The following is a 114360-nucleotide window of genomic DNA, read 5'->3' as shown; positions in this document are numbered from 1 at the left end:
CGCCATCATGGAAGCCGCTGACAAGACTGACTCCCCGGTGATCGTCCAGGCTTCGGCCGGCGCCCGTAAATACGCTGGCGCGCCATTCCTGCGGCACCTGATCCTGGCGGCGATCGAAGAGTTCCCGCATATCCCGGTGTGCATGCACCAGGACCACGGCACCAGCCCTGACGTCTGCCAGCGCTCGATCCAACTGGGCTTCAGCTCGGTCATGATGGACGGCTCCCTGGGTGAAGACGGCAAGACCCCGACCGACTACGACTACAACGTCCGTGTCACCCAGCAGACCGTAGCCCTGGCCCACGCCTGCGGCGTATCGGTAGAAGGCGAGCTGGGCTGCCTGGGTTCGCTGGAAACCGGCATGGCCGGTGAAGAAGACGGCATCGGCGCCGAAGGCGTGCTGGACCACAGCCAGATGCTGACCGACCCGGAAGAAGCAGCTGACTTCGTCAAGCGCACTCAGGTCGATGCCCTGGCCATCGCCATCGGCACCAGCCACGGCGCCTACAAGTTCACCAAGCCACCTACCGGTGACGTGCTGGCGATCGACCGCATCAAGGAAATCCACAAGCGCATCCCTAACACCCACCTGGTGATGCACGGTTCTTCCTCGGTGCCGCAAGAGTGGCTGGCGATCATCAACCAGTACGGCGGCGACATCAAAGAAACCTACGGCGTACCGGTTGAAGAAATCGTCGAAGGCATCAAGCACGGCGTGCGCAAGGTCAACATCGACACCGACCTGCGCCTGGCATCCACCGGTGCGATGCGTCGCCTGATGGCCACCAACCCGAGCGAGTTCGACCCGCGTAAATTCTTCGGCGCCACCGTGACCGCCATGCGTGACGTGTGCATCGCGCGTTACGAAGCCTTCGGTACTGCCGGCAACGCTTCGAAGATCAAGCCGATCTCCCTGGAAGCGATGTACCAGCGTTACCTCAAAGGTGAGCTGAACGCCAAGGTCAACTAAGCCTTAAGCGTTGCGCCACCTGCATTGAAAAAACCCGCCGCAAGGCGGGTTTTTTTGTGCTCGGCGTTGGCTTATTTGTCGACCAGCAGTTTCGGGTTGGAGTTGCCCCACACCGTATACAGGTCGGCCAGCAGCGCGCCGTTGATGTCTTCGACTTCTGCCTGGGCAATCTCGGCGTTGCCCTGCTTGCCGAACAGCACCACCTCGTCGCCGCCTTTGACGCTCGGTACGTCGGTGACGTCGACCATCAAGGTATTCATCGAGACTTTGCCGACGACCGGCACACGATGACCGTTGATCAGCACGATGCCTTTGTTGGTGAAGGCACGGCGGTAGCCGTCGGAGTAGCCCACGGTGATGTTGGCCAGCTTCGAGTCACGGGCCAGGGTGAAGGTGCGGTCGTAGCCGACCGTGTTGCCCTTGGGGTAGCTGTTGACCGAGGCGACGTGGGATTTGAACTGCATCACCCGGGTGTATTCGGTATGGGACGGCACGGTGTCGCCGAACAGCGCGCCGCCGGGACGGACCATGTCCAGGTGTGACTCGGGCACTTCCAGGGTGGCGAAGGAGTTGGCCGCATGCAGGGTGATCTTGCTGCGGTCCAGTTGGGCCACGCTCATCAGCCATTTGGCTTGCTGGTTGAACGCTTTGAGGCCGGCACGCACGTCGGTGGCGTCTTCGACCGCGAAGTGGGTCATGATCGCCCGCACGTCGAGGTTCGGCACCTTGGTAATGGCGACTGCGTCACGGCGACCCTGGGCGGTGGTCATTTCCACGCCATTGCGGCTCATGCCGCTGGAGTTCAGGCCAATGTGCACCACTAGCGGGCGGCCATGCTGTTCGGCAATCAGGCTGGCTTTGACGGCGAAGTCGAGGTTACCCACCAACTCTTCGACGTTGTAGGGCAGGGCTGCTTCCAGCTCGCTCAGGGCGGCCGTGCGCACGCGGATAAGCTGGCCCTTGAAGCCGCTTTCACGCACCACACGGATTTCTTCGTTACTGGCAACGCCCACGCACGGCACGCCCATGGCGATCACCGAGGGCATGAGCAGACCAATGCCGTGGCCGTAGGCGTCCGCCTTGAGTACGGCGCAGATCTTTGATTTGTCGGCGAGGGTGGCCTGCAGGGCGCGAATGTTGTTTTCGAACGCGCTTTTGTTGATTTCGACCCAGGCGTTGCTGTCCTGGGCGTGGACCTGGGCCACCCCATCGGCCATCGACAAAGGTGGTGCGGCGAAGACCGGGTTGTGCAACAAAACCATGCCCAGAGAGAGTGCGAGAAGGGAGCGAGTAAAGGGCATCGGGTGTGTCTCCATGACGTTCTTGTAGGGGGTGTCGTATTTACGCGGGGCAATACTCAGATTGTCCTACAGAAATGTCGACCCCCTCGACGCGGATCTGTCTGAAAGCGTCGTGGTGCTGCATCTGTCTCCCGTCACCTTGCTGATTCGCCCGTACCACACGCGTTTATTTGTCGTGATCGATGTCCAGCTTGCTGAAGGTCACCTTGCCGCCTTCCTGGCTGTTGCCACTGTTGTCCTGCACATAGACCCCGGCCTTGAAATACAGCGGTTTGTTGCGCCAGGTGCTGCTGATCTGGCTGTCCCACTGGGAGCCGGCGGCGCTGATCCCCAGGGCGCCGCCCGGGCTCAAATGAATCAGGTACGAGAAGTCGCGGTCGAGCTTGACCCCGCTGGCGATGGTGATCACCCGGCCTTCGGCATCATCCGGGCGCATCCGTACCTTGGCGACGATGTTGCCGGTGGCGGTTGTGCTTTTGTACTGGTACTCGAGTTTCACCAGCGGTTTCTGGCTGTCGTACGCGTGGATCTGGCCGATGACCAGCTTGCCCGAGCTCGGCACCTGGTTAACCGCCAGGGTGGCCCGCAACGAGTTGTCGGCGTCCGGGTAGAGCCAATTGCGCAGGGTGCCGTTGCTGAAGGTTTCGCGCAGCTCGGTGCGTGGATAGATCGCGTTTTCAGTGCGGGTTCCGGTGACCGGAGCCCAGAAAAACAGGGTGCCGGTGTTGGAATGGAAATACTGGTTCTTGAAACCACTGACCAGTTTCGGGGTGTCGATGGTAGCCGGGGGAGTGCCAACGGGAACGCTGAGGTTCCAGGTTGCGAGATCGATCATCGTCAAAGAATTCCACGAGTACTGGCTGAAATGGCGCGGGGGAAGCTCTGGCCCGCCCATCTTGGGGGCGGCCTTTATAAGCCCGGGAGGGTGCTTTGTTAAGGCCCGCCTGGCGGTTAATTGGCGCCAGCTAAATGGCGACGTGCCACACGTAGCGGTCTGCGGGGCCTGCAAAGACAGTCCGTTAGTCGGGAGCCGCCTGCTTTGATGCGGTGATGGCGTGTTGATACCTACTGATTGGACAAATCCCGGTCTAAAGTGAAACACACAACGTTTGTCCGGTTTTTTCGGTAAGCCGTTTCACCCCTCCCCAGAAAGAGAAGCAGCATGGAATGCGCGCAACCCAAGCCAGGTGACGGCCGCTCGGTTCTTTTGATCGTTGATGATTACCCGGAAAACCTGGTCAGCATGCGTGCGTTGCTGCAGCGCCAGGATTGGCAGGTGATGACTGCTGCCTCGGGCCTGGAAGCCCTGAACCTGTTACTCGAACATGAGGTCGACCTGGTACTGCTGGATGTGCAGATGCCGGGCATGGATGGTTTCGAAGTAGCCCGCCTGATGCGCGGCAGCCAACGCACCCAGTTGACCCCGATCATTTTCCTGACTGCTAACGAGCAATCCCCGGACGCCGTGATCAAGGGCTATGCCCATGGCGCGGTGGACTACCTGTTCAAACCGTTCGACCCACAGATACTCAAACCCAAGGTCCAGGCCCTGCTTGAGCATCAGCGCAGCCGCCGGGCACTGCAGCAGTTGAGCCAGGACCTGGAGGCGGCGCGGGCCTTTAACGCCTCGGTACTGGAGAATGCCGCCGAAGGCATCCTGGTGGTGGGCGAGGATGGGCGAGTGCGCTTTGCCAATCCGGCGATGTGCCGCCTGCTCAGCGCCAGGGTCGACGAGCTACAGGGGACAGGTTTCATCGACTTTCTGCAAAAGCCGCCGATCACCCTGTGGGCCGGTTCGGACATCCATGCCCACTACCGTCGCGGCGAGACCTGGCGCGCCCATGATGCGATGCTGCGTACCGCGTCCGGGCAGCAAGTGCCAGTGGCGCTGTCGTGTGCGCCGCTGCCGCCTGAGCAGCGGGCGATGGTGGTCACCGTGCTCGACATGTCGGTGGTCTGCCACCTGCATCAGCAACTGGAGTTCCAGGCGGTCACCGATCCGCTGACCGGCCTGCTCAACCGCCGGGGGTTCTACCAGGCTACGGAAAACCTGCTGCTGCGCGGCGAGCGTGCGGGCAGTGTCTGGGTGTTGCTGTACCTGGATCTGGATGGCTTCAAGCGGGTCAATGATTCGTTGGGGCACGACGCCGGCGATCGGGTGCTGCGCTGGGTCGCGGAACAGTTGAAGGCCTGCCTGCGCCCCTTCGATATCCTGGGGCGCATGGGCGGCGATGAGTTCACCGCGCTACTTGACCTCGAGTTCGCCGAGCAAGCGGCGAAAATGGCGGAGAAACTCATAGAGCGGGTGTCGATCTGTCAGCAGATTGACGGGCTGGACGTAGCGCTGGGCGCGAGCATCGGCATCGCCACGTATCCGGATTGCGGCGCCAGCCTCGACGACTTGCTGCGTACCGCCGATATCGCCATGTATGAGGCCAAGCGCGCAGGTCGCCAGCAGTACCGTTTCTACGACCACGACATGAATGGCCGCGCGCGGACCCGCTTGATGCTCGAGGAGAGCGTGCGTTCGGCCATCGAGCACAAGGATTTCAACCTGGTCTACCAGCCTCAGGTTTCATTGGCCGATGGACGCATACGCGGGTTCGAGGCCTTGCTGCGCTGGCAGCATCCCAGTGTCGGCGACGTTTCGCCGGGGCTGTTCTTGCCGCTGCTGGAAGAAGCGCAACTGATCAGCCGCCTCGGCAGTTGGATCTACCAGAGCAGTGCCCAGCAGCGAAAGGCCTGGGACAAGCTGTTCAGCCAAGACATGGTGCTGGCGGTCAGCCTGAGCAACACCCAGTTCTGCATGCCTAACCTGGCCACTGAGTTGCGGCTCGTGCTGGAGCGCCATCAGTTGCTACCCCGTCAATTGGAGGTGGAAATCACCGAAGAGGCCTTGCTGCACAACCCCGATGAAGCGCGCAAGCAACTGCGCCTGCTGCGCAACCTCGGGGTGCGGGTGGCGCTCGACGACTTTGGCTCGGGGCCTTGTTCGCTGACCCATCTGCGTGATGTCGAACTCGATACCTTGAAGCTGGACCGGCATCTGATCGCCCGGGTCCTGGACTCGCCGCGGGATGCGGCGCTGGTGCGAAACATCATCGAGCTGGCCAGGCAATTCGGCGTGCTGGTGATCGCCGAAGGGGTCGAATCGATTGCCCAGTATCAGTGGCTGCTGGCCAATGGTTGTCCCTTTGCCCAGGGTTGCCTGGTGGCGCGGCCATTGATGGCGGACGAGGTCAGGGACTTTGTGCAGCCGTTCGACTGGAGCGCGGCGAGCGCCTGAATTCGCTACACTGGCGGTCTTTCGTGACTTTTGTTGTTGTCCCATGACCGCGCTCAAATACCTCCAGGCGTATCCCGCCGCCTTGCAACAGCAGGTGCATCAACTGATCGAGCAGGATCGGCTGGGCGCCTACCTGAGCCAACGCTATCCGGACAAGCACGCCGTGCAGAGTGACAAGGCGCTGTACACCTATGCGCTGGAGCTCAAGCAGGAATACCTGCGCAACGCACCGGCGATCGACAAAGTGCTGTTCGACAACCGCCTGGACCTGACCCATCGTGCACTTGGCCTGCATACCGCAATCTCACGGGTGCAGGGCGGCAAGCTCAAGGCCAAGAAAGAAATCCGCATTGCCTCTTTGTTCAAGGATGCCGCGCCGCAGTTCCTCAAGATGATCGTGGTGCATGAGCTTGCGCATTTCAAAGAGTCCGACCACAACAAGGCGTTCTACAAGTTGTGCGAACACATGCTGCCCGGTTACCACCAGCTGGAATTCGATTTGCGGGTTTATCTGACCTGGCGGGACATGCAGTAATCATCACCAGCAGGAGTGTCTGGATGGACGTGAGCAAGACCAAGAGCAGCTTCTACCGCCGCCTGTACGTGGCGTACCTGATCGACAGCGGGCTGGCCAGCAGTGTCCCGGCACTGACCGAAGTCACCGGCATGCCCCGGCGCACGGCCCAGGACACCATTGCCGCCCTGGCGGACCTGGATGTGGTCTGTGAGTTCGAGCAGGAGGAGGGCGCGCGCAACCACGCCGGACGTTACTGCATTCGCGAGTGGGGGGCGATCGATCCGCGCTGGATCGAACAGCATCTGCGCCAGATCAAGGCGGTGTTGGGTTATCCCTGAGTGTTTGCGCTGGTAGTGCTGGCGCCTTCGCTGGCCAACCAGCACCTACCCTGCGCAAAGGCCTTCAGGGCCGCCGCATGCCGATATGCGCGATGCCGTCTTCCAGGTATTGCTCACCGGCCACGGCAAACCCATAACGCCCGTAGTACCCCTGCAGATGGGCCTGGGCCGACAGGTAGATCGGAGTCTGCGGCCAGTATTTTTCGGCCTGCTTGAGCGCCTGTTCCATTAGCTCATGACCCAGCCCCTGGCCCCGGGCCTGCGGTGCAATCACCACTCGGCCGAGCACCACGTCACCGCCTTGCGAGGTGGGGTCGAGCAGGCGTAGATAGGCCACCAGTTGATCACCGTCCCAGGCCATCAAGTGGCAGGTGTCGCTGTCCAGGTCCTGGCCATCGACTTCCTGGTAGGCGCACTTCTGTTCGACCACGAACACCTGTGTACGCAACTGCAAAATGGCATAAAGCTGCTCTTTGCCCAGGTCACTGTGGTGTTTGCAAACCCATTCAACTGTCATCTTCGCGTCCTTTGAAAGTCTGGTCCTGATACTAAGCGTCTGGCTTCTGGATGTCTTGCCTGCAGGAAATTCTGTGACAAAGACCAAAATGCCATCATTCATTTCGCGCGGCTTCGTCATCTTTGTGTAATCTGTTTTGAGGCGAATCGCCGAGGCCATGCTCGGCTATTGTTATAGCCTGGGCGGTCGCCGTCAGTCGGTGTACGAGATATCGAGTTCGGCTACAAATACGCTGGGCTTCGCGCCCTCTAAGGATCCCTGGGCATGCCGCGATTGCTTCGAGCCTTCGCCTTGATTGGTCTGCTGTTGCTGAGCCAGAGCGCTGCAGCGGACAAGCTGCGGCTAGTTGCCGATGCCTGGCCGCCCTTCACTGACGCGACGTTGGTCAATGGCGGATTGGCCACCGATATCGTCAGCACCGCGCTGGCGCGGGCCGGTTATGCCAGTGATTTCCAGCAAGTGCCCTGGGCCAGGGCGTTGCTGGGTTTGGGCGAAGGGCGCTACGACGTGCTGGTGAATGCCTGGTACAACGAGGAGCGCACCGAGCTTGGGCAGTATTCGGCCGAATACCTGCTCAATCGCATCCGCTTTCTCAAGCGCAGGGATGCACCCATCGAATACAACAACCTGCAGCAGTTGCACACCTACCCGATTGCGGTTGTACGCGGTTATGCCTATTCCCCGGAGTTCGACGGCGACGCGGCCCTGCAGAAGGTCCCGGTGCATAACTTCGCCATGGCCGTGCGCATGCTGGCGGCTGACCGGGTGCAACTGACCCTGGAGGACGAGTACGTCGCCCGCTATTTCCTGGCGCGCGAATCACCCAAGGTACGCAATTCGGTGGAATTTTTGCCCAGGCCCTTGAGCGAAAACAGCCTGCACATTCTGGTCAGCCTGAAGAACCCGGACCACGCGAAGATAGTCGCCGGGTTTGACCGGGAAATCGCCGAGATGAAGGCCGATGGCAGCTACGACCGGCTGCTCCGCCAGCATGGGATGTAAAACTCTGAGGGAGCTAGCTCAATCCTGGCGCGTGTCCTTGATCAAATGCGCCGCCAGCGTCCTTAACGGCCCGAGTTGACGGCAGATCAATGCCAGTTGGCTCTGCACCAGGCGCTGGCCTTCATCGATTTCGTCCGGCATCTGCTCAAGCTCCGCGGCCAGGGCTTCTTCGGTGTCACTGTGAATGGCGATCGGCAGTTTGCTTGCCAGGCCCTGGGCGATTTCGTCGATGCTCGCCGCCAGGCTGACGCCGGCACCTTCGATCAGGTGCTCGCGGACTTCATCCGGGAGCTGGGTCTCGCGGTGCGCGCCCAGGCCCGAGAGGTAGCTGAGCAAGGTGTGGGACAGCACCAGGAAGCGGAAGCCGACGTCCGCTTCCTTACGAAAATGCCCAGGCTCCATGAGCATGTTGGCCAGGGTGGTGGACAGGGCGGCATCGGCGTTGTGCGCATTGCGGCGAGCCAGGCGGTAGGCCAGGTCGTCGCGTTTGCCGGCGGCATACTGCTGCATGATTTGGCGCAAGTAGATGCTGTTGCAGGTCAGGGTGTTGGCCAACACCTTGTTCAGCCGACGGCCTTGCCAGTCCGGCAGGAACAGGAACACCGCCAGGCCGGCGATCAGGCTGCCGAGCAAGGTATCGAACAGGCGCGGCAGGAACAGCCCGTAGCCGTCACCGACCTGGTTGAAGCAGAACAGCACCATCACCGTGATTGCCGCCGTGGCCAGGGTGTAGCGGGTGGTGCGGTTGATAAAGAACACAACCCCGGCGGCAATCGCGAAGCACGATTGCACCAGTGGATTGGGGAACAGGTCGAACAGCGCCCAGGCCACGGTCAGGCCGATGGCGGTGCCGATGATCCGTTGCCCGAGTTTGCGTCGGGTCGCGCCGTAGTTCGGTTGGCAGACAAACAGCGTGGTGAGGATGATCCAGTAGCCCTGCGAGGGGTGGATCAAATGCACCATGGCGTAGCCGATGGTCAACGCCAGGGGCAGGCGCAGGGCATGCCGGAATAGCAGGGAGGTGGGCGTCAGCTGGGTGCGCAGGCGGACCCAGACATCCTTGAGGTTGCGCGGCGAGCGGTCGAGCAGGCTGCTGTCGGTAGCATCGGCCAGGCTGTCGGGGTTGCTGGCATCGCTGAGCAGGCGGTCGAGAGTGCCAAGGTTGGCGGCCAAGGCGCGCAAGGAGCGCAGCAGGCCGCGCCAGGCTGGATTGCTCTGGATGCGCAGGTGCTCCAGGGACGCATCGAGGTCGCTGAGGGCCTGGGCGAAGCTGGCATCGTAGACGAACGGCTGGCGCATCTGGATCGACTCGGCCAGCGCTCGGCAGGCCTTGCCTTGCTGGCGCAGCAGGCGCTGGCAGCGGAACAGCACGTCACTGTGGAAGAAGGCGTCGGCCAGGGCGTTGTAGGGGTAGTGCGAGGAGCTGGCGCGTTCGTGGATGTCCTGGGCGAGGAAGTACAGCTTCAGGTAACGGCTGACCTTCGACCCCGGCCGGCCATTGCCGACCCGGTGCAGGATGATTTCCTTGGCGGCGTTCAGGGCGGCCACCACTCGGCCGTTCTGCTGCGCCAGTTCGAGGCGCCGGGCCTCGACGTCCATCTGCCGGACGGGCTCGAACAGCGCTGACTTGAGCTTGAGGTAAAACCCCAGCTCGCGGAACAGCCGCGCCAGGCTTTGTTGCACTGGCTGGTTGGAAAACAGCGCCTGCCACAACACCGAGAGCAGGCCGTACCACGCTGCCCCGGCCACCAGCAGCAGCGGCTCGTGCCACAGATCGGTGACCGCGCCGCCGCGCTGGTCAACGCCAATCATGGTGTAGACCGAGAGAATCAAGGTTGCCGAGGCAATCGCCCCATACCGCTCGCCCAGGGCGCCGAGCATGGTCAGGCCGAAACTGGCCAGCGCCAGCGCGCACACGAAGATATAGGGGTAGGGGAATAACAGTTCGACCGAGAACGCCGCGACACTGAAACACACCAGCGTGACCGCCAGCGCATTGAGCCGGCCTTGCCAGCTGTCGTCGGTCTCGGCCAGGGCGCTGGCGATAATCCCCAGGAACAGCGGAATCAGCAGGCCCATCTCATCCTGGTACCAGCACAGCGCCATGCTGCCGGTCAGGGCGATGAATACCCGCACGCTGTAGCTGAATTTATCCAGTGCCCAAAGGCGACGCAGAGACTGACGAAACGAAGTCGATGGCATGAAGTGCGAAGGCCTTCCGGGGCAATGACGCTAAATTGAGCCAGTAATGACGCCGACGCAATGGCGCCGATCACATCTGACAGCAAAATCTGTTCCTTCCCTGGTAAACACGCCCCCTGTAGGAGCGAGCCTGCTCGCGAAAAACTCAAAGACGCCGCGTTTATACTGAATACACGCGTTATCGTTGACGTTTTTCGCGAGCAGGCTCGCTCCTACAGGGCCGTGGGGTGTCAGACGTACTGCGCCGCCGCGTAGCCCGAAGCCCAGGCCCACTGGAAGTTGAAGCCGCCCAGGTGGCCGGTGACATCCAGCACTTCGCCGATGAAGTACAGCCCGGGGCTTTTCAGCGATTCCATGGTCTTGGAGGACACCTCATGGGTGTCGACACCGCCCAGGGTGACCTCGGCAGTGCGGTAGCCTTCGGTACCGGCCGGTACTAGCTGCCAGCTCGCCAGCTTGTCGGCGATCTCGGCAATTTCAGCGTGGGTGTACTGCTTCATCGGCTTGGAGACGAACCAGTTGTCAGCCAGCAGGTTGGCCATCTTCTTGGTGAAGATCTCGCCAAGCAAGGTTTTCAGCTCGCTGTTCGGCCTTTCGGCTTGCTGTTGTTGCAGCCAGGCCGGTACGTCGTGGTCGGGCATCAGGTTGATTTCAAGCGTGTCGCCGGACTGCCAGAACGAAGAAATCTGCAGGATCGCCGGACCGCTGAGGCCGCGGTGGGTGAACAGGATGTTCTCGCGGAAACTCTGCTCGTTGCAGCTCACCAGGCAGTCCACCGAGGTGCCGGACAACTCGCCGCACAGCTCCTTGAGCTGGTCGGTAATGGTGAACGGCACCAGGCCGGCGCGGGTCGGCAGCAGTTCGTGACCGAACTGGCGGGCGACCTGATAACCGAAGCCCGTGGCACCCAGGGTCGGGATCGACAGGCCGCCGGTGGCGATCACCAGGGACTCGCAAGTCAATTGGCCGAGGGTGGTGTCCAGCAGGTAGCCGCTGGCGAGTTTCTCGATGGTCTGGATCGAGGTGTCCAGGTGCAGGCTGACGCCGGCCTGGTCGCACTCGCTGAGCAGCATCTCGAGGATGTCACTGGACTTGTTATCGCAGAACAGTTGGCCGAGCTTCTTCTCGTGGTACGGCACGCCATGCTTGGCCACCATGCCAATGAAATCCCACTGGGTGTAGCGGGCCAGGGCGGATTTGCAGAAATGCGCATTCTGCGAGAGAAAATTGCTCGGTTCGGTGTACATGTTGGTGAAGTTGCAGCGCCCACCGCCCGACATGAGGATTTTCTTGCCGGCCTTGTTGGCGTGGTCCAGCAACAACACCTTGCGCCCGCGCCCAGCGGCGGTCAGTGCACACATCAACCCTGCGGCGCCAGCGCCAATGATCACGACTTCGGTAGAGCGCAAAACGGTGTCCTCACACAAATTTTTAATTCACCGACAAACCAATGTGGGAGCGGGCTTGCCCGCGATGGGGCTGGCACATCCAACATTGATGTTGTCTGTCAGTCCGCTATCGCGGGCAAGCCCGCTCCCACAGGGATCTTCGTTGGGATGAAGATCGCTTACAAAATCCGCACGCGCAACGAGCGGCCCTTGATCTTGCCTTCGCTCAAGCGCTGCACAGCCTGCTTGGCGATGCTGCGGTCCACGGCCACGTAGGCCTGGAAGTCGAAGATTGCGATCTTGCCGACCTGGGCACCCGGCACGCCGGCGTCGCCGGTCAGTGCGCCGAGGATGTCGCCCGGACGAACCTTGTCCTTGCGCCCGGCACCGATGCACAGGGTGCTCATGGCCGGCAGCAGCGGACCACCGCCCTGGGAGGGCAGGTTGCTCAGTTGATCCCAGCTCAGCGGCGACTTCTGCAGCAGCTCGATGGCCTGGGCGCGGTGCGCTTCGGACGGCGCCACCAGGCTGATCGCGATACCTTTTTCACCGGCACGACCGGTACGGCCGACGCGGTGGATGTGGATTTCCGAATCCCGGGCCAGCTCGACGTTGATCACCATGTCCAGCGCATCGATGTCCAGGCCGCGGGCAGCCACATCGGTGGCGACCAGCACCGAGGTGCTGCGGTTGGCGAACATCGCCAGGACCTGGTCACGGTCACGTTGCTCCAGGTCACCGTGCAGGCCGACGGCAGAGATGCCCTTGGCGGTCAGGTGGTCGACGGTTTCCTGTACTTGCTGCTTGGTGAAGCAGAAGGCCACGGTGGACTGCGGACGGTAGTGCGCAAGCACCTTGACCACGGCGTCCATGCGCTCTTCCGGGGAAATCTCGAAGAAGCGCTGTTCGATCTGGCTGTCGTCGTGGAACGCCTCGGCCTTCACTTGCTGCGGGTTGCGCATGAACTTGGCGGCCAGTTGCTTGATGCCCACCGGGTAAGTGGCGGAGAACAGCAGGGTCTGGCGGCGCTCCGGGCTCTGGGCAATGATTTCTTCGATGGAATCGTAGAAACCCATGTCGAGCATGCGGTCGGCTTCGTCGAGGATCAGCGTGTTCAGGCCGTGCAGGACCAGCGAACCCTTGCGCAGGTGTTGCTGGATGCGGCCCGGGGTGCCGACGATGATGTGCGCACCGTGCTCCAGGGAGCCGATCTGCGGGCCGAACGATACGCCGCCACACAGGGTCAGGACCTTGATGTTGTCTTCGGCACGGGCCAGGCGACGGATTTCCTTGGCAACCTGGTCGGCCAGTTCGCGGGTCGGGCAGATGACCAGCGCCTGGCAACCGAAGAAGCGCGGATTGATCGGGTTCAGCAGGCCGATACCAAAGGCGGCGGTCTTGCCGCTGCCGGTCTTGGCCTGGGCGATCAGATCCATCCCCTTGAGGATCACCGGCAAGCTTTGCGCCTGGATCGGCGTCATCTCGGCATAACCCAAAGAGTCGAGGTTAGCCAGCATGGCGGCGGACAGCGGCAAAGTATTAAAAGCGGTGGCGATGGTGGTCACGGGACTGGCCTGCAAAACAAAATGTCGCGCAGTGTACCAGCCCGGTGGCCATTCGCCCTAAGGTTCGATGTGCTGTTCCGGACGTTTGACGCGCCGTCCGTCTTCTCTGGACAGCTGGGAGAAGATCGTCGCGGCCAGCATCGCCATGATGCCCACGGTGACAAAGGTCATCTGGAACGCCCCGAGAATGGTCTCCACGCCATCGTTGCCGACCTCGGCGGTAAAGCCGCCAAGCAACGCACCGGCACAGGCTACCCCAAGGCTCAGGGACAGTTGCGCGACCACCGACAGCAGGCTGTTGCCGCTGCTGGCGCTGGCGTCGTCGAGGTCGATCAGGGTCACGGTGTTCATCGCGGTGAACTGCAGGGAGTTGATTGCCCCGAGAACGCCCAGGTGCACCAGCAACAGCCAATATGGCGTCTGCTCGCTGACCAGGCCCATGCTTGCCAGCATGATCCCCAGCGCCAGGGTGTTGCCGGTGAGCACGATGCGGTAGCCAAAACGCTCGATCAACGGCCGCGCCACCGACTTGGCAAGCATCGCGGCCGCAGCCAGCGGCAACATGCTCATCCCGGCCTGGGAGGGCGAATAACCCAACGCCACTTGCAGCAGCAACGGCACCAGGAACGGCAATGCACCGCTGCCCAGGCGGGCGAACAGGTTGCCCAGGATGCCCACCGCAAAGGTCCGGGTCTTGAACAGCGACGGCGCGAACAGCGGATTGTCGATGTGTCCGGCCCGCAGCCAGTAGGCCGCCAGGCAGGCCATGCCACCAAACAGCAGCAACATCACCCGCAGGTGCGGCAGGTGCAGTTCGCCCAACCCTTCCATGGCGATGGTAATCAGCACCATGGCCGCGCCGAACAGCACGAAGCCCAGGCCATCGAAACGCGTGCGCTCACTGCCCCGCAGGTCAGGGATGAACTTCCAGACGGCGTAGCAACCGACCAGGCCCACGGGCAGGTTGATCAGGAAGATCCAGTGCCAGGTCAGGTACTGCACCATCCAGCCGCCCATGGTCGGCCCGATCAGCGGGCCGAGCAGACCGGGAATGGTGATGAACCCCATGATCCGCACCAGCTCCGAACGCGGGTAGGCGCGCAGCACCACCAGGCGCCCGACCGGCAGCATCAAGGCGCCGCCCAGGCCTTGGATCACCCGGGCGCCGATCAGCATGCTCAGGGTCTCCGACAGCGCGCAGAGCAGGGAGCCAAAGCTGAACAGCAGGATCGCACCGAAGAAGATCTTCTTGGTGCCGAAGCGGTCGGCTATCCACCCCGAAGCGGGAATCAGCAATGCCACGGTGAGCATGTAGGCAATGATCACACCCTGCATGCGCAATGGGTCTTCGGCCAGGTCGCGGGCCATGGCGGGCAGGGCGGTGTTGAGGATGGTCCCGTCGAGGGACTGCATGAAAAACGCAATCGCCACCACCCAGGGAATCCAGCGGGCGGTGGTGGCGTCCAGGTCGGGGCGATTGGGCATGGGACCTCTAGGCATTATTTGATGACATCAGCCGCAGAGCGATGGAACCCCTGTCGCGGCTGGCGAACGCAGGCTTCGCCAGCTGCTACGGATTGTGTTTACAGGGTCAGGGTCAAGCGGCTGACCAGCGCGCCTGGCAGCAACGCCGATGCCGTGGCGCGCTGGTCGTAGGTGCTGGCCGACAGAATCAGCTCGCGCTCCTGGGTCAGCGCTTCCAGTTGCGAGCCCAGCAGGCTGTAGGCGCTGTCGTCGAAACGCATGGTGCTGACCGGTGCCTGGATCTCGCCGTTCTCGACCCAGAAGGTGGCGAAACGGGTCATGCCCGTCAGGCGCGCGGCCGGCTGGTCCGAGTAGTTCAGGTACCACAGGTTGCTGATGTACAGGCCGGTGCCCAGTTGCTTGAGAATCTCGGCTTCGGGCAAGGTGCCGGCGGCCATGTTCAGGGCGCTGGGCGACTCACCGCCGCCGGCACCGTTGGCGGTCAGGCCATACTCGGCAGCACTGCGCGAGCTCACCAGTTGTTCACCTGCCGCGCCGGCGACAATCAATGCCAGGTCGCTGCGTGGGTAGCCCTCGCCGGAAAATGCCGGGCTCAGGGAACCGCTGACTTTCTCCGCAAGATCCAGCAGCGGGCTGAAGTGCTGGTCGCCGCCGTAGAGTTTTTGCAGCGGGCTGCTTTTGCTGGCAATCGACTGCGCCGAGAAACCACCCCAGCAGAGCATGCCGAGAATCTCGTCGAGCGCGGCCGGTGCCAGGTAGGCCCGGTATTGCCCGGGTGCCAGGGTATGCAGGGGGCGGCCCAGAAACTCCAGTTGCTCGCGCGCCTGTTCGAAGCGCTTGGCAAAACCGGCATCGCTCCAGTCGTGCCCAGCGTAGCTGGCCTTTACCGCCTGGCCGTTGGCGTGGAACAGGCTGAAATCGAAGTTGAAGCTGTTGGCCTGGTGCCAACCGAAAGCCCCAGCCGAGCTGGCGAAACCCCGGCTGATGGGGCCGGCGGCATAAAAACCGACCAGGTCCAGGCCTTCGGCCGCGCGGGCGATTTGTTCCACCACCTGGGCGGTGTCCGGCAGCGGATGCTCCTGCACTTGCTTGCTCTGCCAGCCACTGTGGTTGAGCAGCAGGTACGGGTCCGGTGGCAGCAAGGGCAGGGTCTCGCGCAATTGCTGCAGACCCTCGGCCAGACGCAACTGGTCGACTTGCGGGTCGCCAGCCAGGGTGATGTTGAGGTCGGCATGCCGGCCCTCGTCGATCAGCTTGAAGCCCAGGCTGGCCTGTTGCACCTCTCCGGCCTGGCGCACCTTGGCGTGGTTGAAGCGTACGAACGCCGAGGATTCGGCGGCATAGCTCAAGGTGAATTGCTCCGACTCGCGCAGGGCGCTGCGCAGCCACGACACCAGGGCCTTGAACTGTTCGACCTGACTCAATGCGCTGCTCATCAGGCATCTCCCCCAAACACATCAATGTTGCTGAATACGCAGGCTGGCGAGGCATGGCCCACGCGGATCACCTGGTTCGGTTCGCCTTTGCCACAGTTCGGCGTGCCCAGCACCTTGAGCGTACTGCGGTCGCCTACGGCACTGAGGTTGTTCCAGAACTGCGCGCTGATGCCCCGGTAGTTGGGATTCTTCACTACACCCTTGAGTTCGCCGTTCTCGATCAGTTGGCCCCACTCGCAGCCGAACTGGAACTTGTTGCGCGCATCGTCGATGGACCAGGAGCGGTTGGTCGACATCAGCACGCCGTGTTCGATGCCGCCAATCAGTTGTTCCAGGGACTGCTCGCCCGGCTCGATGTTGAGGTTGGCCATGCGGTCGATCGGCGGCCGGTTCCAGCCGCAGGCGCGGCTGTTGGCGACGCCGTCGATACCGGCGCGAAACTGCGACAGCGCACCGCCCAACGGACGCTCCAGCCGGCCCTCGCGGATCAGGAACTGCTTGCTGGCGGCAGTACCGTCGTCGTCATGGCCGTAGCTGGCGAGCTCTTCGGGAATGTCCGGGTCGAAGGTCACGTTGAGCAGCCGGGAACCATATTGCAGGTGGCCGAAGTCGCTGGCCTTGACGAAGCTGGTGCCGGCGTAATTGCGCTCGTCACCGAGGATGCGGTCCAGTTCCAGCGGGTGGCCGATGGATTCGTGAATCTGCAGCATCATCTGGTCGGGCATCAGCAGCAGGTCGCGCGGGCCTTGCGGGGTGTTGGGGGCGAGCAGCAGTTGCAGGGCCTGGTCGGCGACCAGGGGGCCGGCGCCGATCAGCCCGCAACGACTGATGACGTCGGCGCTGCCTTGCTGGCCGAAGTTCTCGCGGCCCAGGCTGCGGGTCTGGCTGTCATTGCCGTCGTAGGCGGTGACGTCCAGGCCCGGGTAGACAAAGCGTTGCGCCTGGCGCAGTTCGGCGCCGGCACTGTTGAGGTAAATCTGCTCGACATGGTTGATGCCGATGCTGACCTGCCAGTTCACCAGACGGTCGTCCTTGGGCACGGCGGCGGATTCGGCGCCGAGCAGTTGGTAGCACTCGCTGAGGGACGGGAAGGGCTGTTGCAGATCCGGTGACAGGTAGTCGCCACGTTCGCTGGAGACGGTGTGCTGGCGCAGATCGAGCAGGGCGTGGGCCGCGAGCGCGCGGGCCTGTTGTTCGGCGCGGTCGAGGGCGGCCTGCAGGCCGGCGGGCGACAGGTCGTTGGTCGCGGCATAGGCCTCGACGCCATTGACCCGGGCGGTCAGCATCGCGCCTTCGTCGCGGCTCAGGTGAGGTGGCTCGGCGACGTTCTTGCGTACCGACAGGTACTGGCCAGACTCGCGCACGTAGCGCAGCGAAAAAAATTCAGCGCCGGTGCGCAGGGCAGCGAAGCGCTGCTTGAGCTGGGGGTGGAAATCGAACATGCACGAACCTCCTTGTGGGTTGGATCACAGGTTTGTGATCCAACCTCGAACCTGTGGGAGCGAGCTTGCTCGCGATGCTTTTAGCGTCAGACCGGGCAACCCTTGGCGCGCAGGATGGCGTCGAAACGATCCGGGTCCAGGGTGCCGGCTTCGATAGCGGCAAGCGTAGCCTGTTCGCGGGCCAGCAGGTCGTGGCAACGCACCAACAGTTCCGGCAATTCGGCGCGGGCAGCGGCGACGACGCCGTCACCGTCGCCGATCATCAGGTCGCCAGGCGCTACCAGCATGCCGGCGCAGGAGATCGGTACGTTGATCTCGCCACCACCGTCGGTGCTCGGGCCCCGGTGCACGCCACCGATGGCATAGGCCGGCAGCTCGCCGGTCTGCCATTCGTCGAGGTCGCGCAGGGCGCCGTTGATCACCACGCCGACGATACCGGCCTTGAGCGCCATGGCGCGCATGATGCCGCCGAACACGGCGCGGGTCAGGTCGGCGCTGCCGTCGATCACCAGTACGTCACCGGGACGGGCCATCTGCATGGCCTTGAGGATCATCAGGTTGTCACCGGGGCGTACGCGCACAGTCAGGGCACTGCCGAGCATCGGTGCATTGCCATGGAAGGCCTTGAGCCCCAGGCCTCCGACGTTGCGTCCCAGGCAGTCACTGACTGCGGCGGCGGGGATCTTGCTGAACTCGGTCAGCCATTTTGGATCGAGGGGTTCTACGTTGGGATTGATCAGATAGCCGGTGGGCCATTTGCTCGAAGACACGACATCAAACATGAGTAAGCCTCGTGGCCAGCCAGGTGGCGGCTTGTCGGTGGGGCGGGGGGTGAAACGTTTGCGCGGTGCCTAGAGTAGGCCGGCGCGGGGGGTGGGGGCAAGGGTGGTATAGGTGCGGGAGGGAGGGGTGTGGCGTCTAGTCGGACGCCATCGCGGGCAAGCCCGCTCCCACAAGAGACCTCATTCTCCTGTGGGAGCGGGCTTGCCCGCGATGCGCCGAAGGCGCCGGGTTATTGCGCGGTCCGGCTCACTTCCCGCAGGGGCTTGCCACGTACCGGGGCTTCTCCCGCGACGTAGTACTTGGCCTGGCTGCGTGGCAACGGCTGGCGACCGCGGATCTTGTCGGCGATTTTCTCGGCGATCATGATCGTTGGTGCGTTCAGGTTGCCGGTGGTGATCAGCGGCATGATCGAGGCATCGACTACGCGCAGGCCCTGCATCCCGTGGACGCGACCTTCACCATCGACCACTGCCATCTCGTCGGTGCCCATCTTGCACGAGCAGGACGGGTGGAACGCGGTTTCGGCGTGTTCGCGGATGAAGGTGTCCAGTTGCTCGTCGGTTTGCACCTCGATTCCCGGGCTCAGCTCGCGACCACGGAACGCGTCCAGGGCCGGTTGTTGCATGATTTCCCGGGTCAGGCGGATGCCGTCACGGAATTCCTGCCAGTCCTGCTCGCTGGCCATATAGTTGAACAGGATGCTCGGGTGCTGGCGCGGGTCCTTGGACTTGACCTGGATCCGCCCGCGGCTTGGTGAACGCATGGAGCCCATGTGTGCCTGGAAACCGTGCTCTTTCACCCCGTTGCTGCCGTTGTAGTTAATCGCCACCGGCAGGAAGTGGTACTGGATGTTCGGCCACTCGAAGTCAGGACGGGTGCGGATGAAACCGCCGGCTTCGAACTGGTTGCTGGCGCCGATCCCGGTGCCGTTGAACAGCCACTCGGCACCGATGGCCGGTTGGTTGTACCAGAGCAGCGAGGGGTACAGGGACACCGGCTGGGTGCAGGCGTATTGCAGGTACAGCTCAAGGTGATCCTGCAGGTTCTCGCCCACGCCCGGCAGGTCGTGAACGACTGGGATGTCCAGGCTTTCCAGGAGCTGGGCCGGGCCGACGCCGGAACGTTGCAGCAGTTGCGGGGACGCAATCGCGCCGCTGCACACCAGCACTTCCTTGCGGGCACGGGCTTCAACCCGCTCTTCGGCGCTGCCGACCAGGTAACGCACGCCGACCGCACGCTTGCCTTCAAACAGAATCTTGTCGGTCAGGGCGTGGGTGACGATGTTCAGGGTCGAACGCTTCTTGGCGGTGTCCAGGTAGCCGCGAGCGGTGCTGGCGCGACGGCCTTTAGGCGTGACGGTACGGTCCATCGGACCGAAACCTTCTTGCTGATAGCCGTTGAGGTCTTCAGTGCGCGGGTAACCGGCCTGTACGCCTGCTTCAACCATCGCGTGGAACAGCGGGTTGTTGCCGGCTTTAGGCGTGGTCACGCTGACCGGGCCTTCGCCACCGTGGTAGTCGTTCGCGCCGATGTCGCGGGTTTCCGCCTTGCGGAAATACGGCAGGCAGTCCAGGTAGGTCCAGTCTTCCAGGCCAGGGATCTTGGCCCAGCCGTCGTAGTCCATGGCGTTGCCACGGATGTAGCACATGCCGTTGATCAGGGACGAGCCACCCAGGCCCTTGCCGCGACCGCATTCCATCCGGCGACCGTCCATGTGTGGCTCTGGATCGGTTTCGTAGGCCCAGTTGTAGCGTCGGCCTTGCAGCGGGAACGCCAGGGCTGCCGGCATTTGTGTGCGGAAGTCAAAACGATAGTCCGGGCCGCCGGCTTCCAGCAGCAGGACGGTGACGCCTTCGTCTTCGGTCAGACGGGTCGCCAGGGTGTTACCGGCGGAGCCGGCACCCACAATGATGTAGTCGTATTCTTGGGACATAGGCCCTCCGGGGGCGGCAAGCTGCAAGCTTCAAGCTGCAAGAAAGAGCAGCGAGCGGTGCATAGAAGGGGAGGCGGCAAACACAAACTGCTTTTACTTGCAGCTTGAAGCTTGCCGCTTGTAGCTGATCAGAACACCGAGGCGTAATCGCCCAGTTCGACCTGTACCGATTTGATGCGTGTGAAGTTGTTCAGCGAGCTGATGCCGTTCTCACGGCCCACGCCCGACTGCTTGTAGCCACCGACCGGCATCTTGGCGTCGGATTCGCCCCAGGCGTTGATCCAGCAGATACCGGCTTCGAGCTGATGAATCACGCGGTGGGCGCGGTTCAGGTCCTTGGTGACGATACCGGCGGCCAGGCCGAAGTCGGTGTCGTTGGCACGACGGATCACTTCTTCTTCGGTTTCGTAAGTGAGGATGCTCATCACCGGGCCGAAGATTTCTTCACGCACGATGGTCATCTCGTCGGTGCAGTCAGTGAACACGGTCGGTGCCACAAACGCGCCCTTGGCGAATTCGCCTTCGGTCAGGCGGTTGCCGCCGCACAGTACGCGGGCGCCTTCTTCCTTGCCCTTGGCGATGTAGCCCAGCACGCTTTCCATGTGGGCGAAGCTGACCAGCGGGCCGAAGTTGGTGTTCTCGTCTTGCGGGTCGCCCACACGGATGCGCGCAACACGCTCGGCGATCTTGGCTTCAAAAGCGGCTTTGAGGTGGCTCGGCACGAATACGCGGGTGCCGTTGGTGCAGACCTGACCGGAGCTGTAGAAGTTGGCCATCATGGCGGTGTCGGCGGCGCGATCGAGGTCGGCGTCGTCGAAGATGATCAGCGGGGACTTGCCGCCCAGTTCCATGGTCACGTCCTTGAGCGAGGAGCTCGAAGCGCTGGCCATGACTTTCTTGCCGGTGTCGGTGCCGCCAGTGAAGGAGATCTTCTCGATGCGCGGGTGCTCGGTCAGCCAGGTGCCGACTTCACGGCCGCTGCCGGTCAGGACGTTGAACACGCCATCTGGAACGCCGGCTTCGGTGTAGATCTCGGCCAGTTTCAGGGTGGTCAGGGACGTCACTTCACTCGGCTTGAAGATCATCGCGTTACCCGCTGCCAGGGCCGGGGCGGATTTCCACAGGGCGATCTGGATCGGGTAGTTCCACGCGCCGATGCCGGCCACGACGCCCAGCGGCTCGCGACGGGTGTAGACGAACGAAGTGGTGCGCAGCGGGATCTGCTCGCCTTCGATGGCGGGTACCAGGCCGGCGTAGTATTCCAGCACGTCAGCACCGGTGACGATGTCGACGTAGCGGGTTTCGGAGTACGACTTGCCGGTGTCCAGGGTTTCCAGGGCGGCCAGTTCGTCGTTGCGCTCACGCAGGATGTCGACGGCGCGGCGCAGGATGCGCGAACGCTCCATGGCGGTCATCGCGGCCCAGATCTTCTGGCCTTTTTCGGCGCTGACAACGGCGCGTTCAACGTCGTCGAAAGTGGCACGTTGCACGTTGGCGAGAACTTCACCGTTAGCCGGGTTGATGGCTTCGAAGGTGGCGTCGCTGCCAGCGTCGGTGTAGCCGCCGTCGATGTAGAGTTTTTGCAGTTCGAAACGGGCCATAAAGTCCTCGCAAGTGCATAAGTGGTTGGCGTTGGTCGCAACGGTGCTGCCTTATTGATGTGGCATCACCGATCCGCGACAGTTCAGGGGCTGAGCGTTTTATGTGTGCTCTAGCACGCCTGCTTGGCCAGTTGGAAATCCATGTATTCGTACGCAATCTGGTGCGCTTGCGTGGTGTCGAAAGCATCTCCCGACAGCGCGCCGCGCAACCACAGGCCGTCAATCAGGGCTGCCAGGCCGCGGGCTGCACTGCGCGCTTGTTCAAGCGGCAACACTCGGCGGAACTGGCAGCACAGGTTGGAATACAAGCGGTGATCGTTGATCCGCTGCAACCTGTGCAAAGACGGGTGGTGCATGCTGGTGGCCCAGAAGGCCAGCCAGGTTTTCATTGCCGGGCCATTGACCTGGCTGGCGTCGAAGTTGCCTTCGATAATCACCTGCAGGTGTGCCCGCGGGCTGTTGTCCTCCAGCGCCTGACGGCGCGCAGTGACGTTCTCGCTGAGGACGCTCATCAGGTACTGCGCCGTGGCGGCGATCAGGCCGTTCTTGTCCTTGAAGTAGTGACTGATGATGCCATTCGAGACACCAGCCAAACGGGCGATCAGCGCAATGCTGGCGTCCCCCATACCGACCTGATCTACGGCCAGCAAGGTGGCTTCGATCAATTGCTGGCGGCGGATGGGTTGCATACCGACCTTGGGCATCTGCACATCTCCTTAGGCCTTCCGACAGGCGCAAAACGTCTGTCGGATTGAAGGCCAGTCTATTTTGTTTTGATTGAACGTTCAATCAACAAAGAATAAGATCTGCGACAAATCGTCGCTACCTACAGGTTTTTCCTACGTACGGTTGGCGGAAAAACGGCATCCAAAAATGCTCGAAACCCACGCGCTCTGGCGCTTGCGGGCTTCGGGCTTTTTTCGGGGTGTCTTTATATCACCCGTCGGTCGGCTGCCCACTAACCGATTAGTCGGGTGCTGCTTTGCCTTGTGTCCTTCTCCCGCACTGCCTGGAGCATCTGTGCAATGAGTTCTGCCTCTCTGATAAAGACCCCACCCGAGAAGGTGACGGTCAACGGTTGGGTGTTCTACACCTCTACCGCGTTGATCCTGCTGTTGACCGCCATTCTCATTGCCGCGCCGCAAGAAGCCGGGAGAATGCTGGGGATTGCCCAGGCCTGGTTGTCGCGCAGCTTTGGCTGGTACTACATGGTGGTGATCGCCGCCTACCTGGTGTTTGTGGTCGGCCTGGCGTTTTCCTCCTACGGCAAGCTCAAGCTGGGCAGCAAGGACGATACCCCGGACTTCAGCTATGGCGCCTGGGCCGGGATGCTGTTCTCGTCCGGTATCGGCATCTCGCTGTTGTACTTCGGCGCATCCGAGCCTCTGGATCACTACTTCAACCCGCCGGAAGGCGTGGCGGGCAGCCAGTTGGCCGCGCGCCAGGCAGTCCAGTTGACGTTCCTGCACTGGGGCCTGCACGGCTGGGCGATCTATGCCCTGGTCGGCCTGGCCGTGGCGTACTTTGCCTACCGTCACAACCAGCCGCTGGCGCTGCGTTCTGCGCTCTATCCGCTGGTCGGCGAGCGCTGGGTCAAGGGTGCGGCCGGGCATGCGGTGGACGGCTTCGGCATGTTCGTGACCCTGCTGGGCCTGGTGACCAACCTGGGGATTGGCTCGCTGCAGGTGTCGTCGGGGCTGGAGAACCTGTTCGGCATGGAGCACAGCAATACCAACCTGCTGATCGTGATCATCGTGATGAGCACCGTGGCGACCATCGCGGCCGTGTCGGGTGTGGAAAACGGCATTCGTCGCCTGTCCAACCTGAACATCGTGCTGTTCAGTGGACTGCTGATCTTTGTGCTGTTGTTCGGCCCGACCCTGCACCTGCTCAATGGTTTTGTGCAGAACGTCGGTGACTACCTCAACGGCGTGGTGCTGAAGACGTTCGACCTGTATGTGTACGAAGCCGACACCGCCAAGTCCGAGCGCTGGCTGGGCCTGTGGACCCTGTTCTACTGGGCCTGGTGGATTTCCTGGGCACCTTTCGTCGGCATGTTCATCGCGCGTATTTCCCGTGGCCGGACCGTGCGTGAACTGGTCGCCGGTGTGCTCCTGATTCCGCTGGGTTTCACCTTGGCGTGGCTGTCGATCTTCGGCAACTCGGCCCTGGACCTGGTGATGAACCAGGGGGCGGTGGAGCTGGGCAAGACGGCACTCGAGCAGCCGTCGATGGCGATCTATCAGCTGCTCGAGCATTACCCGGCATCGAAAGTGGTGATCGGGGTGTCGATCTTTGTCGGCTTCGTGCTGTTCCTGACCCCGGCCGACTCCGGCGCGGTGATGATGGCGAACCTGTCCTGCAAGGGCGGCAACGTCGATGAAGATGCGCCGCACTGGCTGCGGATCTTCTGGTCGGTCGTGATCACCCTGGTGACCATCGGCCTGTTGTTCGCCGGTAACTTCGAAGCCATGCAAACCATGGTGGTGCTGGCCGGGCTGCCGTTCTCGGTGGTGCTGGTGTGCTTCATGTTCGGCTTGCACAAGGCCATGCGCCAGGACGTGCAGATCGAACAGGAACAGGCCGAGCTGGCGGCGCGTGGTCGTCGTGGTTTCAGTGAGCGGCTGACGGCACTGGAACTGCAACCGACCCAGGCGATCGTGCAACGTTTCATGGACAAACACGTGAGCCCGGCGCTGGAAGACGCGGCGGTGCAGTTGCGCACGCAAGGGCTGGACGTGCAAACGCTGCTGGGCAAAGCCAAGCGCTGCATGGGCCTGCGGATCGAGATGGAAGAGGGCAACCCGTTTGTCTACGAAGTCAGCCTGGACGGTTACCTGGCGGCGCCAAGTGAATCGCCGAGCCCGGACGAAACCCGCACCCGTTACTACCGCGCCGAGGTGTACCTGCACAACGGCAGCCAGGAGTACGACTTGATGGGCTTCACCCAGGATCAGATCACCCGTGACGTGCTCGATCAGTTTGAAAGCCATCGGCAGCTCCTTGGCCGTGTCTATAGCTAAGTTTCGATAAGGCGCGGTGTTTCATTTTAAGCACTGCGCCGTATTCATCGCGGGCAAGCCCGCTCCCACAGGATGAACACCGTCCTTGTGGGAGCGGGCTTGCCCGCGATGGCGCCACTAGCGTCAACCTGCATACCCAGATTTCCCTATAAACAAAAACGCCGCGATCCTCTCGCGGCGTTTTTGTGTCTGCTGTCTGGTCTATCCCAGGTTCTTGCCAAGCAGCGCGTGGTACAGCTCGCTGTCGCCGAGAATCCCCACCACATGGTTATTGTCGTGCAGCACCAGCTTGTTGCCGGTCTGGTAACGAATCTGCAGCGCGTCACGCATGCCGATGCTGGAGTCCACCAGGGTCGGCCGTCGGCCCAGGCCTTCTACCGCTTGCCCCGGAACCCAATTCTGCAGGTCCAGGCTTGCACCGTTCTGACGGGCGCCCTTGATGGTGTTGCCTTCGGCCAGGTCCAGCCACGAATCGCCGCCCGGGTCCAGGCACACCGAACCGTTGATGCGTTTGCAGTTGTCCAGGGTGCGCATCAGGCTGCGACCGCAGAGCACGTTGAGCGGGTTGGTGTGGGCGACGAAGGTGCGCACATAGTCGTCGGCCGGGTTCAGCACAATCTCTTCGGGCTTGCTGTACTGGATGATCCGGCCGTCTTTCATGATTGCGATGCGGCTGCCCAGTTTCAGCGCCTCATCGAGGTCGTGGCTGACGAACACGATGGTCTTGCTCAGCTTGCGTTGCAGTTCCAGCAGTTCGTCCTGCAGCCCCTGGCGGATCAGTGGGTCGAGGGCCGAGAAGGGTTCGTCCATCAGCAGGATGTCGGCGTCCATCGCCAGGGCGCGAGCCAGGCCGACACGTTGCTGCATGCCGCCGGACAGTTCATCGGGTTTCTTGTTGCGCCATTGCGTCAGGCCCACCAGTTCCAGTTTCTCGTCTACCAGCTTGCGCCGTTCCTTTTCGGGACGACCCTGCATTTCCAGGCCAAAGCTGATGTTCTCGCGCACGGTCAGCCAGGGCATCAGGGCGAACTTCTGGAACACCATGGCGATGCGCTTGGTGCGCATCATTTTCAGCTCTGCCGGGGTGCACGAGGCGATATCGATCTGCCGGCCTTCGTGCTCGACGAACAGCTTGCCGCGGCTCACCGTGTTCAGGCCATTGATACAACGCAGCAGGCTCGATTTGCCGGAGCCGGAGAGGCCCATCAGCACGCAGATTTCACCTTTCTCGACGTCCAGGCTGGCCTTTTCCACGCCAACGATCTGGCCGGTCTTTTTCAAGATTTCATTGCGGGTCATGCCCTGGTCCAGCAGCTTGAGGGCCTCGCGTGGATCCTTGGCGAAGATAACGTCGACGTTATCGAAGCGGATTATGCTCATGCGTCACCCCCTACTACTTTGGCATCGGGTTGTTTGCAGATACGGTCGAGCATGATTGCCAGCAGAACGATCGCCAGCCCGGCTTCAAAGCCCAGGGCGATATCGGCGGTGTTCAGTGCGTTGACCACGGGTTTGCCCAGGCCATCGGCACCCACCAGCGCGGCAATCACCACCATCGACAACGACAGCATGATGCACTGGGTGATACCGGCCGCGATGCTCGGCATCGCATAGGGCAGTTCTATTCGCGAGAGCAACTGCCGGCGCGAGCAGCCGAAGGCCTTGCCGGCGTCCATCAGTTCTTGTGGCACATCACGAATGCCCAGGTAGGTCAGGCGGATGGGCGCGGCAATCGCGAACACCACCGTGGAGATCAGCCCCGGGACAACACCCAGACCGAACAGGGTCAGGGTAGGAATGAGGTACACGAACGTCGGTACGGTCTGCATCAGATCGAGTACCGGACGCATCATGGTGTAGAACATCGGTTTATGCGCAGCGACGATGCCCAACGGCACGCCTATGAGCACGCAGACCAGGGTGGCGAACAACACCTGGGCCAGGGTTTCCATGGTTTCCTGCCAGTAACCCAGGTTGAGGATCAGCAGGAACGACAGGATGACGAAGCCGGTCAGGCCCCATTTGCGTTGAATGAAGTGCGCCAGCAAGGCGATCAGGCCGATCAATGCCAGCGGGTTGAACCAGGTCAGCGCAAACGTCACGCCGTGGATCATCGTTTCCAGTGTCGTGGCAATCGCATCGAAGGTATTGGCGCCGTTTTGCGTCAACCATTCAACGAAGGCAGCGATGTACTGGCCTAAAGGGATTTTCTGATCAATCAGCATGGTAGTGAACGTCCGCATGCAAGGAAAAAAACAGCCCGGGCGAGCACGCTCGCCCGGCGTCGCGATTACTGCCCGAGTTTGGCTTTCACGGCTTCCAGGCCTGGTTTACCGTCAATGGTGGTGACGCCAGCGAGCCAGGTATCGAGGACCTGTGGGTTGTTCTTCAGCCACGCTTTGGCAGCCGCGTCCGGTTTGATCTTGTCGTCCAGAACGTTACCCATGAGGGTACTTTCCATGTTCAGGGTGAACGACAGGTTCTTCAGCAACTGGCCAACGTTGCTGCACTCCTGGCTGTAGCCCTTGCGAGTGTTGGTGTAGATGGTGGCCTGGCCATAGTTGGGACCAAAGAACTCGTCCCCGCCGGTCAGGTACTTCATCTTGAATCGGGTGTTCATCGGGTGCGGTTCCCAGCCCAGGAACACCACGTCGGTGTTGCGGCGCGAGGCGCGCTCAACCTGGGACAGCATGCCGGCTTCGCTGGATTCGACGACCTTGAAACCAGCGTCCTTGAGACCGAAGGCGTTCTTGTCGATCATGCTCTGGATCATGCGATTGCCGTCGTTACCCGGCTCGATCCCGTAGATCTTGCCGTCCAGCTCCTTCTTGAACTTGGCGATGTCGGCGAAATCCTTCAGACCTTTTTCGTACAGCGCCTCTGGCACCGCGAGGGTGTACTTGGCGTTTTCCAGGTTGGCGCGCACGGTCTCCACGGTGCCGGCCTCGCGGTACGGCTTGATGTCGTTTTCCATGGTCGGCATCCAGTTGCCGAGGAAGATGTCCATGTTCTTGCCGTCGGCCAGCGACTTGTAGGTCACGGGCACGGAGATCATGGTGGTCTTGGTCTTGTAGCCAAGGGCGTCGAGGATGACGCTGGTGGTGGCGGTCGTCACGGTGATGTCGGTCCAGCCAACATCGGAGAAGTTTACGGTGCTGCATTGAGCCGGTTCTGCGGCTTGAGCCAGCACCGGCAGACTCAGCATGGCGGCCAACAACAACGACGGGGAACCTTTCATAGGTGGACTCCTTGGTGTTTTTTTTGGCGGTGTTCCGACCGGACACCGCACTTATAAGTGTTGCGGTTGGTGGCGCCTGGCGACTGCTCTGCCCCGGCGCCTCGCAATCGAGTCGTAACCGATCATGTACCAGTGAAAATCTGACGCCTACAGGGTGCGTCGTATCCAGTACAGGGAGGGTCGCATCCAGTGTCAGCGAGGTCGTTTACAGCTTTATTCGGACCTTTTCAGCGCTCTGCACCGCAAAAAATACGCCGTAATGTGTCGTCTGCGGCCAGCGGCGTTAGTGGGCATGGTTACGTCGGTGTGAGACGTCGAACGACCTCGCAAAAGCCTGATGATGCGGCCAGTCAACGGATTGCTGCTTGAGCGTAGCAGCTCCGTCGCCAGGCGCTTTGACGCCTGGAATCCGCTCATCGAGGAGTCCCGTACGTCATGGCTATCAGTGTTTTCGACCTGTTCAAAATCGGCATCGGCCCCTCCAGCTCACACACCGTCGGCCCCATGCGCGCAGCCGCGTTGTTCGTCGAGTCGCTGCGGGAAAAGTGCCTGCTGGAGCAGGTACGACGCATTGAGGTGCAGTTGTATGGTTCGTTGTCGGCAACGGGTATCGGCCATGGCAGCGACAATGCGGTGATCATGGGCTTGATGGGGGAATGGCCGGATGCGATCGATCCGTCGTTAATCGGCATCCGTATCGAGATCCTGCGTGAAACCCAGACCTTGCTGCTCGATGGGCGCTTGCCGGTGCCCTTCGTCTGGTCGCGGGATATGCGCCTGATCGACGAAAACCTGCCATTCCATCCCAACGCCATGTCGCTGGTGGCCGAAGGTGAGGCGGGCGAGCTGCACCGCGATACCTACTATTCGGTCGGTGGCGGTTTTGTGGTGGATGAGGCCCAGGCGTCGAGTGGCGTGGTGGACCTGGATCGCACCGTGCTGCCCTACGACTTTTCCAGCGCGGTGGAGTTGCTTGCGCTGTGTCAGAAACACAACCTGCGGGTCGCCGAATTGATGATGGCGAACGAGAAAGTCTGGCGTTCGGAAGAAGAAATCCGCAGCGGCCTGATGAAGCTCTGGCGCGCCATGCAGGATTGCGTCGAGCAGGGCCTCAAACACGAAGGCATCCTGCCGGGTGGCCTGAACGTGCGCCGGCGCGCCGCCAAGTTGCATCGCAGCCTGCAAGAGCTGGGCAAGCCCAATGTGATCGGCTCGACCTTGAGCGCCATGGAGTGGGTCAACCTGTTTGCCCTGGCGGTCAACGAAGAAAATGCTGCCGGTGGGCGCATGGTCACGGCGCCGACCAACGGCGCGGCGGGGATCATCCCGGCAGTGCTGCATTACTTCATGAAGTTCAGCGAGGCAGTGACCGACGCCAATGTGGTCGATTACTTTCTCGGTGCCGCGGCCGTGGGCATCCTGTGCAAGAAGAACGCGTCGATTTCCGGCGCCGAGGTCGGCTGCCAGGGCGAGGTCGGTTCTGCCTGCGCCATGGCCGCGGCCGGGCTGGCGGAGATTCTCGGGGCCACGCCGGAGCAATTGTGCAACGCGGCGGAAATCGGCCTGGAACATAACCTGGGGCTGACGTGCGACCCAGTCGGCGGCCTGGTCCAAGTGCCCTGCATCGAGCGCAACGCAATTGCCGCGGTGAAGGCGATCAACGCGGCGCAGATGGCCTTGCGCGGCGATGGCCAGCACTTCATTTCCCTGGATCGGGTGATCCGCACCATGCGTGACACCGGAGCCGACATGCATGACAAATACAAAGAGACTTCGCGCGGTGGCTTGGCGGTGAGTGCGGTGGAGTGCTGATACCGAGTCGCCTTGATCGCGGCCCCACGAACCTGTAGCAGCCAAGCTTGCTCGCGACAACGCCAGACCAGTCAAAACTGCGCACTAAATGAACACCCACACCGCGACGCGCCACCTTTTGGCGCGTCGCTCTCAGATAAGCCCACGACTTCCGCCAAGGGATCCAAACCGGCGTGGACCGTCTGTCAGCCGTGCCTGCGGTGACACTCTTCACCGATGTCTGTAGCCCTGTTCCCACAAGTGCTACCGATTTGCTCACAGCCTGCGGGACACGGCACTTGCCAGCCCGATAATCCTTACTCGCCCAGTGGGCTCTATAGACATATATAGACACACGGCGACGTCGTTTTCAGGAGTTATTGAATAGCCATTCAACTTTAGGCATGGCAATTGCTCTGTCATTACAAAGCCCGTCTCCCGCGCGAGAACGATGGCCATAACAAGAGCCTCCGCCTGAGGCCATCACCCGCTTTGTGTGAGGAGATACCGCGATGACGTCGTTCAACTCCGGGGCTCAACCCCAGAACCGTGCGCCTCAATCCATCGGCTTTTTGCTGCTGGACAATTTCACGCTGATTTCTCTGGCCTCCGCAGTCGAACCCCTGCGCATGGCCAACCAGTTGTCCGGTCGCGAGCTGTATCGCTGGACGACCCTCACCGTCGACGGCGGCCAGGTCTGGGCCAGTGACGGCCTGCAGATCACCCCCGACGCCTCCATGCACAAAGCGCCGCCACTGGACACCATCATCGTCTGTGGCGGTATCGGCATCCAGCGTACGGTGACCCGCGAACACGTGTCATGGCTGCAAAGCCAGGCCCGTCAATCGCGCCGTCTCGGCGCCGTGTGCACCGGCAGCTGGGCGCTGGCCTGCGCAGGGTTGCTGGACGGTTTTGATTGCAGCGTGCACTGGGAATGCCTGGCCGCGATGCAGGAAGCCTTCCCGCGAGTGGCCATGAGCACCCGCTTGTTCACCCTCGACCGCAACCGCTTCACCAGCTCTGGCGGCACCGCGCCGCTGGACATGATGCTGCACCTGATCAGCCGCGATCACGGCCGCGAACTGTCGGCGGCGATTTCGGAAATGTTTGTCTACGAGCGCATTCGTAACGAACAGGATCACCAGCGCGTGCCACTCAAGCACATGTTGGGCACCAACCAGCCGAAACTGCAGGAAATCGTCGCGCTGATGGAAGCCAACCTGGAAGAGCCGATCGACCTCGATGAACTGGCGGTCTACGTCGCTGTGTCGCGTCGGCAACTGGAGCGGCTGTTCCAGAAATACCTGCACTGCTCACCGTCACGCTATTACCTCAAGCTGCGCCTGATCCGCGCCCGGCAGTTGCTCAAGCAAACGCCGATGTCGATCATCGAGGTGGCTTCGGTCTGCGGTTTTGTCTCCACGCCGCACTTCTCCAAGTGCTACCGCGAATACTTCGGCATTCCACCGCGTGACGAACGTGTTGGCTCCAACAACTCCCAGCAAGTGGCGATGATGCCGATTCCGCAGGCACTGGTGCTGGCGCCGTTGTCCGGGCCGATGTCGGCGTTGAGCCAGGCGCGTAATGAGTCGACGTTTGCCAGTGTAAGGCTGTAGACCGAGTCGTCGTTCATCGCCAGCAGGCTGGCTCCTACAGGGTTGTTGTCGATCACCAGAGTGTGGTCAGACACAAAACCTGTGGGAGCCAGCCTGCTGGCGATTGGATCTGTCAGGCGCTATGGTTTTTCTGGTAATCCGCCAATGCTGGCAACAGCTGCTGATCGATCGCTTGACGCACACAGGGCAAGATCGTTGCGCTGCTGGTGTACATATCCTTGACCATCCTGCGCAATTCATTTGCCCGTGCGTTATCCAGCCCACGCACCGCACATTCGCACGCCTGCTCGGCGGTGGAGCCGCTCGGTACTTGAAACCCCAATGACTTCAGTTGGCCCAGCAGGTCTTCCTGGTCTATCAAATCGGCGTGCATCATGACGCAATCCTTCTTCAGGGAACGGTGTCGTGATTCGATTCTGGTGGGGGCTTGGGGTGTGGGCAAGGGCGAATTGTCGTTATGGCCGCTATACCTATGAACAGGTCGTTTTCGGCTAACTCACCCTGTCCGGGACTGGGCACACTGATCCCAGCTCGCTACACGAAGGTTTGGTCACCCTCGCGCATCGGCTCCTCAACAGTACCTTGGGCCCCGATCCAGTCACGGCTGGATCGGGGCTTTTTTTGCCGGTGAATCCGGGGGTATGAAGTCTTTGGGCTGGCCTCATCGCGAGCAAGCTCGCTCCCACAAGGGCCTGCAAAACGAGCTTGCTCGCGATCAATGCTAGCGCTGCAACACCAGAATCCGTGACAACAATTCATCGCGATCCACATAACAACCCTGGAAGTGCCGGGCCCCGCTGGTGGGGTCGAAGGCGTTGCGGGCGTGCAGGGTGCGGCGGTTGTCGAAGCACCAGAGTTCGCCGGGCTGCAGACGCTGGACCAGACGGAAGCGGGGCTCGCGGGTCATGGCGATAAAACGCCGATAGGCCCGATAGAGGTCGGGCATCTGTTCGACCGAAGCATCGAACGGTCCGCGCAGGAAATTCGCCATGCGGATCTCCGCCACTTGTCCGAATGCATCGAGGGCAATGATCGGTGCCTGGCAGCGGTAGTCGCTGTGGCGGTCCTTGTTGCGAAACTCCACCGGGATTTCACACAGCGCACGAAAAGCCTCGGGGTCCTCCTGGCGCAAAGCGTGGGCGATGGCAAAACCATCGACAAAAATACTCTCGCCCCCCTGCGCTTCGTTGACCAGGCAGTGCAGAAATTGCAGCCCCGGTTGCAACTCCCGTGTCGGCAGGTCGCTATGCAGCGGCAGGTTGAAGGCGGTGTAGGCGTTGCTGTCGGCGTCGGCGCGTGATTGCACGTTGAACAGCACGCCAAAATTGCTCTCGCGAATGAATGAAATCCGCTTGGCGATCGATGTCAGTGAGCCCGGCTCGGTGGGCACGCCACGCACCTGGCTCAGGCCGATATCGCGCAGTGCCAGCAGCCATTGCAGCAGAGCCTGGGAGTCTTCCATCAGCGCCTGGTACTCGAACACCGGCAGCTGCAACTGGTTGTCCCACAGTTGGCTTTGCGGTTTTGCGGCGCGGCGCTCGGCGCGGGAAACATCGTCATAGGCGTGGGCGCGCAACCAGCCGGGGTCGAAGCGGCTGACATGGCCGTCCTGCCAGTCGATGTGCAGGCAGCCATCGCTGTCCACCCGGGTGCTGCGGGGGAGCAGGTTTTCAGGGACGTCGACGATCTCCAGTACCTGCTCGCGGGTCACGCTGTAGACGCATTCGGCGCAGGGGCAATTATCCCGTAGCCAGGGATGGTGGAAGGGGCTCGTCCGGCCATCAGCCCACTGCACTGAAACGCGATCCGCCAGGGTTTGCACGGCGGTCAACGCGCTGATCATTGGGTAACGGCGAAAGTCGGCAATGGGGGCGGCGGTGTTCATGGGCGCTCCTTTTTATTGTGATTATTTTTCTGGCGGCAGGGCGATCACCCGGCCGATATAGGCGGGAGTGGGCAGGTCTGATTGCAGCGCGGTCATGGCCAGCAGCTTGTTCGTCACCTGCTCGCTGAACGGCGCCGAACGCGGGCCGGCAAGGTCGACGTGGAGCAGCATCTGCTCGTTGCCCGCCAGTTCCTGTGCCTCTCCCGCCAGGTGCAAGCTGTGATAGAGGTGCAGGCGTTTGCGGTCGTGGCCGATGATCTGCGTGCGCACTTCGACGTCGCTGCCGAGCTTCACTTCGTGCAGGTAATTGAGGTGCAGTTCGAGGGTGAACAGCGAGTTACCGGTGGCCTCGCGGTTGTTGCTGTCCATGCCCAACTGGTCCATCAGCGCGTCGGTGGCATAGCTGAAGATCAGCAGGTAAAAGGCATCGCGCAGATGGCCGTTGTAGTCGACCCAGTCAGGGATGATGGTGGTTTGGTAGGTGGTGAGGGTGGGCATGCTTCAGGTTCCGATAGGGGTGGTGACGGGACTGGCGCTTTCGCGGGCAAGCGGAACGCCGCCCGACCCGCTCCCACATGGGCAGTGAAAACCTGTGGGAGCGGGCTTGCCCGCGAAAGCGCCAGAACAGCCGATACATTAGTCGCTGAAGCTCATCCCGTGCTTTTGCTTGGTATTTTTCACCGCGTCCAGTACGGCCAACAGGCAGTCATCACGATAGCGCTCCAGCGCCGCAATGCTGTGGTTGCCCAGCTGTTCGCGGGTGCCGTCCACCACATCATCTATCAGTTTTTCGGTCAACTGCGGTGCGGGCAGGTAGGTCCACGGCAGTTGCAGGGCCGGACCGAACTGCGCCATGAAGTGGCGCATCCCGGCATCGCCACCGGCCAGGGTGTAGGTGAGGAAAGTACCCATGAACGACCAGCGCAGGCCTGCGCCAAAGCGGATCGCGTCGTCGATCTCACCGGTGGTGGCCACGCCATCGTTGACCAGGTGCAACGCCTCGCGCCACAAGGCCTCGAGCAAGCGGTCGGCGATGAATCCCGGCACTTCCTTGCGCACGTGCAAGGGGCGCATGCCCAGGGACTCATAGACCTGCATGGCCGCCTGTACCGCCTCGGGCGCGGTGTGCTTGCCGCCGACCACTTCCACCAGCGGCAACAGGTACACCGGGTTGAACGGGTGGCCGACCACGCAGCGTTCCGGGTGGGTCGAGCCCTCGTAGAACTCGCTGGGCAACAGGCCCGAGGTGCTGGAACCGATCAGTGCATCGGGCTTGGCCGCGGCGCTGATTTTGCTGTGCAGTTCAAGTTTCAGTTCAAGGCGTTCCGGGGCGCTTTCCTGGATGAAGTCGGCGTCCTTCACGCAGGCCTCGATGGTGTCGACAAAACGCAGCCGATCCTGTGAGGCACCGGGTGCCAGGCCTTGTTTTTCCAGGGCGCCCCAAGCGTTGGCGACACGCTTGCGCAGCGCCGCCTCGGCCCCGGGAGCTGGGTCCCAGGCCACTACATCCAGGCCATGGGCGAGGGCGCGGGACACCCAGCCGCTGCCGATGACACCACTGCCTAACGCGGCGAAGGTTTTGATTTCGGTGATAAAGCTCATGGCGATTTCCTGAAAGAATTCGGTGATCCCCTGTGGGAGCGAGCCGGGCGGCGCTCCGCTTGCTCCCACAGGGTTAGGTGTAGGTTCGGGTTAACCGCGTTTGCTCAGGCCCATCTTCATCCGCCCTTCGGCCGGGGTCAGGACGCGGGCGCCGAGGCGGCTGAGGATTTCGCCGGCGCGCTCGACCAGTTGGCCGTTGGTCGCTAGCACGCCTTTGTCCAGCCAGATGTTGTCTTCCAGCCCGACCCGCACGTTGCCGCCCAGCAGCACCGCCTGGGCGGCCATCGGCATCTGCATGCGACCGATGCCAAAGCCGGCCCACACGGCATTGGCCGGCAGGTTGTCGACCATGGCTTTCATGGTGGTGGTGTCGGCCGGCGCGCCCCACGGAATGCCCAGGCACAGCTGGAACAGCGGATCGTCGAGCAAGCCTTCCTTGATCAGCTGCTTGGCGAACCACAGATGGCCGGTGTCGAAGATTTCCAACTCGGCCTTGACCCCCAGCTCCTGGATCCGTTTAGCCCCGGCCCGCAGTTGCGCCGGCGTGGAGACGTAGATGGTGTCGCCGTCACCGAAGTTGAGGGTGCCGCAATCCAGGGTGCAGATTTCCGGCAGCAGGGCTTCTACGTGAGCCAGGCGGGTCAGCGGACCGACCAGGTCGGTGTTGGGGCCGAATTCCATCGGGTTCTCGCCGGCGCCGATTTCCAGGTCGCCACCCATGCCGGCGGTGAGGTTGACGATGATGTCGACATCCGCTTCGCGAATGCGCTCCATCAACTCGCGGTACAGCGCCACGTCACGGCTGAACTTGCCGGTCTGCGGGTCGCGCACATGGCAGTGGACCACCGTGGCCCCAGCCTTGGCGGCTTCCACCGCGGCGGCGGCAATCTGTTTTGGAGTGACCGGCACGTGGGGGCTCTTGGCGGTCGTGTCGCCAGCACCGGTCAGTGCGCAGGTGATGATGACGTCGTGGTTCATGGGGCAGTTTCCTTCAGGCCGGTTTTGTGGGGCATAGGGAGCCCGTTCGCAGCCACGCTCGGCTGCGAAACGGTGATTGAGTCGGGGTTTACTTGCTGGTCAGTTGCAGGTTCTCGGCCGCCGGCTTGCCGTCGAAAGTGGTCACGCCTTCCAGCCAGCGTTGCTGGTCTTGCGGGTGATCTTTGAGCCACTGTCTGGCCGACTCGAACGCGTCCTTGTGGTCGAGTAACGGTTGCATCATTCGGCTCTCATCTGCGGCGGTGAACGTCAGGTTGCTGAGCAAGCGGCTGACGTTCGGGCACTGGCTGGCGTAATTGGGGGCGGTCACGGTCCAGACGGTGGCCGAGCCTTCGTTCGGACCCAGGGCGTCCTGGCTGCCGGTCAGGTAAGTCATCTGTACGTTGACGTTCATCGGGTGCGGCGCCCAGCCGAAGAACACCACGGCTTCCTTGCGCCGTACGGCACGATCCACCGCCGCGAGCATGCCGGCCTCGCTGGACTCGACCAGTTGGAATTTGCCCAGGCCGAACTGGTTCTTGGCAATCATCGCCTTGATCTGGGTGTTGGCACCCGAACCGGGCTCGATGCCATAAATCTTGCCACCCAGCTCTTTTTCGAACCTGGCGATGTCGGCGAAGCTTTTCAGACCCTTGTCGGCCAGGTAAGTCGGCACCGCCAGGGTCGCGCGGGCGTCCTTGAGGCTGGGCTCAGCCAGGACTGTGACCTGCTTGGCCTCGACGAACGGGGTGATGGTCTGGGTCATCAGCGGGTTCCAGTAGCCGAGGAACAGATCCAGGCGCTGGTCGCGGATGCCGGCGAAGATGATCTGTTGCGAGGCGCTGGTCTGTTTGGTCTTGTAGCCGAGGCCGTCGAGCAGGACCTGGGTCATGGCGCTGGTAGCGATCACGTCGGTCCAGTTGACCACGCCCATGCGCACGTTCTGGCATGCAGCGGGGTCGGCGGCCATGGCGCTGGCGCTCAGCAATGCGCTACCACTGAGTGCAAGAACACAGCTGCTGATCAGTCGTTTCATCTCAGGTTCCTCGGCAGTTCGTTATTGTGGGTCCGGTCGTCTTTGTGCGCCGGTGATGCCAAGTTACGCAGCTCAAGGCCGATGAAAGCGCACCACGGCGACCAGCTCTTGCACTGCAGCGACCTGTGCTCTTGAATGCCTGTGGCAAGTGGCGTATCAACGTCCCCACGCTACCCGTCAACCGAGTGCGCCCCATGTCCCAGGATTTCTACTTCTTGTTGATGCCGGGTTTCTCGGCGATTGGATTTATCTCGGCGATCGAGCCGCTGCGGGTCGCCAATCGTTTTCGCGGCGAGTTATATCGCTGGCACGTGCTCAGCGTCGACGGTGGGCCGGTGTTGGCCAGCAACGGCATGTCACTCAACGCCGACGCGGCGCTGGAGCCATTGAAGAGGGGCGCGACGTTATTGGTGGTCGCCGGCTTCGAACCGCTGAAGTTCGTCGACCCGGCACTGGAGCACTGGCTACACCGTCTCGATCACGAGGGCGTCACCCTCGGCGGGATCGATACCGGCAGTGTTGTCCTGGCCCAAGCGGGTCTGCTGGACGGCCATCGGGTGACCCTGCACTGGGAAGCCATCGAGGCGTTCAAGGAGACTTATCCACAGCTGAGCGTGACCCAGGAACTGTTCGAAATCGACCGTCGCCGCATCACCTCGGCCGGCGGCACCGCGTCCATCGATTTGATGCTGGACTTGATCGCCCAGGCCCACGGTCCAGAGCTGGCGATCGAGGTCAGCGAGCAGTTCGTGCTGGGGCGCATTCGCCCGCGCAAGGACCACCAGCGCATGCAGATCGCCACGCGCTACGGCATCAGCAACAAGAAGCTGGTGCAGGTGATTGGCGAAATGGAGCAGCACAGCGAGCCGCCCCTGAGCACCCTGGAGCTGGCGGAATCGATCAAAGTCACCCGCCGTCAGCTGGAGCGCCTGTTCCGCCTGCATCTCAACGATACGCCGAGCAATTTCTACCTGGGCCTGCGCCTGGAAAAAGCCCGGCAACTGCTGCGCCAGACTGACATGAGCGTGTTGGAGGTGAGCATCGCCTGCGGCTTTGAATCGCCGTCGTACTTTACCCGCAGTTATCGGACACGCTTTGCGCGGTGCCCGCGCGAGGATCGACGTACCGCCAAGGCATGATCGAGGGGGCAGTGCGGGGCTTTACTTCTTCAACAACGCCGAACATGCCGTCTTGTAGGCCTCATGCTGATATTTGTTGAGGGTGGCCGGCAGGGCGAAGTCGTGTTTCTTGGATTGCGCATTGATGGTCTGCGGTGACAGCAGGGTCACTTCGCAGCTGTCGAGCAGTTGGAATATGCCTTCGATCTTGAAGGTGGTCGGGCCGCCGGCGAATTCGCCTTTCTTGCTGCGCTTCTTGATCGCGATGCGGTCGATCGAGTTCTCGCGGACGAACGAAGCCACTTGTGCGGCGAAAAGCTTGACGTTGGCGGCGTCGTCGTCATCGTCCAGGGCGATTTTCTTGGTGGCAAGGGCGACGTGGCTGAGCGCCTGGCCGTCGAGGGAGGCGAGGGCGATGATCGCTTCGCTGCCTTTGATTTCGATGCCGCAGAGTTTCATGAAGGTCGCCTTTTTCAATAGTCGTTGAGGGGTGTGGCTTAGTCACTGCGCCAGTGATTCGAGGAACTCCGAGCGCTCGTCACTCTTGTTCGCCAGGCAGTCGTTCTGGTCGATGAGGTAGGCCTTGCTGCCCACGGCGGCAGGGAATGGCGCGATTGTGCAATCGGCGTCCCTGGATTTGACCCAGAGCTGTTCGGCGACCTGCAGTTTGCTGGTGATGTCTGCCAGTTGGCTCTTGTTGTTCGCGTATTCGGCCCTGAACCGCTCCAGCAAACCCTGGTAGTTGTCCTTGAGCAGTTGTTCGGCGGTGGTCTTGTTGTACGCCGAGCATTCCAGGGTCTGGACGTCGTTTTCGACCGCATCGCAAGGGGTGTTGTCAGCGTCTTCAGCTGCCTGTACCCCGGTCGCGATCAGTGCCAATGCGAAGAAGATCGATTTCATTGAGCTGTCGTCCCAATTCCGTGAAGCATCCAGTGATGCGGCGGATTCTGGCCCAAGCGCGGGGTAAAGAACAGACGGGCAAACCGACGGCGATGTAACCCTTTGTCGTGGATTGACGCTTTCGGCAAACCCCCTGTCGTTTTTGCACCCGGCTGCCCAGGCACCGAGGCATATGCTGACCCAAAGCGCCGGCAGACGATTCGGCGCATGAATCACCAATAAGGGGACAGCCTGATGAGCCCAGCCGAACTGCACGCCGACAGCATCGTTATCGACGGGCTGATCATTGCCAAGTGGAACCGTGAGCTGTTTGAAGACATGCGCAAGGGTGGCCTGACTGCGGCCAACTGCACCGTGTCGGTGTGGGAAGGGTTCCAGGCGACCATCAACAACATCGCCGCCAGCCAGAAACTGATCCGCGAGAACGCTGACCTGGTGATGCCGGTGCGCACCACCGCCGACATCCGCAAGGCCAAGGAGCTGGGCAAGACCGGGATCCTCTTCGGCTTCCAGAATGCCCATGCCTTCGAAGACCAGATCGGCTATGTCGAGGTGTTCAAGCAGCTTGGCGTTGGCATCGTGCAGATGTGCTACAACACCCAGAATCTGGTCGGCACCGGCTGCTACGAGCGTGACGGCGGCCTGTCGGGTTTCGGCCGGGAAATCGTCGCCGAGATGAACCGCGTCGGCGTGATGTGCGACCTCTCCCACGTTGGCTCCAAGACCTCGGAAGAAGTCATCCTCGAATCGAAAAAGCCGGTCTGCTACTCCCACTGCCTGCCGTCGGGCCTCAAGGAGCACCCGCGCAACAAGTCCGATGAAGAGCTCAAGTTCATTGCCGACCACGGCGGTTTTGTCGGCGTGACCATGTTCGCGCCGTTCCTGGCCAAGGGCATCGATTCGACCATCGAGGACTACGCCGAAGCCATCGAATACACCATGAATATCGTCGGCGAAGACGCCATCGGTATCGGTACCGACTTCACCCAGGGCCATGGCCAGGATTTCTTCGAATACCTGACCCACGACAAGGGCTACGCCCGCCGCCTGACCAGCTTCGGCAAGATCATCAATCCGCTGGGTATCCGCACCGTGGGCGAGTTCCCGAACCTTACCGAGACCCTGCTCAAGCGCGGCCATCCTGAGCGCGTGGTTCGCAAGATCATGGGCGAGAACTGGGTGAACATTCTCAAAGACGTCTGGGGCGAGTGAATAACTCTGGAGCCTACTCCGCTCGCCGATAGCTGCGTCAGGTCCTCGCGCCAAGCTCGCCGTACGTCCCGTACTGTCTCGCTTGTCGCTCCGGTCCTTCCTTGCTCTCGACGTGCTCGCTACGGCTCCAAAGTCATTCACACAGCTTGTTTATAAGAGCAAAGCAAAAGCTTTGCTAAGCACTGACCACGAATTTTCTGGAGTTTAGTTTCCATGGCCAAGATCGCCCCGCAATTGCCAATCGAAGTCGACAGCGAGACCGGTGTCTGGACTTCCGACGCACTGCCGATGCTGTATGTACCGCGTCACTTCTTCGTCAACAACCACATGGGCATCGAGGAAGTGCTGGGCGCAGATGCCTATGCCGAGATCCTCTACAAGGCCGGCTACAAGTCCGCCTGGCACTGGTGCGAGAAGGAAGCTGAGTGCCACGGCCTGGAAGGCGTCGCGGTGTTCGAGCACTACATGAAGCGCTTGTCGCAGCGCGGCTGGGGCCTGTTCAAGATCCAGGACATCGACCTCGACAAAGGCACCGCCAGCGTCAAGCTCGAACATTCGGCGTTTGTCTATGTGTACGGCAAGGTTGGACGCAAGGTCGACTACATGTTCACCGGCTGGTTCGCCGGCGCCATGGACCAGATCCTGCAGGCGCGCGGCAGCAAGATCCGCACCGTCGCCGAACAGGTATACGGTGGCTCGGAAGAAGGCCACGACGACGGCTTGTTCACCGTCAAGCCGTTGTAAGTCGAGGATCCTGCCATGGCTTTCGAAGCAATGTTCCAGCCGATCCAGATCGGCAAACTGACCATCCGCAACCGTGTGCTCAGCACCGCGCACGCCGAGGTGTATGCCACTGACGGCGGCATGACCACCGATCGGTACGTCAAGTATTACGAAGAGAAAGCCAAGGGCGGGATCGGCCTGGCGATTTGCGGCGGTTCTTCGGTGGTGGCCATCGACAGCCCGCAGGAATGGTGGAGCTCGGTCAACCTGTCCACCGACCGCATCATTCCGCACTTCCAGAACCTGGCCGACGCCATGCACAAGCATGGCGCCAAGATCATGATCCAGATTACCCACATGGGCCGCCGCTCGCGTTGGGACGGTTTTAACTGGCCGACCCTGATGTCGCCATCGGGCATCCGTGAACCGGTGCACCGCGCCACCTGCAAGACCATCGAGCCGGAAGAAATCTGGCGGGTCATCGGCAACTACGCCCAGGCCGCGCGTCGGGCCAAGGCCGGCGGCCTGGACGGCGTCGAGCTGTCGGCCGTGCACCAGCACATGATCGACCAGTTCTGGAGCCCGCGGGTCAACAAGCGTACTGACGAGTGGGGCGGCACCTTCGAAGGCCGCATGAAGTTTGGCCTGGAAGTGCTCAAGGCGGTGCGTGCCGAGGTCGGTGACGACTTCTGTGTCGGCATCCGCCTGTGCGGCGACGAGTTCCATCCGGACGGTCTGTCCCACGAAGACATGAAGCAGATCGCCAAGTACTACGACGACACCGGCATGCTCGACTTCATCGGAGTGGTCGGCTCGGGGTGCGACACCCACAACACCCTGGCCAACGTCATTCCGAACATGAGTTATCCACCGGAGCCGTTCCTGCACCTGGCAGCCGGGATCAAGGAAGTGGTCAAGGTCCCGGTACTGCACGCACAGAACATCAAGGACCCGAACCAGGCCACGCGGATTCTGGAAGGCGGCTACGTCGACATGGTCGGCATGACCCGCGCCCATATCGCCGACCCGCACCTGATCGCCAAGATCAAGATGGGCCAGATCGACCAGATCAAGCAATGCGTCGGCGCCAACTACTGTATCGACCGGCAGTACCAGGGCCTGGACGTGTTGTGCATCCAGAACGCCGCGACGTCCCGCGAGTACATGGGCGTGCCGCACATCATCGAAAAATCCACCGGCGTGAAACGCAAGGTGGTGGTGGTCGGTGCCGGCCCAGCCGGGATGGAAGCTGCGCGCGTAGCGGCGGAACGTGGTCATGACGTGACCCTGTTCGAGAAGAAGGAATTCATCGGCGGGCAGATCACCACTGCCTCCAAAGCCCCGCAACGGGACCAGATCGCCGGTATCACCCGCTGGTTCCAGCTGGAACTGGCACGCCTGAAAGTCGACCTGCGCCTGGGCGTGGCTGCCGATGCCGCGACCATTCTCGACCTGCGTCCGGACGTGGTGGTGCTGGCAGTGGGCGGGCATCCGTTCCTAGAGCAGAACGAACACTGGGGCGCTGCAGAAGGCCTGGTGGTCAGCAGCTGGGACGTACTCGACGGCAAGGTGGCGCCCGGCAAGAACGTGCTGGTCTACGACACCATCTGTGAGTTCACCGGGATGTCGGTGGCCGACTTCCTGGCCGACAAAGGTTGCCAGGTCGAGATCGTCACCGACGACATCAAGCCCGGCGTGGCCGTCGGCGGTACGTCGTTCCCGACTTACTACCGCAGCATGTACCCCAAGGAAGTGATCATGACCGGCGACATGATGCTGGAAAAGGTCTACCGCGAAGGCGACAAGCTGATTGCCGTGCTGGAGAACGAATACACCGGCGCCAAGGAGGAGCGGGTGGTCGACCAGGTGGTGGTGGAAAACGGCGTGCGTCCGGATGAAGAAATCTATTACGCGCTGAAGGAAGGTTCGCGCAACAAGGGCCAGATGGACGTTGAAGCCCTGTTCGCGATCAAGCCCCAGCCTTCGTTGAGCCAACCAGGCGACGGCTACCTGCTGTTCCGCATTGGCGACTGCGTGGCCCAGCGCAACACGCATGCTGCGATCTATGACGCCCTGCGGCTGTGCAAGGATTTCTGATACGACACCAAACCAATGTGGGAGCGGGCTTGCCCGCGATGACGGCAGCACATTCAACACCAATGTTGACTGACCTATCGCTATCGCGGGCAAGCCCGCTCCCACAGGAGTCGGGTCAGGTATCCAGATCGTTAAGACCCTGAGGTCTTTGGGAGCAACACCCATGTTGAACACAATTCTTCCCATCCTGCTGTTCGCTGCCCTGGGCCTGGCTGTCCTGGGCGCGTTGCGGCGGGTGGCCATGTGGCGTCGCGGCCGAGCTTCGAAAGTCGACCTGATCGGCGGCCTGCTGGCCATGCCCAAGCGCTACATGGTCGACCTGCACCACGTGGTGGCGCGTGACAAGTACATCGCCAACACCCACGTCGCCACGGCCGGCGGCGCAGTGGCGTCCGCGGTGCTGGCGATCCTGGTCCACGGATTTGGCCTGCATAACCGCTTCCTGGGGTACGCGCTGCTGTTGATGACGGCAGTGATGTTCGTCGGTGCGATCTTCGTTTACCTGCGTCGGCGCAACCCGCCGGCCCGGCTGTCCAAAGGCCCGTGGATGCGTTTGCCGAAAAGCCTGCTGGCGTTCTCGGCGTCGTTCTTCCTGGTGACCCTGCCGGTGGCGGGTATCCTGCCGGAACACTTCGGTGGCTGGCTGTTGGCGATCATCCTCGGTATCGGCGTGCTGTGGGGCGTGTCTGAGTTGTTCTTCGGCATGACTTGGGGCGGGCCGATGAAACACGCCTTCGCCGGTGCTTTGCACCTGGCCTGGCACCGTCGCGCCGAACGCTTTGGTGGCGGCCGTTCCACCGGTTTGAAACCACTGGATCTGAACGACCCAAGCGCACCGCTGGGTGTGGAAAAACCCAAGGATTTCACCTGGAACCAATTGCTCGGCTTCGACGCCTGCGTGCAGTGTGGCAAGTGCGAAGCCGCATGCCCGGCCTTCGCCGCCGGCCAGCCGTTGAATCCGAAAAAACTGATTCAGGACATGGTGGTCGGCCTTGCTGGCGGCACCGACGCCAAGTTTGCCGGCAGCCCGTATCCAGGCAAACCGATTGGCCAACACGCAGGTAATCCGCATCAGCCGATCGTCAACGGCCTGGTTGACGCCGAAACCCTGTGGTCGTGCACCACCTGTCGCGCCTGTGTCGAGGAGTGCCCGATGATGATCGAGCACGTCGATGCGATCGTCGACATGCGCCGCCATCTGACCCTGGAAAAAGGTGCGACCCCGAACAAGGGCGCCGAGGTCCTGGAGAACTTGATCGCCACCGACAACCCGGGCGGCTTCGCCCCGGGTGGGCGGATGAACTGGGCGGCGGACTTGAACCTCAATCTGCTCAGCGAAAAGAAAGCCACCGACGTGCTGTTCTGGGTCGGCGACGGGGCGTTTGACATGCGCAACCAACGCACCCTGCGCGCGTTCGTCAAAGTGCTGAAAGCGGCGAAAATCGACTTTGCCGTGCTCGGCCTTGAAGAGCGCGACAGTGGTGACGTGGCTCGACGCCTGGGCGATGAAGCGACCTTCCAGTTGTTGGCCAAACGCAACATCCAGACCCTGGCCAAGTACAGCTTCAACCGCATCGTCACGTGCGATCCGCACAGCTTCCACGTGCTGAAAAACGAATACGGCGCGTTCGATGGCAACTACCTGGTGCAGCACCACAGTACCTACATGGCGCAAATCATCGGCGCCGGCGCGCTGAATCTCGGCCAGCACAAGGGCGACAGCGTGACCTATCACGACCCGTGCTACCTCGGTCGCTACAACGGCGAATACGAGGCGCCGCGTGAAGTGCTGCGCGCCCTCGGTATCGAAGTCAAAGAGATGCAACGCTCCGGCTTCCGCTCGCGCTGCTGCGGCGGTGGCGGCGGCGCGCCGATCACTGACATTCCGGGCAAGCAGCGGATTCCCGACATGCGCATGGAAGACATCCGCGAGACCGGTGCCGAACTGGTGGCCGTGGGCTGCCCGCAGTGCACCGCGATGCTTGAAGGGGTGGTCGAGCCGCGCCCCCTGATCAAGGACCTTGCCGAACTGGTGGCCGATGCGTTGCTTGAAGACCAAGCGCCGAGCAAGCCGATCACGCCGGCTCAACGTAAACCTGCGCAGGTGCACTGATGAGCGACATAATCCGCCGCGACCCCCGTGCCGAATGGATCGCCCGCAACCGCCTGCACCCGCTGCACGCGGCCATGCAGCCGGCGCAACACAGCTGGATGGGGCCTAACGGCGTCATCCGCAAGAACCCCCATGGCATCGGCTTCATCGGCCCCAACGGGATCAAGCGCATTGACCGTAGCGGCGCCCAGCAGGGCGGCGCGACCAAGCGTACTGCCGCCGTGGAAGTGCAATTGCCGCTGCATCAGGTAGTGGTCCCTGCGTTCTACATCAGCGTGGTGCCCGACATGGTCGGCGGCCGCTTGAGCAGCCATGACCGCGACTTGCTGGGCCTGGCTCATCAATTGGCCGGCAACGACGGTGCCGTCCTGGCCGTGGTCTTCGGCGAACACAAAGAGAGCGCCTTCGCTACGGCTGGCGTCGATCGCCTGCTGGTACTCGAGGGGGACGAGTTCAACGGTTATGCACCGGAACAACGGGTCCAGGGCCTGCGGGCTGTGGATAACCAATTCAGCCCACGTCACTGGTTGCTGCCGGACAGTCGTACCGGTGGCGGTGAACTGGGTCGACGCTTTGCCGCCGCCCTGGGCGAACGCCCGGCCACACGGGTCTGGCAGGTCAAGGATCAGCAATGCATCGGCCGCGCCGGTGCCGGGTTGCAAGACCTGGCACGACCGCTCGCACGCTTGATTCTGGCTGCCGTCGAATGTGCAGAACCGGTCAGCGAAACCCGTCACGAAGCCTTGCCGGTGGAGTTATCCACAACCGTGGCTCGCAGTCTTTCGCGTATTGAAGATTTGGGTGCGGTGGCTGTGGACCCGGCAGCGATTCCAATGGCCGAAGCCGAGTTCATTTTCTCGGGCGGCAACGGGGTCAAGGATTGGCCGTTGTTCCACCAGACGGCCGCTGCGCTGGGTGCCACCGAAGGCGCCTCGCGGGTGGCGGTGGACGACGGCTTCATGGCCCGCGACCGTCAAGTCGGGGCGTCCGGCACCTGGGTCACCGCGCGGGTCTACGTGGCGGTGGGGATTTCCGGGGCGATCCAGCACCTGCAAGGCATCGGTGCCTGCGACAAGGTGGTGGCGATCAACCTGGACCCCGGATGCGACATGATCAAGCGGGCCGACCTGTCGGTGATCGGTGAGAGCGCCGAGATTCTTCACGCCTTGATCGCGGCGGTAGAGGCTTACCGCAACGGTGCCAAGCGCGATGCGGCTTAAGGGAAGGAAAGGGTCATGAGCACGAAAATCATCAGTCTGGTGTCGATTGGCGCCCACCCGACTTCCGGTCGGCCACGTCGCGCGGAGCAGGATGCGCGAGCGGTCGAACTCGGTCTGCAGCTGGCGGGGGACGGCCTGCAAGTGCTACATGCCGGCGACGTCGCCGAGCCTGCGTTGCGCGCCTATCTGGGCATGGGCCTGGAACAGTTGCATGTGCTGGAACACCCGGCGGGCGCCGATGCGTTACCGGCCTTGACCGACTATTTGCGCGGCGCAGGTGCCCAGGTGGTGCTGACCGGCAGCCAGGCGGAAACCGGTGAAGGCTCGGGCATGTTGCCGTTCCTGCTGGCCGAAAGCCTCGGCTGGCCGCTGGTGGTGGGGCTGGCGCAGGTCGAGTCCATCGACGGTGGTTCAGCCCTGGTGCTGCAAGCGTTGCCCCGCGGTCAGCGGCGGCGCTTGAAAGTCCGCTTGCCGTTTCTGGCAACGGTGGATAACGCCGCGCCCAAGCCTCGGCAAAGTGCGTTCGGCCCGGCTCGACGTGGAGTATTGCAGCCTGAAGACGTTGAAGTGCTCGACGACGAACTGCTCGCCGTCGCCACGCTGCAAGCGGCCAAGTCACGGCCTAAACGCCTGAAAGTGATCAAGGCCAAAAGCGGTGCCGACCGGATGAAGGCGGCCACGGCCAAGGCCAGTGGCGGCGGTGGCCAGGTGCTCAAGGGCGTGACTGCCCAGGAAGGCGCCGAGGCGATCCTCAAGCTGCTGATTGAAGAGGGCGTTGTTCGCTAGTCCTGAGGGCGCCCTAGCAGAACTGCTAGTGTTGCATTGCACGCGCTTTTGTTAGGTTGATGAGCATGGAGTAAGCCCCCCCCCGCAGCAGCACTGTGGGGCGTCTGGATCGATGCGAGGCCACCTGATGCCCACCGCCGGAAACGCCCCCTGTCCTGCCCATCCGCCAGCAACCACGCGTACCCTGTTGCTGGCGACCGATTTGCAACAATCGATCCTCGCCGAACTGGACCGCAGCGGTCCGAACCTTCGCGTCTACACCGCCTATGGCTCGCCCAGTAGCCTGCGCCCGACGAGCGCGGGCCTGGGTTTCAATGGGCAACTTGGTGAACATCCCACTGGTTGGTATCACCTGGGCAATGGTCATCGGGTCTATAACCCGGTGTTGATGCGGTTTCATAGCCCGGATCGGTTGAGTCCGTTTGGTGCGGGGGGCGTCAATGCCTATGCGTACTGCGGTGGCTCACCCGTGACTCGGGTCGACCCCTCTGGAGCGTGGTGGGTGTCTACTTTGGTACAAGGTATAGGGACTTTGTTAGGTGGGATTTTTGCAGGAGCAGCGGTTAATCGGGTGGCACATGCAGTTGTACACCGGTTACCACAATCTTTGGGGGCACGACTGGGTAACGTCGCGGGCTTTTACGGCGGAGTTTCAGCTGTTGTAGTCCGCCCGTTGGGAGTTCCTGCTGCGATAACCCAAGCGGTACCCAGGTTAATGCAAGGCGTTTCAGTTGTGGGCAATGGTGTCAGCCAGACTCTGACGGGTGGCGGTGCGCTCGCCCTGAACCGCGATATGCTTCAAAAAACCCTGAATACTGCCCGCCAAACGGGTCAACCCCTTTCGCGTATAGCGATAGAAACAGCTAAGGAGGTCACTGGGTACAACTTGATTCGTGGGCAACCCTTAGGTCAGGTTTCCCATAGGGCCGCAGACGTTCCTTTGGAGAGCGTTACGGTGATCGCTAGTGCCGTAAGAACTCAAGGGCAAAATCCCACATAGATGACCACTAATTCCATCTGATCAGAGTCTGCTAAGTAATTACCCACAATCCCTGTTAGCGCTTCTGTGGATAACATGTTTACCCATCGCTACACCCCCTGCACAGCAAGCCCTGCAAGCCTTTGTACGAAAAACAACCAGTGCTAGTGGTTGTTTTTTCGAGCTTTTTTCATTGGGCGAGGCGATCCCTTGTTCAAGACTTGCCCCCAATCTCTGTTGGCGTTTCTGTGGATAAGATGTTTGCTGTCGGCTGTAAGCCATACAGATCAATGCTTTCAAGGATTTGATCAATAAATAGCCAAATGCCGTTCTTTACCCTTCGAAAGCTACTCAAACCCGCGAAATATGCAGCTTGGGCGGGGTTTTCCACAAGGAATGAAGACGACGCACAAGTTGCCCCCAAACTCTGTTGGCGCTTCTGTGGATAAGGTGTTTGCGGTCCGCTAAGAGCCATGCAGGCCGTGGCTTTTAGGCTTTCGATCAAAAAACAACCAATCACCGACGAAAACCACTCATTTGGATAAGTCACGGATTTTCTTCAGTTTCTGTGGAGAAGTCCCTCAGCATTTCCACAGTTGTCCCCATTTGCTGTGGGTGGAGCTGTGGGTAACTTGTTCACTGAAGGCTGGGAGGCGCGCGCAGCATAGCTCTGAACGCAATAGATCATATTTCGTACAGTTCTAAGGATGAGGGTGGCGTAGCGGAAGAAACTAGTGAAAGGGAGGGCCTCATCGCGGGCAAGCCCGCTCCCACAGTGATCTCTGTTGTTCACAAATAATGTGTTCAAACGCAAATCCTGTGGGAGCGGGCTTGCCCGCGATGCTTTTAGCCTTGAACTGGAACCCCTTTGAGGTACGGCGCAGGCTCGGCCCCCAGGTTGCTCAGCAACCGCTCGCTGTACCAATCCACAAAATTCACCACACCAAACTCATAGGTCTTGGAGTACGGCCCAGGCTGGTACGCGGTGGAGTTGATCCCGCGCTGGTTCTCTTCGGCCAGGCGCCGGTCCTGGTCGTTGGTGGCGTCCCACACCTGGCGCATGCGGTCGACGTCGTAGTCGACGCCTTCGACGGCGTCCTTGTGCACCAGCCACTTGGTGGTGACCATGGTTTCCTGGGCACTGATCGGCCACACGGTGAACACAATGATGTGGTCGCCCATGCAGTGGTTCCAGGAGTGCGGCAAGTGCAGGATGCGCATCGAGCCCAGGTCCGGGTTCTGGATGCGGCCCATGAGTTTCTTGCAGCCTTGCTTGCCGTCCAGGGTCATCGACACGGTGCCCTTGAGCAGCGGCATGCGCACGATGCGGTTACGCAGGCCGAAGCTGGCGTGGGCATACGGAATCTTCTCGGCGTCCCAGGCGGCGGCAGAAGCGGCCACGTGGTCCTTGAACGCCTGGTCGGCACGGGGGTCGGTGACGTCGTCCCATTCGAGCAGGGTTTTCAGCAATTCAGGGTGCGAGGCGTTGCAGTGGTAACACTCGCGGTTGTTCTCCAGCACCAGCTTCCAGTTGGCTTTTTCGAACAAGGTGGTCTGGATCGCCACCTTGGTGTTTTCCATGTCGTACGGTTCCATGTAGTGATTCAGCGTCGACAGGAAGTCATCGATGGCCGGCGGATTTTCCGCCAGGCTGATGAAGATGTAGCCGCCTGCTGTCTTCACGTTCACCGGCTTGAGGCCGTACTGCTTCATGTCGAAGTCGTCACCCATCTCGGTGCCGGCAAACAGCAGGCGCCCGTCGAGCTCGTAGGTCCACTGGTGGTAGTGGCAGACCAGCTTGGCGACCTTGCCTTTATCGCTGGTGCACAAGCGCGAGCCACGGTGGCGGCAGACGTTGTGGAAGGCATGCACCACCCCCTCGGCACCGCGAATCACGATGATCGGGTTCTTGCCGATCTGCAGGGTCAGGTAGTTGCCCTTGGTCGGGATTTCGCAGGTCATGCCAGCGATCAACCATTCTTTCTGAAAGATTTCCTGCATGTCGATATCGAACAGCCGCTCATCGGAGTAGAACGGCTGCGGCAGTGAGAACGTGCGCTCACGTTCCTGCAGCATCTGGGCGGTGGCCTTGCGTGCGGGTTCCAGAGGATCGCCCAGGCTGATTTTTGCGGTGACGTCCATCGATTGAGTCCTCATGGCCATTCTGTGTGGCCGGCGAATAGTGGCTGATACGGTTGCTACGCAAGACACAAACAGTGTTTATCTGTTGAGGCGAGTGTGGGGCTGCCGCCGCCCAGAACCTTATCCACGAGCGACATGGCCCACTCTGTTCCCGACGCTCAACCCCCGGTAGCAAGGGGCTGGTCGCGATAAGCATGTGAATGTCGCAGATAGGTAAATGGCCGGTCGGCGCTATACGCAGAATCGCCAACATGAGGCCGACAGTCGGCCGTGGAGATCAGCATGTCCAACAGCTTCCTGAACCCGGTAACCACCCAGACCTGGGCCAATGGTCGACACATTGTCCGTTGCGTCAAAGTCATCCAGGAAACCTGGGACGTGCGCACCTTTTGCTTCATGGCCGACCAGCCGATCATGTTCTTCTTCAAACCGGGGCAATTTGTCACCCTGGAGCTGGAAATCGACGGCCAGCCGATCATGCGTTCGTACACCATCTCCAGCTCGCCGTCGGTGCCCTACAGCTTCTCGGTGACCATCAAGCGGGTGCCGGGCGGCAAGGTCTCCAACTGGCTGCACGACACCCTGCACGAAGGTCAGGAACTGGCGGTGCACGGGCCGGTCGGGTTGTTCAACGCCATGGACTTCACCGCGCCGAAGGTGCTCTACCTCAGCGGTGGTGTCGGCATTACCCCTGTGATGTCGATGGCGCGCTGGTTCTACGACACCAATGGCAATGTCGACATGGTGTTTATCCATAGCGCCCGTTCGCCCAAGGACATCATTTATCACCGCGAGCTGGAGCACATGGCGTCGCGGATCGATAACTTCAGCCTGCACCTGATTTGCGAAAAACACGGCCTGGGTGAGCCCTGGGCCGGCTATCGCGGTTACCTGAACCATAAAATGCTCGAATTGATGGCGCCGGACTTCCTCGAGCGTGAAGTGTTCTGCTGCGGTCCGACGCCGTACATGAATGCGGTCAAGCGCCTACTGGAGGCTGCCGGCTTCGACATGACGCGCTATCACGAGGAATCGTTCGGCGCCACGCCGCCGGAAGCTCGTGCCGATGCCGTGGAGCAAGCCGAACAAGCAGCCGACGCTCCGGAAATCGACATCGCCGACCTGCATCAGGTGGAGTTCACCGCGTCCGGCAAAAGCATTCGCGTGGCCCCGGGAGAAACCGTGCACGCGGCGGCGGCCAAGCTTGGCCTGCTGATTCCCAAGGCTTGCGGCATGGGCATCTGCGGGACCTGCAAGGTGATGAAGCTGGGGGGCGAGGTGGAGATGGATCACAACGGCGGGATCACCGAGGAAGACGAGGCCGAAGGGTTCATCCTGTCGTGCTGCAGCGTGCCGAAAGGGGACGTGCGGATCGAGTTCTGATCAACACCGATCCCCTGTAGGAGCGAGCCTGCTCGCGATGAACCTGAGAACACCGCGGGGTGTCAGGCTGCCAACATTATCGTTGACGTCCATCGCGAGCAGGCCGCAAGCGGGCGCTCGCTCCTACAGGGGAGGGTGTTTAGTCGACAAACAGGTCTGTCATCAGCTTGTCGCTGCTATCGGGCGCGAAGCGGTAGTGCTCGAACTCGGTCACTCCGCTCTCCCGCAAAATCTCCTCATCAATCAGCAAGCGCCCGGTCAAACTGCGGTTTGCGCTGCTCAGAATCACATGCGCCGCATCCGCCATGATCGCAGGCGTGCGTGCATGCTTGAACGACTCCCTCGACCCCAACTGAAACTCGATCGCGGCGGTGGCAATCATCGTCTGTGGCCATAGCGAGTTGACGCTGATCCCGTAATTCCTGAATTCCTCACTCATGCCCAACGTCAGCATGCTCATGCCGTACTTGGTCACGGTGTAGGGGCTGTACTGGGCGAACCATTTGCTGGCGAGGTTCAGCGGCGGTGAGAGGTTGAGGATGTGCCCGCTGGACTTTTTCAGGTAGGGCAGGGCGGCCTGGCTGCACAGCAGCACGGCGCGGGTGTTGATCTGGTGCATCAAGTCGAAACGCTTGAGTTCGAGGTGCTGCACGCCTGTCAGCTTAATCGCCCCGGCATTGTTGACCAGCGCGTCGATGGCACCGAAATGCTCGTTGGCCTGGGCCAGTGCCGCATGCACCGCCACTTCATCGCGCACATCCACCTGCAGCGCCAGTGCCTTGCCGCCGGCGGCCTCGACTTCCTCAGCCACGCTGAAAATGGTTCCGGGCAGCTTGGCGTGGGGTTCCGCGCTTTTCGCGGCAATGACGATATTGGCCCCATCCCTGGCGGCACGCAGCGCAATTTCACGGCCGATGCCACGGCTGGCGCCGGTGATGAAGAGGGTTTTGCCTTGAAGTGACATGCGCGTGCTCCTGCTTATTGTTATGTGAGCGTAAGGGCTCGACAGACAATGTAGACGAGGAGCAAGCAATAGGAGGGGATGATGTTGGCTTTTGTGGGAGCGAGCTTGCTCGCGATAGCGGACTGTCAGTGACATCAACGTTGAATGTGCTGGCCTGATCGTCGGAACGTCGCCCGGAGCAAGCCCGCTCCCACGGGGGAGCGGTGTAAACCAACGCTTTAGCGGGACATCACTTCGCGAATGTCCGCAGCCAATTCCCGCACCCGCTCTTCCTCGGTGTCCCAGGAGCACATGAAGCGTGCGCCGCCTTTACCGATGAAGGTGTAGAAGCGCCAGCCGCGAGCGGTCAGTGCTGCCACGGCGGCCTCCGAGAGTTGCAGGAACACGCCGTTGGCCTGTACCGGGAACATCAGTTCGACGCCGGGAATGTCGCTGACCAATTCTGCCAGCAGCTGTGCGCAGTAGTTGGCGTGGCGGGCGTGCTTGAGCCAGGCGTCGTGTTCCAGCAGGCCGACCCAGGGCGCTGAGAGGAAGCGCATTTTCGATGCCAGTTGCCCTGCCTGTTTGCAGCGGTAGTCGAAGTCTTCGGCCAGTTTCTGGTTGAAGAACAGAATCGCCTCGCCCACCGCCATGCCGTTTTTGGTGCCGCCAAAACACAGCACGTCGACCCCGGCTTTCCAGGTCAGGTCGGCCGGCGAGCAATCGAGGAACGCGCAGGCGTTGGAGAAGCGCGCGCCGTCCATGTGCAGGTTCAGGCCCAGCTCTTTGCAGGTGGCACTGATGGCGCGGATTTCTTGCGGGGTGTAGACGCTGCCGACTTCAGTGGCCTGGGTCAGGGTCACCACCCGTGGCTTGGGGTAGTGAATGTCCTGGCGCTTGAGGGCGATCTCGCGGATTGACTCCGGCGTCAGCTTGCCGTTTTCGGTGCGTGCCGTGAGCAACTTGGAGCCATTGGAGAAGAACTCCGGGGCGCCACATTCGTCGGTTTCGACGTGTGCGGTTTCCGAGCAGATCACGCTATGGTAACTCTGGCACAACGACGACAAGGCCAGGGAGTTGGCGGCGGTGCCATTGAAGGCGAAGAACACTTCGCAGTCGGTTTCGAACAGTTTGCGGAAATAGTCCGAGGCGCGGGCGGTCCACTCATCGTCGCCATAGGCGCGCTGGTGGCCCTGATTGGCCTGTTCCATGGCCGCCCAGGCTTCAGGGCAGATGCCGGAATAGTTGTCGCTGGCGAATTGTTGGCTCTTATCGGTCATGGCCGGCTTCCGTGGTCGAGGCGCTTATGGTGAAGCGGCTCGTGGTCAATGATGGTGCGCACTTTACCGAAGATCGTCCGGAGAGCACACGCGATGTGTCTGTCAGAAAACTACACAGTCGAGGGGCAATTATGCACGTGACGCAACGTGACGGTGCACTCGATCTGCTCAAATGGTTGGCACTGTTGAGCATGGTCCTCGATCACCTGCGCTATGTCGGCTGGCCGCTCGATGTGCTCTATGTGCCGGGGCGCCTGGCGTTTCCCTGGTTCTGCCTGGCGATGGCGGTCAACCTGGCACGTACACCGACAGCGCCGACCGGCGGTCAGTGGCGTTACCTGGGCTGGTTGCTGCTGTTTAGCCTGGTCAGTGAAATTCCCTACCGCCTGTTCATCCCCGAGCCTGATGTCCTCAACGTATTGCCTACGCTGGCGCTGGGGCTGCTGGTGGCCCGTGGTTGGCTGTACCAGGACCTGCAGGCGCGAGGCTTGGGGCTGGTCGCGCTGCTGCTGGCGACGCTGTTCAGTGAGCGACTGATGTTCGGCGTTTTTGGGGTGCTGCTGCCGTTGGCGACATTGCTGGTGATTCGTCGGCCCTGGTACTGGGCAGTGTTGCCGGGACTGGTCTGCCTGGCGGCGAATCAGTGGCAGGTGTTGATTGCCGCCATCCGTCTGGGTAACCCGGTGGCGGTGGGCGCTCTTGGTGTCTGCCTGATTGCGCCATTGCTGGGTCTGGTCTTGTTGCGACATACCAAACATCTCAAGCCACCGCCGATGCGCCGTTGGGCGTATGCCTTGTATCCGCTACATTTTCTGCTTCTGTTACTCGTCCGCAATATCGCCGCATAACTGTGTGGGAGCGGGCTTGCCCGCGATGACGGCGTCACATCCGGCATAAGAGTCGGCTGACCCTCCGCCATCACGGGCAAGCCCGCTCCCACAGGAGTGTGTTGATCTTGTGAGCGAGTACGACGCGTCCATTTCAGCCCATGTCGTAAACGCACCTTTGCGTGGCGTCCGTAGGCATTTGACCTGTCTGCGCCGGTCATACCATCGCATCAAAGGGCACTGCCGCCAGGCCGGTGCCTCACCAAGACAAAATGGCGCACCACCGCCGCTGGGAGAGACGCGATGTTCAGCAAGCAAGACCAGATCCAGGGTTATGACGATGCACTGCTGGCGGCGATGAATGCCGAGGAGCAACGCCAGGAAGATCACATCGAGCTGATCGCGTCAGAGAACTACACCAGCAAGCGTGTCATGCAAGCACAAGGCAGTGGCCTGACCAACAAATATGCCGAGGGTTATCCGGGCAAGCGTTACTACGGTGGCTGCGAGCATGTGGATAAAGTCGAAGCGCTGGCCATCGAACGCGCCAAGCAGCTGTTCGGTGCCGACTACGCCAACGTCCAGCCGCACTCCGGCTCCTCGGCCAACAGCGCGGTGTACCTGGCCCTGATCCAGGCGGGCGACACCATCCTGGGCATGAGCCTGGCCCACGGCGGTCACCTGACCCACGGCGCCAAGGTGTCGTCCTCGGGCAAGCTGTACAACGCGGTGCAGTACGGCATCGACACCAAGACCGGACTGATCGACTACGACGAAGTCGAGCGCCTGGCCGTCGAGTGCCAGCCGAAGATGATCGTCGCCGGCTTCTCGGCCTACTCCAAGACCCTCGACTTCCCACGCTTTCGGCAGATCGCCGACAAGGTCGGTGCACTGCTGTTCGTCGACATGGCCCACGTTGCCGGCCTGGTCGCTGCCGGTCTGTATCCCAACCCGCTGCCGTACGCCGACGTGGTCACCACCACCACCCACAAGACCCTGCGCGGTCCGCGTGGCGGCCTGATCCTGGCCAAGGCCAACGAAGAAATCGAGAAGAAGCTCAACTCCGCGGTGTTCCCCGGTGCCCAGGGCGGCCCGCTGATGCATGTGATTGCCGGCAAGGCAGTGTGTTTCAAGGAAGCGCTGGAGCCAGGCTTCAAGGTTTATCAGCAACAAGTGATCGACAACGCCCAGGCCATGGCCAGCGTGTTTATCAAACGTGGCTACGATGTAGTGTCCGGCGGCACCGACAATCACCTGTTCCTGGTCAGCCTGATCCGCCAGGGCCTGACCGGCAAAGACGCCGATGCCGCCCTTGGTCGTGCGCACATCACCGTGAACAAGAACGCCGTGCCGAATGACCCACAGTCGCCGTTCGTCACTTCCGGCCTGCGCATCGGCACCCCGGCAGTCACCACTCGCGGCTTCAAAGTGAGCCAGTGCGTGACGCTGGCCGGCTGGATCTGCGACATCCTCGATAACCTCGGCGATGCCGATGTCGAGGCCAATGTCGCCCAGCAGGTTTCGGCCCTGTGCGCTGACTTCCCGGTTTATCGCTGAGCGCGGTTTTTGGAGTAAATGACTATGCAACGCTACTCAGGCTTCGGCCTCTTCAAGCACTCCCTCAGCCACCACGAAAACTGGCAGCGCATGTGGCGCACGCCAACCCCGAAAAAAGTCTACGACGTGGTCATCGTCGGCGGCGGCGGGCATGGTCTGGCGACCGCCTACTACCTGGCGAAAGAACACGGCATCACCAACGTGGCCGTGGTCGAGAAGGGCTGGCTGGGCGGTGGTAACACCGCGCGCAACACCACCATCGTGCGTTCCAACTACCTGTGGGACGAGTCGGCGCACCTCTACGAACACGCGATGAAACTCTGGGAAGGCTTGTCCCAGGACCTCAACTACAACGTGATGTTCTCCCAGCGTGGCGTCTACAACCTGTGCCACACCCTGCAGGACATTCGTGACTCCGAGCGTCGGGTCAGCGCCAACCGCCTCAACGGCGTCGACGGCGAGCTGCTCAACGCCCAGCAGGTCGCCGACGAGATTCCGTACCTGGACTGCTCGAAGAACACCCGCTACCCGGTGATGGGCGCTACCGTCCAGCGTCGCGGCGGCGTAGCCCGTCACGATGCCGTGGCCTGGGGTTTTGCCCGGGCCGCCGACGCCCTCGGCGTGGACCTGATCCAGCAGACCGAAGTGATCGGCTTTCGCAAGGAAAACGGCGTGTGCATCGGCGTCGAGACCAACAAGGGTTTCATCGGTGCCAAGCGCGTCGGTGTGGTGACCGCCGGTAACTCCGGGCACATGGCCAAGCTCGCCGGCTTCCGCCTGCCGATCGAATCTCACCCGCTGCAAGCGCTGGTGTCCGAGCCGATCAAGCCGATTATCGACAGCGTGATCATGTCCAACGCGGTGCACGGCTACATCAGCCAGTCCGACAAGGGCGACCTGGTGATCGGTGCCGGTATCGACGGCTACAACGGCTACGGCCAGCGCGGTTCGTACCCGGTGATCGAGCACACCATCCAGGCCATCGTCGAGATGTTCCCGGTGCTGTCGCGGGTGCGCATGAACCGCCAGTGGGGCGGCATCGTCGACACCACGCCGGATGCCTGCCCGATCATTTCCAAGACCCCGGTGCCGAACATGTTCTTCAACTGCGGTTGGGGCACCGGTGGCTTCAAGGCCACGCCGGGTTCGGGCAACGTATTTGCGGCGAGCCTGGCCAAGGGTGAAATGCATCCGCTGGCGGCGCCTTTCTCCATCGACCGGTTCCATAACGGCGCGCTGATCGACGAACACGGCGCTGCTGCCGTCGCCCACTAACAGGAGAAATTTCCTATGTTGCATATCTTCTGTCCTCACTGTGGCGAACTGCGCTCCGAAGAGGAATTCCACGCATCCGGCCAGGCGCACATCCCACGTCCGCTGGATCCGAACACCTGCACCGACGAGGAGTGGGGCGACTACCTGTTCTTCCGTGACAACCCCCGTGGCCTGCACCACGAACTGTGGGACCACGTCGCCGGTTGCCGTCAGTATTTCAACGTCACCCGCGACACCGTGACCTACGAGATTCTCGAAACCTACAAGATCGGCAGCAAGCCGCAGTTCACCGACAAGACGGAAAGTCCGAAAGCGGCCGCGCAGGCTCTGGGAGCGAAGGTATGAGCCAGATCAATCGCCTGTCCAACGGTGGACGGATCGACCGCAACAAAGTCTTGAGCTTCACGTTCAACGGCCAGGTGTACAAGGGCTTTGAAGGTGACTCCCTGGCGGCGGCCCTGCTGGCCAACGGCGTCGACATCATCGGTCGCAGCTTCAAGTATTCGCGGCCACGCGGGATCTTTGCCGCCGGTGCCGAAGAACCGAACGCGGTGCTGCAGATCGGCGCCACCGAAGCCACCCAGATCCCCAACGTGCGTGCCACGCAACAAGCGCTGTATCAAGGTTTGGTTGCCACCAGCACCAACGGCTGGCCCAGCGTCAACAACGACATGATGGGGATTCTCGGCAAGGTCGGCGGCAAGCTGATGCCGCCAGGTTTCTACTACAAAACCTTCATGTACCCGCAATCGTTCTGGATGACGTACGAGAAGTACATCCGCAAGGCCGCTGGCCTGGGTCGCTCGCCGACCGAAAACGATCCGGACACCTACGACTACATGAACCAGCACTGCGACGTGCTGATCGTCGGCGCCGGCCCTGCTGGCCTGGCCGCGGCACTGGCGGCTGCGCGCAGCGGGGCGCGGGTGATCCTCGCCGATGAACAGGAAGAGTTCGGCGGCAGCCTGCTCGATTCCCGTGAGAGCCTCGATGGCAAGCCGGCCGCCGAATGGGTCGCCAGCGTCATCGCTGAACTGAAAGACACCCCGGACGTGCTGCTGTTGCCGCGCGCCACGGTCAACGGTTACCACGACCATAACTTCCTGACCATTCACGAGCGCCTTACCGATCACCTTGGCGACCGCGCCCCGATCGGCCAGGTGCGCCAGCGCATCCACCGGGTTCGCGCCAAGCGTGTGGTGCTGGCGACCGGCGCGTGCGAGCGGCCGCTGGTCTACGGCAACAACGACGTGCCGGGCAACATGCTGGCTGGCGCGGTCTCCACCTACGTGCGTCGCTACGGTGTCGCACCGGGCAAGAAGCTGGTCCTGAGTACCAACAACGATCACGCCTACCGCGTGGCCCTGGACTGGCTCGACGCCAGCCTGCAAGTGGTGGCCATCGCCGACGCCCGCAGCAACCCGCGCGGTGCGCTGGTGGAAGAAGCCCGGGCCAAGGGCATCCGCATCCTGACCGGCAGCGCAGTGATCGAAGCCCGTGGCAGCAAGCACGTGACCGCTGCCCGTGTGGCCGCGATCGACGTCAAGGCGCACACCGTGACCAGCCCTGGCGAATGGCTGGAGTGCGACCTGGTGGCCAGCTCCGGCGGCTACAGCCCGGTGGTTCACCTGGCGTCGCACCTGGGCGGCAAGCCGACCTGGCGTGAAGACATCCTCGGTTTTGTCCCGGGTGAAGCGCCGCAAAAACGCGTGTGCGTGGGTGGGATCAACGGCGTCTATGGCCTTGGCGATTCCCTGGCCGATGGTTTTGAAGGGGGCGCCCGAGCCGCTGCCGAAGCCGGCTTCCAGACGGTCGAGGGTGTGTTGCCCAAAGCCCTGAGCCGCCATGAAGAGGCGACCCTGGCACTGTTCCAGGTGCCGCACGAAAAGAACACCGCACGGGCGCCGAAGCAATTCGTCGACCTGCAGAACGATGTCACCGCGGCCGCCATCGAACTGGCCACCCGCGAGGGCTTCGAGTCGGTCGAGCACGTCAAGCGCTACACCGCGCTGGGCTTCGGCACAGACCAGGGCAAGCTGGGTAACGTCAACGGCCTGGCCATCGCGGCCCGTTCGCTGAACGTGACGATCCCGCAGATGGGCACCACCATGTTCCGCCCCAACTACACGCCGGTAACGTTCGGCGCAGTAGCCGGTCGTCACTGTGGGCACATCTTCGAGCCGGTGCGGTATACCGCGCTGCATCAATGGCACCTGAAAAACGGCGCCGAGTTCGAAGACGTCGGGCAGTGGAAACGTCCCTGGTACTTCCCGAAAAACGCTGAAGACCTGCATGCCGCGGTCAAGCGTGAATGCCTGGCGGTGCGCGAAAGCGTCGGCCTGCTGGATGCCTCGACCCTGGGCAAGATCGATATTCAAGGGCCGGATGCGCGGGAGTTTCTCAACCGGGTCTACACCAACGCCTGGACCAAGCTGGACGTGGGCAAGGCGCGCTACGGCCTGATGTGCAAGGAAGACGGGATGGTCTTCGACGATGGTGTGACGGCGTGCCTGGCCGACAACCACTTTGTCATGACCACCACCACCGGTGGCGCGGCCCGCGTGCTGCAGTGGCTGGAGATCTACCACCAGACCGAATGGCCGGACCTGAAGGTGTACTTCACTTCCGTGACGGACCACTGGGCCACCATGACCCTGTCCGGGCCGAACAGTCGCAAGCTGCTCAGCGAAGTCACCGACATCGACCTGGACAAGGACGGCTTCCCGTTCATGACCTGGAAAGAAGGCCTGGTGGGCGGCGTGCCGGCGCGGGTGTTCCGGATTTCCTTTACCGGTGAGCTGTCGTACGAAGTCAACGTGCAGGCCGACTACGCCATGGGTGTTTTGGAGAAGATTGTTGAGGCGGGGAAGAAGTACAACCTGACGCCATATGGCACCGAGACCATGCACGTGCTGCGCGCCGAGAAGGGTTTCATCATCGTTGGCCAGGATACCGACAGCTCGATGACCCCGGACGACCTGAACATGGGCTGGTGTGTGGGCCGCACCAAACCGTTCTCGTGGATCGGCTGGCGGGGCATGAACCGCGAAGACTGCGTGCGTGAGCAACGCAAGCAGCTGGTCGGTCTCAAGCCGATCGACCCGACCAAGTGGCTGCCGGAAGGCGCGCAGCTGGTGTTCAACACCAAGCAGGCGATCCCGATGAGCATGGTCGGCCACGTGACCTCCAGCTACCTGCACAACTCCCTGGGCTACTCGTTTGCCATGGGCGTGGTCAAAGGCGGCTTGAAGCGCATCGGTGAGCGGGTGTTCGCACCGCTGGCCGACGGCAGCGTGATCGAGGCGGAAATCGTTTCTTCGGTGTTCTTCGATCCGAAGGGTGATCGCCAGAACATCTAACACCACAGAACCTGTGGGAGCGTGGCTTGCCCGCGATGAACGATAACGCGGTGCCTCAGGCAGACCGAGTTGCTCCCATCGCGGGCAAGCCCGCTCCCACAGGGAAACGAATTCAGGAAAGGTGCTTTATGACCGTAGCCAATGTGTACCAACAACGCCCAACCACCGGGGCCAAGGCCGAGTCGTCGTTGCAGCATGCCGACCTCGCCAGCCTGGTGGGCAAGGGTCGCAAAAACGCCGGCGTGATCGTGCGTGAGAAAAAACTCCTCGGTCACCTGACCCTGCGTGGCGACGGCCACGATGCCGCGTTCGCCGCCGGTGTGCACAAGGCCCTGGGCATCGAGTTGCCGGGGGCGCTGAGCGTCATCGTCAAGGGTGAGACCAGCCTGCAATGGATGGGGCCGGATGAATGGCTGCTGATCGTTCCAAGCGGTGAAGAGTTCGTCGCCGAGCAGAAGCTGCGTGAAGCCCTGGGCGAGTTGCACATCCAGATCGTCAACGTCAGCGGTGGTCAGCAGATCCTCGAACTGAGCGGCCCGAACGTGCGCCAGGTGCTGATGAAATCCACCAGCTACGACGTGCACCCCAACAATTTCCCGGTGGGCAAGGCGGTGGGCACGGTGTTCGCCAAGTCGCAACTGGTGATCCGCCACACCGCAGAAGACACCTGGGAATTGCTGATCCGCCGCAGCTTCTCGGATTACTGGTGGTTGTGGTTGCAGGATGCGGCGGCCGAGTACGGGCTTAGCGTTCAGGCTTGATCTCACCAGCGTCACTGTAGGAGCGAGCTTGCTCGCGATGGACTTGAGAGCGACGCGTTAAGTCAGGAAGTACGCGTCATCGTTGACCTCCATCGCGAGCAAGCTCGCTCCTACAGTAGGCATCCACCGATTTCACAGGAGTCACCGCACTATGAGCCGCGCCCCAGACACATGGATTCTGACCGCCGACTGCCCAAGCGTCCTCGGCACCGTGGATGCGGTGACCCGCTTTCTGTTCGAGCAGGGCTGCTACGTCACCGAGCACCACTCCTTTGATGACCGGCTTTCGGGGCGTTTTTTCATTCGTGTGGAGTTTCGCCAGCCCGAGGGTTTCGACGAGCAATCGTTCCGCGCCGGTCTGGCCGAGCGCGGCGAAGCCTTCGGGATGATTTTCGAACTGACCCCGCCGCACCACCGGCCAAAAGTGGTGATCATGGTCTCCAAGGCCGATCACTGCCTCAACGATCTGCTCTACCGCCAACGCATCGGCCAGCTGTCGATGGACGTCGCGGCGGTGGTCTCCAACCACCCGGACCTCAAGCCCCTGGCCGACTGGCACGGCATTCCCTATTACCACTTCCCCCTCGACCCCAACGACAAGCCCTCGCAAGAGCGGCAGGTGTGGCAGGTGATCGAGGAGTCCGGTGCCGAACTGGTGATTCTTGCGCGTTATATGCAAGTGCTGTCGCCGGAACTGTGCCGCAAGCTCGACGGCAAGGCGATCAACATCCACCACTCGTTGCTGCCCGGTTTCAAGGGCGCCAAGCCCTATCACCAGGCTTACAACAAGGGCGTGAAGTTGGTCGGCGCCACGGCGCATTACATCAACAACGACCTGGACGAAGGCCCGATCATTGCCCAGGGCGTGGAGGCGGTGGATCACAGCCATTACCCCGAAGACCTGATCGCCAAGGGGCGGGATATCGAAGGCCTGACCCTGGCCCGGGCTGTGGGGTATCACATTGAGCGGCGGGTGTTCTTGAACGCCAATCGCACGGTCGTTCTTTAGATTGCCATCGCGGGCAAGCCCGCTCCCACAGGGTTTTGTGTCGTTCACAAATCTCAAGCTCAACCCGAATCATTGTGGGAGCGGGCTTGCCCGCGATGAGGCCCCAACAAGCAACACAAGAAACAGCATCTGTACCCGAGCACTTAACGCGCTGCCTGTCTGGGCAGCGCGGTTTCATAAAAACAACAGCGAGGTGAAAGCATGTCTGGCAATCGTGGTGTGGTGTATCTCGGCGCGGGCAAGGTCGAAGTACAGAAAATCGACTATCCGAAAATGCAGGACCCGCGCGGCCGCAAGATCGAGCACGGGGTGATCCTGCGAGTGGTCTCCACCAACATCTGTGGTTCCGACCAGCACATGGTGCGCGGTCGTACCACGGCCCAGACCGGTCTGGTGCTGGGACACGAGATCACCGGTGAAGTGATCGAGAAGGGCAGCGACGTCGAGAACCTGAAAATCGGCGACCTGGTCTCGGTGCCGTTCAACGTGGCTTGCGGGCGCTGCCGTTCCTGCAAGGAAATGCACACCGGCGTGTGCCTGAGCGTGAACCCGGCTCGCCCGGGCGGCGCCTACGGTTATGTCGACATGGGCGACTGGACCGGTGGCCAGGCCGAGTACGCCATGGTGCCGTACGCTGACTTCAACCTGCTGAAACTGCCGGATCGCGACCGCGCCATGGAGAAGATCCGCGACCTGACCTGCCTCTCCGACATCCTCCCGACCGGTTATCACGGCGCCGTTACTGCCGGCGTTGGCCCGGGCAGCACCGTGTATGTGGCCGGTGCCGGCCCCGTCGGTCTGGCGGCCGCCGCGTCGGCACGCCTGCTGGGCGCCGCGGTGGTGATCATCGGTGACGTCAACCCGATCCGCCTGGCCCACGCCAAGGCCCAGGGTTTCGAAATCGCCGACCTGTCCCTCGATACCCCTCTGCACGAACAGATCGCCGCACTGCTGGGCGAGCCGGAAGTGGATTGCGCCGTCGACGCGGTGGGCTTCGAAGCTCGTGGCCACGGCCATGCAGGCGTGAAACACGAAGCCCCGGCCACCGTGCTCAACTCCCTGATGGGTGTGGTGCGTGTCGCTGGCAAGATCGGTATCCCTGGCCTCTACGTGACTGAAGACCCGGGTGCGGTAGATGCCGCAGCAAAAATGGGCAGTTTGAGCATCCGCTTTGGTCTCGGCTGGGCCAAATCCCACAGCTTCCACACCGGCCAGACCCCGGTGATGAAGTACAACCGCCAACTGATGCAGGCGATCATGTGGGACCGCATTCATATTGCCGACATCGTGGGTGTTGAGGTGATCAGCCTGGATGATGCGCCACGTGGTTATGGCGAATTCGATGCGGGTGTGCCGAAGAAGTTTGTGATTGATCCGCATAAGTTGTTTAGTGCGGCGTAAATTTTAGGGAGTTAGACAGGGCGACGCTAAGTCGCCCTTTTTTATAGGTTAAGTTAATGGGCTGTTCTTATTGGAGTTTGCAGCTCTTGAGGTGACTCGGAATTTTTCATGAGTTTGATTAACTTGTTCTCATAGTGTTGCTCTTGTTTCATTAGGCGTTTCAGAAGTTTTTGAATGGCTGGCGCATCTTTTTCCGCAAGAGGTGTGGCTGCGATGGGGAAGCCATACTCTTCGGAAGTTAGTTTGGTTATTCTTTCCATGTAGCTGTCTGGATGGTTTTTTAAGTTTAAAATGTTATGTCTTGTGTTCTGAAGTTTTGCTTTGTTTCGGGCTGTTGGATTTTTAATATTGTATATTGCGCCTTCTGATTGGATCCGGTAGGTGACATCGTTTCCGATAATGGGAGAAGCTGCCTGGTTGGTGGAGGCTATGGGGGCGTTTAAACTGTTTTGTGAGGTACTTAGACTTTGTGTAGGATGACTAAGTAGATTCTGGCTACTGATACTTCGGCCACTATTAAAAAAACCGAGCCATTTCCTAAAGGGCATGTGCCCCGTATCATCCCTTTTGTTCACCGGATCCCCCACACCATACCCATACGCATTCAACCCACCCTCCCCAAACGGACTCCAACTGTCCGGACTGTTGAATCGCATCAACACCGGGTTAAACGCCCGATACCCATTGCCCAACAAATAGTGCCCAGTCACCGGGTCTGGCCGTTCGCCGTTGAAGCCGAGCAAGCTGAGCAAGCCGTTCTCTGGAATGCGATGACCATAAGGGGTGTAGGCGAGGTGATGGGAGCGGGTGGCGTCGAGGATGGCCAGTACCGAGCGCTGTTGATCGGTGACGAGCAAGCGGGGTTGCGCCGTGCCGTTCTGCCGCTGTTGCTGCGCCAGCAGTTGATCTTCGTGCTGCATGATCGAGCGCTGTAGCGCGCCTTGAACCTCGGTGGTCAGGCGCTCTTTGAGGTAGAAGCGTTGGGTGCTGGCTTGCGCCGTTGGGGTGCAATCGGCCAGGCGATCCAGTGGGTCGTAGTGGTAGCGGCAGAGCAGGGTTTCGCGGTGAGGCTTCATGGAAGGGGCTCCCTGAAAAGTGCGCAATACAGGGTTTACTGTGGCCTAGGCGGATGGGCTTGCCTACTAGCAGAACCGCTGTTTCGAGGGGGTGAGAAAATGGCGCTATCGCCACTTGAGCTCGGGGTTACTCTTATTTCTCGATTTGAAAAGTTAATGATGAAAGCCTCGGAATAACCGCTGTCTGTTAGTGTGCGTATTGTTATATTTCTTGCTGTATCGGCTGGAGATGTTGCGCTAGTATTTTGCGTCGTTAGAGCGGAGGTGCCGGGATTGGTTTGAGATCGGTTTGCAATGGTCGCCGAGTTCGCTGTTTGATTGGCGATGGAGTTCTGCAAGTTTCGTGGGGGTGTCGGCTGCACTGTCAAGACGGGGGCGCGCTGACTAGGTACAACTTTTTGTATAGGTATTTCTTTTAGTGTCTGTTCAAAAGCATCCGCAGCTGAACGCTTGGTTGCTTGGCCTGCTACTCTTAGTGGTCGACGAACAAGAGTGGTTATTTGCTCACCCTTATTAATTAAAAATTTCAAGTTTTTCCGCAGGACTGCCCATAGAGCTATTGGCGTGTGTCCAGAGGGATCTGTTTTGTTTCCAGGGTTTCCGTAGCAGTAGGCATAGCTATTAAATCCGCCTTCCCCAAACGGACTCCAACTGTCCGGGCTGTTGAACCGCATCAACACCGGGTTAAACGCCCGATAACCATTACCCAACAAATAATGCCCAGTCACCGGGTCTGGCCGTTCGCCGTTGAAGCCGAGCAAGCTGAGCAAGCCGTTCTCTGGAATGCGATGACCATAAGGGGTGTAGGCAAGGTGATGGGAGCGGGTGGCGTCGAGGATGGCCAGTACCGAGCGCTGTTGATCGGTGACGAGCAAGCGGGGTTGCGCCGTGCCGCTCTGCCGCTGTTGCTGCGCCAGCAGTTGATCTTCGTGCTGCATGATCGAGCGCTGTAGCGCGCCTTGAATCTCGGTGGCCAGGCGATCCTTGAGGTAGAAGCGTTGGCTGCTGGTCTGTGCCGTCGGGGTGCAATCGGCCAGGCGATCCAGTGGGTCGTAGTGGTAGCGGCAGAGCAGGGTTTGGCGTTGGGTTGGCATGGGCGTGGCTCTCTGAAAGCGCGGCGATGCAGGGAGTACTGTGGCGCAATCAGGTGATTCTGCCTACTGGCAGAACTGCTAGGGTCGACGTCTGGAAGGGACGCAGGGTGCCACTAGCTGCGTGCCTATTTATTGGGGGAAAAAAACCTCTGCGTAGTCCATGAGATGAAAGGAAAGGCAGTAGCGGAACAATAGCCGGTGGTTTTCAGTCAAAATGCCAGCTTTGCGCCCGCTTGAGGGCATTTTTGAAGGTTCAGGAGTTTTTCGATGAAGATTTCACGCGGTTTTGCTTTGGCTTCGCTCATGACATTGGTCGCCAGCCCGGTCTTCGCCGGTTTCAGCCTGAACGATGTGGCGGGTGCGGTATCGGGCATGCAGGGTGGCGACAAGGCCGCCGCCGCAGCGCCGACCTCGCAGACTGCCGGCCTGTTGAGCGCCCTGAGCGCGCTGGACGTTAAACCAGAACAAGCCATTGGCGGCACCAGTGCGATGTTGGGCCTGGCCAAGAACAAGCTGAGCGCCAGCGACTATTCGGAACTGGCCAAGAGCGTGCCGGGTATCGACAAGCTCTCCGGTGGCAGCGGTAACCTGGGCGCCCTGGCGGGCATGCTGGGTTCGTCCGGCAAGGCCGCGGGCCTGGAAAACGCCCTGGGTAACGTCAAGGACACCAACGACCTGAACACCGCGTTCAGCGCGTTGGGCATGGACAGTGGCATGGTCGGCCAGTTTGCCCCGATCCTGCTGCAGTACTTGGGCCAGCAAGGCGTTGGCGGTACCCTGCTCAAGAGCCTGGGCAGCATCTGGGGCGTATAACCGCGCCTCACTCACGCCCGGCGCGCAAGGCGTCGATGCGTGCATCCTTGTCGATCCAGAGCTGGTTGACCCAGCTCTGGACGCTTTGGCGAAACAGCGGATCGTTTTCGTAATCACCCTGCCACAACGCCGGATCCAGCTCACGGGTCTGGATGTCGATGATCACCCGCGGCACCGCACCGCTGATCAAATCCCAGAACCCCGGAATCTTTTCCTGTGGATAGACCACGGTGACGTCGAGGATGGCATCCAGCTGTTCGCCCATGGCGGCCAATACAAAAGCCACGCCGCCGGCCTTGGGTTTGAGCAGGTGCTTGAAGGGGGATTGCTGGGCGCCACGTTTGGCCTGGGTGAAGCGCGTGCCTTCCAGATAGTTGACCACGGTCACCGGCTGGCGCTTGAACAGCTCGCATGCGGCCCGGGTAATCGCCAGGTCCTGGCCCCGCAGCTGCGGGTGCCTGGCCAGGAAGGCCTTGCTGTAGCGCTTCATGAACGGGTAATCGAGCGCCCACCAGGCCAGGCCCAGGAACGGCACCCAGATCAGCTCCTTTTTCAGGAAGAACTTGAAGAACGGCGTGCGTCGGTTGAGGGTCTGGATCAGCGCCGGGATATCGACCCAGGATTGATGGTTGCTGACCACTAGGTAAGAGGTGTCGACCCGCAGTCCCTCGCCGCCACGAATGTCCCAGCGGGTGGGGATGCAGCAGGCGAAAATCAGCTTGTCGATTTGTGCCCAGGTCTCGGCGATCCACATCACCGCAGCGCTTGCGGCATCGCGATAACGGCCGGGCAGGAGCAGTTTGAGCAGGGCAAACACCAGCAGCGGCCCGATCAGGACCAGGGTGTTGAGCAGAAGCAGCAGGGTGACGAAACAGCCGGTGAGCAGGCGGCGCATAAGTAACTCTTGAAAGCATTTGGGCGGGCCATGATAAGCAGCTTCGAGGCCGAGGCCAAATCTGCGGGCTGACGAATGTTTCACTTTTGCGCGGGTATGCTGCGCCAGATGATCTGGTTTTAGTGGTGTTCTCGCTGGCACCTTCGCGGGCAAGCCCGCTCCCACAAGATTCGGTGCCCGCGAAAACGGTGTGAAGAGCGAACGAATGGCCGACTGACAGTCTAAAGTTCCGATGCCTACTCCTTAAGGAACCCCTTTACGTGAAATCCATCCTCGCACTGTTATCCCTCCTGGCCCTGCCAGTCATGGCCGCCGAGCCGACCCTGTATGGCCGTTACGAATACATCCAGCTACCGGAGATCGGTGGTGAAGTGCTCAAGGCCAAGATGGACACCGGCGCGTTGACGGCCTCGCTGTCGGCCAAGGACATCGAGACCTTCACCCGCGATGGCGAGGAGTGGGTGCGTTTCCGCCTGGCGACCAAGGATGCCAGCAACAAGGTCTACGAACACAAGGTCGCGCGGATCAGCAAGATCAAGACCCGCTCCGAAGAGGACGAGGACGAAGATGTGGCAGCGCCGACCAAGCGTCCGGTGGTTGATTTGGAACTGTGCCTGGGCGACGTCAAGCGCACGGTCGAGGTCAACCTCACCGACCGCAGTAGTTTCAACTACCCGCTGCTGATCGGTGCCAAGGCGTTACGTGAGTTTGGCGCGGCGGTGAATCCGGCTCGCAGGTTTACGGCGGATAAGCCGGAGTGTTGAGGCGAGCCGCTGATGGAGACTTTTCAGCTATTTCTTACAGGCGGGGAAGAAAAGGTCTTACGGTACTTGGCGTTGCATAACACTTGTCAGATTGACGTCGATTACATCCTGGGCCACCGTTCGCCCACTTAACTGCCGGGCCTGGATGCCATGCCTCATATCCTGATTGTCGAAGACGAAGCGGCGATTGCCGATACCCTGGTGTTTGCCTTGCAAGGCGAGGGTTTCACCACCACCTGGGTGAGCCTGGGGGCGGCCGCCCTTGAGCATCAGCGGGTGACTCCCGCCGACCTGATCATTCTCGACATCGGCCTGCCGGACATCAGCGGATTTGAAACCTGCAAGCAGTTGCGCCGGTTCAGCGAAGTGCCGGTGATGTTCCTCAGCGCCCGTGATGGTGAGATCGACCGCGTGGTGGGCCTGGAGATTGGCGCTGATGATTATGTGGTCAAGCCATTCAGCCCGCGTGAGGTGACGGCGCGGGTGCGGGCAATTCTCAAGCGCATGGCGCCGCGTCCGGGGATCGAGTCCACCAGTGCGTTGTTCCTGGTGGACAGCGAGCGCGTGCTGATCACCTATCGCGGCCAGCCGCTGAGTCTGACCCGACATGAGTACCGCTTGTTGCAGTGTCTGCTGGAACAGCCGGAGCGGGTCTTCAGTCGCGATCAACTGCTCGATGCCCTGGGCATTGCCAGCGACGCTGGGTACGAGCGCAGCATCGACAGCCACATCAAGAGCGTGCGCGCCAAGTTGCGCCTGGTGGCGGCCAATGCCGAGCCGATCCAGACCCACCGTGGCCTCGGTTACAGCTACAGCCCAGGGACCAGCTGATGCCATTGGCGATCCGGATCTTCCTGGTCTATGTGCTGTTCGTCGGCCTGACCGGGTACTTTGTGCTCAACACGGTGATGGAAGAAATCCGTCCCGGCGTGCGTCAGTCCACCGAAGAAACCCTGGTGGACACCGCCAATCTGATGGCCGAGATCCTGCGCGACGACTTCAAGGCCGGGACCCTCAATCAGAACCGCTGGCCGCAGTTGCTCAAGGCTTATGGCGAGCGGCAGCCGGGGGCGAGTATCTGGGGCCTGGCGAAGAATCAGGTCAACCATCGCATCTACGTGACCGACGCCAGGGGCGTGGTGGTGCTGGACTCCAGCGCTCTTGCAGTAGGCCAGGATTATTCGCGCTGGAACGATGTGTACCTGACCCTGCGCGGTGAGTACGGCGCGCGTTCGACCCGCAGTGATCCTGACGACGCCAGCTCCTCGGTGATGCACGTCGGCGCGCCGATTCGCGACAACGGGAAGATCATCGGCGTGGTCACCGTGGCCAAGCCCAACAGCTCCTTGCAGCCCTACGTCGACCGCACCGAGCGCCGTTTGCTCGGTTACGGCGCGAGCTTGATCGGCCTCGGCCTGCTGTTCGGAGCGGCATTATCGTGGTGGTTGAGCGTGGCGCTGCGGCGCTTGACCGCGTATGCCCAGGCGGTCAGCGAAGGGCGCCGGGCCGAGCTGCCGCACTACCGTGGCGGTGAGCTTGCGCAACTGGCCACGGCGGTCGAACACATGCGTACGCAACTGGAAGGCAAGGCGTATGTGGAGCGTTATGTGCACACCCTGACCCACGAACTGAAGAGCCCGCTGGCGGCGATTCGCGGTGCGGCCGAACTGTTACAGGAGCAGATGCCAGACACCCAACGCCAGCGTTTCGTCAGCAACATCGACACTGAAAGCGCGCGAATGCAGCAGTTGATCGAGCGACTGTTGAACCTGGCCCAGGTCGAGCAACGGCAAACCCTCGAGGAGCGAGTACAGGTACCGTTGGCGGCCTTGGTCGATGAGTTGCTCGATACCCAACAGGCGCGTATTGAACGCAAACAGCTGCGCATTGAAAAACACCTTGCTGCTGACCTGGCGCTGACAGGCGAAGCCTTTCTGTTGCGCCAGGCGCTGGCTAACCTGCTGGAGAACGCCCTGGATTTCACCCCGTCCCACGGTGTCCTGCGGTTTAGCGCACAACGGCTGGGCGAGCAGATCGAGTTCAGTCTGTTCAATCAGGCCGACCCGATTCCCGACTACGCCCTGGGACGCCTGAGCGAGCGTTTCTACTCGCTGCCACGGCCCGACAGTGGACGTAAAAGCACCGGGCTGGGGCTGAATTTTGTTGAAGAGGTGGTGAAGTTGCACGGTGGTCTGCTGACGATCGGGAATGTCGAGGGCGGCGTTGAGGTGAAGCTGCGTCTACCGTAGCTGCTGTTCTCCACACACTCTGCATACTCCCTCCATAAAACCCACACACGGGCCTTGCAGACTTTCCCTCATTCGAACAGGGAGAGACCCCATGAACCGCAGCCTGGCCTTGAAACTCGGGGCAATTGCCCTATTGATTCTGTTGTTGCTGATTCCGTTACTGATGATCAGCGGCATGATTGACGACCGTCAGCAACTACGCGACGGCGTCCTCGAAGACATCGCCCGCAGCTCCAGTTACAGCCAGCAACTGAGCGGACCGGTGATGGTGGTGCCGTACCGTAAGGTGGTGCGTACCTGGAAACACAACGAAAAAACCAACGCGCGTTATCAGGAAACCAGCCTGGAGCGCGGGCGCCTGTATTTCCTGCCGGAGCGTTTTGAGCTCGACGCGAAGGTGCAGACCGAACTGCGTGCCCGTGGCATCTACGAGGCGCGGTTGTTCCATGCGGATAACCGAATTAGCGGGCACTTTTCGATTCCGCAGCAACTGGGGATCGATGAAGACTTTGCCGACTACACGTTTGATTCGCCCTATCTGGCTGTGGGCATCAGTGATATCCGCGGCATCGAAAACGCGCTGCAACTGGAACTCGATGGCCAGCGCCTGGACTTTGTACCGGGCACTCAAGAGGAATGGTTGGGGGAGGGGGTGCATGTCACGCTGGCGCCACTGGATGTTCGCAAAGCCAACGAACTGAGCTTCGCGTTCGACCTGCGTTTGCAGGGCACCGGCCAGTTGCAGGTCACCCCGGTGGGCAGGACCAGCAACGTGACGGTGTCCGCCAACTGGCCCCACCCCAGCTTTATCGGTAACTACCTGCCGGCCCAACGAGCGATCAGCGCTGAAGGCTTCACGGCCAACTGGCAGACCTCGTTCTTCTCCACCAACCTGGAAGAAGCGCTGAGCAACTGTGTTGCCCGTGGCAGCTGTGACGAATTCAAAAGCCGCAGCTTCGGCGTGAGCTTCATCGACCCGGTGGACCAGTACCTCAAGAGCGAGCGGGCAATCAAATACGCCCTGCTGTTCATCGTGCTGACCTTCGCCGGTTTCTTCCTCTTCGAAGTGCTGAAAAGCCTGGCGGTGCACCCGGTGCAATACGCCTTGGTCGGCGTGGCGCTGGCGTTCTTCTACCTGCTGCTGTTGTCGCTGTCCGAGCACATCGGGTTTGCCCCGGCGTATCTGCTGTCGGCCGGTGCCTGCGTGTTGTTGATCGGCTTTTATGTCTGCCACGTGTTGCGCAGTGCGGTGCATGGCTTGAGCTTTTCAGCGGGGTTGGCGGCGTTGTATGGGCTGCTTTACGGATTGTTGAGTGCCGAGGATTACGCGTTGTTGATGGGCTCGTTGTTGCTGTTTGGGTTGCTGGGGGTGTTTATGGTGCTGACGCGCAGATTGGATTGGTATGGGATGGGGCGGGGGAAGGTGAGCAAGGCGGAGGTGGGAGGTGAGTAGGTCGTTGGGGTTAAGGGAAGATCAGGTGTTGGGGGCAGTGCTGGCGATGCAGATTGCCAGCCTGTTTCCCCCAAAGTGTTGTGTGAGTCGAGTATTCAGGTGTCACGTATGTCGCTTAAAAGAGAGTGGGGCGTGGATCGGCCTGCGTTCAAACGGTCACGTGCGATCCTTGCCTGTAGTCTAGTTGAGGGGGCGGCTTCTCCAGTGCTTTCTGTGAGTGGTGCATGGCGATTACGAACGTGAGTTTTTACAGGCTCGCGACTGGAGTTCAGGGTTTCAGGTGGTAGATTTTTTTTAAATTTTTCTTCTGCTTCGGCAATTAATTCTCTCGGCGTTTTGCCATGTTTCCTTCTCTCGTTAATCCAATAGCGGCCCTCGCGCCTTGATAATTTTTCTTCTGATGGTATTCCTTTATTGAAGTCGTCAACCATTTGTTTTCGAGTCTTTTTTTCAAGTTTCGTAATTGGATGTTCGACACTATTGTATTTCACCAATTCTTTGGGAACTCTGGTCTTCTTTTTAATGATGTTGAGCTTTCTTAATGCTTTAAGAGCTAACCAGTCATGGCCATTTGAGTCCGTCCTATTCACTGGTTCTCCTCCACAATATGTGTAGGCGTTTATCCCTCCCTCACCAAACGGACTCCAACTGTCCGGGCTGTTAAACCGCATCAACACCGGATTGAACTGCCGATAACCATTGCCTAAATGATAATGCCCGGTCACGGGGTCAGGCCGTTGCCCATTGAAGCCGAGCAGGCTGAGCAGGCCATTTTCTGCCGGGCGATGGCCGTAGGGGGTATAGGCGAGGGGATGGGGGCGGGTTGCGTCGAGCGCGCTCAATACCGTGCGCTGCTGATCGGTCGCCAGGAGGGTGGTATCGACTTTTTCGTTATGGTGCCGCTGTTGAGCCAACAACTGGTCGTCGTGCTGGAACAGGCTGGTGCGGACTGCGCCGTGGATTTCAGTGGCCAAGCGGCTTGTGCAGTAAAAGCGCTGGAGGGTGGCCGGTTGCACTAGCGTGAGGGTGCAAGCGGCCTGGCGATCCAGTGGGTCGTAGTGGTAGCGGCACAACTCGGTCAGGCGAGATGAGGAGGGCATCGACTGGGCTCCGTGCAAGGTCCCAAAAGCGGGACCTTCAGCATCGGAGTTTTTTTTGGTTTTGCCTACTAGCAGAACTGCTAGGGTTTCGTGGATGCTTGCTGACCTTTATTGTTTGCGAGTTTCGTTCATTTTTGCGGCTATATCGGATTTGAGCTGAGCAATCAGCTGCTCTCGGTGTTGTCTTTGTATGGGGGAATGCGGCTGGGTATCAAGTCTTGCTTGGGAGTTGTCCAGATATTGTGTCAACTCTAGAATGCTTCGAGGGCGTGTATCGGTTCTCACCAGAATATTGTAAGTGACTTGATGGGTGGTGCTCGGATTAGCAGTGTTTGGTTTCATTGGGTGTGAGTTGTTAATTCCGTAGTTTAGTTTTATTTCCTCGGGGGTCAATTGGTTGAGTAGTGTGTTTCTATGATCCTCGATGTTGAGATCTGGGGCCAGCTCAAGCGCAGTTTTGCTTGCTGATGTTGTTGAAACTGGTGTGGTTGCGGTAGTCGTAGCGACTGGGGGCGCCTTTCTGTATTTACCTGGCGTTCTACCAAAAAATGTATTTTTTATTCCTTTCCAGGCGCTTCGAAAAATGTTCGAGTGCCCCATTGGATCGCTCCCAAGCACCGGCTCCCCCTCACAGTACCCATAGGCGTTCAACCCACCCTCACCAAACGGACTCCAACTGTCCGGGCTGTTAAACCGCATCAACACCGGATTGAACTGCCGATAACCATTGCCTAAATGATAATGCCCGGTCACGGGGTCCGGCCGTTGTCCATTGAAGCCGAGCAGGCTGAGCAGGCCGCTTTCTGCCGGGCGATAGCCGTAGGGGGTATAGGCGAGGGGATGGGGGCGGATTGCGTCGAGCGCGCTCAATACCGTGCGCTGCTGATCGGTCGCCAGGAAGGTGGTATCGACTTTTTCGTTATGGTGCCGCTGTTGCGCCAACAACTGGTCGTCGTGCTGGAACAGACTGGTGCGGACTGCGCCGTGGATTTCAGTGACCAAGCGGCTTGTGCAGTAAAAGCGCTGGAGGGTGGCCGGCTGCACGATTGCGAGGGTGCAAGCGGCCTGGCGATCCAGTGGGTCGTAGTGGTAGCGGCACAACTTGGTCAAGCGAGATGAGGAGGGCATCGACGCAGCTCCGTGCAAGGTCCCAAAATCAGGACCTTCAGCATCGGAGTTTTATGAGCGGTTGCCTACTATCAGAACTGATAGTGTCACTTCAAACCTTCGGCATCGTCGCAATCATCGAAGTTCGCTGGCTCACTTCGAAATACCAGGCGGCGAGTTGCGGATTCGATGTGCGCCAATCCAGATCCGGGTGACGCAGGTCCAGGTAGCCCAGGGCACAGGCGACGCTGATGGCGGCGATGTCGAAGTGGCAGGTCAGCTCGGCGATGGCGTCTTTTTCCAGCAATGCCAGGGCGCGGCGGATTTTCTCGCGCTGGCCGTCGAGCCATTCGTCCCAGTGCTTCTCTGGGGCACGCAGGGCGACTTCGTAGCGCACCAGCACGGCCGCGTCCATGATCCCGTCGGCCAGCGAAGCGAGGGTCAGCCGCCGCCAGCGCGCCGATCCTTCGCGGGGGATCAGCGGGTTACCGACGTGCTGCTGGTCGAGGTAGTCGAGGATGACCCGGCTGTCGTGAATGATGTTGCCGTCGGCCAGGCGCAGAGCCGGGATTTTGCCCAGGGGGTTGTCGTCGATCAGGCTCAGGTCCGGGTTGACCGGGGTGAGCACGCTGGCCTGCAACGCCACGCGGTCCTGTTGTCCGGTTTCGTACAGCAGCACCATGACTTTGCGCACGAAGGGCGAGGCAGGGTTGTGGAACAGGGTCATGCTGGGGGCGGACATGGGCATTCCTCGGCGATCATCGGGGAGCAGAGGCTTAGCCTAGTCAGTTCCGGCGTGGCTGGCGAGGGGGGTTGATGGCGCCTGTGAAATCGCCTTCGCGGGCAAGCCCGCTCCCACAGGGCTAGCGGTTGTTTATCTACTTTGTGTTCAGCCCGTTCAAACACAGTAGATTTCAACTCCTACGCAACAACCCCCGAAGTCCCAAAACGGCCGGCACGCCCAAGCCGATCCAGCTCAAGCCATCCCAGATCCCATCACCCAATAGCGCCGCGAACAACCCTGCGGCACTGAGCAGGGCAATCACGGTGGGGGTGGCGAAGACTTTCCAGAAGTTCGACTGGCGCGGTCTCATGGGGTGCTCTCCTGGGCCACGGCCAGCGGTTTTGCCGCCCGGCGCCGGACTATCCACAGGTACAGGCCGCTGCCGAGGACGATGATGGTCAGTACATCGAGTGCCGCCCAGAGGATTTTCATCGGCATGCCACCGTAGTCACCGAAGTGCAGTGGTTGCGACATGCCCATGACGTCCATGTACCACGGTCGTTCGGCGATCGCGGTGACTTGCAGGGTACTGGCGTCGATCAGCACCGGGGTCAGCAGGTGGGAGGTCAGGTGGGTATTGCCTTTCATGAACACCGCGTAATGGTGTTCGCTGGAGAAACGGGTGCCAGGGAAGGCGATGAAGTCTGTCTGCATCTCGGGTGCGGCCCGCTGGGCAATCTCCAGCAACTGGCTGGCGGGTGCCAGGCGGGTCAGGGGCGGTGCGTCGCGGTAGGGTTCGATCATCGCGCTCAGGGCTTCGCTGCGCCAGGCCGCAATCAGCAGGTCGGCGCAGGCGCTGACCACACCGGTGACACCCACCACCAGTGCCCAGGTCAAGGTGACGACGCCGATCAGGTTGTGCAGATCGAGCCAGCGCAGGCGCGTGGATTTGTCCTGGCGCACGGTGCCGAACTTCAGGCGGCGCATGAACGGCAGGTACAGCACCGCGCCGGAAACGATCGCCAGCACGAACAGAATGCCCATGAACGCCAACAACAACTTGCCCGGCAGCCCAGCGAACATGTCGACGTGCAGGCGCAAGATGACCATCATCAGCCCGCCGTTGGCCGAGGGCATGGCCACCGGTTCGCCGGTGCGGGCGTCGAGCATGTAGGTGTGGGACAAGTTGGGCTCGGTGCCGGCGGTCTTGGCCATGATCGCGATCACGCCGTTGGGCTCGTCCTCATCCCAGCCGAAGTACTGCATGACTTCGTCGGGACGATGGGCCTGGGCCTTTTCGACCAGTTGCTGCAGGTCCAGATGCGGGGTGTCGGCCGGCATCTGGCGCAGCTCGGGCGCATCGCCCATCAGGTGCTCGATCTCGTGATGAAAGATCAGCGGCAGGCCGGTCAGGGCTAGCATCAGCAGGAACGCCGTGCAAATCAGGCTGGCCCAGGTGTGGATAAAGGACCAGCGGCGGATGGTTTTGCTTTTCATCGGTCATCCAAATGGACAAGGGCCACCGTACGGGTGGCCCTTCAATCAGGGGGTGCGGCTTAGAACTTGTAGTTGACGCTGGCGACTACGTTGCGCTCATCGCCGTAGTAGCACCAGTAGCCATCACAGTTGGCCAGGTAGTCTTTGTCGAACAGGTTCTTGGCTTCGACGGCGACCGTGACACCCTTCATGGTTTTGTCCAGGCGGCCGAGGTCGTAATGGACGGCGGCGTCATACACGGTGTAGGAGCTGACATGGGCGATATCGGTATTGGCCGTGTTGCCGTAGGTGTCGCCAACGTAGCGAACCCCGCCTCCAACGCCGAAGCCGTCGAGCGCGCCGGCGTGCCAGGTGTAATCAGCCCACAGGGTGGCCTGGTTGCGCGGAATCAGCGCCATGCGGTTGCCGACTTCGCTCTCCAGGCCTTTGCTGATTTCTGTGTCGGTGTAGGTGTAGGAACCAATCACCTTGAGGTTGTCGGTGACCTCGGTGGTCGCTTCCAGCTCCAGCCCGCGGACCTTCAGCTCACCAACCTGGCGGGTGATACTGCCTTCGGTGACGCTGACGTTTTCCTGGCGCAGGTCGTAGACCGCCGCCGTCAACAGGCTCTTGCTGCCCACTGGCTGGTACTTCACGCCGACTTCGTACTGGTGGCCTTCGGTCGGCTTGAACGCCTCGGTGGCCGAGACGTTGGCGCCGATGCTCGGCTGGAACGACTCAGTGTAGGAAATGTATGGCGTCACGCCGTTGTCGAACACATAGCTGAGGCCGACGTTGCCGGAGAAGGCCTTGTCGCGCTGGGTATTGGTGACATCGTTGTTGTTATGGAAGGTGGTGCCGGTGTGCACCCAGTCTTCACGACCGCCGAGGGTCAGGCGCCAGTTGTCCAGGGCCATCTGGTCCTGGACGTAGAGGCCGGTCTGGTGGGTTTTCTGGTTGTAGTCCTGCATGGCGAAGTACGTGACGCCCGACATGTCCGCGCCGTAGATCGGGTTGTTGACGTTGATCGGTGGCACGCCCATGCCGTACAGCCATTGGTAGTTGGTATTGGCGCGCTGGTGATCGAGGCCCAGCAACAGGGTATGGCGGATGGCACCCGTGTCGAAGTCGGCCTGGAAGTTGTTGTCGACCGCGAACTGGCTGATGTCTTCGTTGACGATGCCCGACTCGCGGTTGACGTTGCCAGCCTCGTCGACTTCGTTGAAGGTGGCTACGTTGACCGCCTGGAATTCCAGGTCGCTCTTGGTGTAGCGCAGGTTCTGACGGAATTGCCAGACGTCGTTCAGGCGCTGTTCGTAGGCATATCCCAGGGCGTAGTAGGTGCGGTCATAGAAGTCCCAGTCCGGCTCGCCAAGGTTCTTGTGGTGGGAAATATCCCCGGCCGGTGAGCCGAGCTTGGTGCCTTGCAGCGGCAAAAACTGACCGGTGATGCCGGTGTCGTCGCGGGTGTACTGGGAAATGAAGGTCAGGCTCGCATCTTCATTGATGTTCCAGGTCAGGCTTGGGGCGATGTTGTAGCGCTTGTCCGGGATGTGGTCGACCGGTGCATTGCTGTCGCGCACCACGCCACTGACGCGGTAGAGAAACTGGCCTTCGTCGTCGATCTTGCCGGTGCTGTCGAAGTTGATCTGCTTATGTTCGTTGCTGCCGGCCTGGGCTTCGATCTGGTGCGCGCTTTCGAGTTGCGGACGGCGGCTGACCATGTCGAGCATGCCGCCCGGTGGCGTCTGGCCGTAGACCGAGGAGGCCGGGCCGCGCAGTACAGTGATGCGCTCCAGGTTCCAGGGTTCGACTTTCGGGTTGGAGAACGAACCCTTGGGCAGTGGCAGGCCGTCGAGGAACTGGGAGGGGTCGAAGCCACGTACGCGCAGCCAGTCGGCCCGGGAGTCGGAGCCGTAGCCGCTGCTCTGTACGCCTGCGGTGTAGCGCAGGGCGTCATTGAGGTTGAGCACCTGGCGTTCATCCAGTTGCTCGCGGGTGATCACGGTCATCGAGCGAGGCACTTCGACGATGGCGGTGTCGGTCTTGGTCCCGGCGGCGGTGCGGGTCGCTACAAAACCGGCGGCTGGGCCCCAGGCGCTTTCGCTGCCCTCGATACCGATCACGCTGGTTTCCGGCAGCGCCATCACGCCCTCGGGAACCGCTACCAGGCTGTAGGTGCCGGCGCTGCTTTGTTCCAGTTGCAGGCCGGTGCCGCGCAGGGCTTGGCTCAGGGCGCTGGCGGCGTCGTACTGGCCGTTGACTGGGGCGGAGGTCTTGCCGGCAGCCAGGGACGGGTTGAGGCTCAAGGCGAGGCCCGCCTGGCTGGCGATCTGGTTCAGGGTGCTGGCCAGGGGCGCGGCCGGCAGGTTGTAGGCGCGAACGCTGGACGTCTGTTCAGCGGCCACCAGCAGGGTGCTGGTCAGCGGGGTGCCGAAGGCAATGGCCAGGGCCAACAGACTGGGGCGCAACAAGGTGTCTAGCGAACGTGACATACGGCGGCTCCTGAATGGAAATATTTCTCAATTGCCTATGTGCCGAACGAGATTGAAAAAGTGATAGGGGCGGATCGAAATAATTTCGATTCAGGAAAAATAGCCCCGGTTACCGGGGCTGTCCTCAACCCTCAGGGTTTGGCGACCACGGTGACCCACCACGAGGTGTGCTGCTCGATCTGCACTGGCAGGGTCGGCAGCAGGGCACTGAGGGCCAGGTCGGTGTTGTGCAGCGGGAAGCTGCCGGTGATCCGCAGGTCGGCGACGGCCGGATCGACGCCGAGGTGGCCCGGGCGATAACGATCGAGTTCGTGGACCAGGTCTTCGAGGCGGACGTTGTCGACCACCAGCATGCCGCGAGTCCAGGCGTCGCTGCCGGGGTTGAGCGCCAGCAGCGGGCCGAGGCCGTCGCGCTGCATCAACACCTGCTGGCCTTCCTTGAGAATCTGTTCGTCAGCCAGGGTCTCGGGGCGTGCGGCCACCGCGGACTGCAACACGCTCAGGCGCGTGCCGTGGTCTTCGCGCTTGACCAGGAACCGGGTGCCGAGGGCGCGCATCTGGCCGTCGCGGGTTTCGACGATGAAGGGGCGCGTATCGTTGTGTCCGGTTTCAATGAGGATTTCCCCTTCCTGCAGGACGATCCGGCGCTGCTTCTCATCAAAACGCACGTCCAGCGCGCTGTGGGTGTTGAGGTTGATCAGCGTGCCGTCGGCGAGGCGCAGGGTGCGTTGCTCGCCGGTGGCGGTGCGCTGGTCGGCCAGCCAATAGTCGAGGGGCAGGTAGCGTTCGCTGGCGAACAATCCCAGGCCGATCACCAGCAGGACGCTGGCGATCCCGCTGCCCAGCTTGCGCACCCGGCGCCGGATACCTTCACGCGATTGCAGCAGCGCTACCCGCCCCGGTCCACTGGCCACGCTGAAGCGTTGATCGAGCATGCCCAGTTGCTGCCAGGCGCGCGCATGTTCTTCATCGGCGGCGTGCCATTTGGCGAACTCCTCGCGTTCCACCGCACTGCCGGCGCCCGAATCGAGAGACAGTTGCCAGGCGATGGCGGCGTCGAGTACCCGCGCCGAGACCGGCTTGGAGCTGAGCGGGCTCAAGCGGGCTCGCCGTACAGCGCCACATAACACTGGCGGATGCCCTGGGCCAGGTACTGCCGCACCCGTGGCACGGAGACGCCCAGGCGCTCGGCGATTTCGGCATGGCCGAGGCCGTCGAGGCGGTTATAGAGGAAGGCGGCGCGGGCTTTGCTCGACAGCTTGCCGAGCAGGCGGTCGATGGCCTTGAGGTCTTCGAGGATCAGTTGCTGTTCTTCCACCGAGGGTTGCTCGCCTTCGGGGATCAGCATCAATTCAGTGAGGTAGGCCTGTTCCAGCGCGGCGCGACGGAAATAGTCGAACAGCAGGCCCTTGGCGATCGCCACCAGGAAGGCTCGGGGTTCGCGGGGCTGCTTGAACGCTTCGCGCCCGAGCAAGCGGACGAAGGTGTCCTGGCTCAGGTCTTCGGCTTTGGAGGGGCAGGCCACGTTGCGCCGTAGCCAGGCCAATAGCCAACCGCGATGGTCGCGATACAACGCACCAACCAGTTCACTGTGAGGGCTTTGGACTGACGACAAATGGCTTCACCGAATACACGTTTAAACTAACGAGAATTATTCGCGATTGTCTCAGAGCCCATGCCCGTGCGCAATTGGCGTTGGTCGGGTCGATTGTGCCGAAAGCTGGATTAAAAGGAGTGTTTTTGCTGGCGTCGCTTCCACTGGCTGAGCCGTTGTTGCAGCTCCAGCGGGCTGTGAATCTGTTGCTCCCGCGCCCGGCTGAACAGGATCAACGCCAGCTCGGCCGTGGCCATGGCGTCGGCACTGGCGTTGTGGCGCTCGAAGATCTGCAACTGGAACCAGTTGATCCAATCATCCAGGCCGGCTTCGCGAATGTGCGCTTGGGGGCAGAGCAGTGGAGCCATGTCGGCAACATCAAGAAACTTATGTTGCAGGCGATAACCCAGGCTGTCCTTCAAGGCGCGGCCAAGCATGTGTTGATCGAAGGGGGCATGGAAGGCCAGGAGCGGGCTGTCGCCGACAAACTCCATGAAGTCCAGCAGGGCGTCCACCGGATCGCTGCCGGCGGCAATCGCGCTCGGCCCCAGCCCGTGCAGCAACACGCTGGGACCGAGTTTGTGTGCGTGGCGTTGCAGGGTGCGCTCGAACTGCTGGCTGAAATCGATCGCGCCATCTTCGATGACCACGGCGCCGATGGACAGCACCAGGTCCTTGCTCAGGTTCAGGCCGGTGGTTTCCAGGTCGAGCACCACCCAGCGTTGCTCGCGCAGGCTGCAATCGTCCAGGGTCGGTGCGCTGGGCAGTTGTGCCAGGCGCTGTTGCTGTTCGAGGGTCAGGGTCGGGGTGGCCGCACGCAGCCAGGAAAACAGGCTCATAGCTGGTACCGCAGGCTGAGGCTGCTTTGCAGGCGTTGGGCCTGGCGCAGGGATTCACGCAGGATGCGCCGGTCCAGGTGATTGAGGCTGTCCGGGTCGACTCGGTTGGAGTAGGGCAGGTTCTCGCGGCTCTGGCGCTGATGCTGTTGCATGCGGGTTTGCTGGATGAAGTGATAGGCCTCTTCGTAGGCAGCGCCGTCCAGGGGCTCGATGATTTCCTTGGCCACCAGCTCGCGGAAACGTTCCAGGGTGTTGTTGGTTTCAATGCCGTTGGCCAGGGCCAACAGGCGCGCGCCGTCGACGAAGGGCGTCAGGCCCTGCACCTTGAGGTCGAGGGTGGCTTTTTCGCCGCTCTTTTTGCTCAGGACGAACTCGCGCAAACGCCCCACCGGTGGCCGCTGGCGCAAGGCATTCTCAGCCAGCATGCGCTGGAACAGGCGATTGTCGGCTACCTGGTCGAGGATGGCTCGGCGCAGTTGCGCGCAACCCTGCTCCTCGCCCCAAACCACCCGCAGGTCAAAGTAGATACTCGAGTCCAGCAGGTTCTGCGGGGTGGCCTCGCGGATGAAGGCGGCGAAACGCCTGGCCCACTCGGCTCGGGACAGGCACAGCTCGGGATTGCCGGCCATGATGTTGCCCTTGCACAGGGTGAAGCCGCAGAGCGCCAGGCTGTGGTTGACCTGTTGGGCGATGGGCAGTAGCCGGCCGCGGATCTCGGCGGCATGGGCAGCATCGCGCGCCTCGAACAGCAGGCCGTTGTCCTGGTCGGTGTGCAGGGTTTGCTCGCGGCGGCCTTCACTGCCGAAGCACAACCAACTGAAGGGGATGCCCGGGTCGCCCTTTTCCGCCAGTGTCAGCTCGATCACCCGGCACACGGTGTGGTCGTTGAGCAGGGTGATGATTTGGGTGATCTGGGTCGAGGAGGCGCCGTGGGCGAGCATGCGCTCGACCAGTTGGCCAATCTCACCGCGAATTGCCACCAGGTTGTCGACCCGTGGCGCGTTACGAATGGTCCGTGCCAGGTGCACCAGGTCGACCCGCTGCAGGGAAAACAGATCGCGCTCGGAGACCACGCCGCACAGGCGTTGGTCCTTGACCAGGCAGACGTGGGCAATGTGCCGTTCGGTCATGGCAATGGCCGCGTCGAATGCGCTGTGGTCCGGGCTCAGGTAAAACGGCGCCTGGGTCATGTGCCGGGCTATGGGCTGATCGAAGTCGCGAGTGCCGTCGGCGACCACGTGGCGCAAATCGCGCAGGGTGAAAATCCCCAAGGGGGCCTTGTGTTCATCGACGATCACGATGCTGCCGACCTGTTGCTCGTGCATCAGGGTCACGGCTTCGCGCAGGGCCGTGGTCGGGCTACAAGTCACCGGGTGGCGCATCGCCAGTTCGCCGAGGCGGGTGTTGAGTGAGTACTGGGTGCCGAGGGTTTCCACGGCCTTCTGCTGCACTTGCTGGTTGACCTGGTCCAGCAGGCTGCTGACGCCGCGCAGGGCGAAGTCGCGAAAGGTGCTGGAAAGGGCAAACAGCTTGATGAACGCCAGTTTGTTCAACTGCAGGCAAAAGGTATCTTCGCCCGCCAGGTGCTCGGTGCGGGTCGCCCGCTCACCGAGCAGCGCGGCGAGGGGAAAACACTCGCCGGTGGTGATTTCGAAGGTGGTTTCGGTGCCGCCCTTGGCGCTATGCGGACGTTCGCCGACCACTCGGCCCTGCTTGACGATGTAGAAGTGCTCAACCGGGCCGTCGGCCGGCTTGATGATGCTGTCGCCAGGCGCGTAGAAACGCAGTTGGCACTGCTCCACCAGGTATGCCAGGTGCGCGTGTTCCATCTGGTTGAACGGCGGGAACCGCTGCAGGAACTGCAAGGTGCCCTGGATGTTCTGCAACACCGCGGTTTTCCCAGCCTGGGTGAAGGCGTCCGTTTTACTCATAACCATGACCGCAGTCTTTTTCGATTTATTGTTGTTGGGGTATCTGCATGGTCGGCCCCTGCGCACGGGGTGCCCATTGGACGTAAGTCTAGGTCGCGGGACCTCGATTAAAAAACTCGGAGCGGTCCTACGTCATGGGTACCTAAAACCTTTGCCCGACCCTCTTGGAAAAGTATCCGACGAAGCGCACATTTAAGCTCTGCTTAGCGATGTCAGATAATTGTGCTAGGGGAACGATCTGAAACTGTTGAGTGACCTATGTCCGACCACGATATTTTGAGCGATGCCGAGCGTGAAGCGCTGAGTGCAATCATGCTTGAGCCGGATTTACCGGCCCAGCGGGTATTGATCGTCGATGATGACCAGGATGCCCGCGAATTGCTCAAGCAGTTCCTGGCCCTTGCCGGCATTCGGTGCATGACCGCCGCCAGTGGCGAAAGCGCGCTGAAGCTGCTGGAGACTACCCCCTCGATCGGCCTGGTGATCACCGATCTGCGCATGGGGCATGTCGATGGGCTGGATCTGATCCGCCAGGTGCGTGAATCGGTCCGGGCCGCACTGCCGATCATCATTGTCTCCGGCGAGGCCGACGTGCAGGACGCGATTGCGGCCATGCACATGAGCGTGGTGGACTTCCTGCTCAAGCCGATCGATACCGGCAAGTTGCTGGAGTTGGTCAGGCATGAGCTGGGCATGTCGCTCTAACCAGTCACACCCGGCACCACGAAAAAAGGCCCTGATCTGTCGATCAGGGCCTTTTTTTGTCCGGCGTCAGCGCTTACTTACAGGCCATTGGCAGCCTTGAATTCACGCCGGCGACGGTGCAGGACCGGCTCGGTGTAGCCGTTCGGCTGCTGGGTGCCTTCGATCACCAGTTCAACCGCCGCCTGGAAGGCGATGTTGCTGTCGAAATTCGGTGCCAGCGGACGATACAGCGGGTCGTTGGCGTTCTGGCGGTCAACCACCGGCGCCATGCGCTTGAGGCTTTCCATCACCTGATCTTCAGTGACGATGCCATGGCGCAGCCAGTTGGCGATGTGCTGGCTGGAGATACGCAGCGTCGCACGGTCTTCCATCAGGCCAACGTCATTGATGTCCGGGACCTTCGAGCAACCGACACCCTGGTCGATCCAGCGCACGACATAACCGAGAATGCCCTGGGCGTTGTTGTCCAGTTCGTTCTTGATCTGCTCGGCGCTCCACTGCGGGTTCACCGCCAGCGGGATGGTCAGGATGTCGTCCACCGAGGCGCGGGTGCGCTTGGCCAGTTCGGCCTGGCGGGCGAACACGTCGACCTTGTGATAGTGCAGGGCGTGCAGGGCGGCAGCAGTCGGCGACGGCACCCAGGCGGTGTTGGCACCGGCGAGTGGGTGAGCGACTTTCTGCTCGAGCATGGCGGCCATCAGGTCGGGCATGGCCCACATGCCTTTACCGATTTGCGCGCGGCCTTGCAGGCCGGTGCTCAGACCGATATCGACGTTCCAGTTTTCGTAGGCGCCGATCCATTTTTCAGCCTTCATGTCGGCCTTGCGAACCATCGGGCCGGCTTCCATGGAGGTGTGGATTTCATCGCCGGTGCGGTCGAGGAAGCCGGTGTTGATGAACACCACGCGCTCGCTGGCGGCCTTGATGCACGCCTTGAGGTTGATGGTGGTGCGCCGCTCTTCGTCCATGATCCCGACTTTGAGGGTGTTGCGTGGCAGTTCGAGGACGTCTTCGATGCGCCCGAACAGCTCGTTGGTGAACGCCGCTTCTTCAGGACCGTGCATTTTCGGTTTGACGATGTAGACCGAACCGGTGCGGCTGTTTTTGCGGGTGGTGTTGCCGTTGAGGCTGTGGATCGCCGCCAGGTTGGTCACCAGGCCGTCGAGGATGCCTTCCGGAACTTCGTTGCCGTCCTTGTCGAGGATCGCATCGATGGTCATCAGGTGGCCGACGTTACGCACGAACAGCAGGGAGCGGCCGTGCAGGCTCAGTTCGCTGCCATCAGGCGCGGTGTAGGTGCGGTCGGCGTTCATGGTGCGGGTAAAACTCTGGCCGCCCTTGCTGACTTCTTCCGACAGGTCGCCCTTCATCAGGCCGAGCCAGTTGCGGTAGATCACCACTTTGTCGTCGGCATCGACGGCAGCGACCGAGTCTTCGCAGTCCATGATGGTGGTCAGCGCCGCTTCCATCAGTACGTCTTTGACACCGGCTGCGTCGGTCTGGCCGACCGGGGTGCTGGCGTCGATCTGGATTTCGAAGTGCAGGCCGTTGTGCTTGAGCAACACTGCGGTCGGTGCCGCGGCGTCGCCGTGGAAACCTATCAATTGCGCGTCGTTGCGCAGGCCGGTGTTGCTGCCGCCCTTGAGACTGACCACCAGCTTGCCAGCAACGATCGCGTAGCGGCTGGAGTCGACATGGGAGCCGGCGGCCAGCGGTGCGGCTTCGTCGAGGAAGGCGCGGGCGAAGGCGATGACCTTGTCGCCGCGGACCTTGTTGTAGCCTTTGCCTTTCTGCGCGCCATCGGCTTCGCTGATGGCGTCAGTGCCATAGAGCGCGTCGTACAACGAACCCCAGCGAGCGTTCGACGCGTTCAGGGCGAAGCGGGCGTTCATCACCGGCACCACCAGTTGCGGGCCGGCCATCCGGGCGATTTCTTCGTCGACGTTTTGCGTCGTAGCCTGGAAATCGGCCGCTTCTGGCAGCAGATAACCGATGTCTTGCAGGAAGGCTTTGTAGGCCACAGCATCGTGTGCTTGGCCGGTACGGGACTGGTGCCAGGCGTCGATACGCGCCTGGAAGTCATCGCGTTTGGCGAGTAGGGCTTTGTTCTTCGGGGCCAGGTCGTGAATGACCTTGTCGGCTCCGGCCCAGAACTTATCGGCGGTGAGGCCGGTACCGGGAATGGCTTCGTTGTTCACGAAGTCGAACAGGACTTTGGCGACCTGCAGGCCACCGACTTGAACGTGTTCAGTCATTGCTTGCCTCACTCTGCTCAGCTATTTCGCTTTTCAGCTCTTCAATTATGACAATGAAGCCACTGGCCATTTAAACCACAAACCGCCCTACCAGTACATGCCATGACGGGCGGCTGGGCGGGACCAATCAACGGCTTGGAGGCCTTGCTGACGGGGCTTTCAGGGTTGCGATTGGGCCTGCGGCAGACATCGATCCAACGTTATGTAGTGCGCGCTGCGGCATACTACATGATGAATTGCGGTTGTGAAAATTAGACTAATTACGTCGTTCTGCGACCCCATGACGCATTGCAGTCACGTCAGGGCACGGGATGTTCTCAAAAAACCATGAGATTGTTCCAGTTAAATATAAAAACTTGTACACGATTTGTGGTTTTCAGGGTTTCCGCTGTCGCGCCAATCACCGGCAATCGACTCACCGACGCATCGCGGCCGAGCATCACCAGCCCCTTGCCTATACTTGCCTTTCCAGAACAAAAGTCATGACTAGAGGGCTGCGCCATGGACCACCTCGTACTCACGGTATTCGCCCCGGATAAACCCGGTCAGGTCGAGCGCATTGCCCAATGTATCGCCGAACATGGCGGCAACTGGCTGGAAAGCCGCATGTCGCGGATGGCCGGGCAATTTGCCGGGATCCTGCGGGTGGGGGTGCCGGCCGAGGCCTACGACGAACTGGTGGATGCGCTGCAGGCGTTGGCCAGCCACGGGATTCGGGTATTGATTGCCGAGAGCGGGATCGAACAGTCCTGCACCTGGAAGCCGATTGCCATGGAGTTGGTAGGTAACGATCGTCCGGGAATTGTGCGCGACATTACCCGCCTGCTCAGTGAGCAAGGGGTCAACCTCGAGCGGTTGGTGACCGAGGTGCGGCCAGCCCCCATGAGCAGTGAACCGCTGTTTCATGCCGAAGCCATTCTTGCGGTGCCCTTGACCCTGTCGCTGGACGTGCTGCAGTCGCGCCTGGAAACCCTGGCCGATGACTTGATGGTGGAGTTGGTGTTGCGTAGCGATCCGTAGGCGCAGGTAGGGTTATCCAAGAAAAACCTGCACCTGCCTGTGGATAACCTGTAGAGACAGGCCTGCAGCGCAGGCGGGCCGTGGCCTACGGGATATTGGTCAAAAAACCAGCAGTTTCAAGGGCTTGTGCACAAACGGCGGGGATCAGGTTGTGGATAACCTTGGGAAGGATGGCTGCAGGCCACATAAAACGTGGCCTGCAGTGTGTTGTGCGTTTTTTGATCAGTTGCGCCGGCGCAAACTGATCCAGGCATCGATGCTGTAGACCGCCAACCCGGCCCAGATAAACATGAAGGCCACCAGGGTGCTGGACGACAGGTGTTCGCCAAACAGCAGCACTGCCTGCAACAGCACCAGGGTCGGCGCCAGGTATTGCAGGAAGCCCAGGGTGGTGTAGGGCAGGTGCCGGGCGGCGGCGTTGAAGCAGACCAGCGGCACCAGCGTCACCGGACCGGCCGCCACCAGCCACCAGGCTTCGGAGGTGGTCCAGAATTCAGCTTGGGCGCTACTTGCGGTCGGGTTGAAGAGCAGCCAGGCGACGGCAATCGGCACCAGCATCCAGGTTTCCACCACCAGCCCAGGCAGGGCCTTGACCGGCGCCTGCTTGCGGATCAGGCCGTAGAAACCGAAGGTCAATGCCAGCACCAGCGACACCCAGGGCAGGCTGCCGACTTGCCAGACCTGTTGCGCCACACCTACTGCTGCCAGGCCAACGGCCAGCCACTGCATGCGACGCAGGCGCTCACCGAGCAGCAGCATGCCCAGCAGCACGTTCACTAACGGGTTGATGTAGTAGCCGAGGCTGGCTTCGAGCATGCGCCCGTTGTTCACCGACCAGACGTAGGTCAGCCAGTTGGCCGCGATCAGCGTCCCGCTCAGGGCCAGGATCGCCAGGCGGCGCGGGTTCTCCCGCAGTTCGCGCCACCAGCCCGGGTGTTTCCAGACCATCAGCAGCAGCGCGCCGAACAGCGCCGACCACAGCACCCGGTGGATGATGATTTCCACGGCGGGTACGCTGGCGATGGCCTTGAAGTAGAGCGGGAACAAGCCCCAGATGATGTAGGCACTCAGGCCCAGGATGTAACCGCGACGCGGGTTGGCGGCTTGCATGCAGAATCCTTGCTTAGGCAACTAACAAAGAGTGGATTGTAAGGAGATTTGTCTGCGAATGCCCTGACTGAATAGGTAGGTCATTTGTGAACATCGGTCTTTGTAGGAGCGAGCGCCCGCTTGCGGCCTGCTCGCGATGGACGTTAACGATAACGCGTGCTGTCTGGATAAACGCGTTGCCCTTGCGTTCTTCGCGAGCAGGCCGCAAGCGGGTGCTCGCTCCTACAGGGGGGATTTGTATGGGTCAGAAGAGTTTCAGGGGCTCTTCGTTCAACGCCGATAATTGCTCACGCAACGCCAGCACCTGGTCGCCCCAGTAACGCTCGGTGCCGAACCAGGGGAAGCTGCGGGGGAATGCCGGGTCGTCCCAGCGACGGGCCAGCCAGGCGCTGTAGTGCATCAGGCGCAGGGCGCGCAACGGCTCGATCAGTGCCAGTTCGCGCGGGTCGAAGTCGTGGAACTCGCGGTAGCCGTCCATCAGCTCCGACAATTGGCTGAGGCATTCCTGGCGATCGCCAGCAAGCATCATCCACAGGTCCTGCACCGCCGGGCCCATGCGACAGTCGTCGAGGTCGACGATATGGAACATCTCATCGCGGCACATCATGTTGCCGGGGTGGCAGTCGCCGTGCATGCGGATGTTCTTGTGCGGCGTGCTGGCGTACACCTCTTCCACGCGTTTGAGCAGATCGCGTGCCACTGACTCGTAGGCGGGCAGCAAGCTGCGCGGTACGAAATTGCCTTCGAGCAGGGTGTTCAGCGAGTCATGGCCGAAATTCTTCACTCCCAGTGCTTCGCGGTGTTCGAACGGGCGGGTCGAGCCCACCGCGTGCAAACGCCCGAGCAACTGGCCCAGGCGGTAGAGCTGGTCGAGATTGCCCGGCTCCGGGGCACGGCCGCCACGGCGCGGGAACAGGGTGAAACGAAAACCGGCGTGTTCGAACAGGCTTTCGCCATTGTGAATCAGCGGCGCCACCACCGGCACGTCACACTCGGCCAGCTCGAAGGTGAAGCGGTGCTCTTCGAGAATGGCTTCGTTGGTCCAGCGCTGCGGGCGATAGAACTTGGCGATCAGGGGTTCGCTGTCGTCGATGCCGACCTGATACACGCGGTTTTCGTAGCTGTTGAGTGCCAGGACGCGGGCGTCGCTGAGAAAGCCGATGCTTTCAACGGCATCGAGCACCAGATCGGGGGTAAGTGTTTCAAACGGGTGAGACATGCTGACTCCTGCGCGCAGCAGGCTGCCGCGTCCGGCCAAGCATGGTAGCGCAGACGGACGCAGATAGGTGGGGGCTGTGCAGATGGCATCGCGAGCCGGCTCGCACAGTTGGCTGTGCAGGCGAGCCGGTTCGCGAAGGGCCGGGTCAGGCGCCGACGATCCCGCCGTCTTCCCGGCGGATGGCCATGACCGAGGAGCGCGGCTTGCCGTTGGGCAGGTGCTCGGGGAAGGTCGAACCGCCGTTCTCACCGGGGTGCTGAATGCCGACAAACAGGGTTTTCTGGTCGGGCGAGAAGCTGATGCCTGTGACCTCACAACCTACCGGGCCGACCATGAAGCGGCGGATTTCCCCGGTTTCAGGGTCGGCGCAGAGCATCTGGTTGTTGCCCATCCCGGCGAAGTCCCCGGCATTGCTGGAGTCGCCGTCGGTCAGGATCCACAGGCGACCGGCCTGGTCGAAGCCCAGGCCATCGGGGCTGTTGAACATGTTCTGCGGAGTGATGTTCGACGAGCCGGCCTTGGCCGTGCCAGCGTGTAGCGTCGGGTTGCCGGCAACCACGAACAGGTCCCAGGCGAACGCCGGCGAGGCATGGTCGTCGCCCTCGGTGCGCCAGCGCAGGATCTGCCCGTAGACGTTCTTCTCCCGCGGGTTCGGTCCGCCCGCCGGCTGCCCCTCTTCCCCACGCTTGACGTTGTTGGTGAGGGTGCAATAGACCTGGCCGTCGCTCGGACTGACGACAATCCACTCCGGGCGGTCCATGCGCGTTGCGCCAACCACGCTGGCCGCCAGGCGCGCGTGAATCAGCACCTCGGCCTGATCGGCAAAGCCGCTGCTGGCGTCGATGCCGTTCTTGCCGTGGCTCAGTTCGACCCACTGGCCCTGGCCCTTGGGGTGATCGGGGTTGCTGTCGCCGGCATCAAAACGGGCGACGTACAAGGTGCCATGGTCCAGCAGGTCGTGGTTGGCCTTGGGGTTCTGGTGGTCGATCTTGTCGCGGCTGATGAACTTGTAGATGAATTCGCCTCGCTCGTCGTCGCCCATGTACACCACCGCACGCCCGTCATGGGTTTCGGCCAAGGCGGCGTTTTCGTGCTTGAAACGGCCCAGGGCGGTGCGTTTGACCGGGGTCGACTGTGGGTCGAACGGATCGATTTCCACCACCCAGCCGTGGCGATTGAGCTCGTTGGGGTTTTTCGCCAGGTCAAAACGCGGATCGTGGGGGTGCCAGTTGATCTCTTTGCTGGTCGCCACTACACCGTAGCGTTTTTGTGCGGCGTCGAACTTCTGATCGGCGTTGCTGCTGCCAAAACAGTCGGTGAAGTTCTCTTCGCAGGTCAGGTAGGTGCCCCAGGGCGTCTTGCCGTTGGCGCAGTTCTGGAACGTGCCGAGCACATTCAGGCCTTTGGGATCGGCGCTGGTCCGCAACAAGGCGTGCCCAGCGGCCGGGCCACCGACACGAATGGGCGCGTTGCCGTGGATTCGGCGGTTGTAGCGCGAGCCCTGGACGAAGTGCCATTGGCCGTCCTGGCGCTGCACTTCAATGACCGATACGCCTTCGCACGCCAGGGCCTTGTGCACCTCTTCGGCCGACTGCGGCATGCCGCCGTGGGGGTAGAGGTAGCGGTAGTTGGTGTATTCGTTGTTGATGGCCATCAGTGCGCGGTTGTCGTCGTCCGGGAACGCGAACAGGCTCATGCCATCGTTGTTGTCGCCAAACTGGGCTTCCTGCTGCAGGGCGGTGCCGTTGCCACTGGGGTCAAAGGCCGGGCCGTCCTTGTGCAGGGGTTGGCCCCAACTGATCAATACCGATGAGGTGTAGCCTGCCGGCAGGCTGATGGTGTCACTGGTGGCGGCGGCGATACTGGCAAAACCCAGCAATTTGCTGTTGGCGGCACTGACGCTGGCGGCCAGCACGCTGCGGCTCAACAGGTTACCGCCGAGGAACATCGCGGCACCGCACAGCGCACCGGCACTGATAAAACCGCGACGGCTGAGGCCGACGATTTGTTCGAGGTCGGTGGCTTGGTTTTCTTCTAATAGGCTCACATCAGGCTCCCTGCTGGTTTTGGCAGTCACCATAAGGGGCGTTGATGACACAAATATTGCAGTGCTCAGCGGTTCACAGCGGTGTGCCGAGCAACACGTTGGCAGGGGAGAATTGCACCCGCACCGGTTTGCCAATCAGCAGGGAGTTGCTCCGCAGGTGCAATGGCTCGGCCAGGGCGCACAAAGTCTGACCGTTGGGTAGGGCGATTCGCACCTCACTGGGGCCGTCTTCGGCGTCGAGAATCTGCTCGATCGTACCGTTCAGGGAGTTATAGCCAGGCGTAGGCGTTTGTTCGCTCGCCAGCAGCTCGAGCCAGCCGGCCTTGATCAGCGCGACCACTTCGGTGCCGGCTTGCAGGTCCAGATGCTGGGTGCTGTCGTGGGTGATTTGCGCGTGCAGGGTCAGGCCGCCCGCCAGGGTCAGGGCGATCAGGTCATTGCGCCCTTGGGCCTCGATACCGGCGACCGTGCCATGCAACTGGTTGCGGGCGCTGGTGCGCAGCATCAAGCGACCGAGCAGGTCGAGGTCGCGGGCATCTTCTGCTGCCTCCAGGACCTGCGCTTGCAAGGCCTGCAGGCGCAGGTAGAGGCGCAGCACGCGCTCGCCCTCGCTGGACAGTCGCGCGCCACCGCCGCCCTTGCCGCCGACACTGCGCTCCACCAGGGGCTTTTGTGCCAGGTTGTTGAGTTCATCGATGGCATCCCACGCCGCCTTGTAGCTCAGCCCGGCGCTTTTCGCGGCGCGGGTGATCGAACCCTGTTCGGCAATGTGCTGCAGCAGCGCAATGCGTTGCGGGCGACGGACAATGTGTTGAGACAACAAAGTAGGCAAGGACATGATCTGCGCTGCGAGTACGGGTGATGGACTCGGACGTTGGCGGCTCGGCGCGTCGGAGTCAAGTTGGGGCGCCGGGTTTTGCGGTGCGCGCCAGGCAATAGACATCGACGCGGCTGGCGCCCGCGTCGATCAACAGGCGCGCCAGGCTCTGGGCGGTGGCGCCGGTGGTCAGCACATCGTCGACCAAGGCCAGGTGCCGGCCTTTGATAGCTGCCTGCGGGGTCAGCGCGAAGGCGTTGCGCAGGTTCTGCTGGCGCGCCCTGGCGCTGAGGTCCTGCTGCGCGGTGGTGTCGTGGATGCGTTGGAGCAGGTGTTCCTCGCTGGGTATCTGCAAGCTGGCGCTAAGCCAGTTGGCCAGCATCGCCGCCTGATTAAAACCTCGCGCGCGAAGCCTTTGGCGTGCCAGCGGTACCGGCACCAGTGCGGCGGGGCGGGGCAAACCTTCATCGAAGCAATGTTGCACGAATTGTCCGAGAAGTTCGCCCAACAGGCGGCCATAGGGCCAGTTCGCCGAGTGCTTGAAACGGGTGATCAAGCTGTCTACCGGAAAGCTATAGGACCAGGGCGCGATCACCTGTGCGAAGGCCGGAGGGGTGCTCAGACACTGGCTGCAGACCTGGCCGCTGAAGGCCAGGGGCAATGCGCAGACCGTGCAATGTTCGACCAGCCAGGGCAGTTCGGTTTCACAGGGTTGGCAAATGGGCTGCGGGGTGTCGGCTGGATCGTTGCAGAGCAAACATTGCTGTGTGTTTTTTAACCAGATGTAAACCAGCCCTTCGTACTGTGGTTGACAGCGCATGACTCTTCCTTAAATATGCTGAAACATCCGTGTTGTGCCTGTGGGAATTCGGTTTTTCCCGGGGTACGTGCCAAAGCATAAGAAAGGAAATGAGCCGATGAGCGCCAGCATCACCGCCAAATTGCGTCACGATTGGTCTTTGGCCGAAGTTAAAGCGCTGTTCGTTCAGCCTTTCAATGACCTGTTGTTCCAGGCGCAGACGGTGCACCGTGCGCATTTCGATGCCAACCGCGTCCAGGTCTCGACCCTGCTGTCGATCAAGACCGGCGCTTGCCCGGAAGATTGCAAATATTGCCCGCAGTCCGGTCACTACAACACCGGCCTGGAAAAAGAAAAGCTGATGCAAGTGCAGCAGGTCCTGGAAGAGGCCGCTCGTGCCAAGGCCATCGGTTCGACCCGTTTCTGCATGGGCGCGGCGTGGAAACACCCCTCGGCCAAAGACATGCCCTACGTGCTGGAGATGGTCAAAGGCGTCAAGGCCATGGGCCTGGAAACCTGCATGACCCTGGGCCGGCTCGACCAGGACCAGACCGCGGCCCTGGCGCAAGCGGGCCTGGACTACTACAACCACAACCTCGATACCTCGCCGGAGTTCTACACCAGCATCATCACCACCCGCACCTACAGCGAGCGTCTGCAGACCCTGGCCTATGTGCGTGATTCGGGGATGAAGATCTGCTCGGGCGGGATCCTGGGCATGGGCGAGTCGCTGGACGATCGCGCCAACCTGCTGATCCAGTTGGCCAACCTGCCGGAGCACCCGGAGTCGGTGCCGATCAACATGCTGGTGAAAGTGGCGGGCACACCGCTGGAAAACGCCGAAGACATCGACCCGTTCGACTTCATTCGCATGCTGGCCGTCGCGCGCATCCTGATGCCCCAATCCCATGTGCGCCTGTCGGCTGGCCGTGAGGCCATGAACGAGCAAATGCAGGCCCTGGCCTTCTTCGCCGGTGCCAACTCGATTTTCTACGGCGACAAATTGCTGACCACCGCCAACCCGCAGGCCGACAAGGACATGCAGCTGTTCGCGCGCCTGGGCATCTTGCCGGAGGCTCGCGAAGAGCATGCCGACGAGGTCCACCAGGCCGCCATCGAACAGGCGCTGGTGGAGCAAAAGAGCAGCGAGCAGTTCTATAACGCCGCTGTTTGATCGTCTGGAATGCGTAACCCTTGTAGGAGCGAGCTTGCTCGCGATGAACTCAAAAACGACGCGTTTTTATTCAGGTAACACGCGTCATCGTTAACGTTCATCGCGAGCAGGCTCGCTCCTACAGGGATCGTGTTCATTTGATTTATGTGATCTGACACTCGAGGCCTGCATGTCTTTCGATCTCGCTGCGCGCCTTGCTGCCCGTCGTGCCGAAAACCTTTATCGCCAGCGCCCGCTGCTCGACAGCCCGCAGGGCCCACAAGTGGTGGTCGATGGACAGCCGTTGCTGGCGTTCTGCAACAACGATTACCTGGGCCTGGCCAATCATCCCCAAGTGATTGAAGCCTGGCGCGCGGGCGCGGCACGCTGGGGTGTGGGCGGTGGCGCTTCACACCTGGTGATCGGCCACAGCACGCCGCACCACGAACTGGAAGAGGCCCTAGCCGACCTGACCGGTCGCCCGCGGGCGCTGCTGTTCACCACCGGTTACATGGCCAACCTCGGGGCAGTCACGGCGCTGGTGGGGCAGGGCGATACGGTGCTGGAAGACCGTCTCAACCACGCTTCGTTGCTGGATGCCGGTTTGCTCTCGGGGGCGCGTTTCAATCGCTACCTGCACAACGACTCCGTAAGCCTGTCCAGGCGCCTGGAGAAGGCCACCGGCAATACCCTGGTGGTTACCGATGGCGTGTTCAGCATGGATGGCGACATTGCCGACTTGCCCGCCCTGGCTCGGGAAACCAAAGCCAGGGGCGCCTGGCTGATGGTCGATGACGCCCACGGTTTTGGTCCGCTGGGTGCCACTGGCGGTGGAGTGGTCGAGCATTTCGGCCTGAGCCAGGAAGATGTGCCGGTATTGGTCGGCACCCTCGGCAAGGCCTTCGGTACGGCCGGTGCGTTTGTGGCTGGCAGTGAAGAGTTGATCGAAAGCCTGATCCAATTCGCTCGCCCGTACATCTACACCACCAGCCAACCGCCGGCCCTGGCCTGCGCGACCCTCAAGAGCCTGGAGTTGTTGCGCAGCGAGCATTGGCGACGTGAGCATCTGCAGGTGCTGATCCGCCAGTTCCGCCAGGGTGCCGAACAGATTGGCCTGGAACTGATGGACAGCGCCACGCCGATTCAGCCGATCATGATCGGCGATGCCGGGCGAGCGCTGCGGTTCTCGCAGATGCTGCGTGAGCGCGGATTGATGGTCACGGCGATTCGCCCACCCACCGTGCCGGCCGGCAGCGCCCGTTTGCGCGTGACCCTGACCGCCGCCCACAGCGAGGCACAGGTGCAGCTATTGTTAGAAGGGCTGGCCGATTGTGTACAGCATCTGGGAGCGGCGGCGAACCATGCGTGATCGACTGATTCTGTTGCCGGGCTGGGGCCTGGGTATTTCTCCACTGGAGCCGTTGGCGGCCGCGTTGCAAGGTCTCGACGAACACCTGCGGGTGGAGATCGAACCCTTGCCGGAGCTGGACTCCAGCGACCTTGATGAATGGCTCGAAGAACTCGACGCCAGTGTGCCGCAAGACGCCTGGCTGGGCGGTTGGTCACTGGGCGGGATGCTCGCTGCAGAACTGGCCGCCCGCCGTGGCGAGCGCTGCTGTGGCCTGCTGACGCTGGCGAGCAATCCATCGTTTGTCGCCCATGCCGAGTGGTCCAGCGCCATGCCGGCGCAGACGTTCGACGGGTTCCTGGCCGGTTGCAACGCCGACCCGCGCACCACCCTCAAACGCTTCAGCCTGCTCTGCGCCCAGGGCGCCGAAGACTCGCGCGGCCTGTCGCGGCTGTTGTTGGGCGGAGCCCCCCATACGGCGCCAGCGGTGCTGATGAGTGGCCTGGAACTGCTCGCCCAACTGGACACCCGCAAGGCCTTGCAGGCTTTCCGCGGGCCGCAGTTGCATCTGTTTGCCGGCCTCGATGGCTTGGTGCCGGCCGAGGCTGCGGGCGAGCTGTTGAGCCTGTTGCCCGATGTTGAAATTGGTCTGATTGAACAGGCCAGTCATGCGTTTCTTCTGGAAGACCCCCACGGTGTGGCGGGGGCGATCCAAGCCTTTTTGCACGAGTGCGGTGATGACTGATTTGTCTCTTCCCAACCTGCCCGGCGGTTTGCCCGACAAGCGCCAGGTAGCGGCGTCCTTTTCCCGCGCGGCGGCCAGTTACGACAGCGTGGCCGAGTTGCAGCGCGACGTGGGTAGTGAGTTGTTACGTCGGTTACCGGAAGATTTTGTCCCTGCTGTTTGGCTAGACATGGGCTGCGGCACCGGGTATTTCAGCCGAGCGCTGCAAGAGCAGTTTCCTGCGAGCGCCGGAGTGGCACTGGACATCGCTGAAGGCATGCTCAAGCACGCCAGGCCCTTGGGCGGGGCGCAGCATTTCATTGCCGGGGACGCGGAACGCCTGCCCCTGCAGGACGCCAGTTGCGAACTGGTGTTTTCCAGCCTGGCGGTGCAGTGGTGCGCCGATTTTGCCACGGTGCTCAGTGAAGCCTATCGGGTGCTCAAGCCGGGAGGAGTGTTGGCCTTTGCCAGCCTGTGCGTCGGCACGTTGTATGAACTGCGCGACAGTTGGCGGCAGGTCGACGGCCAGGTGCACGTCAATCGGTTCCGTGAGTTCAGCCGCTATCAGCAGTTATGTGCGGCCAGCGGTTTGAACGTGCTGGACCTGCAGCAGTGTGCCCATGTGCTGCATTATCCGGACGTGCGCAGCTTGACCCATGAACTTAAAGCGCTGGGCGCGCATAATCTGAATCCGGGTCGGCCAGGTGGGCTGACAGGTCGGGCGCGCATCAGTGGTTTGATCGCCGCCTATGAGCAGTTCCGTCAGGCGCAAGGGCTGCCAGCCACGTATCAGGTGGTCTATGCCGTATTGGAGAAACCTCGATGAGCGCAGCGTATTTCATCACGGGCACCGATACCGATGTCGGCAAGACCACGGTGGCCGCCGGCCTGTTGCACGCCGCACGCTTGGCAGGGTTGAGCACGGCGGCCGGCAAGCCAGTGGCTTCCGGTTGCGACGTGACGCCCAAGGGCCTGCGCAATGCCGATGCACTGGCGTTGCTGGCACAGTGTTCGTTGCCGCTGACTTACGCCGAGGTTAATCCGCAGGCGTTCGAGCCGGCCATCGCCCCCCATCTGGCGGCACGCGAGGCCGGTGTTGCGCTGACGGTCCAGTCGCTGGTGGCGCCGATGCGCCATATCCTCGATAAGCAGGCGGACTTCACCTTGATCGAGGGCGCCGGTGGCTGGCGTGTGCCGCTGGCCGACCAGGATAATCTGTCGGACCTGGCGATGGCGCTGGGCCTGCCGGTGATCCTGGTGGTCGGGGTGCGCCTGGGGTGCATCAATCACGCCTTGCTGACCGCCGAAGCGATTGCCCGCGACGGACTGCAACTGGCCGGGTGGGTGGCCAATATCATCGAACCCAAGACCTCACGCCTGGAAGAAAACCTCGCAACCCTGGCCGAGCGACTGCCCGCGCCTTGCCTGGGACGGGTACCGAAACTCAAGGTGGTCACCGCCGAAGCGGTGGCCGAACACCTGCAACTGGATCTGCTCGACTAACGCCCACTCCTTCCCTGGTCGACAGCGTGATGGATACGCTGTCGGGCCGGGCTATTGCTGCTCCTTCAACTAATCTTTGTGACACACGGTGATGCTTTGTGCATCGGCCGTGCGCTTTGTTGTGTGCGTAATTCAGGAGGCCGTTGACGAACGGCGAAGGATCGACGCTTGACAAGATTTCAGCGTAAACGTATGTTTCAAACAACTGTTTGACCGTCACAACAAATCATCGCGGTCGTTCATTCCCGGTTACATCAGCAGAGGTTTATCGCTATGCCTGACTACAAGGCCCCCTTGCGTGATATTCGCTTCGTTCGTGACGAACTGCTCGGCTACGAAGCGCACTATCAGAGCCTTCCGGCTTGCCAGGACGCTACCCCGGACATGGTTAACGCCATTCTCGAGGAAGGCGCCAAGTTTTGTGAGCAGGTGCTGGCTCCGCTGAACCGCGTGGGTGACACCGAAGGCTGCACCTGGAGCGAGTCGGGCGTTAAGACGCCAACTGGTTTCAAGGAAGCCTACAAACAATTCGTTGAAGGCGGCTGGCCGAGCCTGGCGCACGACATCGAGCACGGCGGCCAAGGCCTGCCGGAGTCCCTGGGCCTGGCAGTCAGCGAAATGGTTGGCGAGTCCAACTGGTCGTGGGGCATGTACCCTGGCCTGTCGCACGGCGCGATGAACACCATCTCCGAGCACGGCACGCCAGAGCAGCAAGAGGCTTACCTGACCAAGCTGGTTTCCGGCGAATGGACCGGCACCATGTGCCTGACCGAACCGCACTGCGGCACCGACCTGGGCATGCTGCGCACCAAGGCCGAGCCACAGGCCGATGGTTCGTACAAGGTTTCCGGGACCAAGATTTTCATCTCGGCCGGTGAACACGACATGGCCGATAACATCGTCCACATCGTACTGGCCCGCTTGCCGGACGCTCCGGCTGGCACCAAAGGCATTTCCCTGTTCATCGTTCCAAAGTTCATGCCCAACGCCGATGGCAGCATCGGTGCGCGCAACGCCGTGACCTGTGGTTCCCTGGAACACAAGATGGGTATCCACGGCAACGCCACCTGCGTGATGAACTTCGACGAGGCCACCGGTTTCCTGATCGGCCCGGCGAACAAAGGCCTGAACTGCATGTTCACCTTCATGAACACCGCACGCCTGGGTACCGCCCTGCAAGGCCTGGCCCACGCCGAAATCGGCTTCCAGGGTGGCCTGAAATACGCTCGCGATCGCCTGCAGATGCGCTCCCTGACCGGGCCGAAAGCCCCGGAAAAAGCCGCTGACCCGATCATCGTGCACCCGGATGTTCGTCGCATGCTGTTGACCATGAAGGCATTCGCCGAAGGCAACCGTGCAATGGTTTACTTCACCGCCAAGCAGGTCGACATCGTCAAGTACGGCGTAGATGAAGAAGAGAAGAAGAAAGCCGACGCACTGCTGGCCTTCATGACGCCAATCGCCAAAGCCTTCATGACCGAAGTCGGTTTTGAATCGGCCAACCACGGCGTGCAGATCTATGGCGGCCACGGCTTCATCGCCGAGTGGGGCATGGAGCAGAACGTTCGCGACAGCCGTATTTCCATGCTGTACGAAGGCACTACCGGCATCCAGGCTCTCGACCTGCTGGGTCGTAAAGTGCTGATGACCCAAGGCGAGGCTCTGAAAGGCTTCACCAAGATCGTGCACAAGTTCTGCCAGACCAACGAAGGCAACGAAGCGGTCCAGGAATTCGTGGCACCGCTGGCAGCACTGAACAAAGAGTGGGGCGAATTGACCATGAAGGTCGGCATGGCCGCGATGAAAGACCGCGAAGAAGTGGGCGCGGCTTCCGTGGATTACCTGATGTACTCCGGTTACGTCTGCCTGGCCTACTTCTGGGCTGACATGGCGCGCCTGGCAGCCGAAAAACTGGCTGCCGGCACGACCGAAGAGGCGTTCTACACCGCCAAGTTGCAGACTGCGCGATTCTACTTCCAGCGTATCCTGCCGCGTACCCGCACTCACGTTGTAACCATGCTGTCGGGCGCCAACAACCTGATGGACATGAAAGAAGAAGACTTCGCACTGGGCTACTGAGCCTAAGGCAGGTCCTTCAACAAACCGCTGCACCTTCGGGTGCAGCGGTTTTTTTATTCCCGAAATAAAGCGATACAAACCCCCGGCTGAAACACCCAACCGTGCGCTATGGCGGCCGTTAAAGAACCGTAGACAGTACATTTCATGCACTGTCGTGCCAGCATGAAGGCATAATGCCATCAATCAATTTGCCGGGCCGGAGCTTTACCCTTGTCGCGTTCCTCTGCTGTACGTTTGAGTCACTTCCTGCCTTCGCTGCTGCTATTGCTCGCAGGCCTCGCAGTGGCTTACGTCAGGGAACTCAACGTGTTTTTCACCTCGTTGTTCAACGTCCTGCCGACCCTGGTGTTGCTGCTCGGCGGCGCGTACTGCGCGGTTTACCGACGCCAGCGTGAACTGTTCATGATGGTCACGGTGTACATCGCCTACTTTCTGCTCGACACCCAAACCGACTATTACCGTGACTTTGGCGGGGTACGCGAAGACGCCGCGGTGATCTTCCATCTCTGCTGCCTGCTGCTGCCCGTGTTGTACGGGACATTCGCGGCGTGGCAGGAGCGGACCCATCTGTTTCAGGACCTGGTCGCGCGGTTCGCGGTACTGCTGGCCGTGGGCAGTGTGGCCCTGGCCCTGGAGCAAAGTTATCCCCAGGCCGTGCAGGCCTGGCTGGCGGAAATCCGTTGGCCGGCGCTGCATGGGGCCTGGATGAGCCTGATCCAGCTGGCGTACCCGCTGTTCCTCGCGGCCTTTGGGTTATTGGCCTACCAATATTGGCGCCATCCCCGACCTTTGCACGCGGCCCAACTGGTGGGCCTGCTCGGCTTGTTCTGGATGCTGCCCAAGACCTTCATCCTGCCGTTTACCCTGAATATCATGTGCAGCCAGGTGATGTTGATGATCGCCGCCGCGGTGGCACACGAGGCCTACCAGATGGCGTTTCGCGATGAGCTGACCGGTTTGCCCGGGCGGCGGGCGCTGAACGAGCGCTTGCAACGGCTGGGCCGCAATTACGTGCTGGCCATGAGCGACGTCGATCACTTCAAGAAATTCAACGACACCCACGGGCATGATGTCGGCGACCAGGTGCTGCGCCTGGTGGCCAGCAAATTGTCGAAGATCGGTGGCGGTGGCCGTGCCTATCGTTATGGCGGCGAAGAGTTTGCCCTGGTATTCGCGGCCAAGAGCCTTGAAGAGTGTTTGCCGTACCTGGAGGAGATCCGCGAAGCGATTGCCAGCTACAACATTCAGCTGCGCAATCAAGACAGCCGGCCCCTGGACGATCAACAAGGTCGGCAGCGCCGCTCCGGGGCCAGTGCTTGCAGCGTGGCGGTCACGGTGAGCATCGGGGTTGCCGAGCGCCTGGCGCAGCGTACGCCGGAAGAGGTGTTGAAAAGCGCCGACCAGGCACTCTACAGCGCCAAGGGGGCCGGGCGAAATTGTGTGATGGCGTTTGGGCAGAGCCGCCGTGGCGCGGTGCGCATGGACGGGGCAACGGATTGAGTGATGATGGCGCATTCAGCGCTTGCACTGTGATTGTCCGGGGTGGCGTGCGGCAGTAGGTTGCAGGGATCTGCTGACGGAGCAATGACCATGCCTGAGTACAAAGCCCCCCTGCGCGACATGCGCTTTCTGATCGACCACGTGTTTGACTTCCATGCCAACTACGCCGCGCTCGGGGCTACCGATGCCAGCCCGGACATGGTCAATGCAATCCTCGAAGAGGGCGCCCGCTTCTGCGAAAACGTCCTGGCCCCGCTGAACCGCTCGGGTGACGAAGAAGGCTGCCATTTCGACAATGGCGTGGTCACCACCCCCAAGGGTTTCAAGCAGGCGTTCGCCCAGTATGTCGAAGGTGGCTGGCATGGGCTGGCGGCGGACCCGGCGTATGGTGGGCAAGGGTTGCCGAGTTCACTGGGGCTGGTGATCAGCGAGATGGTCGGTTCCAGCAACACCTCTTGGGGCATGTACCCGGGCCTGACCCACGGTGCGATGTCGGCCATTCACGCCCACGGCACCGAGCAGCAGAAACAGGCCTACCTGGGCAAACTCACGGCCGGCCAGTGGACCGGCACCATGTGCCTGACCGAGGCCCATTGCGGCACTGACCTGGGGATCATCAAGACCCGCGCGGTGCCCCAAGCCGACGGCAGCTACGCGGTCACCGGCAGCAAGATCTTCATCTCCGCCGGTGAGCACGACCTGAGTGACAACATCATTCACCTCGTTCTGGCCAAGCTGCCGGATGCGCCGGCCGGGACCAAAGGTATCTCACTGTTCATCGTGCCCAAGTTCCTGCCCGACAGCCAAGGCGAGGCGGGCGAGCGCAACGGGGTTACCTGTGGTTCGATCGAGCACAAGATGGGCATCAAGGCCTCGGCCACGTGCGTGCTGAACTTCGACGGCGCCACGGGTTACCTGATCGGCGAGGCGAACAAAGGCCTGAACTGCATGTTCACCATGATGAACCACGCTCGGCTCGGCACCGGGATGCAGGGCTTGTGCCTGGGCGAGGCGAGTTTCCAGGGCGCGATCAAGTACGCCAACGAGCGTCTGCAGATGCGCGCGCTGACCGGGCCCAAGGCCCCGGAACAAGCCGCCGACCCGATCATCGTCCACCCCGATGTGCGGCGCATGCTGCTGACCATGAAAGCCTTCAACGAAGGCAATCGGGCGCTGACCTACTTCACCGCCCAATTGCTCGATGCCGCGCACCTGTCCAGCGACGCCGAGCAACGCCAGGACGCCGAGAACCTGTTGGCGTTCCTGACGCCGATCTGCAAGGCGTTTATGACCGAAACCGGCCTGGAGGTGACCAACCACGGGATGCAGGTCTTTGGTGGCCACGGCTATATCCGCGAGTGGGGCATGGAGCAGTTGGTGCGTGACTGCCGCATTGCGCCGATCTACGAGGGCACCAACGGCATCCAGGCGCTGGACCTGCTGGGGCGCAAGGTACTGGGCAGCCAGGGCCAGTTGCTGCGCGGTTTTACCAAAATCGTCCACAAGTTCTGTGCCGCCAACGCCGGGCATCCACAGCTCAAGACGTATGTCGCGCAGCTCGACGGGCTCAATCAGCAGTGGGGTGAACTGACCACCCAGGTCGGGATGGCGGCGCTGAAGAACCCTGATGAAGTGGGGGCCGCGGCGTTGGATTACCTGATGTACAGCGGTTACATCATCCACGCCTACCTGTGGCTGCGCATGGCGCTGGTGGCTCAGGCGCAGTTGGAGGCGGGCAGTGGTGATGCCGACTACTGTGAGGGCAAATTGGCCACCTGCGAGTTTTACTTCAAGCGTCTGCTGCCGCGCACGGCGGCCCATCGGGCGGCGGTGCAGGCAGGCAGTGATTGCCTGATGAAGCTACCAGCAGGGCTGTTTGCGCTTTGACGGTGGTGGTTTAAGCACATCGCGGGCAAGCCCTGCAACGCCGGGAAGGCGGTGCAAGGCTTGCCCGCAATGGTTTTTAGTGACTAAAAATTACAAATAAGTCACGAGTCGACCCTATGTGTCGCAAAAGTTGTTCGGGTACACTCCCGGCACTTGTTGTATCCCGATCCCCACGAATCACCTTTCACGTATTACGAGGTTTGCCATGGCTGACTACAAAGCGCCCCTGCGCGATATGCGCTTCGTCCTCAATGAAGTTTTCGAGGTGGCCAAGCTCTGGGCAGAACTTCCTGCTTTGGCCGACACCGTGGATGCCGAGACCGTCGAGGCGATCCTTGAGGAAGCTGGCAAAGTCACCAGCAAAAGCATCGCGCCACTGAGCCGGGCCGCCGACGAAGAAGGTTGCCACTGGAGTGACGGTGCCGTGACCACCCCGGCAGGTTTCCCACAGGCCTATCAGACCTACGCTGAAGGGGGCTGGGTCGGGGTCGGTGGCGATCCGGCGTTCGGCGGCATGGGCATGCCCAAGACCGTTTCGGCCCAGGTCGAGGAGATGGTCAACTCCGCCAGCCTGTCGTTCGGCCTGTACCCGATGCTCACCGCCGGTGCCTGCCTGTCGATCAACGCTCATGCCAGCGAAGAACTGAAGGCCACGTACCTGCCGAACATGTACGCGGGGGTCTGGGCCGGTTCCATGTGCCTGACCGAACCCCATGCCGGGACTGACCTGGGGATCATCCGCACCAAGGCCGAGCCTCAGGCCGATGGTTCCTACAAAGTCAGTGGGACCAAGATCTTCATCACCGGCGGCGAACACGACCTGACCGAGAACATCATTCACCTGGTGCTGGCGAAGCTGCCGGACGCCCCGGCAGGTCCGAAAGGCATTTCGCTGTTCCTGGTGCCGAAATTCATGGTCAACGCCGACGGCAGCCTGGGCGCACGTAACCCGGCCAACTGTGGTTCGATCGAACACAAGATGGGTATCCAGGCATCCTCCACCTGCGTGATGAACTTCGACGAAGCCGTGGGTTACCTGGTCGGTGAGCCGAACAAAGGCCTGGCGGCGATGTTCACCATGATGAACTACGAGCGTCTGGGCGTCGGTATCCAGGGGCTGGCCACCGGCGAGCGCTCTTACCAGAACGCGGTTGAATACGCCCGTGACCGCCTGCAAAGCCGTGCGCCAACTGGCGCGCAGAACAAGGACAAGGTTGCCGACCCGATCATCGTTCACCCTGATGTGCGACGCATGCTGCTGACCATGAAGGCGTCGAACGAAGGTGGCCGTGCCTTCTCCACCTATGTGGCCATGCAACTGGACACCGCCAAGTTCAGCGAAGACCCAACCACCCGCAAACGTGCCGAAGACCTGGTGGCGTTGCTGACCCCAGTCGCCAAGGCGTTCCTCACCGACCTGGGCCTGGAAACCACGATTCACGGCCAGCAAGTGTTCGGCGGTCATGGCTACATTCGCGAATGGGGCCAGGAGCAACTGGTACGCGACGTGCGCATTACCCAGATCTACGAGGGCACTAACGGCATTCAGGCGCTGGACCTGGTCGGGCGCAAAATCGTCGGCAGTGGCGGGGCGCTCTACAACCTGTTCGCTGATGAGATTCGTCATTTCACTGCGACCGCCGGTGCCGAACTGGGTGAATTTACCCGGCCGTTGAACCGTGCAGTGGAGACACTGGACGAACTGACCGCCTGGCTGCTGGACCGGGTGCAAGGTAATCCGAACGAAATCGGCGCGGCCTCGGTCGAATACTTGCAGGTGTTTGGCTATGTGTCCTACGCCTACATATGGGCCCTGATGGCCAAGGCTGCCATCGGCAAGGAAACACAGGATGAGTTTTACGCCAGCAAGCTGGGCACTGCACGCTTCTACTTCGCCCGTTTACTGCCGCGGATTCACTCGCTCAGCGCTTCGGTCAAAGCCGGCAGCGAGTCGTTGTTCCTGTTGGATGCCGCGCAGTTCTGAGGAATGTAACCTCATGTAAGCATTTGCTTACATGACGTGCTGCTGTTCTCCCCTGTTCGCAGATTGGATCCACAGCTAATCTACTCATATGGACGTCGCGCAGGAAGCGCAAAGCAACAACACGGACACGTAGGATTCTGCCAGGACGGCGGAGTGAAATGGATGTCAGGGAAACAGTCTGCAAAGCCCCGCTTCGGCGGGGTTTTCTTTTGCCTGCGATTTACGTTTTGCCCATCAACCCTGGGCATCCAGGACCGTCGGGCTCGCCAGGCGCCCGTCCGGGCCATCCATCACATCCTCCAGCAGGTTGCGCAACAATTCCAGGGTGGCCTGCTGACGCTGCACATCCCGACAGACCAACCCCACCTTCAGCGGCACGCGCGGTTCACTCAACGGTTTCCACAACAACGCCTTGTTGCCATGCTCGCGCTGTGAGCGTCCGGGCAAAACAGTCGCCAGCCGGGTGTGGGGCAAACTGTCGAGGATCCCCGCCATGTTGTTCAGCTCGGCCTGCACTTGCGGGCGGCGGCCGAGGCTGGCCAGTTGTCCCTGCCAGATCTGGCGGATCTGAAACTCCTCACCCAGCAACAACATTGGCAATTCGGCGGCCTGGCTCATGGAGACTTTCTTGAATTCGCGCAGTGGGTGGTCGACGGGGATCACCAGGGTCAGTTCGTCTTCGTACAGCAGCACGCCATGCAGCCCCGGCTGGCGCGGCGGCAGGTAGCTGATGCCGATGTCCAGCGAGCCGTTAAGCAGGCGGCGTTCGATTTCCAGCCCCGTGAGCTCGTAGATCTGCACCACCAAATGGGGCTGGGCCGTACGCACCCGCTCAAGCATTTTTGGCACCAAGCTGGTGTGCACGGTTTGCAGGACCCCGATGGCCAAGGTGCGCGAGGCTTGGCCCTTGAAGTTGCCCAAGGCTTCGCGCGCCCGTTGCATGCCATCGAGCAAGGGCAGGGCGTGGTTGTACAGGGTATGCGCGGCCAGTGTGGGCAGCAGCCGTTTGCTGCTGCGCTCGAACAGGCTCACATCGAGGTTCTGTTCCAGTTGCCGGATCTGTTGCGAGAGCGCCGGCTGGGAGATCGACAGACGTTCGGCGGCCCGGCCGACATGGCCTTCTTCGTACACCGCGACGAAATAACGCAGTTGCTTAAAATCCATAAGTAATTCTTATCGAAAAAGCTGGGAAATCGAAATGGCTCAGCGCCCTGCAGAAGCCTAGTCTAACCGCATTCACAAGGCTTATAGGGCCAGAGAGCGCGATGAATACCGTTTACGTTGATGGTGTTTACATAGGCAAGGCTAAAAACCTGGGGCAGGGCTTGGTCAGCGATACCGACAAAGAGCGGATTGCCAATCGACTCTGGTTGTGGCCGCAGGGCCTGGGCAGTGACGAGCACGGCGATCCGCGCTTTCACACCGGTCCCGAGCGGGCCCTGCATCACTACCCGGCCGAGCACTACGCGTACTGGCGCAAACGTTATCCACAGATCGACTGGCAGGCGCCGGCCTTCGGCGAGAACCTCTCGACCCACGGCCTCGGTGAAGAGCAGGTGTGTCTGGGCGATCTGTTTCGCTGGGGTGGCGCGCTGTTGCAGGTCAGCCAACCGCGTTCGCCGTGCTATCGCCTGAGCCGTCGCTGGGGTGTGCCGATCCTGCCCCAGCTCGCCCAGGACACCGGGCGCTGTGGCTGGTTCTACCGCGTGCTCAAGCCTGGGTTTGTCAGCGCCGAGCAACCGTTCGAACTGATCCAGCGCAGTTACCCCGGCCTGACCGTGGCCTGGGCGTTGCGCAGTTTTTATCGCGAACCGCTGGAACATACCGGTTTGAAAAAGCTGATTGATTGTCCGGCGCTGTCTTCGCGCTGGCGCGATATTGCCATCAAGCGCCTGCGCAGCGGGCGGGTCGAGGATTGGACGGCGCGTCTGCTGGGCTTGCCGCTGGAGGGTTTGCGCGCATGAACCTGTTCAACCTGCGTCGCCCGCAGCCGAGCCTGGATGACCTGGCGGCCGAGGGTTTGTTACCTGCAAGGAGCGCTAACCTGTCCAGTGAGTGCCTGATGCCGAGTGTTGAGCGAGCCCCGCAGATTTTCGTCCGTGGCCAGGGTTCCTGGCTGTGGGACAGCGCTGACCGCGCCTACCTGGACTTTACCCAGGGCGCCGGAGCCAACAGCCTCGGCCATAGCCCCACGGCACTGGTCAAGGCGCTGACGGCCCAGGCGCAGGCGCTGATCAATCCTGGCTCGGGATTGCTCAATCGCGGCCAGTTGAACCTGGCCGAGCGGCTGTGCAACAGCACTGGCAGCGACCAGGTGTACCTGCTCAATACCGGCAGTGAGGCGTGCGAAGCCGCGATCAAGCTGGCGCGCAAATGGGGCCAACTGCATCGCGGCGGTGCTTCGCGAATCATTACCGCCAGCGGTAGCTGCCATGGTCATGGCTTTGCTGCGTTGTCTGCCTCGGACTGCCAGGACAATCGCTTCGAGCCCCGGCTCCCGGGTTTTGATCGTGTTCCGTTCAACGACCTGCCGGCGCTGCATGCGGCGGTGGACGCGCAGACTGTGGCGATCATGCTGGAGCCGATCCAGGCTGCGGCGGGCGTACTGCCTGCGACCGAGCATTACCTCAAGGGCGTCGAGCGCTTGTGCCGTGAGTTGGGGATTCTGCTGATCCTCGACGAAGTGCAAACCGGCATGGGCCGTTGCGGTCGACTGCTGGCTGAACAGCTATATGGCGTGCGGGCCGACATTGTTGTGTTGGGCAAGGGCCTCGGTGGCGGAGTGCCGGTGGCGGCCTTGCTGGCCCGGGGCAGCGCCTGCTGTTTTGAACCGGGCGAATTGGACGGCACCCATCACGGCAATGCCCTGATGGCATCGGCTGGCCTGGCAGTGCTCGATAGCGTGCTCGATCACGGGTTTCTCGAACATGTACGCGACAGCGCTCAACACCTGCACGAAGGCTTGGCGCGCCTGGCCAATCGCTACGGGCACGGCGAGTTGTGCGGTCACGGCCTGCTCTGGGGGCTCAGGCTCAGCGATGACTCGGCCGACGCCGTGGTCAAGGCCGCGATGTACGAAGGCCTGCTGATCAGCGCCCCACAAGCCGACTGCCTGCGCTTCACCCCGGCGCTGACCGTCAGCCAGGCCAACATCGACGAAATGCTCCTGCGCCTGGCGCGCGCCTTTGCCCGGGTGCGCACCGCCCAATTGCAATGTCGCAAAGGCATCGCGGTCTGACGTGATCGCAACACCTGAATTCCCGAACCGTCTCGCGGTATAACGCATCGCCCCATGCCTGATCCTTTTGGCATGGGGCGTTTTTTTTGTCCCGACGATTTTCAGGAGCCTATTCAGGGCTTGAGCGGTAACCGCAACAATGGCTTTTTATGGAGTCGGCAAGGATTGCCGATACCGGTGCGCAGAAATGACGACGGTCGGATTGGCTATCCATACCACTAGGTGGTATTTTTCAGGGAAGGGATGTCCATGAGTATCAGACTGTTCAAGACCAAGCGTTTTGCCCTCCAGGCTGCCAAAGCCTGGATTGGGGACGATGAGTTGAGGTCAGCATTTGCCGAGTTGTTAAAAGGACAAGCGGACAGCCTGGGAGGCGGCGTTTGGAAAAAACGCCTGAACCAAAACCGACACCGTTCGATCATCCTGGCCAAGGGCGGCCGTTACTGGATATACCAATTCCTGTTTGCCAAAAAAGATCAAGGCAATATCAGCCAGACGGAACTGGCCGCTTTTCGAGAACTGGCTAAAGCCTATGAAAAGCTTGATGAGACACAGGTCCGGCAGTTGCTGGATATGAAGGAATTTGTGGAGATGCACCATGAGCAATAAATTCAAAAGTGAAGCCCTTGAGTCGGCTCACGATTCGGCTGCTGCCTTGCTGTCGATCGGGGCCATCAGCAAGACCACCATGCGCCAATTCGACGAGACGTGCCTGGCCCACGTACCCCAGGCGATTGCGGCGCTGGAGATCAAGCAACTGCGCGAGCGCAACAACGTCAGCCAGCCGGTGTTTGCCCGTTACTTGAACACCAGCGCCTCCACGGTCAAGCAGTGGGAAGCCGGCGACAAACAACCCAGTGGCATGGCCCTCAAACTGCTCAGCATCGTGCAAAAGCATGGGTTGGAGATTCTGGCCTGACCAGGCCGCAATAGTGGCACCTGGCCGGAAGGTTACGGAACCCTGGCCAACGCCGCGGGTCGATTAGGTGTGTGGCTGATTACAGCCCACCTTACTCAGGAGCTGCCCTATGGATTTCATTCGCATCATCATCGCCATTCTGTTGCCGCCACTGGGCGTATTCCTGCAAGTGGGGTTCGGCGGCGCGTTCTGGCTGAATATCCTGCTGACCTTGTGTGGCTATATTCCGGGCATCGTTCACGCGGTGTACATCATCGCCAAGCGTTAAGCCTGTGGATCGCAGCGTTGAACCGCGCTGCGATCAGCCCTGTGCTGGCTTCATCACCTCGCGATAAAACAACCATTCCTGCTCCAGTGCGTGGGCCTGATTGCTGGCCTTGCGAAAGCCGTGGCGTTCGTCTGGGTAGTAATGGGCCTGCGCCGCGATGCCGTTGTCTTGCAGGGCCTTGAGCATGTCGCGGGTCTGCTGCGGGACAACGACGGCGTCGAGTTCGCCTTGAAAAAAGATCACCGGCACCTGGATATTCTGTGCGTGTTGCAGCGGGGTGCGAGCGGCGTAGCGCTCGGCGTCGGCGATGGGATCGCCGATCAGCCAATCCAGATAATCACCCTCGAACTTATGGGTCGCACGGCCCAGGGCGACAGGGTCGCTGACCCCGTACAGGCTGGCACCCGCGCGGAACACCTGGTGAAACGCCAGGGCACACAGGGTGGTGTAGCCGCCGGCACTGCCGCCGCGAATGAACGCGTGCTCGCCATCGATCAAGCCTTGTGCGGCGAGGTACGTGACCACCGCGCAGGCATCTTCGACATCCACCTCGCCCCAACGCAGATGCAGGGCCTGTCGATACGCCCGGCCGTAGCCGCTGCTGCCGCGATAATTGAGGTCGGCCACGGCAAAGCCGCGCTGGGCCCAATACTGGATGCGTGGATCGAGCATCGGATAGCAGGCCGAGGTCGGCCCGCCATGGATGAATACCAGCAACGGCGGCTTTTCCACATTGCCGATGGCTGGGTAGAAGAACCCATGGGCCTCGCCCTTGCCGCTGGGGTAGCGCAAGGTCTGGGGTTGGCTGATCTGCTCGGCGGGTAACAGCGCGACGCCGCCGGCCAGGACCTGCACCTGGTGGCTGTGGCGGTCGATGGCGATGACGGCAGAGGGACTGACCGGTGAGGCGGCAATGCAGTAGATGAACTGCTGATCCAGCGCCAGGTTGCGAAAGCGGCTGTAGTCGCCGGTGTAGTCCTCGACCTGCTGGCCTGAGCACAGGCCCAGGCGGCCAAACCCGGCAACTGTCCAGCTGGCCAGGTAGCGCTGCTCGTCCAGTGGCAGCCAGGTGCAACCCCCCAATTGCCAGGGCGCCGGACCGTGGTCGGCCACGGCACTGGGCAGCGGTTGCCAGCCTGATTCGCTGTCGACCCACGGCTGCCAGAATCCATCTCGGTCACTCAGGCAATACAAGCGCCCGCGCTCATCGAAGCGCGGCTGTTGCAGCGACTCCTCGACATCTGCCCCGGCTACGCAACGGGGTGGGGCCAGGCTGCCGTCGGGATTCAATTGGGCGAGCATCAGGCGCGTGGCGGTCCAGGGCTGATGGGGGCGGCTCCACTCGATCCATGCCAGTTGTCGGGCGTCGGGGCTCAAGGTCGGCGCGGCGTAAAAGTCCGCACCTTCCACCAGCAGCTGGCGTTGACCCTCGGCAGCGATGGCCACCAGGCGGTGCTGGTTGGCCTGTTCTTCGACGGCCAACACCTGGCCGTTGGCCCACTGCAAATCACCGTATCGGCACTCGCCCGCGGTCAATGCCTGGGGTGGTGCGCCCGTCAGGGTTTGGCGGTAAAGCTGCTGGTCGGCCTCGTTGACGAAGAACAGCGCGTCATCGCCCAGGCAAAATGCACCGCCGCCGTATTCGTAGACCCGGCTGCGCACGCTGAAACCGGGTGGAGTCAGGCAATGGGCGTGCTGCTCGCGCCAGTGCCAGATCCGGCAGGCGCCATCCTGGGGGCGATATTCATTCCAGAACAGGCCTTGGGCGCCCACCTGCAGGTCCGCGAAGTCGACCCCCGCGGACACGGCTTTGAGGGCGCTCAAGGCTTCAGCCTTTAACGATGAGGCGTGAGTTTCGTTCATTGCGAAAGGCCAACTGTTCGATGGTCTGGGTGGCGTGCTCGGCTTCTTCGCGCGCCTTGAGGATCATGCCGTGATGCTCGGATTTACTGCACACCGGGTCAGCGTTGCTGGCGTCGCCGGTGAGCATGAAGGCCTGGCAGCGACAGCCGCCGAAGTCCTTTTCTTTCTCGTCACACGAGCGGCACGGCTCGGGCATCCAGTCGTAACCGCGAAAGCGGTTGAAGCCGAACGAGTCGTACCAGATGTGCTGCATGCTGTGCTCGCGCACGTTGGGAAACTGTACCGGCATCTGTCGGGCACCGTGACAGGGCAGCGCGGTGCCGTCGGGGGTGACGGTCAGGAAAATGCTGCCCCAGCCATTCATGCAGGCTTTCGGGCGTTCTTCGTAGTAGTCCGGGGTGACGAAGATCAGCTTGCACGGATGCCCTTGGGCTTCCAGTTTGGCGCGATATTCGTTGGTGATGCGTTCGGCGCGCACCAGTTGTTCCTGGGTCGGTAGCAGGCCGACCCGATTGAGCTGGGCCCAGCCGTAGAACTGGCAGGTGGCGAGCTCGACGAAGTCGGCTTCCAGGGCGATGCACAGCTCGATGATGCGGTCGATCTTGTCGATGTTGTGCCGATGGGTGACGAAGTTCAGCACCATCGGGTAGCCATGGGCTTTCACCGCCCGGGCCATCTCCAGTTTCTGCGCGAAGGCTTTTTTCGAGCCGGCCAACAGGTTGTTCACCTGCTCATCGCTGGCCTGGAAGCTGATCTGGATATGGTCCAGGCCAGCCTTTTTGAAGTCGCTGATTTTCTGTTCGGTGAGGCCGATGCCCGAGGTGATCAGGTTGGTGTAGAACCCCAGCTTGCGCGCCTCGCCGATCAACTCGGCAAGGTCCTGGCGCACCAGCGGTTCGCCACCCGAGAAGCCCAGTTGCGCGGCACCCATTTCCCGCGCCTCGCGGAACACTTTCAGCCACTGTTCGGTGCTCAGTTCCTGGCCTTGTGCGGCGAAGTCCAGCGGGTTCGAACAGTAGGGGCACTGCAGCGGGCAGCGGTAGGTCAGCTCGGCGAGCAGCCACAGCGGCAGGCCGACTTCCGGCTTGGCCGGCAGGGCCGCAGGATCAGCCGAGTTCGATCCAGTGCTGTGCACGGGCGACCTCCATGAATTGCTCGATATCCTCGCCAAGCTCAGGCACGCCGGGGAATCGGCTGTCCAGTTCGGCGATGATCGCGGCGACGTCACGCTGGCCATCGATCAGGCCGCCAATCAGCGCGGCGCTTTCGTTGAGCTTGATCATGCCTTCGGGGTACAGCAGCACATGGCCTTTTTGCGCCGGCTCGTACTGGAAGCGGTAACCGGGACGCCAGGTGGGGGTCCTGCTGCGGTCGAAACTCATAAGGCGATTCCTCGGTGCCAGACCCGTTGCTCGGTCACGCTGTGGTAAGGCGGGCGGTTCAGTTCATAGGCCATGCTCATGGCATCGAGCATGCTCCAAAGTATGTCCAGTTTGAACTGGAGAATTTCCAGCATGCGCTGCTGGCCAGCATAGGTGGTGTAGTGCTGCAGGGTGATCGCCAGCCCGTGCTCGACATCACGCCGCGCCTGGCCCAGGCGCGTGCGGAAGTATTGGTAACCGGCCGGGTCGATCCAGGGGTAGTGCTGTGGCCAACTGTCCAGGCGCGACTGATGGATCTGCGGGGCGAACAGTTCGGTCAGCGAACTGCTGGCGGCTTCCTGCCAACTGGCGCGGCGGGCGAAGTTGACGTAGGCGTCGACGGCAAACCGCACGCCCGGCAACACCAGTTCCTGGGAGCGCAGTTGCTCGGGGTCCAGGCCCACGGCCTGGCCGAGGCGCAACCAGGCTTCGATGCCGCCGTCTTCACCGGGCGCACCGTCGTGGTCGAGCAGGCGCTGAATCCATTCGCGGCGGATCTCGCGGTCCGGGCAATTGGCCAGGATCGCCGCGTCCTTCAGGGGGATGTTCACCTGATAGTAGAAGCGGTTGGCGACCCAGCCCTGGATCTGTTCGCGGCTGGCCCGGCCTTCGTACATCGCCACGTGGTACGGGTGATGGATGTGGTAGTAGGCGCCCTTGGCCCGCAGCGCGGCTTCGAACTCGGCGGGGGACAGCGGTGTGTCGGTCATTGCGGTTCTCCGGTGTACATCCGGTGGATGCTTTGGTGCTTGCTCGCGATGAGGCCATCCGCTACAGCACAATACTCATGCCGTCATACGCCACTTCAACATTGCGCCGCACCAGCTCGGCACGCTCGGCCGAGTCTTCATCGAGGATCGGATTGGTGTTGTTG

Annotated in this window: 99 protein-coding genes and 1 pseudogene (1 of these 100 only partly in view); 46 read left to right on the top strand and 54 right to left on the bottom strand. The window is 61.5% G+C overall.

Annotation, left to right across the window (positions count from 1 at the left end):
• Nucleotides 1-970, top strand: partial view of a class II fructose-bisphosphate aldolase gene (fba, locus tag CKW24_RS00500; protein ID WP_027617054.1) — the 3' portion only. The gene continues 95 nt to the left of window position 1, outside the view; 970 of the gene's 1065 nt are visible here — the last part of the coding sequence; its start codon lies beyond the left edge, outside the window; it ends in the stop codon at nucleotides 968-970.
• Between the two features lie 71 nt (nucleotides 971-1041).
• Here the strand turns inward: fba and alr are convergent, their stop codons facing one another.
• Complete coding sequence (alr, locus tag CKW24_RS00495) at nucleotides 1042-2271, bottom strand: alanine racemase (RefSeq protein WP_095164424.1); 1230 nt, start codon at nucleotides 2269-2271, stop codon at nucleotides 1042-1044.
• A 166-nt stretch (nucleotides 2272-2437) separates the two neighbouring features.
• A complete protein-coding gene (locus tag CKW24_RS00490) occupies nucleotides 2438-3106 on the bottom strand; it encodes a polysaccharide lyase family 7 protein (protein ID WP_095164422.1) in 669 nt (222 codons plus the stop codon).
• Between the two features lie 327 nt (nucleotides 3107-3433).
• Between CKW24_RS00490 and CKW24_RS00485 the strand changes: the two genes are divergently transcribed.
• Genes CKW24_RS00485 through CKW24_RS00475 form a run of 3 tightly spaced genes read left to right on the top strand, consistent with a single transcriptional unit; the run spans nucleotide 3434 to nucleotide 6412 of the window.
• Nucleotides 3434-5557: a bifunctional diguanylate cyclase/phosphodiesterase gene (locus tag CKW24_RS00485; protein ID WP_095164420.1), complete on the top strand. Its 2124-nt coding sequence runs from the start codon at nucleotides 3434-3436 to the stop codon at nucleotides 5555-5557.
• Nucleotides 5558-5600: 43 nt separating this feature from the next.
• A complete protein-coding gene (locus tag CKW24_RS00480; protein ID WP_095164418.1) occupies nucleotides 5601-6092 on the top strand; it encodes a M48 family metallopeptidase in 492 nt (163 codons plus the stop codon).
• A 23-nt stretch (nucleotides 6093-6115) separates the two neighbouring features.
• Nucleotides 6116-6412: a helix-turn-helix domain-containing protein gene (locus CKW24_RS00475; RefSeq protein WP_095164416.1), complete on the top strand. Its 297-nt coding sequence runs from the start codon at nucleotides 6116-6118 to the stop codon at nucleotides 6410-6412.
• A 64-nt stretch (nucleotides 6413-6476) separates the two neighbouring features.
• On the opposite strand, the gene CKW24_RS00470 is transcribed toward CKW24_RS00475, so the two are convergent.
• Nucleotides 6477-6929 (bottom strand): GNAT family N-acetyltransferase, encoded by a 453-nt coding sequence (locus CKW24_RS00470; RefSeq protein ID WP_095164414.1) that lies wholly within the window; start codon nucleotides 6927-6929, stop codon nucleotides 6477-6479.
• A 264-nt stretch (nucleotides 6930-7193) separates the two neighbouring features.
• Here CKW24_RS00470 and CKW24_RS00465 point away from each other — a divergent pair, with 264 nt between their 5' ends.
• Nucleotides 7194-7931: an ABC transporter substrate-binding protein gene (locus CKW24_RS00465; RefSeq protein WP_095164412.1), complete on the top strand. Its 738-nt coding sequence runs from the start codon at nucleotides 7194-7196 to the stop codon at nucleotides 7929-7931.
• Between the two features lie 18 nt (nucleotides 7932-7949).
• Here the strand turns inward: CKW24_RS00465 and yccS are convergent, their stop codons facing one another.
• The 10 genes from yccS to betI form a co-directional block, all read right to left on the bottom strand.
• Entirely contained in the window at nucleotides 7950-10133 is a 2184-nt protein-coding gene (yccS, locus tag CKW24_RS00460; RefSeq protein ID WP_095164411.1) for a YccS family putative transporter, read from the bottom strand.
• Nucleotides 10134-10363: 230 nt separating this feature from the next.
• Nucleotides 10364-11542 (bottom strand): NAD(P)/FAD-dependent oxidoreductase, encoded by a 1179-nt coding sequence (locus tag CKW24_RS00455; RefSeq protein ID WP_095164409.1) that lies wholly within the window; start codon nucleotides 11540-11542, stop codon nucleotides 10364-10366.
• Nucleotides 11543-11700: 158 nt separating this feature from the next.
• Nucleotides 11701-13038 (bottom strand): ATP-dependent RNA helicase DbpA, encoded by a 1338-nt coding sequence (dbpA, locus tag CKW24_RS00445; protein WP_237235031.1) that lies wholly within the window; start codon nucleotides 13036-13038, stop codon nucleotides 11701-11703.
• A 105-nt stretch (nucleotides 13039-13143) separates the two neighbouring features.
• Nucleotides 13144-14571: a multidrug transporter subunit MdtD gene (gene mdtD / locus CKW24_RS00440; protein ID WP_095164406.1), complete on the bottom strand. Its 1428-nt coding sequence runs from the start codon at nucleotides 14569-14571 to the stop codon at nucleotides 13144-13146.
• Nucleotides 14572-14669: 98 nt separating this feature from the next.
• On the bottom strand, nucleotides 14670-16007 hold the full coding sequence (locus CKW24_RS00435; protein ID WP_095164404.1) for a TldD/PmbA family protein: 1338 nt from the start codon (nucleotides 16005-16007) through the stop codon (nucleotides 14670-14672).
• Complete coding sequence (locus CKW24_RS00430; RefSeq protein ID WP_095164402.1) at nucleotides 16007-17449, bottom strand: TldD/PmbA family protein; 1443 nt, start codon at nucleotides 17447-17449, stop codon at nucleotides 16007-16009. Before CKW24_RS00430 ends, CKW24_RS00435 begins: the two co-directional genes overlap by 1 nt.
• A gap of 86 nt (nucleotides 17450-17535) precedes the next feature.
• The gene (locus tag CKW24_RS00425; protein WP_095147478.1) at nucleotides 17536-18231 is read right to left on the bottom strand and encodes an RraA family protein; all 696 of its coding nucleotides are present in this window, start codon (nucleotides 18229-18231) and stop codon (nucleotides 17536-17538) included.
• A 230-nt stretch (nucleotides 18232-18461) separates the two neighbouring features.
• The gene (gene betA, locus CKW24_RS00420; protein ID WP_095164400.1) at nucleotides 18462-20165 is read right to left on the bottom strand and encodes a choline dehydrogenase; all 1704 of its coding nucleotides are present in this window, start codon (nucleotides 20163-20165) and stop codon (nucleotides 18462-18464) included.
• Between the two features lie 128 nt (nucleotides 20166-20293).
• Nucleotides 20294-21766, bottom strand: coding sequence for a betaine-aldehyde dehydrogenase (betB, locus tag CKW24_RS00415; RefSeq protein ID WP_095164398.1), 1473 nt, complete (start codon nucleotides 21764-21766; stop codon nucleotides 20294-20296).
• Between the two features lie 110 nt (nucleotides 21767-21876).
• Entirely contained in the window at nucleotides 21877-22470 is a 594-nt protein-coding gene (gene betI / locus CKW24_RS00410; RefSeq protein ID WP_095164396.1) for a transcriptional regulator BetI, read from the bottom strand.
• 378 nt (nucleotides 22471-22848) lie between these two features.
• Between betI and CKW24_RS00405 the strand changes: the two genes are divergently transcribed.
• The gene (locus tag CKW24_RS00405; protein ID WP_237235030.1) at nucleotides 22849-24789 is read left to right on the top strand and encodes a BCCT family transporter; all 1941 of its coding nucleotides are present in this window, start codon (nucleotides 22849-22851) and stop codon (nucleotides 24787-24789) included.
• Between the two features lie 201 nt (nucleotides 24790-24990).
• Here the strand turns inward: CKW24_RS00405 and choV are convergent, their stop codons facing one another.
• The 3 genes from choV to CKW24_RS00390 all read right to left on the bottom strand — a co-directional run bounded on the left by choV (nucleotide 24991) and on the right by CKW24_RS00390 (nucleotide 28027).
• Complete coding sequence (gene choV / locus CKW24_RS00400; RefSeq protein ID WP_095164392.1) at nucleotides 24991-26169, bottom strand: choline ABC transporter ATP-binding protein; 1179 nt, start codon at nucleotides 26167-26169, stop codon at nucleotides 24991-24993.
• A complete protein-coding gene (choW, locus tag CKW24_RS00395) occupies nucleotides 26166-27014 on the bottom strand; it encodes a choline ABC transporter permease subunit (RefSeq protein WP_095164390.1) in 849 nt (282 codons plus the stop codon). Before choW ends, choV begins: the two co-directional genes overlap by 4 nt.
• Nucleotides 27015-27079: 65 nt before the next feature.
• Nucleotides 27080-28027, bottom strand: a complete 948-nt coding sequence (locus CKW24_RS00390) for a choline ABC transporter substrate-binding protein (RefSeq protein ID WP_095164388.1) — start codon at nucleotides 28025-28027, stop codon at nucleotides 27080-27082.
• Nucleotides 28028-28462: 435 nt separating this feature from the next.
• Here CKW24_RS00390 and CKW24_RS00385 point away from each other — a divergent pair, with 435 nt between their 5' ends.
• Together CKW24_RS00385 and CKW24_RS00380 are read left to right on the top strand one after the other, a co-directional pair.
• Nucleotides 28463-29839 carry an L-serine ammonia-lyase gene (locus CKW24_RS00385; RefSeq protein ID WP_095164386.1) on the top strand — a complete coding sequence of 459 codons (1377 nt, stop codon included), beginning with the start codon at nucleotides 28463-28465 and terminating at the stop codon, nucleotides 29837-29839.
• A 491-nt stretch (nucleotides 29840-30330) separates the two neighbouring features.
• The gene (locus CKW24_RS00380) at nucleotides 30331-31434 is read left to right on the top strand and encodes a GlxA family transcriptional regulator (RefSeq protein ID WP_095164384.1); all 1104 of its coding nucleotides are present in this window, start codon (nucleotides 30331-30333) and stop codon (nucleotides 31432-31434) included.
• 112 nt (nucleotides 31435-31546) lie between these two features.
• Here CKW24_RS00380 and CKW24_RS00375 read toward each other — a convergent pair whose 3' ends face one another.
• The 6 genes from CKW24_RS00375 to choX all read right to left on the bottom strand — a co-directional run bounded on the left by CKW24_RS00375 (nucleotide 31547) and on the right by choX (nucleotide 36932).
• The gene (locus tag CKW24_RS00375) at nucleotides 31547-31810 is read right to left on the bottom strand and encodes a hypothetical protein (protein ID WP_095164382.1); all 264 of its coding nucleotides are present in this window, start codon (nucleotides 31808-31810) and stop codon (nucleotides 31547-31549) included.
• Between the two features lie 345 nt (nucleotides 31811-32155).
• Entirely contained in the window at nucleotides 32156-33319 is a 1164-nt protein-coding gene (locus tag CKW24_RS00370) for a gamma-butyrobetaine dioxygenase (protein ID WP_095164380.1), read from the bottom strand.
• Nucleotides 33320-33340: 21 nt separating this feature from the next.
• The gene (locus tag CKW24_RS00365; protein ID WP_095164378.1) at nucleotides 33341-33817 is read right to left on the bottom strand and encodes a thioesterase family protein; all 477 of its coding nucleotides are present in this window, start codon (nucleotides 33815-33817) and stop codon (nucleotides 33341-33343) included.
• A gap of 138 nt (nucleotides 33818-33955) precedes the next feature.
• The gene (locus tag CKW24_RS00360; protein ID WP_095164376.1) at nucleotides 33956-34921 is read right to left on the bottom strand and encodes an L-carnitine dehydrogenase; all 966 of its coding nucleotides are present in this window, start codon (nucleotides 34919-34921) and stop codon (nucleotides 33956-33958) included.
• A gap of 90 nt (nucleotides 34922-35011) precedes the next feature.
• Nucleotides 35012-35899, bottom strand: a complete 888-nt coding sequence (locus tag CKW24_RS00355; protein WP_095164374.1) for a 3-keto-5-aminohexanoate cleavage protein — start codon at nucleotides 35897-35899, stop codon at nucleotides 35012-35014.
• Nucleotides 35900-35987: 88 nt separating this feature from the next.
• Nucleotides 35988-36932, bottom strand: a complete 945-nt coding sequence (choX, locus tag CKW24_RS00350) for a choline ABC transporter substrate-binding protein (protein WP_095164372.1) — start codon at nucleotides 36930-36932, stop codon at nucleotides 35988-35990.
• A 194-nt stretch (nucleotides 36933-37126) separates the two neighbouring features.
• Between choX and CKW24_RS00345 the strand changes: the two genes are divergently transcribed.
• Nucleotides 37127-38071 carry a GlxA family transcriptional regulator gene (locus CKW24_RS00345; protein WP_095164371.1) on the top strand — a complete coding sequence of 315 codons (945 nt, stop codon included), beginning with the start codon at nucleotides 37127-37129 and terminating at the stop codon, nucleotides 38069-38071.
• A 21-nt stretch (nucleotides 38072-38092) separates the two neighbouring features.
• Here the strand turns inward: CKW24_RS00345 and CKW24_RS00340 are convergent, their stop codons facing one another.
• Together CKW24_RS00340 and CKW24_RS00335 are read right to left on the bottom strand one after the other, a co-directional pair.
• Nucleotides 38093-38509, bottom strand: coding sequence for a DUF3010 family protein (locus CKW24_RS00340; protein ID WP_095164369.1), 417 nt, complete (start codon nucleotides 38507-38509; stop codon nucleotides 38093-38095).
• Nucleotides 38510-38551: 42 nt separating this feature from the next.
• The gene (locus CKW24_RS00335) at nucleotides 38552-38950 is read right to left on the bottom strand and encodes a lysozyme inhibitor LprI family protein (protein WP_095164367.1); all 399 of its coding nucleotides are present in this window, start codon (nucleotides 38948-38950) and stop codon (nucleotides 38552-38554) included.
• A gap of 234 nt (nucleotides 38951-39184) precedes the next feature.
• Here CKW24_RS00335 and CKW24_RS00330 point away from each other — a divergent pair, with 234 nt between their 5' ends.
• From CKW24_RS00330 to CKW24_RS00300, 7 genes are all read left to right on the top strand, one after another.
• Nucleotides 39185-40162 (top strand): dipeptidase, encoded by a 978-nt coding sequence (locus CKW24_RS00330; RefSeq protein WP_095164365.1) that lies wholly within the window; start codon nucleotides 39185-39187, stop codon nucleotides 40160-40162.
• Nucleotides 40163-40375: 213 nt separating this feature from the next.
• The gene (locus tag CKW24_RS00325) at nucleotides 40376-40906 is read left to right on the top strand and encodes a DUF5943 domain-containing protein (RefSeq protein ID WP_008033249.1); all 531 of its coding nucleotides are present in this window, start codon (nucleotides 40376-40378) and stop codon (nucleotides 40904-40906) included.
• A gap of 15 nt (nucleotides 40907-40921) precedes the next feature.
• On the top strand, nucleotides 40922-42982 hold the full coding sequence (gene dgcA / locus CKW24_RS00320; protein ID WP_095164363.1) for a dimethylglycine demethylation protein DgcA: 2061 nt from the start codon (nucleotides 40922-40924) through the stop codon (nucleotides 42980-42982).
• Between the two features lie 163 nt (nucleotides 42983-43145).
• Nucleotides 43146-45095 carry a dimethylglycine demethylation protein DgcB gene (dgcB, locus tag CKW24_RS00315; RefSeq protein ID WP_095164361.1) on the top strand — a complete coding sequence of 650 codons (1950 nt, stop codon included), beginning with the start codon at nucleotides 43146-43148 and terminating at the stop codon, nucleotides 45093-45095.
• Nucleotides 45095-46315, top strand: coding sequence for an electron transfer flavoprotein subunit alpha/FixB family protein (locus tag CKW24_RS00310; protein ID WP_095164359.1), 1221 nt, complete (start codon nucleotides 45095-45097; stop codon nucleotides 46313-46315). Before dgcB ends, CKW24_RS00310 begins: the two co-directional genes overlap by 1 nt.
• A gap of 15 nt (nucleotides 46316-46330) precedes the next feature.
• Nucleotides 46331-47101 carry an electron transfer flavoprotein subunit beta gene (locus tag CKW24_RS00305; RefSeq protein WP_095164355.1) on the top strand — a complete coding sequence of 257 codons (771 nt, stop codon included), beginning with the start codon at nucleotides 46331-46333 and terminating at the stop codon, nucleotides 47099-47101.
• A gap of 112 nt (nucleotides 47102-47213) precedes the next feature.
• Nucleotides 47214-48101, top strand: coding sequence for an RHS repeat-associated core domain-containing protein (locus CKW24_RS00300; RefSeq protein WP_095164349.1), 888 nt, complete (start codon nucleotides 47214-47216; stop codon nucleotides 48099-48101).
• Between the two features lie 193 nt (nucleotides 48102-48294).
• Here the strand turns inward: CKW24_RS00300 and CKW24_RS27665 are convergent, their stop codons facing one another.
• Nucleotides 48295-48630 carry a hypothetical protein gene (locus tag CKW24_RS27665; RefSeq protein ID WP_143501085.1) on the bottom strand — a complete coding sequence of 112 codons (336 nt, stop codon included), beginning with the start codon at nucleotides 48628-48630 and terminating at the stop codon, nucleotides 48295-48297.
• A 296-nt stretch (nucleotides 48631-48926) separates the two neighbouring features.
• The gene (gene gbcA / locus CKW24_RS00295) at nucleotides 48927-50222 is read right to left on the bottom strand and encodes a glycine-betaine demethylase subunit GbcA (RefSeq protein ID WP_095165185.1); all 1296 of its coding nucleotides are present in this window, start codon (nucleotides 50220-50222) and stop codon (nucleotides 48927-48929) included.
• A gap of 282 nt (nucleotides 50223-50504) precedes the next feature.
• Between gbcA and gbcB the strand changes: the two genes are divergently transcribed.
• The gene (gbcB, locus tag CKW24_RS00285) at nucleotides 50505-51605 is read left to right on the top strand and encodes a glycine-betaine demethylase subunit GbcB (RefSeq protein WP_095164347.1); all 1101 of its coding nucleotides are present in this window, start codon (nucleotides 50505-50507) and stop codon (nucleotides 51603-51605) included.
• Nucleotides 51606-51744: 139 nt separating this feature from the next.
• Here the strand turns inward: gbcB and CKW24_RS00280 are convergent, their stop codons facing one another.
• Both CKW24_RS00280 and CKW24_RS00275 read right to left on the bottom strand, forming a co-directional pair.
• Nucleotides 51745-52569, bottom strand: a complete 825-nt coding sequence (locus CKW24_RS00280) for an NAD(P)-dependent oxidoreductase (protein WP_095164345.1) — start codon at nucleotides 52567-52569, stop codon at nucleotides 51745-51747.
• Between the two features lie 218 nt (nucleotides 52570-52787).
• On the bottom strand, nucleotides 52788-53828 hold the full coding sequence (locus CKW24_RS00275) for a low specificity L-threonine aldolase (RefSeq protein WP_095164344.1): 1041 nt from the start codon (nucleotides 53826-53828) through the stop codon (nucleotides 52788-52790).
• A 131-nt stretch (nucleotides 53829-53959) separates the two neighbouring features.
• Between CKW24_RS00275 and CKW24_RS00270 the strand changes: the two genes are divergently transcribed.
• From CKW24_RS00270 to fdhA, 8 genes are all read left to right on the top strand, one after another.
• Nucleotides 53960-54676: a TraX family protein gene (locus CKW24_RS00270; RefSeq protein ID WP_095164342.1), complete on the top strand. Its 717-nt coding sequence runs from the start codon at nucleotides 53960-53962 to the stop codon at nucleotides 54674-54676.
• Nucleotides 54677-54958: 282 nt separating this feature from the next.
• Complete coding sequence (glyA, locus tag CKW24_RS00265; RefSeq protein ID WP_095164340.1) at nucleotides 54959-56212, top strand: serine hydroxymethyltransferase; 1254 nt, start codon at nucleotides 54959-54961, stop codon at nucleotides 56210-56212.
• A 24-nt stretch (nucleotides 56213-56236) separates the two neighbouring features.
• Complete coding sequence (locus tag CKW24_RS00260; RefSeq protein WP_027617102.1) at nucleotides 56237-57487, top strand: sarcosine oxidase subunit beta; 1251 nt, start codon at nucleotides 56237-56239, stop codon at nucleotides 57485-57487.
• A 15-nt stretch (nucleotides 57488-57502) separates the two neighbouring features.
• Nucleotides 57503-57832 (top strand): sarcosine oxidase subunit delta, encoded by a 330-nt coding sequence (locus CKW24_RS00255; RefSeq protein ID WP_095081389.1) that lies wholly within the window; start codon nucleotides 57503-57505, stop codon nucleotides 57830-57832.
• The gene (locus CKW24_RS00250; RefSeq protein WP_095164338.1) at nucleotides 57829-60846 is read left to right on the top strand and encodes a sarcosine oxidase subunit alpha; all 3018 of its coding nucleotides are present in this window, start codon (nucleotides 57829-57831) and stop codon (nucleotides 60844-60846) included. The genes CKW24_RS00255 and CKW24_RS00250 overlap by 4 nt, the downstream gene beginning before the upstream one ends.
• Before the next feature lie 128 nt (nucleotides 60847-60974).
• Nucleotides 60975-61607, top strand: coding sequence for a sarcosine oxidase subunit gamma (locus CKW24_RS00245; protein WP_095164337.1), 633 nt, complete (start codon nucleotides 60975-60977; stop codon nucleotides 61605-61607).
• Between the two features lie 151 nt (nucleotides 61608-61758).
• Entirely contained in the window at nucleotides 61759-62616 is an 858-nt protein-coding gene (purU, locus tag CKW24_RS00240; protein WP_095164335.1) for a formyltetrahydrofolate deformylase, read from the top strand.
• 201 nt (nucleotides 62617-62817) lie between these two features.
• Nucleotides 62818-64017: a formaldehyde dehydrogenase, glutathione-independent gene (gene fdhA / locus CKW24_RS00235; protein WP_095164333.1), complete on the top strand. Its 1200-nt coding sequence runs from the start codon at nucleotides 62818-62820 to the stop codon at nucleotides 64015-64017.
• Between the two features lie 53 nt (nucleotides 64018-64070).
• Here fdhA and CKW24_RS28310 read toward each other — a convergent pair whose 3' ends face one another.
• A complete protein-coding gene (locus CKW24_RS28310) occupies nucleotides 64071-65093 on the bottom strand; it encodes an RHS repeat-associated core domain-containing protein (protein WP_256585371.1) in 1023 nt (340 codons plus the stop codon).
• A 35-nt stretch (nucleotides 65094-65128) separates the two neighbouring features.
• Nucleotides 65129-66187 carry an RHS repeat-associated core domain-containing protein gene (locus CKW24_RS00225; protein WP_095164331.1) on the bottom strand — a complete coding sequence of 353 codons (1059 nt, stop codon included), beginning with the start codon at nucleotides 66185-66187 and terminating at the stop codon, nucleotides 65129-65131.
• 267 nt (nucleotides 66188-66454) lie between these two features.
• Between CKW24_RS00225 and CKW24_RS00220 the strand changes: the two genes are divergently transcribed.
• Nucleotides 66455-67000, top strand: coding sequence for a DUF2780 domain-containing protein (locus tag CKW24_RS00220; RefSeq protein ID WP_095164329.1), 546 nt, complete (start codon nucleotides 66455-66457; stop codon nucleotides 66998-67000).
• Between the two features lie 7 nt (nucleotides 67001-67007).
• On the opposite strand, the gene CKW24_RS00215 is transcribed toward CKW24_RS00220, so the two are convergent.
• Nucleotides 67008-67895, bottom strand: a complete 888-nt coding sequence (locus tag CKW24_RS00215) for an acyltransferase (RefSeq protein ID WP_095164327.1) — start codon at nucleotides 67893-67895, stop codon at nucleotides 67008-67010.
• Nucleotides 67896-68155: 260 nt separating this feature from the next.
• Between CKW24_RS00215 and CKW24_RS00210 the strand changes: the two genes are divergently transcribed.
• The 4 genes from CKW24_RS00210 (at nucleotide 68156) to creD (ending at nucleotide 72361) form a co-directional block, all read left to right on the top strand.
• On the top strand, nucleotides 68156-68659 hold the full coding sequence (locus CKW24_RS00210) for an ATP-dependent zinc protease (protein WP_095164326.1): 504 nt from the start codon (nucleotides 68156-68158) through the stop codon (nucleotides 68657-68659).
• A 150-nt stretch (nucleotides 68660-68809) separates the two neighbouring features.
• Nucleotides 68810-69490 (top strand): two-component system response regulator CreB, encoded by a 681-nt coding sequence (gene creB / locus CKW24_RS00205; RefSeq protein ID WP_095164325.1) that lies wholly within the window; start codon nucleotides 68810-68812, stop codon nucleotides 69488-69490.
• Nucleotides 69490-70908: a two-component system sensor histidine kinase CreC gene (gene creC / locus CKW24_RS00200; protein WP_095164324.1), complete on the top strand. Its 1419-nt coding sequence runs from the start codon at nucleotides 69490-69492 to the stop codon at nucleotides 70906-70908. The genes creB and creC overlap by 1 nt, the downstream gene beginning before the upstream one ends.
• 91 nt (nucleotides 70909-70999) lie before the next feature.
• A complete protein-coding gene (gene creD, locus CKW24_RS00195; protein ID WP_095164323.1) occupies nucleotides 71000-72361 on the top strand; it encodes a cell envelope integrity protein CreD in 1362 nt (453 codons plus the stop codon).
• A 95-nt stretch (nucleotides 72362-72456) separates the two neighbouring features.
• On the opposite strand, the gene CKW24_RS00190 is transcribed toward creD, so the two are convergent.
• The 10 genes from CKW24_RS00190 to CKW24_RS00145 form a co-directional block, all read right to left on the bottom strand.
• On the bottom strand, nucleotides 72457-73461 hold the full coding sequence (locus CKW24_RS00190) for an RHS repeat-associated core domain-containing protein (RefSeq protein ID WP_095164322.1): 1005 nt from the start codon (nucleotides 73459-73461) through the stop codon (nucleotides 72457-72459).
• 108 nt (nucleotides 73462-73569) lie between these two features.
• Nucleotides 73570-74589, bottom strand: coding sequence for an RHS repeat-associated core domain-containing protein (locus CKW24_RS00185; RefSeq protein ID WP_095164321.1), 1020 nt, complete (start codon nucleotides 74587-74589; stop codon nucleotides 73570-73572).
• A gap of 91 nt (nucleotides 74590-74680) precedes the next feature.
• A complete protein-coding gene (locus tag CKW24_RS00180) occupies nucleotides 74681-75310 on the bottom strand; it encodes a glutathione S-transferase (RefSeq protein ID WP_095164320.1) in 630 nt (209 codons plus the stop codon).
• Nucleotides 75311-75482: 172 nt separating this feature from the next.
• A complete protein-coding gene (locus tag CKW24_RS00175; protein ID WP_095164319.1) occupies nucleotides 75483-75662 on the bottom strand; it encodes a hypothetical protein in 180 nt (59 codons plus the stop codon).
• Nucleotides 75659-76789 carry a PepSY domain-containing protein gene (locus CKW24_RS00170; protein WP_095164318.1) on the bottom strand — a complete coding sequence of 377 codons (1131 nt, stop codon included), beginning with the start codon at nucleotides 76787-76789 and terminating at the stop codon, nucleotides 75659-75661. The genes CKW24_RS00175 and CKW24_RS00170 overlap by 4 nt, the downstream gene beginning before the upstream one ends.
• A 59-nt stretch (nucleotides 76790-76848) precedes the next feature.
• Nucleotides 76849-79263 carry a TonB-dependent siderophore receptor gene (locus CKW24_RS00165; RefSeq protein WP_095164317.1) on the bottom strand — a complete coding sequence of 805 codons (2415 nt, stop codon included), beginning with the start codon at nucleotides 79261-79263 and terminating at the stop codon, nucleotides 76849-76851.
• Nucleotides 79264-79394: 131 nt separating this feature from the next.
• Nucleotides 79395-80363 (bottom strand): FecR domain-containing protein, encoded by a 969-nt coding sequence (locus CKW24_RS00160; RefSeq protein ID WP_095164316.1) that lies wholly within the window; start codon nucleotides 80361-80363, stop codon nucleotides 79395-79397.
• A complete protein-coding gene (locus tag CKW24_RS00155; protein ID WP_095164315.1) occupies nucleotides 80360-80878 on the bottom strand; it encodes an RNA polymerase sigma factor in 519 nt (172 codons plus the stop codon). Before CKW24_RS00155 ends, CKW24_RS00160 begins: the two co-directional genes overlap by 4 nt.
• A gap of 110 nt (nucleotides 80879-80988) precedes the next feature.
• Nucleotides 80989-81696 (bottom strand): PolC-type DNA polymerase III, encoded by a 708-nt coding sequence (locus CKW24_RS00150; RefSeq protein WP_095164314.1) that lies wholly within the window; start codon nucleotides 81694-81696, stop codon nucleotides 80989-80991.
• Nucleotides 81693-83633 carry a DUF294 nucleotidyltransferase-like domain-containing protein gene (locus CKW24_RS00145; protein WP_095164313.1) on the bottom strand — a complete coding sequence of 647 codons (1941 nt, stop codon included), beginning with the start codon at nucleotides 83631-83633 and terminating at the stop codon, nucleotides 81693-81695. Before CKW24_RS00145 ends, CKW24_RS00150 begins: the two co-directional genes overlap by 4 nt.
• Nucleotides 83634-83885: 252 nt before the next feature.
• Here CKW24_RS00145 and CKW24_RS00140 point away from each other — a divergent pair, with 252 nt between their 5' ends.
• Nucleotides 83886-84332 carry a response regulator gene (locus CKW24_RS00140; protein WP_095164311.1) on the top strand — a complete coding sequence of 149 codons (447 nt, stop codon included), beginning with the start codon at nucleotides 83886-83888 and terminating at the stop codon, nucleotides 84330-84332.
• A 77-nt stretch (nucleotides 84333-84409) separates the two neighbouring features.
• Here CKW24_RS00140 and CKW24_RS00135 read toward each other — a convergent pair whose 3' ends face one another.
• Together CKW24_RS00135 and CKW24_RS27655 are read right to left on the bottom strand one after the other, a co-directional pair.
• Nucleotides 84410-86587, bottom strand: coding sequence for a malate synthase G (locus CKW24_RS00135; protein WP_095164309.1), 2178 nt, complete (start codon nucleotides 86585-86587; stop codon nucleotides 84410-84412).
• Between the two features lie 317 nt (nucleotides 86588-86904).
• Nucleotides 86905-87090 (bottom strand): hypothetical protein, encoded by a 186-nt coding sequence (locus CKW24_RS27655; RefSeq protein WP_143501081.1) that lies wholly within the window; start codon nucleotides 87088-87090, stop codon nucleotides 86905-86907.
• Here CKW24_RS27655 and CKW24_RS00130 point away from each other — a divergent pair.
• Nucleotides 87089-87607, top strand: coding sequence for a glycine cleavage system protein R (locus tag CKW24_RS00130; protein WP_095164307.1), 519 nt, complete (start codon nucleotides 87089-87091; stop codon nucleotides 87605-87607). The two genes, CKW24_RS27655 and CKW24_RS00130, sit on opposite strands and share 2 nt — an antisense overlap.
• Before the next feature lie 222 nt (nucleotides 87608-87829).
• Here the strand turns inward: CKW24_RS00130 and rarD are convergent, their stop codons facing one another.
• The 5 genes from rarD to CKW24_RS00105 all read right to left on the bottom strand — a co-directional run bounded on the left by rarD (nucleotide 87830) and on the right by CKW24_RS00105 (nucleotide 93620).
• Nucleotides 87830-88717 carry an EamA family transporter RarD gene (rarD, locus tag CKW24_RS00125; protein ID WP_095164304.1) on the bottom strand — a complete coding sequence of 296 codons (888 nt, stop codon included), beginning with the start codon at nucleotides 88715-88717 and terminating at the stop codon, nucleotides 87830-87832.
• Nucleotides 88718-88961: 244 nt separating this feature from the next.
• A complete protein-coding gene (locus CKW24_RS00120; RefSeq protein WP_095164302.1) occupies nucleotides 88962-89936 on the bottom strand; it encodes a serine/threonine protein kinase in 975 nt (324 codons plus the stop codon).
• 145 nt (nucleotides 89937-90081) lie between these two features.
• Nucleotides 90082-91983 (bottom strand): PhoX family phosphatase, encoded by a 1902-nt coding sequence (locus tag CKW24_RS00115; RefSeq protein WP_095165184.1) that lies wholly within the window; start codon nucleotides 91981-91983, stop codon nucleotides 90082-90084.
• Between the two features lie 73 nt (nucleotides 91984-92056).
• Nucleotides 92057-92821: a TOBE domain-containing protein gene (locus CKW24_RS00110; protein ID WP_095164300.1), complete on the bottom strand. Its 765-nt coding sequence runs from the start codon at nucleotides 92819-92821 to the stop codon at nucleotides 92057-92059.
• Between the two features lie 58 nt (nucleotides 92822-92879).
• Entirely contained in the window at nucleotides 92880-93620 is a 741-nt protein-coding gene (locus CKW24_RS00105; RefSeq protein ID WP_095164298.1) for a ComF family protein, read from the bottom strand.
• 97 nt (nucleotides 93621-93717) lie between these two features.
• On the opposite strand from CKW24_RS00105, the gene bioB reads away from it, so the two are divergent.
• From bioB to CKW24_RS00060, 9 genes are all read left to right on the top strand, one after another.
• Nucleotides 93718-94773 carry a biotin synthase BioB gene (bioB, locus tag CKW24_RS00100; RefSeq protein ID WP_095164297.1) on the top strand — a complete coding sequence of 352 codons (1056 nt, stop codon included), beginning with the start codon at nucleotides 93718-93720 and terminating at the stop codon, nucleotides 94771-94773.
• A 169-nt stretch (nucleotides 94774-94942) separates the two neighbouring features.
• Nucleotides 94943-96121, top strand: coding sequence for an 8-amino-7-oxononanoate synthase (bioF, locus tag CKW24_RS00095; protein WP_095164295.1), 1179 nt, complete (start codon nucleotides 94943-94945; stop codon nucleotides 96119-96121).
• Nucleotides 96114-96845, top strand: a complete 732-nt coding sequence (locus CKW24_RS00090; protein ID WP_095164293.1) for an alpha/beta fold hydrolase — start codon at nucleotides 96114-96116, stop codon at nucleotides 96843-96845. Before bioF ends, CKW24_RS00090 begins: the two co-directional genes overlap by 8 nt.
• Nucleotides 96838-97650, top strand: a complete 813-nt coding sequence (gene bioC / locus CKW24_RS00085) for a malonyl-ACP O-methyltransferase BioC (protein WP_095164290.1) — start codon at nucleotides 96838-96840, stop codon at nucleotides 97648-97650. The genes CKW24_RS00090 and bioC overlap by 8 nt, the downstream gene beginning before the upstream one ends.
• Complete coding sequence (bioD, locus tag CKW24_RS00080; protein ID WP_095164288.1) at nucleotides 97647-98327, top strand: dethiobiotin synthase; 681 nt, start codon at nucleotides 97647-97649, stop codon at nucleotides 98325-98327. The genes bioC and bioD overlap by 4 nt, the downstream gene beginning before the upstream one ends.
• Nucleotides 98328-98600: 273 nt before the next feature.
• On the top strand, nucleotides 98601-100406 hold the full coding sequence (locus tag CKW24_RS00075; protein ID WP_095164286.1) for a phenylacyl-CoA dehydrogenase: 1806 nt from the start codon (nucleotides 98601-98603) through the stop codon (nucleotides 100404-100406).
• A gap of 210 nt (nucleotides 100407-100616) precedes the next feature.
• Entirely contained in the window at nucleotides 100617-101906 is a 1290-nt protein-coding gene (locus CKW24_RS00070; protein WP_095164284.1) for a GGDEF domain-containing protein, read from the top strand.
• A 90-nt stretch (nucleotides 101907-101996) separates the two neighbouring features.
• Entirely contained in the window at nucleotides 101997-103793 is a 1797-nt protein-coding gene (locus CKW24_RS00065; protein WP_095164282.1) for an acyl-CoA dehydrogenase C-terminal domain-containing protein, read from the top strand.
• Between the two features lie 205 nt (nucleotides 103794-103998).
• A complete protein-coding gene (locus CKW24_RS00060; protein WP_095164280.1) occupies nucleotides 103999-105777 on the top strand; it encodes an acyl-CoA dehydrogenase C-terminal domain-containing protein in 1779 nt (592 codons plus the stop codon).
• 234 nt (nucleotides 105778-106011) lie between these two features.
• Here the strand turns inward: CKW24_RS00060 and CKW24_RS00055 are convergent, their stop codons facing one another.
• Complete coding sequence (locus tag CKW24_RS00055) at nucleotides 106012-106941, bottom strand: LysR family transcriptional regulator (protein ID WP_095164278.1); 930 nt, start codon at nucleotides 106939-106941, stop codon at nucleotides 106012-106014.
• A 101-nt stretch (nucleotides 106942-107042) separates the two neighbouring features.
• Here CKW24_RS00055 and CKW24_RS00050 point away from each other — a divergent pair, with 101 nt between their 5' ends.
• The 5 genes from CKW24_RS00050 (at nucleotide 107043) to CKW24_RS00030 (ending at nucleotide 110202) form a co-directional block, all read left to right on the top strand.
• Nucleotides 107043-107741, top strand: coding sequence for an MOSC domain-containing protein (locus CKW24_RS00050; RefSeq protein WP_095164277.1), 699 nt, complete (start codon nucleotides 107043-107045; stop codon nucleotides 107739-107741).
• Entirely contained in the window at nucleotides 107738-109015 is a 1278-nt protein-coding gene (locus CKW24_RS00045) for an aspartate aminotransferase family protein (protein ID WP_095164275.1), read from the top strand. Before CKW24_RS00050 ends, CKW24_RS00045 begins: the two co-directional genes overlap by 4 nt.
• A 249-nt stretch (nucleotides 109016-109264) precedes the next feature.
• A complete protein-coding gene (locus tag CKW24_RS00040; protein ID WP_095164273.1) occupies nucleotides 109265-109624 on the top strand; it encodes a type II toxin-antitoxin system RelE/ParE family toxin in 360 nt (119 codons plus the stop codon).
• A complete protein-coding gene (locus tag CKW24_RS00035) occupies nucleotides 109614-109934 on the top strand; it encodes a DNA-binding transcriptional regulator (RefSeq protein WP_095164271.1) in 321 nt (106 codons plus the stop codon). Before CKW24_RS00040 ends, CKW24_RS00035 begins: the two co-directional genes overlap by 11 nt.
• A 109-nt stretch (nucleotides 109935-110043) precedes the next feature.
• Nucleotides 110044-110202, top strand: a complete 159-nt coding sequence (locus tag CKW24_RS00030; protein WP_003228885.1) for a YqaE/Pmp3 family membrane protein — start codon at nucleotides 110044-110046, stop codon at nucleotides 110200-110202.
• 33 nt (nucleotides 110203-110235) lie between these two features.
• On the opposite strand, the gene CKW24_RS00025 is transcribed toward CKW24_RS00030, so the two are convergent.
• The 5 genes and pseudogenes from CKW24_RS00025 to CKW24_RS00005 form a co-directional block, all read right to left on the bottom strand.
• A complete protein-coding gene (locus CKW24_RS00025) occupies nucleotides 110236-112065 on the bottom strand; it encodes a S9 family peptidase (protein ID WP_095164269.1) in 1830 nt (609 codons plus the stop codon).
• A complete protein-coding gene (gene pqqE / locus CKW24_RS00020) occupies nucleotides 112031-113200 on the bottom strand; it encodes a pyrroloquinoline quinone biosynthesis protein PqqE (protein WP_095164267.1) in 1170 nt (389 codons plus the stop codon). Before pqqE ends, CKW24_RS00025 begins: the two co-directional genes overlap by 35 nt.
• Complete coding sequence (gene pqqD, locus CKW24_RS00015; RefSeq protein ID WP_095164265.1) at nucleotides 113172-113447, bottom strand: pyrroloquinoline quinone biosynthesis peptide chaperone PqqD; 276 nt, start codon at nucleotides 113445-113447, stop codon at nucleotides 113172-113174. The genes pqqE and pqqD overlap by 29 nt, the downstream gene beginning before the upstream one ends.
• Nucleotides 113444-114196, bottom strand: coding sequence for a pyrroloquinoline-quinone synthase PqqC (gene pqqC / locus CKW24_RS00010; protein WP_095164263.1), 753 nt, complete (start codon nucleotides 114194-114196; stop codon nucleotides 113444-113446). The genes pqqD and pqqC overlap by 4 nt, the downstream gene beginning before the upstream one ends.
• A gap of 61 nt (nucleotides 114197-114257) precedes the next feature.
• Nucleotides 114258-114360 (bottom strand): annotated as a pseudogene (locus CKW24_RS00005) (pyrroloquinoline quinone biosynthesis protein B); the annotation flags it as partial.

Origin of the sequence: Pseudomonas sp. Irchel 3H3, assembly GCF_900187635.1 — a bacterium.
In the GTDB taxonomy this organism is placed as follows: domain Bacteria; phylum Pseudomonadota; class Gammaproteobacteria; order Pseudomonadales; family Pseudomonadaceae; genus Aquipseudomonas.
This window is presented reverse-complemented; position numbering and strand designations above follow the sequence as displayed.

What these genes read in the sequence shown, in the direction of transcription:
- CKW24_RS00435 (WP_095164404.1), bottom strand. Translation starts at nt 16,007, where the DNA reads ATGAGCAGCGCATTGAGTCAGGTCGAACAGTTCAAGGCCCTGGTGTCG.
- gbcB (WP_095164347.1), top strand. Translation starts at nt 50,505, where the DNA reads ATGTCCAACAGCTTCCTGAACCCGGTAACCACCCAGACCTGGGCCAAT.
- CKW24_RS00170 (WP_095164318.1), bottom strand. Translation starts at nt 76,789, where the DNA reads ATGAAAAGCAAAACCATCCGCCGCTGGTCCTTTATCCACACCTGGGCC.
- dbpA (WP_237235031.1), bottom strand. Translation starts at nt 13,038, where the DNA reads ATGCTGGCTAACCTCGACTCTTTGGGTTATGCCGAGATGACGCCGATC.
- bioC (WP_095164290.1), top strand. Translation starts at nt 96,838, where the DNA reads ATGACTGATTTGTCTCTTCCCAACCTGCCCGGCGGTTTGCCCGACAAG.
- choX (WP_095164372.1), bottom strand. Translation starts at nt 36,932, where the DNA reads ATGAAACGACTGATCAGCAGCTGTGTTCTTGCACTCAGTGGTAGCGCA.
- CKW24_RS00150 (WP_095164314.1), bottom strand. Translation starts at nt 81,696, where the DNA reads ATGAGCCTGTTTTCCTGGCTGCGTGCGGCCACCCCGACCCTGACCCTC.
- CKW24_RS00475 (WP_095164416.1), top strand. Translation starts at nt 6,116, where the DNA reads ATGGACGTGAGCAAGACCAAGAGCAGCTTCTACCGCCGCCTGTACGTG.
- CKW24_RS00490 (WP_095164422.1), bottom strand. Translation starts at nt 3,106, where the DNA reads ATGATCGATCTCGCAACCTGGAACCTCAGCGTTCCCGTTGGCACTCCC.
- CKW24_RS00310 (WP_095164359.1), top strand. Translation starts at nt 45,095, where the DNA reads ATGAGCGACATAATCCGCCGCGACCCCCGTGCCGAATGGATCGCCCGC.
- pqqC (WP_095164263.1), bottom strand. Translation starts at nt 114,196, where the DNA reads ATGACCGACACACCGCTGTCCCCCGCCGAGTTCGAAGCCGCGCTGCGG.
- CKW24_RS00180 (WP_095164320.1), bottom strand. Translation starts at nt 75,310, where the DNA reads ATGTCCGCCCCCAGCATGACCCTGTTCCACAACCCTGCCTCGCCCTTC.
- CKW24_RS00340 (WP_095164369.1), bottom strand. Translation starts at nt 38,509, where the DNA reads ATGAAACTCTGCGGCATCGAAATCAAAGGCAGCGAAGCGATCATCGCC.
- CKW24_RS00425 (WP_095147478.1), bottom strand. Translation starts at nt 18,231, where the DNA reads ATGTTTGATGTCGTGTCTTCGAGCAAATGGCCCACCGGCTATCTGATC.
- CKW24_RS00390 (WP_095164388.1), bottom strand. Translation starts at nt 28,027, where the DNA reads ATGAAAGGTTCCCCGTCGTTGTTGTTGGCCGCCATGCTGAGTCTGCCG.
- CKW24_RS00060 (WP_095164280.1), top strand. Translation starts at nt 103,999, where the DNA reads ATGGCTGACTACAAAGCGCCCCTGCGCGATATGCGCTTCGTCCTCAAT.
- mdtD (WP_095164406.1), bottom strand. Translation starts at nt 14,571, where the DNA reads ATGCCCAATCGCCCCGACCTGGACGCCACCACCGCCCGCTGGATTCCC.
- CKW24_RS00430 (WP_095164402.1), bottom strand. Translation starts at nt 17,449, where the DNA reads ATGTTCGATTTCCACCCCCAGCTCAAGCAGCGCTTCGCTGCCCTGCGC.
- creD (WP_095164323.1), top strand. Translation starts at nt 71,000, where the DNA reads ATGAACCGCAGCCTGGCCTTGAAACTCGGGGCAATTGCCCTATTGATT.
- CKW24_RS00130 (WP_095164307.1), top strand. Translation starts at nt 87,089, where the DNA reads ATGGACCACCTCGTACTCACGGTATTCGCCCCGGATAAACCCGGTCAG.
- yccS (WP_095164411.1), bottom strand. Translation starts at nt 10,133, where the DNA reads ATGCCATCGACTTCGTTTCGTCAGTCTCTGCGTCGCCTTTGGGCACTG.
- CKW24_RS27655 (WP_143501081.1), bottom strand. Translation starts at nt 87,090, where the DNA reads ATGGCGCAGCCCTCTAGTCATGACTTTTGTTCTGGAAAGGCAAGTATA.
- CKW24_RS00040 (WP_095164273.1), top strand. Translation starts at nt 109,265, where the DNA reads ATGAGTATCAGACTGTTCAAGACCAAGCGTTTTGCCCTCCAGGCTGCC.
- CKW24_RS00190 (WP_095164322.1), bottom strand. Translation starts at nt 73,461, where the DNA reads ATGCCCTCCTCATCTCGCCTGACCGAGTTGTGCCGCTACCACTACGAC.
- fdhA (WP_095164333.1), top strand. Translation starts at nt 62,818, where the DNA reads ATGTCTGGCAATCGTGGTGTGGTGTATCTCGGCGCGGGCAAGGTCGAA.
- CKW24_RS00175 (WP_095164319.1), bottom strand. Translation starts at nt 75,662, where the DNA reads ATGAGACCGCGCCAGTCGAACTTCTGGAAAGTCTTCGCCACCCCCACC.
- CKW24_RS00140 (WP_095164311.1), top strand. Translation starts at nt 83,886, where the DNA reads ATGTCCGACCACGATATTTTGAGCGATGCCGAGCGTGAAGCGCTGAGT.
- betB (WP_095164398.1), bottom strand. Translation starts at nt 21,766, where the DNA reads ATGGCCCGTTTCGAACTGCAAAAACTCTACATCGACGGCGGCTACACC.
- CKW24_RS00480 (WP_095164418.1), top strand. Translation starts at nt 5,601, where the DNA reads ATGACCGCGCTCAAATACCTCCAGGCGTATCCCGCCGCCTTGCAACAG.
- CKW24_RS28310 (WP_256585371.1), bottom strand. Translation starts at nt 65,093, where the DNA reads ATGAAGCCTCACCGCGAAACCCTGCTCTGCCGCTACCACTACGACCCA.
- CKW24_RS00165 (WP_095164317.1), bottom strand. Translation starts at nt 79,263, where the DNA reads ATGTCACGTTCGCTAGACACCTTGTTGCGCCCCAGTCTGTTGGCCCTG.
- CKW24_RS00385 (WP_095164386.1), top strand. Translation starts at nt 28,463, where the DNA reads ATGGCTATCAGTGTTTTCGACCTGTTCAAAATCGGCATCGGCCCCTCC.
- CKW24_RS00145 (WP_095164313.1), bottom strand. Translation starts at nt 83,633, where the DNA reads ATGGTTATGAGTAAAACGGACGCCTTCACCCAGGCTGGGAAAACCGCG.
- CKW24_RS00255 (WP_095081389.1), top strand. Translation starts at nt 57,503, where the DNA reads ATGTTGCATATCTTCTGTCCTCACTGTGGCGAACTGCGCTCCGAAGAG.
- CKW24_RS00135 (WP_095164309.1), bottom strand. Translation starts at nt 86,587, where the DNA reads ATGACTGAACACGTTCAAGTCGGTGGCCTGCAGGTCGCCAAAGTCCTG.
- bioD (WP_095164288.1), top strand. Translation starts at nt 97,647, where the DNA reads ATGAGCGCAGCGTATTTCATCACGGGCACCGATACCGATGTCGGCAAG.
- creC (WP_095164324.1), top strand. Translation starts at nt 69,490, where the DNA reads ATGCCATTGGCGATCCGGATCTTCCTGGTCTATGTGCTGTTCGTCGGC.
- CKW24_RS00270 (WP_095164342.1), top strand. Translation starts at nt 53,960, where the DNA reads ATGCACGTGACGCAACGTGACGGTGCACTCGATCTGCTCAAATGGTTG.
- CKW24_RS00030 (WP_003228885.1), top strand. Translation starts at nt 110,044, where the DNA reads ATGGATTTCATTCGCATCATCATCGCCATTCTGTTGCCGCCACTGGGC.
- CKW24_RS00035 (WP_095164271.1), top strand. Translation starts at nt 109,614, where the DNA reads ATGAGCAATAAATTCAAAAGTGAAGCCCTTGAGTCGGCTCACGATTCG.
- choW (WP_095164390.1), bottom strand. Translation starts at nt 27,014, where the DNA reads ATGCTGATTGATCAGAAAATCCCTTTAGGCCAGTACATCGCTGCCTTC.
- CKW24_RS00370 (WP_095164380.1), bottom strand. Translation starts at nt 33,319, where the DNA reads ATGAACACCGCCGCCCCCATTGCCGACTTTCGCCGTTACCCAATGATC.
- dgcB (WP_095164361.1), top strand. Translation starts at nt 43,146, where the DNA reads ATGTTGAACACAATTCTTCCCATCCTGCTGTTCGCTGCCCTGGGCCTG.
- betA (WP_095164400.1), bottom strand. Translation starts at nt 20,165, where the DNA reads ATGTCCCAAGAATACGACTACATCATTGTGGGTGCCGGCTCCGCCGGT.
- CKW24_RS00300 (WP_095164349.1), top strand. Translation starts at nt 47,214, where the DNA reads ATGCGAGGCCACCTGATGCCCACCGCCGGAAACGCCCCCTGTCCTGCC.
- CKW24_RS00380 (WP_095164384.1), top strand. Translation starts at nt 30,331, where the DNA reads ATGACGTCGTTCAACTCCGGGGCTCAACCCCAGAACCGTGCGCCTCAA.
- CKW24_RS00245 (WP_095164337.1), top strand. Translation starts at nt 60,975, where the DNA reads ATGACCGTAGCCAATGTGTACCAACAACGCCCAACCACCGGGGCCAAG.
- dgcA (WP_095164363.1), top strand. Translation starts at nt 40,922, where the DNA reads ATGGCTTTCGAAGCAATGTTCCAGCCGATCCAGATCGGCAAACTGACC.
- CKW24_RS00025 (WP_095164269.1), bottom strand. Translation starts at nt 112,065, where the DNA reads ATGAACGAAACTCACGCCTCATCGTTAAAGGCTGAAGCCTTGAGCGCC.
- CKW24_RS00325 (WP_008033249.1), top strand. Translation starts at nt 40,376, where the DNA reads ATGGCCAAGATCGCCCCGCAATTGCCAATCGAAGTCGACAGCGAGACC.
- CKW24_RS00465 (WP_095164412.1), top strand. Translation starts at nt 7,194, where the DNA reads ATGCCGCGATTGCTTCGAGCCTTCGCCTTGATTGGTCTGCTGTTGCTG.
- CKW24_RS00360 (WP_095164376.1), bottom strand. Translation starts at nt 34,921, where the DNA reads ATGAGCTTTATCACCGAAATCAAAACCTTCGCCGCGTTAGGCAGTGGT.
- CKW24_RS00105 (WP_095164298.1), bottom strand. Translation starts at nt 93,620, where the DNA reads ATGCGCTGTCAACCACAGTACGAAGGGCTGGTTTACATCTGGTTAAAA.
- CKW24_RS00345 (WP_095164371.1), top strand. Translation starts at nt 37,127, where the DNA reads ATGTCCCAGGATTTCTACTTCTTGTTGATGCCGGGTTTCTCGGCGATT.
- CKW24_RS00375 (WP_095164382.1), bottom strand. Translation starts at nt 31,810, where the DNA reads ATGATGCACGCCGATTTGATAGACCAGGAAGACCTGCTGGGCCAACTG.
- glyA (WP_095164340.1), top strand. Translation starts at nt 54,959, where the DNA reads ATGTTCAGCAAGCAAGACCAGATCCAGGGTTATGACGATGCACTGCTG.
- CKW24_RS00120 (WP_095164302.1), bottom strand. Translation starts at nt 89,936, where the DNA reads ATGTCTCACCCGTTTGAAACACTTACCCCCGATCTGGTGCTCGATGCC.
- CKW24_RS00110 (WP_095164300.1), bottom strand. Translation starts at nt 92,821, where the DNA reads ATGTCCTTGCCTACTTTGTTGTCTCAACACATTGTCCGTCGCCCGCAA.
- CKW24_RS00090 (WP_095164293.1), top strand. Translation starts at nt 96,114, where the DNA reads ATGCGTGATCGACTGATTCTGTTGCCGGGCTGGGGCCTGGGTATTTCT.
- CKW24_RS00485 (WP_095164420.1), top strand. Translation starts at nt 3,434, where the DNA reads ATGGAATGCGCGCAACCCAAGCCAGGTGACGGCCGCTCGGTTCTTTTG.
- CKW24_RS00055 (WP_095164278.1), bottom strand. Translation starts at nt 106,941, where the DNA reads ATGGATTTTAAGCAACTGCGTTATTTCGTCGCGGTGTACGAAGAAGGC.
- CKW24_RS00215 (WP_095164327.1), bottom strand. Translation starts at nt 67,895, where the DNA reads ATGCGCCGCCTGCTCACCGGCTGTTTCGTCACCCTGCTGCTTCTGCTC.
- CKW24_RS00075 (WP_095164286.1), top strand. Translation starts at nt 98,601, where the DNA reads ATGCCTGACTACAAGGCCCCCTTGCGTGATATTCGCTTCGTTCGTGAC.
- CKW24_RS00065 (WP_095164282.1), top strand. Translation starts at nt 101,997, where the DNA reads ATGCCTGAGTACAAAGCCCCCCTGCGCGACATGCGCTTTCTGATCGAC.
- CKW24_RS00275 (WP_095164344.1), bottom strand. Translation starts at nt 53,828, where the DNA reads ATGACCGATAAGAGCCAACAATTCGCCAGCGACAACTATTCCGGCATC.
- pqqD (WP_095164265.1), bottom strand. Translation starts at nt 113,447, where the DNA reads ATGAGTTTCGACCGCAGCAGGACCCCCACCTGGCGTCCCGGTTACCGC.
- alr (WP_095164424.1), bottom strand. Translation starts at nt 2,271, where the DNA reads ATGCCCTTTACTCGCTCCCTTCTCGCACTCTCTCTGGGCATGGTTTTG.
- CKW24_RS00220 (WP_095164329.1), top strand. Translation starts at nt 66,455, where the DNA reads ATGAAGATTTCACGCGGTTTTGCTTTGGCTTCGCTCATGACATTGGTC.
- CKW24_RS00280 (WP_095164345.1), bottom strand. Translation starts at nt 52,569, where the DNA reads ATGTCACTTCAAGGCAAAACCCTCTTCATCACCGGCGCCAGCCGTGGC.
- CKW24_RS00050 (WP_095164277.1), top strand. Translation starts at nt 107,043, where the DNA reads ATGAATACCGTTTACGTTGATGGTGTTTACATAGGCAAGGCTAAAAAC.
- CKW24_RS00470 (WP_095164414.1), bottom strand. Translation starts at nt 6,929, where the DNA reads ATGACAGTTGAATGGGTTTGCAAACACCACAGTGACCTGGGCAAAGAG.
- choV (WP_095164392.1), bottom strand. Translation starts at nt 26,169, where the DNA reads ATGAGCATAATCCGCTTCGATAACGTCGACGTTATCTTCGCCAAGGAT.
- CKW24_RS00250 (WP_095164338.1), top strand. Translation starts at nt 57,829, where the DNA reads ATGAGCCAGATCAATCGCCTGTCCAACGGTGGACGGATCGACCGCAAC.
- gbcA (WP_095165185.1), bottom strand. Translation starts at nt 50,222, where the DNA reads ATGGACGTCACCGCAAAAATCAGCCTGGGCGATCCTCTGGAACCCGCA.
- CKW24_RS00335 (WP_095164367.1), bottom strand. Translation starts at nt 38,950, where the DNA reads ATGAAATCGATCTTCTTCGCATTGGCACTGATCGCGACCGGGGTACAG.
- CKW24_RS00045 (WP_095164275.1), top strand. Translation starts at nt 107,738, where the DNA reads ATGAACCTGTTCAACCTGCGTCGCCCGCAGCCGAGCCTGGATGACCTG.
- bioB (WP_095164297.1), top strand. Translation starts at nt 93,718, where the DNA reads ATGAGCGCCAGCATCACCGCCAAATTGCGTCACGATTGGTCTTTGGCC.
- rarD (WP_095164304.1), bottom strand. Translation starts at nt 88,717, where the DNA reads ATGCAAGCCGCCAACCCGCGTCGCGGTTACATCCTGGGCCTGAGTGCC.
- purU (WP_095164335.1), top strand. Translation starts at nt 61,759, where the DNA reads ATGAGCCGCGCCCCAGACACATGGATTCTGACCGCCGACTGCCCAAGC.
- CKW24_RS00225 (WP_095164331.1), bottom strand. Translation starts at nt 66,187, where the DNA reads ATGCCAACCCAACGCCAAACCCTGCTCTGCCGCTACCACTACGACCCA.
- CKW24_RS00260 (WP_027617102.1), top strand. Translation starts at nt 56,237, where the DNA reads ATGCAACGCTACTCAGGCTTCGGCCTCTTCAAGCACTCCCTCAGCCAC.
- CKW24_RS00330 (WP_095164365.1), top strand. Translation starts at nt 39,185, where the DNA reads ATGAGCCCAGCCGAACTGCACGCCGACAGCATCGTTATCGACGGGCTG.
- creB (WP_095164325.1), top strand. Translation starts at nt 68,810, where the DNA reads ATGCCTCATATCCTGATTGTCGAAGACGAAGCGGCGATTGCCGATACC.
- CKW24_RS00185 (WP_095164321.1), bottom strand. Translation starts at nt 74,589, where the DNA reads ATGCCCTCCTCATCTCGCTTGACCAAGTTGTGCCGCTACCACTACGAC.
- bioF (WP_095164295.1), top strand. Translation starts at nt 94,943, where the DNA reads ATGTCTTTCGATCTCGCTGCGCGCCTTGCTGCCCGTCGTGCCGAAAAC.
- betI (WP_095164396.1), bottom strand. Translation starts at nt 22,470, where the DNA reads ATGCCCAAGGTCGGTATGCAACCCATCCGCCGCCAGCAATTGATCGAA.
- CKW24_RS00305 (WP_095164355.1), top strand. Translation starts at nt 46,331, where the DNA reads ATGAGCACGAAAATCATCAGTCTGGTGTCGATTGGCGCCCACCCGACT.
- CKW24_RS00355 (WP_095164374.1), bottom strand. Translation starts at nt 35,899, where the DNA reads ATGAACCACGACGTCATCATCACCTGCGCACTGACCGGTGCTGGCGAC.
- CKW24_RS00365 (WP_095164378.1), bottom strand. Translation starts at nt 33,817, where the DNA reads ATGCCCACCCTCACCACCTACCAAACCACCATCATCCCTGACTGGGTC.